Here is a 114,475-nt window from a genome sequence, read left to right as displayed (position 1 = left end):
GGCAACATCGCCCTGCGCGCCATCCTCGACAGCATTCCGGCCGACATCTGCGTTTTGGATGTCGACACGGACGAGGTTCTTTTCATGAACGCATCCATGCGGGAGAGTTCTGAAAAATTCGGTTCGAATCCACATGATTGCCAGCAACCGCATGGTAGGTCGGAAGGCTTGCACCCGGACAGGGACGAAGCCGGAGACAAAACGCTTTCCTGGGAGGCCCTCGATCCTCAGACCGGAAAATGGAACCTGTATTTCGACAGGCCCGTGTCCTGGTTTGACGGTCGTCCGGCCCGCATCCGCATTGCCATGGACATCTCCGCGCGCATGCAGGCCCAAACCCTTCTGAAAAAGGCCGCCGAGGAGCAGCAACTCCTGCTTGAGAATATCCAAACGCAGGTCTGGTATCTGACCGACGAGCAAACCTATGGCGCGGTCAACGGGGCGCATGCCGCCTTTGGCGGACTCGCCATGGAAGACATGGCCTACAGGGATATCTACGATATCTACCCCGCCGATGTGGCCGATATCTGCCGACAGGGAAACGAGCGGGTCTTTTTTTCGGGCCGTCCGGTCCGCACCGAGGAGTGGTTCCCGCATTTTTCTGGTGACCGAAGGCTTGTATCCATCCTCAAATCACCCAAACTCCGTTCCGACGGAACGGTGGAATACGTGGTCTGCTCGGCCGAGGACATCACCGAGCGCTGGCGTTCCGAAGAAGCACTCAAGAAAGCCAAAGAGTTGGCCGAGGAGGCCAGCAGGGTCAAGTCCGGCTTTCTGGCCAGCATGAGTCATGAGATCCGCACGCCGATAAACGGGATCATGGGCATGCTTCAGCTTTTGCAGACCACGGAACTCAGCGCGGACCAGGATGCGTTCGTGGACATGGCCGTGAGATCCTGCGACCGGCTGGTTCGCCTGCTCTCGGACATCATGGATTTTTCCCGCATCGAGGCCGGCAAGCTCATCATTCAGGCTGCACCGATGAGCCTTGAGAGCGTCTTTGGCCAAGTTCGCGAACTGTTCACGCCGTTTCTCCAGGACACCAAGGTGACGTTGGATTTCACCCTGGACCCGGCCTTGCCTTGCCGCATTCTCGGGGATGCGTTCCGCTTGCAGCAAATCCTCAATAATCTTGTGGACAACGCCTGCAAGTTCACCTCCGGAGGCAGTGTGTCCGTGCAGGCTTTCAGACTGCCCACCGTCGTTCCGGGTACGGTTCGAATATTTTTCGAAGTATCGGACACAGGCATCGGCATACCCGACGATGAACTCAAGAGCCTCTTCGACCCGTTCATCCAGATCAATGATGGATATGTCCGCAGCCGCAAGGGTGTCGGACTCGGCCTCTCCATCTGCAAGCGCCTGGTGGAACTCATGGGCGGGAGCATGTCCGTGATCAGCGAGGCGGGAAAGGGGACGGCCTTTGTCTTCTCCCTGTCTTTTGCCATGGATTCGACCCTTGATCATCCTGGCGGCGTCGATGACCGGCAAGCCACCAATCTTTCAGGAAGGCGCATTCTGCTGGTGGAAGATGATCAGGTCAGCGCAATGGCCCAGCAGGCCTTGCTCGCTCGTCACGGAGGCGAAGTGATCCATGTTCGTGGTGGTCAGGAAGCTCTGGATACCCTGCGCGTACACCCCTTTGATCTTGTGGTCATGGATGTGCAGATGCAGGACATGGATGGCATCGAGGCCACCATGCGCATCCGCCGGGGAGAGGCCGGGGAGATGCTCATGAATATTCCCGTCATCGCGTTGACGGCTTGCGCCATGGTCGGTGACAGGGAGCATTTTCTGGCCGCCGGCATGAATGCGTATGTGGCCAAACCCATGGACATCCGCGAGATGCTCTGTGTCGCGGGTCGGATACTCAAGGGCTGATGCCAGGCAGCGAAAAGGCAGCGACCAGACAACGACCAGACAGCGGCAAGGCAGCGATAAGGCCATCCGGATTCGGATGTTTTTTTGTGGGGCCTTGTGAACGTACCTGGATTGAGGCGACTGTCCATCGCAAGCATTCTTGAATCATGCAAATCGTGACGCTGTATCCCGCTTACTTCCCACCCGCGTTGACCATCAACAAAAACATTCATGGATACAAGTATATAGCGCAAAATAAGCGCTTGCCGTGAGCACCGCCAATCATGTAGCGAACTGAACATTGATTCATGGGCCCAGGGCTTCTAGGTGCAAAGACAAGGAAAGGAAGGTATGGAAAATTTTGCGATCATCATCGTCGGCCACGGAAAACTGGCGACCGAACTCTTGAATGGCCTGGACGGTCCGGCAATCTCCCGCGTGATTCCGTGGACTGGCCAGAACACTCCAAAAAGCGATCGATACATGGTGGTGCACGCCGGTTCAGGACGTGAACTCAGCGATGTCATCGAATTCTGCACCGCCACCGCTTCCATCCTGCTCGACCTGTCCACCGGCGAATCACGCTTCCCCGCCACGGTCACGTTCCCGGTGGTCATCTGCCCCAACGTGAACATGCAGATGCTCTCCTTCATGGCCATGGTCAAACAGTCGGCCAAATATTTCCAAGGCCAGGACATCGAAATCACCGAATCCCATCAGGCATCAAAAAGCACCAAGCCCGGCACCGCCGTCCATCTTGCCAAATCCCTGGGCGTTCCCGAGAGCCGGATTCGATCCGTCAGGGATCCGCAAGTGCAAAACGAAGTTCTTCAGATCCCCTCTTCGTTTTTGGATCGTCATGCATACCATGAGATAGTGATCAAGAATCCTGAAGTCTCGATTCGGCTGGAAACAAAGGTGCTTGGCAAATCTGCATATGCATCGGGTCTTGCACGGGTTGTCGAGTTGGTGGCCAAAAGTAATCCGGAGCCAGGATATCATGACATTGTCGATCTCTTGATCAATAACGATCAATCGTGATTTCAAGCAATTAATGTTTTTTGGTTTCAATAATATGTCGAAAAAAAATGCAGGAGATTATTCTATCTCCTGCATGAGTATCAACACGTTCTTATTTTTCAGGATGCTCTATTTTTTGGGCAAATCCCTTCCAAATTTATAATCACCCCTGCATTTTTCGAGACAATCCTCTTTTTCCTTTCCACGAAGATCATAGCAAGAATTAAAGCATTCTCTGAAATCTTTCTTGTATTCTTCATGGGCATCTTTTTCACTTTTATACATTTCGCGACAGTCCTTTATGCATTGCGGATCTCCGTCGCATTTATCCATGCATCCGCCGTAGCCCATAAAAGCTGTTGAAGAAAAAGGAAATGTGACAATGGCAAACAAGATGATTACGCTCGAAAAAAAACATTTCACAACAAACTTCCTCCTGATTTTGGATTTTTCATTGGTCAATCCGTTCATAAATTGAAAAAATTCTCGTAAATATTTTCAAACGCTGAATTATTATTTCTGATATCAATGCAATAGTATGGATTTATTCGAAAATACGTCACTGCTAGAAGTTCCATCCCCTTGAAACTGGAAAATGGCAAAGACTCTGCGTAAATTTTTGCAGCACCATCATTTCTCCATTGGGAGCATCTTTTTTTCTTTGCCAGATTCCGGGGTGCTCATGACCCAACCTGAATGCGACCAAAGATGCGGGCGTTCGTCCATCGAGCCTTGATATTGAAGCAGCCCAAGGGGTGTTTCCAATTCTTCCCCTTTCTGTCCATGAATTTCAGTCCCTTCACGGGTCAAAACCCCATGGTACCCTTGGCTTCTGCTGCCGGGTTGCAAAACAAGCGTTTCCAGTTTCCACCCATCCTTTTCAATGGCGGGCAGCGCCTGGAGCTCATGTTTGACATTGCCTGTTTCCGGGCGCGTCTTGATCTTGAAATCTTTCGCATCCCAAGCCGACGCAGTCGTCAACATGACAAACCCGGCCAAAAAACATGCGATGAAGACTTTCAAAAATGAGTTCACGTAAATCCCCTGAGGTTGTGCTTGTGGTCATGAAAAAGCAATTCCTTGAGTAAAATACCTACTTAACTGATCCAAGGGAAAAAATCAATTTTGCCGCTTCGGACACAAACCGCTCCCCACTGATTATTCATGGACAATGGACAAGCACCCGCTTCAGGATCTATGAATCACCCTTCTTTATAAACCAACGAGTTCAGGCATGCCTTGAGCGATCCTGAATTCAACCGCTGAAGGAGGCGCGAACATGTCCAAGAAAATATTGATGCTGATTGGTGATTACGTCGAGGATTACGAGGTCATGGTCCCGTTTCAGGCCCTGACCATGCTTGGGTACGTTGTCGAGGCGGTCTGCCCGGACAAGAAGGCCGGAGAGTTTGTGCGTACGTCCATCCATGATTTCGAGGGGGACCAGACGTACAGCGAAAAGCGGGGTCACAATTTCACTCTGAACAAGGATTTTGGCGCGGTGGATACCGCCGATTATGCCGGACTTGTCGTTCCAGGCGGCCGCGCCCCGGAATACATTCGCCTCAATCCGCGTGTGCTTGAGATCGTTCGCGAGTTCGACGCTGCAGGAAAACCCATCGCGGCCATCTGCCACGGACCGCTCGTGCTCGTCACGGCAGGGGTGCTCAAAGGCAAGAGCTGTGCGGCCTATCCTGCCTGCGGGCCGGACGTGACCTGCGCCGGAGGCAAGTACGCCGACATCGCTCTCGACAAGGCCCATGTGGACGGCAACCTCGTCACTGCACCGGCCTGGCCCGCGCATCCGGACTGGATCGCCAAGTTCGCCGCGCTGCTTGGAGCCAAAATCTCCATTTAGCAAAAGTCATACGAGCTTCAAAACAGACAGGCCCGGGAAGCGATTCCCGGGCCTGTCATGCGTTCGTTCTATACCTTGAACTGCCCTACCAGCCCCTTGAGCTGCTCCGCGAGCTTGGAAAGCTCTTCCGCGCTGGCCTGGACCTGTTCGCCGCCGGAACGGATATCGCTGGTGATCGAATCGACCGCGGTGATGTCCTGGGCGATGTCCCTGGACACTCCGGACATCTCCGAGGAGCGCGAGGATGCGTCCTGAACGCCTGTCGTCGCCTGGTTGATGTTCGTGGCCACTTCCCGGGTTACGGCGGACTGCTCTTCGATGGCCGCAGCGATGGTGGTCACGATCTCGTTCACATCGCTGATGACCTTGACGATCTGCCCGATATCGGTGACCGCGCTGCCCGTGGCGCTCTGGATACCGTTGATCTTGGTCCTGATGTCGTTGGTGGCCTCGGCGGTCTTCAGGGCCAGATCCTTGATCTCGTTGGCCACGACGGCGAATCCCCGTCCCGCATCTCCGGCCCTGGCCGCCTCGATGGTGGCATTGAGGGCCAGCAGGTTGGTCTGGGAGGATATGGCCGAGATCGTATCCGTGACCTTGCCGATTTCCTGAGCGGCCACGCCGAGTTCGCGCAGGATGCCCGCGAAATTGTCGACCTGGTGCGCAGCGCTGTCGGTGGTGCCCCGGGCGCGTTCGGTGTTGCCCGCGATCTCCCCGATGGTGGAGGTCATTTCTTCCGTGGCCGCCGCCACCGATGACAGGTTGGTCGTGGTCTGTTCCATGCCCGCTGCGACGGAGGTGATATTCGTGCTCATCTCTTCCGCCGCCGCTGCCACGGTGGAAGTCTTGGACGAAAGGGATTGCACGCTTTGCGTCGTCTGTTTGCTCACCGCCGAAAGCTCTGTGGCCGAAGATGCCACGGTCTGCGCATTGCCGCTTATTTCAGAGATGATGCGCTGGAGTTTTTCCACAAAGGTGTTGAAGTATTGGGCCAAGAGACCGATCTCATCCTGGCTTTCCACTGGAAGCCGCTTGGTCAGATCGCCTTCTCCCTCGGAAATGTCCCGCAGCAGGGCGACGCAGTTTTTCACCGGGAGCAGAACGGACCGGCTGATCAACAGGGCGATGATCAGACCAATACCAAAAAAGACCGCCGAGGCGATGCCTATCATCCAGCGCATCTCGTAAACTTCAGCGAGCACATCATCCTGCATGGCTCCCACGGCTATGGACCAGCCATTACCGTCGATGGGCGCGAATCCGAAAAAACGGTCCTTGCCCATGAAAAGATAACTATCAAACCCGGACTCGCCCTTGATCATGCGCTGAAGCATCACCGCCAGGGTCGCGTATTCCGGGTCCGTCTTGCCCTCTTCGATGAAGTTGCGTTGATCCAGCACGAACTGCCGGTTGCCGTGGGCTATGAGCGTGCCCTTGTCGTCGATAATGTAAGAATATCCCGAAGCGCCATACTTGATATTGTCCGTGACCTCGCTCAGCAGCGTGGCATCGAGGCGGGCCAGCAAGACCCCTTTGACATCCCCGGCAAACCCCCAGATCGGAGTAGCAAGAACAATGACCGGCGAATTGGTGACCCGGCTGATGATGACATTGGAAAACACGGATTTTCCGGCCATGGCGTCCTTGAAATATCCCCGGTCACCCAGCTCTGCAGTGCTGCCGTCGGGATATTTGGCCTTGCCGTCGGCATCTATGACGCCCATGATCAGGTATTTCATCCGCTCGGTTTCGCGCTCCAGAATGACTTGCTGTCGGTCCCAATTCATGGACCGGATCACGTCCCGGTTGGCGATCCCCTCCATGCCCACCAGATAATAGTCCAGACGGCTCCGGACCAACCTTGCGCCGTCTTGCGCCATGAACTGGATATTCTCTTGTACCTGGCTCAAGGCCGAACGCTTGGCCTGATCATAGGCGATGAAACCAAGGCCGGCGCAGACCAGAACCAGCAGACTCATAAAACCGCCGATCAATTTCATGCGAATCGGAATCTTCTTCATCGTTTTCTCCGGTCCATTCAAGGTTAGTCAGTTCGCGGTCTCGTCAGCACCATTGGGACATGAATCATGCGTGGCTACAATCCTTAAAACACTCGGGAAAGAGCGCTTCGCGCATTCAAGACATCCCTACTCCACCCTTGCAACTGGGCGTTTTATAAGCCTAACCTAGATTTATCTCAAGATAAAGTGGCAGATGAGATAGGAGACTTCTTTCTCGCGTGAAGGCGCGGTCGTCAAAAGCGGCCGTGCGCGAGCATGAGCATCCGCAAAGGCGCGATCCTCCGATGCGGATGGCGGCATCAAAGGCGCCGGGCTTGAGTCGAATGGGGTTGTCGGCTAGGTTCATTCATGATGACATTGTCCATAAAAAAATCTTCCTGGAGCGTGCCCGCATGAACGGACTTTCATCCACCAACATCTGTTCGCCTTCCGATCTTTCGCAGTCCTTGCAGACCATGGACACGCCCTGCCTGCTTGTCGACGAGGCGCGGATGGACAACAACATCCACCGTTTGCGCGACCGCCTGCAAAAAGCCGGAGTGGCCTTCCGTCCTCATTTCAAGACGGCCAAATCGTGGGATGTGTTCCGCCGGATGATGACCGGTCCGCATGGTCCGGCCACGGTCTCCACGCTGCGCGAGGCGGAGGAGTTGATCCGGCATGGCGTGACCGACATCACCTACGCCGTCGGAATCTCCCCGGACAAATTGCCGCGAGTTCAAAGGCTTCGCAAGGACGGAATCACACTTGCCGTTTTGCTGGACAGCGTGGAGCAGGCCGTCGCGGTGGTCTCGGCGTCGGACCCTTCCGACCCCATCCCTGTGCTCATCGAACTCGATTGCGACGGCCATCGCTCGGGCGTAAAGCCGCAGGATGCACCCCTGCTTCTGGCCATCGCAAAGGCGCTGACACCCACGGCACGGCTCATGGGCGTGCTGACCCACGCAGGCGAGAGCTACGAGGCGCGTGGGCAAGCGGCGCTTGAAGCCGCCGCCGAGCAGGAACGCATGGCCGCAGTCACGGCCGCCGAGACGCTGCGCGCGGCCGGTCATCCATGCCCGGTGGTCAGCGTCGGGTCAACACCCACGGCCTTTACGGCTCAGAGCTACGAAGGCGTGACCGAGGTGCGCGCCGGAGTCTTTGTCTTTTTCGATCTGGTCCAGGCCGGCATCGGCATCTGCACCCCGGACGACATCGCCCTTTCGGTGCTGAGCACCGTCATCGGACACCAGCGCGAGAAGGGCTGGACGATCATCGACGCCGGATGGACCGCGCTGTCCTCGGATCGCGGCACTGCCGGCCAGGCCGTGGACCAGGGATATGGACTGGTCTGTGACGTCGCGGGCCGTCCCTTGGCCGATCTCGTAGTCACCATCGTCAACCAGGAACACGGCATTGTCGCGGCTCGCCCGGGCTGCCCCCGGCTGGACTGCGAGCTGCCCATCGGCACGCGACTGCGGATTCTCCCCAACCACGCCTGTGCAACTGCCACTCAGCATGACCGCTACCATGTCATCGGCGTAGGAAAGAACACGGTGAGGCAAGTTTGGGAACGCTGCAGGGGCTGGTAGCGGGCTCCCCCGCGCTATAAAAAAGCCAAGTCTTGCCCTTGGTGAGTTTTTCAGTCCAGCAAAGAAACAAGTTCCATGGGGTGGCGCAAAATCACCGCCGCCCCGGCATCTAGCAGCTCCCTCTCGGGCCTGAAGCCCCACAGCACCCCCACCGGATACATTCCGGCGTTGACGGCCGTGAACATGTCCACATCCGTGTCGCCCAGATACAGAATTTCCTCTGGTTGCACGCCCAGATGGCGAATGACCTGCCTTGGCCCGGCAGGGTCGGGTTTCACGGCGACACCGGGCATCTGTCCCAGGGTCAACGTGAAATCCCAGCGCGAAAGAAATTCCCGCATGCAGAGTTCGGCAAAGGCCTGAGGCTTGTTGGTCAAAACGGCCATGGGGATCTTTCGGGCCGCAAGTGCATCCAAAAGTTCGGGCACGCCCTCGTAGAGGCAGGTTTTGTTCCGCCATCCGGCTTCATATTCGCGCAGGAAGGATTGCAGGCACAGCGCTCGCAGATCTTCATCCTGCCTGTCCGCGGGCAGGGCGCGGGCCACGAGACGGTTTGCCCCGCTGCCCACGAAATGCCGATAGGCGTCCACGGGGTGCGTCGCAAAACCGTGCTCCGCGAGCACCCGGTTCATGGCGTCAGCCAGATCCGCAAGAGTGTCGAGCAGGGTTCCGTCCATATCGAAAACGACAGCTTTGTATTTCACGATGACTTCCTTTTTATCCCAAGAAAATTTGAAGCTTGGAAATGCAACGGTCCCCGAAGGAGCGCCGCGATGTCGGCGGGCAGCCTTCGCGGTTTCATGCCTCGCGCCATAGCGGCACAAGGTGGTTTGGAAAATTAAGTTAGACAAGTTAAATTTTATTGATTTCAAAGCCAAACGGGAATGCATCGCAATTGCGTCGTGCAGTTATGATCACAAACCATCAATCATACGGTGCATGCAATGAGCGTACTCGCAAGTGAGCAGGCACATGCGAAAAGGTCGTCAGGGGTGATAACTCCCGAGCGGCCTTTTTTTGCCTGCAAGCAAATTGTTTGTTATGGGAAACGCATGGTCAGTGGATTTTGTCTTGAATCCCGAATACGTTTATTCCTGACCATGTGGCGATATCTAATGTGACACATGAGCTTTCAAGGCTTATCAGTATCGCTGAGTTTTTGTTTCCAGCAAGGAGCAGCCCAAGGGAGGGACCATGAAAATAAACGTTCCCGCACGCATCAGCGGTTTGATTCTCATAATCTGTGCCATGACGCTGCTCTCCAGCATCGGCATGTCGGCGCAGGGCGAAGAGTTTTCATCGAAACATCACCGCTTTCGCGTCACGGCCGTGGCCAGCGGATTGGAGCATCCCTGGAGCCTGGCCTTTCTCCCCGACGGCGATATGCTGATCAGCGAACGCCCAGGACGGTTGCGCATCGTCCGGGCAGGAGTTCTCCTGCAAGCACCGGTTCAGGGTCTGCCCCAGATTCGGGTGCGGGGCCAGGGCGGCCTTCTTGACCTTCTTCCACATCCGGATTTTGCAAAAAATCGTCTGCTCTATTTCAGTTATTCCGGAAATCTAAACGGGGAGGTGACCACGCACGTGGCCCGGGGAAGACTGGAAAGCGATACGCTTGAAGACGTAGAGGTGCTCTTCAGGGCGGAACCCGCCTCTTCGGGCAGGGTGCACTTCGGATCACGGCTGAGCTTTGACGGTCAGGGCCATCTCTACATCAGCGTGGGCGACCGGGGGCAAATGCAGCGCGCGCAAAAGCTGGATGACCATGCCGGAAAAATCATCCGCATCCATGAAGACGGGCGCGTCCCCGAGGACAACCCTTTCGTTAGCGAACAAGGCGCATGGTCGGAAATATTCAGCTACGGACACCGCAATCCCCAAGGCATGACCGTCCATCCGCAAACCGGAGAGATCTGGACCCACGAACACGGCCCCAAGGGCGGGGACGAAATCAACATCATCCTTCCCGGTGTCAATTACGGCTGGCCTGTCGTTACCCTGGGCATCGACTACACCGGTTTCAGCATCGGGGATGGGCTCAAGCACATGCCCGGCATGGCTGACCCTCTGCATCACTGGACTCCATCCATCGCCCCGTCGGGCATGACTTTTTACACGGCCGAAGCCTTTCCCGCATGGAAGGGAGACCTTTTCGTCGGCGCCCTCTCCCACCGCCATCTCGCGCGCCTGAAGCTGGCTGGAGAGGTTGTGATCGAAGAAGAACGCCTGCTTGAAAACCTGAGACTGCGCATCCGCGACGTGCGCCAGGGCCCGGACGGCAACCTGTGGCTGCTCACGGACCACGATCCCGGCCAACTGCTGCTATTGGAACCTGTAAACTGATCAGAACCTGAATCGGCCGACCAGCTTCTCCAGATGCGAGAACAGGTCGGCCAGCCCTCCGGCGCTGCGCAGCACCATTCTGCTCTCGTCCTGCATGGCGTTGGAGGAATCCCGAACCCCCTCGATTTCATCGCTTATTTCCTGGGTCATGGCTGAACTCGACGTGACGTTGCTGTTGATTTCGGCAATGCCTCGGGCATCCTGGTTCACGTTATCGGAGATGTCTTCCTGGTCATGACGTCCTGTTCCTCCATCCTGATTCACAAGATCAAGTTCGGCATCCATGAGCAATTCAGGAACAGGAAAACCACTCAATTCGAACTGAGTTTTCATGATATCTCGATCGATGATGATCTTTTTTGCAGACGAGCATGCTGCAAGGGCACTGATTCCACCAAGGTGGAAGAGATGCTGGAAAGCCCATCGCGTCCTTGACGCAAGACGTCGTTTCTCGTCATGAACATCTGCGACAGGGACGTACATAAAACTGTCACAAGAACGATGGCAATGGTGACGACAGAAAGCTTGATCTGAAATCCGAATTTTTTTCCCATGAATATCGCACCTTGAATAAGATGATGTTTGAAATTGACAGGTTGAAGACTTTTCTATCACGGACGTTGCTGTCTTGTGCGTTGAAAATGTCAAAAATGGATGACGGGATGGCGACAGGGAAGTGACGGACGCGCCCATTGAACAGACTCGGAAAGAATACGGAAAATGCAGATCAAAATTTCAATAATGATCCCGGCGGACCGCCGCCAGGGAAAATTCTCGAATATCAACCGGAGAAACAAGACATGCATAAATTTGAAGCGCAGCAAATTCTATTTTCCCCGACGGGAACGACCAGAAAGATTCTGGAATCCATAGCCTCTGGCCTGGCGCCCGACTCCTGCACGCAGCTGGATTTGACGTACACTGCCTCAGAGAAATTTTCTTCGGAAGATCAACTCGAAAACGGCGGGATGGCTCTCATCGGGATGCCGGTTCATGCAGGACGAATTCCCGCTCTGGCGGTGGAAAGACTGCGCGCTTGCGTGCAGGGAAAAGGACGCAAGGCGGTGCTTGTGGTCGTCTACGGGAACAGGGCCTATGACGACGCCTTGCTTGAACTGCGGGATCTGGCCGTGGAACTGGGATTTGCGCCGGTCGCGGCAGCGGCCTTCTTGGGGGAACATTCCTTTTCAACGACGGATCATCCCGTGGGTCACGGACGACCGGACACGATTGATTTGGAGAAGGCGCTTAACTTTGGAAGAAGCGTGCGGGAAAAAATGCTCGAAGTCGGAGACACGGATGGCGACACCCAGATGCTTAATGTGCCGGGAAATTTTCCGTACCGCGAAGGAGTCCAGCCTGCACCGATCTCTCCCGAGACCGACGCCGACACATGCGTTCTCTGCGGAGATTGCGCAAGGTCCTGTCCCTCCACCGCCATCACCCTGATTAACGACACCGTGGAAACCGACAAGATGGCGTGCCTGCGCTGCTGCGCTTGCGTCCGTGTCTGTCCGACTGGGGCCAGGGTCATGGTCCATCCCAAAATTTTGGAACTTGGGCGCACCTTGCATGAAAAATTCGCCGATCGTCGCGAGCCCGAACTGTTTTTATGATCGATGGACGCAATCGAAGTTGAACTACCCGGTGCGCCCGGAATAAAAAAAGGGGCGTCTCAGACGCCCCGGGATGATTCAAATAACGGCCGCAGCCAAATCAAAGCCAGTCAAAATACTGTTTGAGCTTGCTCGGATGGCGCTTGGTGTCGTTATCCTGCTTCTGCGCGTAGTAATAAGCCACTTTGGCCTTTGATTTGGCCAGTTGCACGATTTCATCCAACTCGGAAAAATTCTCGATGATGTATGTGTAACGTGTCCATGCCGCATTGTACGAGCCAGACTTAAAATAAAAATCAGCCACGAACATTTCATGTTCAGCCATCAGCTTTCTGCACTTGACTATATATTCAAGAGCTTGCTCTCGATAAGTACTGTCGGGATATCCATTCACAAGTCTTCTGAAGGTTTCGACAGCTTCACCAAGTTGCGTGTGCGGCAGGTCGATGGACCGATGTGAGTTGTATTTGTTCACGCCAATCTGAAACAGAACGTAATCGATGGATTCGTGGCGTGGATGCATATTCAGGAATTCTTCGTACGCATCAACGGCTTCCAGATACTGCGCATCCAGGGCGTATGCATCGCCAAGCATGAGTCTGGCTTCCGTGGCGTAAGGGCTGAACGGGTATCTGTCATTGAGTTTGGTCAAGGAATCAATGGCTTCCACATATTCCTTGTCTTGCATGAAGCCACGAGCGTTCTCGTAAAGCTCCTGGGCGGTGTCGTCAGGCGGAGTCAAGAAGTAATAGTCAATGGCTCCACACCCGTTTAAAAGCAGGACAAAAGAAAAAAGAATCAAATAGTTACGCATTACAATTACCTGGCTCACGGTAAATGGAAGTGATGGGACGAGATTGAATGCCATTTAGCTGATCGTCCGCGAAATGCACCAAACTCAAGACAAAAAAGGAAGGGTGACCACTACGCTTTCGCAGCCACCCTCATCAGACAATCTCAAGGATCAACAACAATTAGAGAGCCTTGTCACTAAGCATCTGCTTCAGGCTGGCCTTTGAGACAGCGCCTGTGACCTGCTCCACGACTTCTCCGTTCTTGAAAAGGATCAAGGTCGGGATGGCGCGTATTCCGTACTTGCTCGGTGTGCCGGGATTTTCGTCAACATTCATCTTGACGATCTTGACCTTGCCCTCGAATTCCTGGGTCAGTTCTTCAATCACGGGAGCAATGGCCCTGCACGGTCCGCACCACGGTGCCCAAAAATCCACCAATACAGGAAGATCACCTTTCAAAACTTCCGCTTCAAATCCGGCATCGTTCACTTGTGCAGCCATTATTCACTCCTTGAAGAAAGGGTTTACAATAAAATCATTGGGAACAATCTTTCCCCGTGGGATGGCCTCAAAATCCATGGAACTCATGAGACCTCTTTTCGCCCACTGAACTCCTGCGTACGCTATCATAGCCGCATTATCACCACAATAGTTTTGCGCGGGAGCTAAAAATTTGAATCCCCGCGTGCGGGCAAACGTTGAAAATCTTTGCCGAAGATGACTGTTGGCGGCTACCCCACCGGCCAGGCACAGGGTTTTGACATCATGACAACGCGCCACGGCCCGTCTGGTCTTTTCAAGCAGGGTCTCGACGATCGTCTCGTTCACCGAAGCGCAAAGATCCTTGATTTCCTGTGGGATGTTTTCCACGTCAAAGGAAGCATAGTCAATGGCGGCAAATGAATTTTTATGCACATATTGCGCAACCGCCGTCTTGAGACCGCTGAAACTGAAATCACAGTTGTCGTTTTGCAGATACGGCTTTGAAAAAAGACGCGGATCAGCCGTGCCGTGCCCAGCCAGAATGTCTATGTATTTCCCACCCGGATAGGGAAGATTCAAAAGCTTGGCAATCTTGTCGAACGCCTCGCCCGCTGCATCATCGAGCGTCTTTCCGAGCAGGTTGAATTCGCAGGGAGCTGGCATTTCGTAGATGTGCGTATGCCCCCCGGAAACGAGAACGCCAAGGGCCGGATACTCGATGGCATCGGTAAAATCGCAGGCCAGCAGATGTGCATGGAGGTGATTGACCCCTATGATCGGAATCCCGAGCGACAAGGACAAGGACTTGGCATAGGCGATGCCGACCAAAAGCGCGCCCAGCAGGCCCGGTCCGCGCGTGACCGCGATGAGGTCGATACCCTGCCCCGCTGACCGCTCCGCACTTTGAAGCACCGAGGAGACGAGCCCATCCAGCAGGCGCAGGTGTTCCCGCGATGCCAGTTCCGGCACTACTCCGCCAAAAACCGAATGCATGGGAATCTGCGTATGCACAAGATCGGTGATGAGATGTCCGTCTTGCCAAAGCGCGACGGAAGTCTCGTCACAGGATGTTTCAATGCCAAGACAAATCATCGTCTGCACTTATTTTCAAGAGATGCTGGGGGCAAAGCGAGTTCCTAGCTTTTGGCGGCGTCTGCATAGAACTTGAGGACAACCTCGACGTCTTGCTTGGAGCCAATGAACAAAGGCACGCGCTGATGCAGTTCCTGTGGCTCGATGTCGAGGATGCGGCGAATTCCGTCCGTCGCGAGGCCGCCGGCCTGCTCGGCGATCATGGCCATGGGGGCGGCTTCGCACATGAGTCGCAGCTTGCCTGAAGGCTTGCGCAAATCACGCGAGTCGGCGGGATACATGAAAATGCCGCCGTAAATCAGATTTCGGTGGAAATCGGAAACCAGGGAGCCGATATAGCGCGAACTGTAAGGACGTCCAGTGGCGCTGTCATTGGACTTGAAATGATTCACGATATTTTTTGTAGGCTCGTCCCAATAGGAAAAATACCCTTCGTTGACGGAGTAGATTCTTCCCCGTTCCGGAATTTTTATGTCCGGATGCGAGAGCAGAAACTCGCCCACGCTGGGATCAAGTGTGAACCCGTGAACACCGTTTCCGGCGGTATAGACCATCATCGTCGAGGAACCGTAGATGATGTACCCGGCCGCGACCTGCATGGAGCCCTTCTGCAGCAGGTCTCCGACGCTGACGGCCTGCTGATCGAAGGACGTACGACGGTAAATGCTGAAAATGGTCCCGATGCTGACGTTGGCGTCGATGTTGGCCGAACCGTCCAGTGGATCAAAGATCAGGATGTAGTCACCGACGGGGTACTGGCGGGGGATCGGGATAAAATCGGCGTTTTCCTCCGATACCATGGCGCAAAGCACGCCGGCCCGTTCCATTCTTCTGATGATGACACGGTTGGCGAAATCATCCAACTTCTGGACGATTTCTCCCTGCACGTTCACTTCCCCGGTAACGCCGAGAACATCAAGCAGACCAGCCTTGGAGACTTCGCGATCAATGATCTTCGCGGACAGAATCAGTTCGGTCAGCAATCTGGTGAAACGACCAGAGGCCATTGGCCTCTCTTTTTGACGCAGGAGCAAATGTTCGACAACTGTTACTTGGCGCATGCTTATTACTCTTGATCGAGATGTAAATATACAAGATTATCAGAACCCATGCTTCTGATCCAATACCACTGCCTGTCATTAATCTCAATACTTCCTGAATACTTGGATGCATTTCTCAAATTTATGCATGCTTCGGAAAAATTCGCGATTGCTGGTCCGCAAATCTGGTCGTCAACAGCGATAACGGTTCGGTGTTCAGGAATTTCAAGCGCGAGGACGTTCATATCGACTTCAACAACCGTCGTCTTGTATTGCCCGTCGGGCATTGAGTGCAGATGAATAAAAAATTGTCGATTGTCTTTAAATACAAAAATCCTGTTCTTTTCAGGAGTGAAGTCAGCCAGGATCGTGCGAATTGCCGGATCAAAGCCAAGTGCGTCATCACCGGAAATAAAAAGCTGATCCTGATCCAAAACCGCGACATTCGTGATCCACGGCTGAATTGATTTTTGATATTCAATCCAATTGTTGTCAACGCGAGAATCAAAAAGATCGAGCTGATTTGCCAGTCTTACAATTTTACTGTCAACAGTATAATAATCATCCAGAAACTCTACAGGGATATCAGCGGAAAGTGTGTCTTCGTAATCAATACTTGCTACCGGATTAACGTAATCGTTGTAATATTGCTGCGTAACCTTAACAGGCTTGCACGCTACAAGTAAAAGCAACGCAAGAATTGGAATGATAAATTTCATGGAGTCTCTCGGAATCGATTGGAATTGAATAAGAAAATGCCAAAAAAGACAAACTCATGTAAAAATGAAAATTTATAAGGAACTATAGTTGAGCCAAAAAAGAATCAAGAGGGAATTTCACAGTGAAGTTTCAATCGGCATTCAGGGATTGCGAATTGGATTTTTGTTCAAGACGATCCGCCAAGGTGTTGAGTACAAAAAACAGTTTGTTGTTTTTTTCGACCGCCGGGTCGGGCACGCTGCCCAATTCCTTGTGCGCGTTGGCGCGCAGTCCGCTCAACTCCTTTCGCTCTTCCTCGTTGACCACACCTTCCAGCAGGTCGTCGTAAATCTTTATGGCCTGCGCGAATTCTCCCTGGGCCACAAGGAGCTTGGCCATGGTTTTCGTCTTTATTCCTGAATTGAGGCAAATTTGGGCGACTTCTTCGGCATCAAGATCCTGTTCCGGTTCGACACTCGGAGAGTCCGAACAGGTCAGTTCGGTGTAATGGCCGATGCCGTAGGTCAGGAGCTTGAGCAGGTCGACATCCTCACCTCGTGCGTTTCGCTCAACCAGAAAAGACGCCAACGCCAAGTCGGAGCGCTGGGATTTTGCATAGTGAGCTCGCAAGCTGACCCAGAATTTTTCATAGGACAGCAGTTTGGAAAACACGGAGAACGCCTTGTTTTCAGCGGCCGAAGTATCGCCGATTTCGCTCAAGAGCTCAATCAGATACAGTTGCGCTTCAAGATAGTCAGGATGATGTTCTATTCCTTTTTGTACAATCTCGATGGCTCGTTGCGTATGACCTTGCTTCCGATACAGCCGGGCCAAAGGAAAAAAAATCTTTGAGCCCGAGTCATGTTCGAGAAGTTCGTCGAAAAGGTGTAGTGTATCGTTCATATTATTTCAGGATGTACATCAGTTCATTGTCTGCGACGTAAAAAAGCTCGCGCTTGATCAATCTGTTTACATATTGGTCATTCTTCTTGAGAATGCGAATTTCAGAACTGATTTCCCTGTTCCGAAAATCAACATTGTCAATTTTATCCTGCACACTTTCTATCTTGTTCTTCAAATCTTTATAAACAGGCAATCCGCTGTCTTCATCAAATATCTTGAAGACAAGAAATATGTTAATTATGCACAGCAGAAAAAGAAAAATTTGATTTTTACCATGAATCATGAACTACCCTTTCATGTGCAGTCTTTGTGCTGCAACAGCCCAAGGCTCACTATAGCTTTTGAATTCACCCATAGCAAGGTCAAGAATATTTTCGATTCTTTCACTATCTTTCGCGCTGACAACGGCATTTACGCCTCTGAAAAAGGCTTCGTTGGCATGCAGGCTCTTGCAATCGGCTTCGACCAAAATGATGTTGACATCCCGGCGACGCAATCCGTTCCATTTTCTGACAACACCAAGGATGGCTTTGGCCTCTTCCGATTCTTCAAGGATAAGGATGTTGTAGTAATTGATGCGAACCTTATCCAACGCCTCGTGAATGAGTGCTGTTTCGGAAACAAAAATGCCACGTGACTTCAAGAAAAGGCCTATTCTCTCGGAGAGATTCCTGTTCTTGATAAACAAAAAAGCTACTGTCGCATCATGCGGAAAATGTTCGGGAGCGACAACTTTATCAGTGTCGGTTTCCTGATCAACGACAATCGGTTCTCTGCATTTTGGACAATTGAGTTTGAACTTTCTGGTTTCAGGAATACGGTCGTCCGGTATCACAAAGCTGGATTTGCAATGCGTGCAGGTGATGTCCATTCTAACCTCTCAAAAAAAGGAGCTCTTGCGATCATATTCATGATCAAGTTCAAGGCCTTCAATGTCCGTAACCTTCTCTCCACGGGCGGTTTTGATCTTGTCCAGCATCTGGGCCAGGCGTGATTTGTCCGATCCGTAGAGCATGGCAGTATCTTCGGAGATGATGTTTTCGTAAAACTGGTTGGCGATGTACTTGTCGAAAGTGATCATGCCGTAGGCATCACCGGATTCAACAATGTTATAGAAGGACTTGTCTTCGCCCTCACCGTTGTAGATCACTTCCTTGATACGCAAGTTCGATTTCAGAACCTCGAAAGCGGGCACTCGCCCACCACCAAGACGCGGCATCAACCTTTGTGAAACGACATACTTGAGACTCTCTGCCAGACGCGATCTGATCAATCGCTCTTCGGCCAGTTCGAACATGCCGATGATGCGGTTGATCGTCTGGCCGGTATCGCTGGTGTGCAGGGTGCCGAGCACGAGATGGCCTGTCTCCGCGGCTTCCAGGGCAATGGTAATCGTATCGCGGTCACGGATTTCACCCACCAGGATGACCTTTGGCGCCTGGCGTAACGCCGCCCTGAGTCCCGATGAGAAAGAATCGAAATCAAGGCCGAGTTCGCGCTGGTTCACGGTCCCGAGCTTGTGCTCGTGGACATATTCGATGGGGTCCTCAAGGGTGACGATATGCTTGCGGTGCATCTGGTTTATATTGTCGATGAGGGCGGCAAGGGAAGTGGTCTTACCCGTGCCGGTGGCGCCGGTGACCAGAATGAGGCCGAACTTCTCCTTGGACATTTCGTAAAAAACTTCAGGCAGGGCGAGGTCCTTGATGGTGGGCACTATGGAAGTCAGCTTACGCATAACGATGGCCAGCGAGCCTTTCTGTCCCAACACGTTCACCCTGAAGCGGCAGCGCCCCGGCAGTTCGTAGGAGAGATCGCAGGAACCTGTGCGTAGCTGATCCTCGTAAAGGCGCATGTTGCGACCCATGAGACACATGGCCACAGCTTCAACCTGTACGGGCAAGAGCGGTCCAGGGTTCGGTTCGAGCTTGGCGTTGACGAGCTCGCCGTGAACTTCCGCCTGCACGTGCTTGTTCACTGTGAAGAGAATGTCTGAGGTATCAGGTGCGAAATCGAGAACCTGATGCAGGATATGGTCAAGATGCGCTCTTTGCATACTACACCTCGGTGAAATCTTGGGGCGGTGTGGTCAGAAATTCCCTGAATTTCGATTTTGTGGCCGCCTTGTTGTACGCCTGCTCGGCATCGATGACACCGGCGGTGAGAAGTTTCATGATGGCATCGTCGATACTCTGCATGCCGAACTTTCGTCCGGTCTCGATAACGGAGTTGATCTGGAAGATCTTGTTTTCGCGGATCAGGTTGCGCACGGCGGGGGTGGCGATGAGGACTTCAATGCCCGCCACGCGGCCGGGCTGGTCGATGCGCTTGAAAAGGTTCTGCGCGATGATGGCCCGCAGGGAATCAGCGAGGCCGGAGCGAATTTGACCCTGCAGATCACCGGGAAAAACCTCGATGATGCGGTCGATGGTTTTCGAGGCGGAGATGGTGTGCAGGGTCGCAAAAACCAGATGGCCTGTTTCGGCGGCTTCAAGAGCGAGCTGAATGGTTTCCAGGTCTCGCATTTCGCCGACCAGGATGATGTCCGGATCTTCGCGCAAGGCTCCGCGCAAGGCGGCGCTGAAGGACAGGGTGTCCCGGCCGACTTCGCGCTGGTTGATCAGGCAGTTCTGAGGTTCGTGCACGAATTCGATGGGGTCTTCGATGGTCAGGATGTGATCCTTGCGGATCTTGTTCACGTAATCGACAATGGCAGCGAGCGTGGTCGATTTACCGCTTCCGGTCGGGCCGGTGACCAGCACGAGCCCTTTGGGCAACAGCGCCAGATTCTTGAGGATGCCCGGCAGGCCCAGTTCCTCGATGGTGAGAATTTTTTGCGGGATTTCGCGAAAAACCGCGCCTATTCCGCGTTTCTGCATGAAGAAGTTGGCGCGGTACCGAGCCAGGTGCGTGACTTCGTAGGAGAAATCCACATCACCACATTCTTCGAATGTCTTGATCTTGTTTTCAGGGGTAATTTCGTAGAGCAGTTTTTTGAGTTCTTCGTGTTCAAGAAATTTGTACTTGATGCGCTGCATTTCGCCATGCAGGCGGATGATCGGTTGCGAACCTGACGAGAGATGAAGATCCGAGGCCCCAAGTTCATGCATCATCTTGAAAAAAGCATCTATTTGAGCCATTTATGCCGTCCTCCAAAGGAACTGTCCGCAAAAAATGAAAATCTGTGATAGGCAAGCAGATTCTTGTCGCACCCTTCAGTTCAAATACGTTGGGGGTATCTATACACTAAAATTAAGAGAAACAAAATGCAAAGTTCAGTCACCCCAAATCCGATAAAAGCCGAAAAGATAATTCCACCCCGAGTACAAAGTGAGCACCACCGCGACAAGCAGCAGCAAAAAGCCCAATTGCGCAGTGTCGATACCAAAGAACGGGTAGTGATAAATGAGCGGGACCAGCGCGACGCTCTGCATGATTGTCTTCATCTTTCCATATTTGTCTGCCGCGATAACTTGGCCCTTGTCTGCGGCTATGGCCCGCAATCCGGTGACAAGCAATTCCCGGACAATGACAACGATCGCGATCCATGCCGGAATCCAATTCAACTCCACCAGCATGATCAGGACCGATGCAATGAGTATCTTGTCAGCCAGTGGATCGAGGAATTTCCCGAAATTAGTGACCTGATTGTACTTTCTTGCCCAGAAGCCGTCAGCAAGATCTGTAAGGATGGCGATAAGAAAAAAGACCGTCGCCAATAGACAGGTTGTCGGGTTGGGGAAATACAGCAAGGCGATAATAAAGGGCACCGCCAATATTCGAAACACCGTGAGGGCATTTGGTACGTTCATCATTTTTTTATTCATAATGTTGAAGTCGCGCCCAAACTTTATCTACATAGTTTTGAGTTTCGGCGTATGGAGGAATTCCTCCATATTTTTTAACGGCATTTGGCCCTGCATTATATGCCGCGACAGCAAGACGCTTATCAGGAAAAGTATCCAGTAGATATCTGAGATAACGGATACCCGCATCGATATTTTCCGAGGGATCGAAAGGATCCTCAAGATCGAGGTCCCTTCCGGTTTCGGGCATGATCTGCATCAAGCCCTGCGCTCCCGCGGTTGAAACCGCAGCGGCATTGAATCCGGACTCAACATCAATCACCGCCATCACGAGTTTTTTATCTACATCATATTTGGAACATAATCCAGAGACTATTCTGTTCACTTCTTCAACGCTTCTGTGGTCGCGCTTGAAGGCAATGATTGCATTTCGTATGTAATTGATCGTCTTTTGAAACTTGTACGGCTTATATTTTCTTGAATTAGGAATGTCCGTTATGCAAAGACTCCCATCCTCCTTGACCATATAATAGATTCCTTTGGCGTGGACGCTTTGTCCAGCCAAGAGAAAAAACTGTAGGGCAACAAGAAGTGAAAGTATTAAGCCACGTTTCATGAAATTCGTATCACCATTTTACCTACACATGAGGTCACTGCAAAAAGTCTTCATCCCATCGAAGAATGGATTTCGCGCCATTGCCCGACATGGCCCGCCTTTGGGGGAAGACACCCAGGTCTTTCACGACTTTTTGCAGTATCGTCTATACATGACTGCTTGAGACGGCCTCCAGGCTGTTTTCAGCGGCGGCGATGACTCGTTCCGCCAACTCGAGCAAGGCCGTCTTGGCCGGACATTCAACATCGAGCATTACCACGGGTTTGCCCAAATCTCCGGCGACCACCGTAGCCGGATCAAGCGGGATGGCTCCGAGGAACGGCAAGGAATATTTTCTGGCCAGCTCCTCTCCTCCGCCCTTCTTGAACAGATCGATCTTCTGGGCGCAGTGCGGACAGATCAGACCGCTCATGTTTTCAACGACACCAAGAATGTTCGCTTTCACATACTGAAGAAAGTTAATCGATTTTCGCACGTCTGCCAAAGAAATTTCTTGAGGCGTCGTGATGACGATGCTCAGGGCATCGGGGACTGTCTTGAGCACGGCCATTGGCTCGTCGCCCGTGCCGGGAGGGGAATCGATGACCAGAAAATCAAGCTCGCCCCAGTCCACATCGGACACGAACTGGCGGATGGCCGAGGTCTTCATGGGCCCCTTCCAGAGCACGGCCTGATCGGGATCCTTGAGCAGGGACTCCATGGACACCACCGCCAGGTTTTCACTGTAACGCTTGGGCTGGATGCCCTTTTGCGGGTCGATGTCCAAAAGGCCGGTCAGCCCGAGCAGATGCGGGACGCTGGGTCCGTGAATGTCGACGTCCAGCAGCCCGACCTTGTAGCCCTTGATGGCCAGGGCGGCGGCCAGATTGGTGGATACGGAGCTTTTGCCCACTCCGCCCTTGCCGCTCATGACGAAAAGCTTGTATTTGATCTTGGACAGGGTGCTGGCGATGACCTTGTCCTGACGTTCGAGCTTGGTTTCCGGGCTGTCCTGGATAGTTCCCAGGGTGTTCTTGCCGGAGCAGCTGGAACAGGATGAATTGGTTTCGGACATTTTTCCTCCGGGGATATGGACCATCCGCAGCCGTTTCGGGCGACTGCTTGGGCCAGATATTCATATAAAGGTTACGCGGCGTTTATTGACGGCACGCATCGATGCACCAGGAGCGACTCTACGCTCCGCGACACCAAGGGTCACCAGCCGTGCGATCCAACCAGGTCAACGAAAGCGACGGAGCCGTGATCTTCCTGGTGGATGCGCCCTTCCTTCTTGAAAATTCTGAGCAGCCGCTGGTCCCTTCGGGTCGCGCCCACGGGAATGAGCATGATGCCCGGGTCCGTCAGCTGCTCCAGCAAGGGCGCGGGCACCTCGGGGCCTCCGGCCGTGACGATGATGCGATCAAAGGGTCCCAGGTCGGGCCAGCCCATGGTCCCGTCGTCGAGCTTGACCCGTACATTGAAGTATTTCATCTGCAAAAGTCGGCTGCGGGCGGTCATGTAGAGCTGTTTTATCCGCTCAACGGTGAAGACCTCCGCTCCCATGGCCGCGAGTATGGCGGCCTGATATCCGGAGCCGGTGCCTATTTCAAGGATGCGCATGCGCGGACGGACGACCAGAAGCGATGTCATCAGGGCGACGATGTATGGCTGGGAAAGTGTCTGCCCAAGACCGATGGGCACTGGATGATCACCGTAGGCCTGCATCTGCAGGGCTTCGTCGACAAAAAGATGACGCGGAACCTGACGCATCACCGACAGCACGCGTTCGTCGGTGATCCCCCTGGCCTCGATCTGCTCCCGCACCATTCTTTCCCGATTGCGAAGAAATCCCTTCAACGTAAAGCTCTCCCGGTCTGCTCGATTCATTGGAAATCATTACCAGAAAGATGGTTGCAAACCAGATTTCACCATCCAAGTCAACACGGACATCATTGTGAACCGCTCTTCATCGCCCGCGCCAACCTTTTTCTTGCCCGCGATGCTGGAATCGGAAAGAATGCTCAAAAAGGAGAATGCCATGTTCCAGGTAAAAAATATCATGACCAAGGATGTCTTCACCCTCAATCACAACGAAAGTCTGAGCGCGGCCAAGGATCTGATGGATCTGGCACGCATCCGCCACATCCCCATCGTCGATAACCAGGGCAAGTTCACGGGTCTGCTCACGCATCGAGACATTCTGGCCGCGACCATCTCCGAACTGGCCGGCATTGATCGTCAGACCCAGGATGAAATCGAGTCTGGAATTCCCATCCGCGAAATCATGCAGACCGACGTGGTCACCGTCACCGCAGAACTCTCCTTGAAGGAAGCCGCCAGATTGTTGCTGGAAGAGAAGTACGGATGCCTGCCCGTGATTTGCGACGACAAGCTGTGCGGGATTATCACCGAGGCCGACTTCCTGCGGCTGACCATCGATCTTATGGATGCCGTGGAGCCGGAGGACTAGCAGGCCGTCCCAAAAAGGAGATCTGCCGTCTCAGCGAAAAAGGCCAGACCGTTCATGTATGCGTGCAACACATTGAGCGTCCTGACTTTTTCCGCTTTCTTGCATCTCACCTTTTTAAGCGGCCTGCGTATTTTGATTTTTTCAACTGTCAGCCAGGTCGCCCCTTCTAGAAAAGAAAGACGGCGGCCAGCCCCAGAAAGGTGAAAAAGCCGATGCTGTCCGTCAGGGTCGTCAGAAAGATGCTTGAAGCCTGGGCCGGATCGCGTCCGATTTCCTTGAGCACAAGAGGAATGGACGCTCCGGCCACGGCACCGATGAGCATGTCGAGACCCAGGGCCACGGCCATGACCACGGCCAGGCCGAGATTATGCGTCCAGGTGAAGAGGCCGAAAAAAACCAGCGAGCCGACAATGAGCCCGTTGGCCGTTCCGATCTTGGCTTCACGCAACACCGCCACCCAGCTCTTCTTGCGGTTGAACCGTTCCATGGCCAACTGCCGGATCATGACCGCCAGGGCCTGCTGGCCCGTATTTCCAGCCTGGTTGGCGACGATGGGCATGAGCGCGGCCAGGATCGCCATCTGCGCGATGGTCCCCTCGAACAGATGCACCACATAGGCGGACACGGCGGAATTGAGCACATTGAGGATCAGCCAGGGCAGGCGCATGCGCAGAGAATAGGTCCACGGCGAATCCACGGTTTCGTCCCGACCCGCGCCGACCATGGACTGCATGTCCTCGCTGGCCTCCTCCTGGATGATGTCGATGACGTCATCGACGGTGACCATGCCCAGAAGGCGCTGTTCGTGATCCACGACCGGAAGGGCCAGAAAATTGTAGCGGCTGATGAGCCGTGCGACCTCTTCCTTGTCCACGTCAAAAGACACGTAAATCAGGTTCTGCTCGTGCAGCAGTTCTTTGAGCAGCGTCCGGCCAGGACTCAATAGAAGATCCCGCAGGGACAAGACGCCCCTGAGATGCCGGAATTCGTCGACTATGTAGGCATAATAAGGGATTTCGGTTTCCTCGACCCGGTCGCGTATCAGGTTGATGGCCTGCTGCGCGTTCATGGAGTGGTCCAGGGCCAGGATCTCGGTGTTCATGACGCCGCCCGCCGAATCCGGGTCGAATTGCAGCAGGTCCGAGATTTCCTCGGCGTCCTCGCGCTCCAGCTTCTTGAAGATGCGGGCGCGGATGGAGACGTCGAGATCTTCGAGAATGTCGGCCGCGTCATCCGGCGACATGGCTTCCAGAATGGCGGCGGCAAAATCCGGCGAAAGTTGGCTCATGAGCGCATTGCGATCGTGACGCTCCATTTCGGTAATGGACTCCGAAGCGTCCTCCACGTCCATTTCCTGAATGTATTCGAGCTGTTCCGCCAGCGACAGATTTTCCAGCTCATCGGCGGTATCGGCCGGATGCTGGCTGTCCAGGGAGGTAGCCAACCACTGCACGGAGGCGTGGTCCTTGGGCGTGGGATCGGAATTTTTCTTTGCATTCATAACAGGTGCTCGGTAGCCTAATCGGGTTGCGAGGTCAAAAGGCTCTTCGGATTGACGCTGAAAAAACACAGTGGAATTTGACAATGCCCAGGCCCCGCGACTAATGCCCCTCTCACAGGAAAACCATGCTGCATCCACTGATTACACGTCTTTCCCGCCAGATCCTCGACGGCAAGCCCTTGAGCGAAGAGCAGGGGAATCTGCTGGCCGAGCTTGAAAACGGACACACCACCGAACTCCTGTTCGCGGCGAACGCCATCACCCGGGCCATGGGACACCGTCCCTTCACCTGCTCCATCACCAACGCCAAATCCGGGACCTGTTCCCAGGATTGCAGATTCTGCGCTCAAAGCGGGCATTACAATACAGGTAGCCCGACCCACCCGCTGCTCCCGCTGCAGGAACTCATCGATCGCGGGCTGGCCATGCACGAGGCTGGCGCCTGCTGCTATTCACTGGTCACCAGCGGACTCATGCTCTCCAGTGATGAAATCGACCGCATCGCCGCCTGCATCGAAGCCCTCAAATCCCGGACCTCGCTTCAGCTCAGCGCCTCCCTTGGGCTGCTGAACCAGGACTATGCGCATCGTCTGACCCAGGCCGGACTGACCCGCTATCACCACAATCTGGAAACGGCCCGCTCCCATTTCCCGTCCATCTGCACGACCCACTCCTACGACGAGGACATCGCCACCATCCGCCTGGCCAAGGAGCACGGACTGCGCATATGCTCGGGCGGCATCCTCGGTCTTGGCGAATCATGGGCGCAGCGCGTCGAACTGGCCGCCACCCTGGCCGAACTGGACGTGGATACGGTGCCGCTCAACTTTCTCTCCCCCATCGCGGGCACCCCCCTTCAGGACAGCCCGCTCCTGTCCGTGCACGACGCCCTCAAATCCGTAGCCCTGTTCCGCTTCATGCTCCCGAAGGCAAACATCACCATCGCCGGTGGCCGGGAGCGGGTCTTGGGCGACTATCAGTCATGGCTGCCCCTGGCCGGAGCCAACGGCATGATGATCGGCAACTATCTGACCACCAGAGGCCGCGATCTGGACGCGGATCTAAAAATGCTGGAGCAGGGCACATGGATTTGAGTCTCGTTTCCCGCGATCCGCTGCAGATGTCGGTATCCTTTGATCCGGCCGACAGCTGTTTCAACGAACATTTTCCCGGCAACCCCGTAGTCCCTGGCTCGCTGGTCACGGGTCTTTGCCTGCAGGCCATTTCAAGTCTTTTCGGACATGAGGGACCGCTTCGCATCCGCCGTTTCTCCTTTTCCCGTTTCGCTTCTCCAGGGGAATACGTCCTTGGCATCGAGGAGGAAGGGGGGACGTATCTGTGCACCCTGCGACGCGACGACACGATTTTCGCCCAAGGCAGGATTTCGGCATGAAGCTCGACTTTCGCGGCAAGACAGTGCTCATCCTCGGAGGCGGCTGCTCCATCGGCCTGGCGCTGACGAATCTGCTGCTGGAAGAAGGCCTCGCCGTCACCGCGACACACGCCTCGGAAGACGGAAAAGCCGCCATATACCGAAAATTTCCGGAACTGACGGGCAAGAGCCCGTGGCTGGACCTCGGTGACAAGGCCAGCCAGACCTCCCTTGCCCCCCTGCTTGAAACCGGGGTGGATTATCTGGTCGATCTTGCCCATGCCGACCACGAAGTACTCCTCGCGGCCGCAGGCGAAACCGACATGGACACATATTTCCAGGCCAATATCGCCAACCGGCTGCTCTTGCTCAAGGCGGTGACCCGGTCCATGCTGGCACGCCGTTTCGGGCGGCTCGTGCATCTTTCCTCCACCGCCGCCGCCATGCCCGCCCCCGGCCAGGGTTTTTACGGCGCGACCAAAAGAGCGGCCGAAGGGCTGTACCAAAGCCTGGCCCTGGAGCTTGGCCCGCGCGGAATTTCGACCCTGAGCCTGCGTCTTGGTCTCGTCGATGCCGGACGCGGGGAACGCTTTCTGGACAAGACGGACAGGCGGCAAGACCTGTCGCAAAAAATCGTGACCGTGGAGCAGACAGCGGGCACGCTCCTGTTTCTTCTTTCCGACCAGGCCCTGGCCCTGACCTGCACAACCATCACCATGGACGCCGGACTGACGGCGCAAAAATACGCATGAACCCTTTCCCGAGCATCTGTTCCATTCTGGCCGAAATCCTGGACCTGGACCCGGCGGAGATCACCCCCGAGACCTACGTCATCCGCACTCTAAAAGCCGAATCCATCGACCTGCTTGAGATTGGGGTGGCCATGCAGCACAGGCTTGGCATCGCCGTGGACGACGACCTGATTTTTCTCAAGAACGTGCGCATCATCCTGAACCGGGCAGGACGCGACAACATCGATGCCCTGTCGGCACTCAAATCGGAATATCCCTATCTGTCCGAGCCCCGCGTGCAGGAAATCCTGGACGACCTGCCCGCCGGACCGGTGCTGCAGGTGCGCGATCTGGTGGCGTATGCTCAGGGCTTCCCGGCCGCCACGGCAGGGCACTGAGATGAACGGCGCGCGCCGGGTGGTGATCACCGGCAGCGGGTTCGTGCTGCCGCTCGGTTCCGCCAGGGAGGACGTCTTCTCCGCCCTGCAAAGACCTCACGGCCCTTTTCTTCGCTCCGTGGCAGATCCGGAGGTCGCGATTTGCCCGGTCCCCGATTTTGATCTCAAGGCCCATGTCAGCCGCTGCAAGAACGGCCGCTATCTGACCCGAGGCCAGCAACTCTGCCTGGCCGCCGCCGTCAGGGCCGTGGACGACGCCGGGCTCGGCCCCGACGAACTGGGTCAGGCCGGACTTTTTCTGGGGCTCGGCCCAAATCTGCAGGCCCGCCCACGTGATGACAAGGCCTTGTGGCTTCTGGACTATCTTCCCAACACCGTGACCTCGGTCATGGCCGGGATGCTGGGCATACACGGCGAAAACCTGACCATCCTGACTGCCTGCGCGGCTTCGACCCAGGCGCTCGGGCAGGCCTTTCGGGCCGTGGCGACGGGGCTTGCGGACGTGGCCCTGGCCGGTGGCGGAGATTCACGCCTTTCCCCGGAGGCCGTTCGCGCCTACAAACAGGCCGGAGTGCTGGCCACGGGTTTCGATCGCCCGGAACTGGCCTGCAGGCCCTTTGACCGGGACCGCTGCGGTTTTGCCATCGGCGAAGGGGGGGCGGTCTTCGCGCTGGAGTGCCTGGAACATGCCAGGGCTCGCGGAGCCCGGATTCTGGCCGAGATCGTCAGCGCCTCCTCTTCCCTGGACGGAGGCAGCCTGACCGGTCCCGACCCCACCGGACACGCCGGCGGCACCGCAGTGCTGCGCTGTCTGGAAGCGCTTGGCACCGAAGACCTCTGCGTCCTTGCGCATGGCACGGGCACGGTCCTGAACGACTCGGTGGAGGGGGAAATTCTGGCCCGGAACACGACCCAGGCCATGGGCATCGCGGCCTTCAAGTCCAGGATCGGCCATCTGGCGGCGGCCTGCGGCTGCGCGGAACTTGCGCTTGGCCTCATCTGCGCCGGGAAAGCACATTTCCCGGCCATCGCCGGGCTTGAAACCCCTTGCCGGGACGACCTGCCCCTGCTGCGCGAACCCTTGCGGCGCAGCCCCCGGGCCCTCCTGCTGCAAAGTTTCGGTTTTGGGGGCCAAAACGCCTGTCTGGGGGTGCGGCCTTGGAGCTAGAATTTCTTGCATTCGACCCATCAAGGGCGCTTGAGGCCATCCTGTCCTGCGACGCACGGCAAATCGTGACCCGCACCAAATCCCTGCCACCCTATCTGGCTCTTGAGGCCATGGCCCAGACCTGTGGCATGCATCTGCGCCAGCTCCACGATTTCAGGGTTCAGGCCTATCTTGTATCCGTGGCCGACCTCCTCTATGCTCCAGGCCTTGGCGCCGAGCCCCTGACCATCCGGGCCAACATCACCGCCGAAACCAAGGCCGGCGCAAGCTACGCCGTGACCGTGAATGACGGACCGGCCTGCCGGATTCTCATCGGGATGCATGCCGCCTCCGACACCCCGGACACCATTTTCCAGAGCCGTTTCGCATGCCTGAGCAAAATTTCCTTGAGCGTCTGAAAAACGAGACAGAAGCCCGCCGCCAGGCCGGTCTCGGTCGCGAGCTTCTGCCCGTGACCGGGCGGAATGGCGCCAGCGTCATCCTGGACGGACGCGCGCATCTCAATTTTTCATCCAACGATTTTCTGGGTCTGGCCCAGGACCGGGAACTGGCCGAAACCCTGGCGCAGCTTTGCCGACGCTTCGGCAGCGGCAGCGGCGCCTCGCGCCTGGTCACGGGCACGACCCGCTCCACCCTGGACGCGGAACAGGCCCTGGCCGACTATTTCGGATACGAATCCTGCCTGATCCTCGGCAGTGGTTTTTTGGCCAACCTCACGCTCATCGCCACCCTGTTTTCCGAAAGGGACACGCTCCTGCTCGACAAGCGCGCCCATACCAGCACCCTGGCCGGGGTGCGTCACAGCCGGGCGCGGTTCCACACCTTCCGCCACAACCGCATGAGCCATCTGCGCAAGTTGCTCATGGCCTACCCGGCCCAGGCCGTGCTGACCGAATCGCTGTTCAGCATGGACGCTGACAGCCCGGACTTTGCGGCCCTTGAAGCGCTCAAAAGCGAAAACGGTTTTCTGTGCATCGTGGACGAGGCGCATGCCTTCGGTGTTCTGGGCCCCGGCGGACGGGGGCTGGGCCGCGCGGTGGCCGATGTGGCCGTGGGCACGCTGGGCAAGGCCTTCGGATTGTTCGGGGCGTTCATCCTCTGCCCCCGGGCCGTGCGCGAGCATCTGATCCATTTTGGACAGGGCTTCATCTACACCACGTCCCTGCCGCCCTGGCACGGGGACATGGTCATGGCCATGCTCGACCGGGTCGGCCAGTCGGGAGCCCGGCGCGAGCACCTGCGCACGCTTGGAAATCTGGCCTGCAAGGAGCTGCCGGAGGCTGGTTTGCAGGTTCGCGGAGAGGCTCACATCCTGGCACTGGAAGTCGGCGAAGAAAATCGTTGCCAGCGACTGGCCACGGCCCTGCGCGAAGCGGGAATGCTGGTCTTCGCGGCCCGCTACCCCACCGTGCCTTTGGGACAGGCCATGCTGCGGGTCTGTCTGACCGCCGAACACGACACGGACGACATATTTCGGCTGCGCGACGCCATTTCGAACGCGCTGCACAGGGAGAGCGCGTCATGACCACCGACAAAATCATCTTCGTCACCGGCACGGATACGGACGTAGGCAAGACCGTGGTCAGCCTGCTCGTCATGCGCGCCCTGGCCGCCCGCGACGCCGTGTACCTCAAGCCCGTGCAGACGGGTTGTACCGATCCCGGGCAGGGCTCCGACGCGTCCTTCGTGCACGACCTGCTACCCGGCGGTCTGCCGGGGGGCATGACGCCTGCGGACTGCATCCATTCCTGCCGCCCCTTGCCCAAGGCCCCCCTTTTCGCGGGTGATCCCGTGGATTTCGACGCTCTGTGCCGCTTCATCGCCGCCCATGCCGCCGGCCACGAGATCACGGTTGTGGAAGGCGCGGGCGGACTGCTGGTACCGATAACGGCACAAAAAACCATGCTCGATCTGGCCATACAGACAGGAGCCACCCTGCTCGTGGTCGGCCGCGCCGGTCTGGGCACCATCAATCACACCCTGCTGACCCTTGAAGCCCTGAAGGCCCGCAAGGCCGCTTGTCTGGGCGTGGTCCTGACCGATCCCACGGACGCCGTTTTGGAGCTTGACCGGACCGAAAACAGCTCTGCTATCGAAAACTTCTCCGGGCTGCCCGTGCATGGAGTCATCGGCCGCATCGCCGACCTGCGCAATCCGCATGGCCACGCACAGGCCGTGATCGAAAAAATCCTCTCCTCCCAGGGTTCCTGACCCACCCCGTCCAACAACCTTTCTTGACCACGCCGCCCCCTGCTTGTAGGACATTGCAGTTTTGGGGTTTGCACGGCGGACCCCATCCGGCATGTGCGCGGGACGGGCCCATTTGGCCTTGCTACACATCATTTTCGAAGGGAGAAACGCATGAGCAGAAGGATTATCCAGGTTGATGAAAAAGTTCCATTACTTCAAGGCTTTCCTTTAAGCCTCCAGCATCTTTTCGCCATGTTCGGCGCGTCGGTGCTGGTTCCAACCCTGTTCAAGATCGATCCGGCCATCGTGCTCCTCATGAACGGCATCGGAACGCTCATCTACCTGTTCCTCTGCAAGGGCAAAGCACCCGCGTTTCTGGGTTCGAGCTTCGCGTTTCTGTCTCCTGTCTTCGTCGTTCTCGGCGCAGATCAAGCTCTGTGGGGAGGCAATTACTCCTACGCGCTGGGCGGCTTCATCGCCTCGGGCCTGATCTTCTGCACCGTGGCGCTGATCATCGGTCGCTTCGGATCCGACTGGATCAAGATCGTGCTTCCCCCGGCCACCATGGGCCCCATTGTCGCCCTCATCGGCCTGGAGCTGGCCGGAGTGGCCACGGGCATGGCCGGCATCATGCCCGACGATTCCGGGGCCTATAGCATGGACGCCATCATCGTCTCCATGGTCACCCTGCTGGTCGTCGCCTTCGGGTCCATCGTGTTTCGCGGCTTCATGGCGGTCATCCCGGTCCTGGTCGGCATCATCGTGGGCTATGCGGTGGCCATCGCCATGGGCATGGTCGATTTCGCGACCATCACCACGGCCCCGGTCATCTCCTTCCCGACCGTGTACCTGCCCAAGTTCGACATCAACATGATCCTGATCATCATCCCGGCCTCGCTGGTGGTCATCTCCGAGCACATCGGCCATCTGGTCGTCACCGGCAACATCATCGGCCGCGATCTGGTCAAGGATCCCGGCCTGCACCGCTCGCTGCTCGGCGACGGCATCGCCACCACCCTGTCGGGTTTCATGGGCTCCGTGCCCGTGACCACATACGGCGAGAACATCGGCGTCATGGCCATCACCCGCGTCTACTCCGTGTGGGTCATCGGCGGCGCGGCGGTCATCTCCATCTGTCTGGCCTTTGTCGGCAAGCTGTCGGCCTTCATCCAGTCCATCCCCACTCCCGTCATGGGCGGCATCTGCATCCTGCTTTTCGGCGTCATCGCCGCCTCGGGCATCCGCATGCTGGTCGAAGCCAAGGTCGACTACTCCAAGCCCGCCAACCTGATCCTGACCGCCGTGGTGCTCATCGTGGGTCTGAGCGGCACGGCCCTGCACATCGGCACGGTGCAGCTCAAGGGCATGGCCCTGGGCACGGTGGTAGGCATGACCCTGTCCATGATCTTCCATCTTCTGGACCACCTCGGCCTGACCAACCAGCCGGCCGAACACTAGGCAACCTTGGATATTGGAGGGGCGGAACGCATGGGTGTTCCGCCCTTTTTTGACTCCCGGAGGCGAAATGAAAAAACAATCCATCTTGCTCTGGATCGGCGGCGTGGTCGGCGTGCTGACCATGGGCGCGCTGCGCTTCGTGGGCAAGAACACGGACATCTTCGGCCTGCTGGCGGCCATGGTCGTGGTCATCGCCGTCCTGGCCTTCTTTGTCATCCGCTACGTGAACCGCAAGTGGTGAAGCTCCGCTTCTTTGCACATCCGCCATGCATCCATCCCACGAACTTCTGCGCGACATCCTGAGCCGCTGGGGGCTGCCTTTCACCGGCATTCATCCCCAAATCCGCATCCAGGGCAGCCCTGAGCGCTGTCTGTACCGAGTTGTTGTGGATGCCGGAGATTCCCGACTTTTCCTTGAAGAACTGGACGCCCGAACACTGCCGCGCAAAAGGGTGGTAGCCGAACGCATCGCTCATCTGGCGTTTGGGGAATTGCCTGTGGCCGTGCCTCTGACGGGGCTTGACGGGAGCCATGTTCAGCTTGCAGATGGCCGCCACTGGCAGCTGACGCCTTTTCTGACGGGAATTGAACTCGGCAGGGAAAGTTACTGGCGGGAGGCATGGCGCGGCAAGGCCCTGGCCATCTTTCTGCACGACCTGAGTCAGGTTGGCCGGGATCTTGGTATTGACGAAGAGGTCTTCGATCTGCGCGGGTATGTTCTCAGGATAGTTGACGACGCCAAGCGTTTGCATCCGAAAGTGCACGCACAGCTCGCCCCCGTCTTCACTCTCGTCGAAAAGAGGCTTGCGGCGTGCCCGACTCTGCCCGTGGCCTTCTGCCACGGTGACCCGCATCCTTTGAACATGATCTGGGGAAAAGACCGCATCCTGGCGGCCATCGATTGGGAATTCTGCGGACCAAAATGCGTCCTGCACGACATGGCCCTGATCCTTGGCTGCGTCGGCAGCGAAGATGAAAACGCGCTGGACGGCCCCTTCATCACGGCCTTTCTGGACACCCTGCGCTGCCGCGGCCTGCTGGACAGCACGCTGGAACCGCACCTGCCAACCTGGACCCTGGCCCTGCGCACGGCCTGGCTGGCGGAATGGCTGCGCCGGGAAGACACGGACATGATCGAATTCGAGATCTTCTACATGACGACCCTGGCGGATCGCTTCTTCAAGGGGTAATTCCCGCCCGCCTAGCTCTCAATCCCCGCATAAACCTCCGCCCTTGCCCGGGCGGCCGCATTGAGTACGCCGACCTTCTCGTCCACAAAATCATAAACCTTTGGTTGAGCTTTTCCGCTTGCCGGACGCAGCACCCGGCCCAGATACTGGATCAGGCGGCCGCTGAACTTGATGGGCGTCGCCAGAAACAGGGAGGTCAGGTTGCTGGCGTCAAAACCCTCGCCGATGAGCTGGCCCGTGGCGAAGACCGCGCTGATCCGGTTCGACTGAATCTGATCCACCAGCCGCTTGCGTTCCGGCAAGGGCGTGTCGCCGGTCAGGACCGCCGCGCTGATCCCGTGGCGCTCGAGCAGAAGCTCCTGCAGCACCCGGCAATGCCACTTGCGGTCGGACAGGACCAGGCTCACTCCACGCCCGGACGCGATTTCGACGGCAACTTCGTCGACGATCTGGCAGTTGCGCGCAACGTCCTCGGTCAGATCGGCGATGATGAGGCCGTACTCCTCGGTGGGGTCGCGCTCGCACACGAATGCCGTGGGCCGGATGCAGATCTCCGGCCGCATTATGGCCCCGCTGTCCATCAGGTCATCGCTGTCGATGCGGGCGTGCATTTCGCCCAGATGCCAGAAGATGAGCTGCGTCAGGCCGTCGCGCCGGTAGGGGGTGGCCGAGAGGCCAAGAGAAAAGGCGCAGTCGAAGGCGGTCACTGCGGCGGTGAAGGTGCGGCTGGGGGCGCGATGGCATTCATCGACGATGATGTGGCCGACGCGCTTCTTGAGATCCTTGGCCCGGCTGTACACGGATTGCACGGTGGCCACGGTCACGGCCTCCCCCACCGTGCTTTTGCCGCTGCCGATCATGCCCACCTTGCGGGCCGGAATGTCCAGGAACTGCTCGATGCGCTCCACCCACTGCATGGCCAGGTCCCGGGTGTGCACGACGATCAGCGCGGGCTGGCGGCGCCGGGCGATGAGCGAGAGGCCGCACACGGTCTTGCCCGCTCCGGTGGGCGCGCACAGGGTTCCGAAACGACGCCTGAGCATGGCCTGGCAGGCGGCATCCTGATAGGGGCGCAGTTCCCCGTGGAAGGTGAAATCCACTTCCGGCAGGCTGCGCCGCTCGTCCTTGTACTCCACGGCCTCGCCATGCTCCGCGCAGATCCGCGCCAACCGGCCGCCATAGCCGCGCGGCAGGATGAGCCCTCCGTTCGTGCGTGCGGAATAAAACTTCAGATGCCGGGAGACCTTGTAGTTGGTGCGCCCCATCTTCAGGTTTTCGAGCCACTTGGGATTTTCCAGGGTCAGCTCGGCCATGACCTGGGTCTTGATGGGCTCCGGGATGTCGGTCAGAAAGAGCTTGTGGGCGATCCTGCACTGCATCAGGCGTCACTCCCCAGGCATCGGAGCAATCCCTGGGGCAGACGGGAGACCTTGCGTGCGGAGTAATCGAAACAGACCATGCCAGTCTTGACCAGGGCGATTTCGACCGCATCGGCGGGGCGGGTCAAAAGATAGACAAGATCAAAGCTCGAACGCCGCACCTCGATGGCGCCGACAGCCACCTCCAGTTCATCGCCCAGAAACGCCTCGCCACGGAAAACAAGGGCTGCGTCGGCCATGATGAGCCCCACCCCGCCCACGTCCTTCTCGGACAGGCCGCAAGACGCCAGCCAGCGCACCCGCGCCTCGTGCGCAAGTCCCAGCACCCGGTCGTTGCCCAGGTGCCCGCCATAATTCACGTCGGTCACCCGCACGTCCATCCTCGTCCGGAAAAGCCAGGACCCAGGTAACTCAATCTGCACACGCGCCATATCACCCGTCCGTTTCGTTCATTGTGTTCATCGCGCCCATCGCATTCATCGCGGCCATCTCATTCACCTCTTCCGTCGCATTCACCTCTTCCATCACCTTTACCCTCCCATCAGGAATCCAGGTCCAAAAGCTCTTCCCCGTGTCCGATGACAGCCAGGACATCGCCCTTCTGCAACGGCTCGTCGGCCTTGGGCACGAACACGAACTGCTTCTCCTCAAGCCGCTTCACGGCCACTACCTGGATGCCGATGGTATTGGTCAGGTCAAGATCGCGAAGCGTCTTGCCTGCCCAATCCTCCACAATGATTTCCTTGAGGATGACATTGGTGCCCAGGGGCAGATAGTCGATGAGGCCCGGCACGGCCAGCTTGGCCGCCAGCTGTTCGGCGGCGAAACGCTCTGGGAAGATGACCGCGTCGGCTCCGACCTTGATGAGCACTTTTTCGTGGTCGCGACTCATGGCCTTGACCGTCACGCTCTTGCAGCCCAGCTCCTTCAGAAACAGCGTGATGAGGATGCTCGCCTCCATGGAATGGCCCGTGCTGACGATGACCGACGGCAGTTCGCCAAAGCCGAGCTGTTCCAGGGCGACCTTGTCCACCGCCTCGGCCTGGTAGGCATGGGTCAGGACCTCCGAAGCGGCCTTGACCTTCTCCGGATCGCTATCGACTCCGACAACCGTCTGGCCGTGCGTCATCAAGGACTTTGCCAGACTCAGGCCGAACTTGCCCAGACCAACGACGCCAAATTCCCTGCGAGCCATGAAAACCTCCTAGCCTATGAGCATGCTCTTCTCCGCACGGCGGTAATGTTCCCTCGTCTGCCATGCCTGAAGCATGGTCAAGAAGACGATGGGACCGAGTCTGCCGACGAACATGAGCATCATGATGACAAATTTACCCGGGGTCGAAAGAGTCGGCGTGAGCCCGGTGCTAAGTCCCACGGTGCCGAATGCCGAAGCCGCCTCGAAAAAGAGTTCCATGAATTTTCCGCGTACCATCTGGTGCGGCTGGTTCGCCCCTTCGGTCACAGTGAGCACGAGGACGGAACACATGATGAGAACAAAGGCGAAGATCACGAGGGTCATGGCCTTGTTCACGGTGGGGGCGTCAACGCCGCAGCGATCCACCACCACCTGGTCGCGGCCCTTGATCTGGGAAACGGCAAAACCGAGAAGCACGCGCAGGGTCGTGGTCTTGATGCCTCCGGCGCATGAGCCCGGAGAACCGCCGATGACCATGAGCAGGATCATGATAAAGAGCGAGGTGTCGGTCATGATCCCGATGTCCATGCTGTTGAACCCGGCCGTGCGGGCCGTGACGGACTGAAAAAGGCTCTGCAGCAGCGCCGTGAACAGTCCGTCCTGCCTCTGCTCGATGAGAAAAAACACCACCCACCCGATGAGGATCAGCCACAGGCTGGTGCGGATGACCAGCGAACTCTGCCAGCTCAGCGTGTCCCGCAGACGGCGTGCCTTGAAGGCGGAGCCCAGAAATCCGGGAAGTTCGACCAGGACGTGAAAGCCGATCCCGCCCAAAAAAATGAGGAGCATGAAGAGCAGATTTATGGGCAAATTCCCGGAGAAGCGCATCAGGCTGTCCGGATAGAGGCTGAAACCCGCGTTGCAGAAGGCGGACACGGAATGAAAAAAGGCACTGAACCAATCCACCCCGCCAAGGCCGAGCGAATAAAAGACCACGGCACCGACAGCCTCGATTCCGAAACAGACCAGAAAAAGGCGCACCAGAAAACGCCCTAGGTTGAACGACGGGTCCCCCTGCAGGGACTGCCCCACCGCGATGCGGTCGGTCAACGAAACGCGCCGTCGCCACAGATAGAAGACGAGGCTTGTGTAGGTCATGACTCCCAGGCCGCCGATCTGAATAAGCAAGGCAATGACGGTCAGGCCAAAGGTCGAGAACATGGTCCCCGTATCCACGACGACAAGGCCGGTCACGCAGGTGGCTGATACCGAGGTGAACATGGCGTCGATCCAGCTCAGTTGCGTTCCGTTCAGCGAAATGGGCAGATGCAGCAGCACTCCGCCAAGCAGGATGGTCGCGAAGAAGAAATGGACCGGAAGAAATGCCGGAGAGAGGAATTTTTGGGCGTGCTTCATGCCTTATTCCAGGGCGGCGGCCAGCAGGGTGCGGGTATATTCCTGGACCGGGCTTGCGAAAATGGTATCGGTCGGCCCCTGCTCGACGATGCGTCCGTCCTTCATGATGACGATGCGATGACACAGGGCCCGGACCAGGGCCAGATCATGGGTGATGAACATGTAGGTCAGACCGAAGCGGTCCTGCAGATTGCGCAGCAGTTCCACGATCTGAAACTGCACCGTGCGGTCCAGGGCAGAGGTCGGCTCGTCCAGCACCACGAATTTGGGACGCAGGATGAGCGCCCGGGCAATGGAGATGCGCTGACGCTGGCCGCCGGAAAACTCGTGCGGATAGCGATGCATGGCTTCGGGATCGAGGTCCACTGCCTCCAGAATTTCCGCGATGCGCTCCCGGCGTTCCTCCCCCACGGCCAGACGGTGCGCATCCAGCCCTTCGGCCACGATCTGGCCGACGGTCATGCGCGGGCTGAGGCTGCCATAGGGATCCTGGAACACGATCTGAAAATTGCGACGCATGGCGCGAATCTGACCTTCACGCAGGTCCGAGATCCTTTGCCCGTCGAAATCCACCTCGCCCTGGCAAGACTGCAAGCGCAGCAGGGCCAGGCCCAGGGTGGTCTTGCCCGATCCGCTCTCTCCGACCACGCCGAGGGATTCGCCCTGGCGAATGGAGAGTTCCGCGTCGGTCACGGCCTTGATGTGACTTATGGGACGGCCAAGCAGCGTCTTGCCCTGCGGAAACCAGACCCGCACTCCCCGGGCCTCGATCAGGGTCGGCGCGTCCGTGGCCAGGGGGCCCGGCCTGCCTGACGGGGTGCTGGTCAACAGGGTTTTCGTGTAGGCGTGACCGGGATTCTGGAAGATTTCGTCCCGCGTCCCGCTCTCCACGATCCTGCCCTCGCGCATGACATGCACCTCGTCGGCCATGTGACGGACCACGCCCAGATCATGGGAGATGAGCAGGATGGCCATGTTCAGGCGTTTTTGCAGGTCTTTCAGAAGGTCCAGCACCTGGGCCTGGATGGTCACGTCCAGGGCGGTGGTCGGCTCGTCGGCGATCAGCAGGACCGGGTCGTTGGCCAGGGCCATGGCGATCATGACCCGCTGGCGCTGTCCACCGGAAAGCTGGTGCGGAAAGCTCGAAAGACGCGAAGCCGCGTCCGGGATGCCGACCAGATCAAGCAGTTCGAGAGTGCGCTTTTGCGCATCGGCCCCGGGCTGGTGCAGGATCACGTTCTCGGCGATCTGGCGCCCTATGGGGTGCAGCGGATTGAGCGAGGTCATGGGCTCCTGGAAGATCATGCCCACGCGCCCGCCGCGCACCTCGCGCAGGGACTTTTCGTCAAGACGCAGCATATCGCGCCCTTCGAAGAGAATTTCACCGCTCGTGCGGGCGATCCGGGCCGGGAGCAGGCGCAGGACCGACAGGGCGGTCACGGATTTGCCGGAGCCGCTCTCGCCCACCAGGGCGCAGGTCTTTCCCGGATACACGGACATGCAGGCACCCTGCACGGCCGTGATGGTCCGGCCCTCCACGGAAAAATCCACGTTCAGGTCACGGATGGACAGGAGGGCTTCGCCCTGCGCTTCGGATCCCGGGGAGGACGACATCCGGCTAGCTTCCGTGGCGTGGATCAAAGGCATCGCGCACTCCTTCTCCGATAAAGACCAAAAGGCTCAGAATCGTGCCCAGGACCATGAAGGCCGACAGCCCGAGCCAGGGGGCCTGCAGGTTGTTCTTGCCCTGGGCCAGCAGCTCGCCCAGGGACGGCGAACCGGGCGGCAGGCCGAAACCCAGAAAATCGAGGGAGGTCAGCGTGGTGATGGACCCGCTGACGATAAAAGGCATGAAGGTCACTGTCGCAATCATGGCGTTGGGCAGAATGTGGCGGAACATGATGATCCGGTCCGGCAGCCCCAGGGCCTTGGCCGCGCGTACATATTCGAGATTGCGGCCGCGCAGGAACTCGGCCCGCACCACGTCGACCAGGCTCATCCACGAAAAAAGCATGGTCACGGCCAGAAGCCACCAGAATCCGGGCGCGACCATGGAGGCCAGGATGATGAGGATGAAGAGCGCGGGCATGCCGGACCAGATCTCCAGAAAGCGCTGTCCGGCCAGATCGATGAACCCGCCGTAATAGCCCTGCATCGCGCCCACGCAGACCCCGACCACGGAACTGCCCAGGGTCAGCGCCAGGCCGAAGAGCACGGACAGACGCACCCCGTAAATGATGCGCGCCAGCACGTCGCGTCCCTGATCGTCGGTTCCAAGCAGGTTCTCGCGCGAGGGCGGAGCCGGGGCGGGCACGGGCAGGTCGTAGTTGATGGTCCGGTAGCTGTACCGCACCGGAGGCCAGAGCATCCACCCCTTGGCCTGTATCAGATCCTGCACGTAGGGGTCGCGGTACACGGTCTGGGTCTCGAAATCGCCGCCGAAAACCGTTTCGGGATAGGCCTTGAAAACCGGGGCGTAGAGTCCACCATCATAATAGACCAGCAGAGGCTTGTCGTTGGCGATGAATTCCGCCCCGAGGCTTGAGAGAAACAGGAACAAAAAGATCCACAGGGACCAGAACGCGCGGCCGTTGGCGCGAAAGGCGCGCAGCCTGCGACGGGTGATGGGATTCATCGCTCCTCCCGTGCGCCGAAATCGATGCGCGGATCGACCAGCATATAGGTCAGGTCCGAGAGCAGCTTGGTGAAAAGACCGATCAGGGTGAAAATGTAGAGAGACCCGAACATGACCGGATAGTCCCGGTTGATGGTCGCCTCGAAGCCCAGGAGGCCCAGGCCGTCCAGGGAAAAGATGACCTCAATCAGAAGCGAGCCTGTGAAGAACATGGAAATGAAGGCCGCTGGAAAACCGGCGATGATGAGCAGCATGGCGTTGCGGAAGACGTGACGGTACAGAATGCGCCCTTCGGTCTGGCCCTTGGCGCGGGCCGTGGTCACGTACTGCTTGCCGATCTCGTCCAGGAAGGAGTTCTTGGTCAGCATGGTCAGGGTCGCGAAGCCGCCGATGACCATGGCCGTGACGGGCAGGGCCAGATGCCAGAAATAATCCAGGATCTTGTCCAGGAGCGAAAAATCGGCCCAGCCCGGAGATGTCAGGCCGCGCAGGGGGAACCAGTTCAAGTAGCTGCCGCCCGCGAAGAGGACCACGAGCAGGATGGCGAACAGAAAAACCGGGATGGCGTTGCCTACGATCATGAACGTGCTGGTCCAGATGTCGAATCGCGACCCGTGGCGCACGGCCTTCATGATGCCAAGCGGAATGGACAGGGTGTAGATGATGAGCGTGCTCCACAGCCCGAGCGACAGGGACACGGGGATCTTTTCGCCGATGAGTTCAAGCACGCCCTTGCTGCGAAAAAAACTTTCCCCCAGGTCGAACGTCGCGTAATTCTTCAGCATCTGGACGTACCGCTCCCACAGGGGCTTGTCGAAACCGTACATGCGCTCGATGCGCAGCACCACGTCAGGATCAAGGCCCTGGGCTCCGCGATAGGCGGACTTGGAGGACGCCTGCGCTGAGACATTCGCCCCGGCCGTTTCCCCTCCCGATCCGCTGACCCGCGCGGCGGCGGCAACGTCCAGCCCCTGCAACCGGGCGATCATCTGCTCCACCGGCCCGCCGGGCGCGGCCTGGATAATAAAGAAATTGAGCGTCAGGATGCCAAGCAGGGTCGGAATGATGAGTGCCAGGCGGCGCAGGATGTAGGTGAGCATTGGTTCCGGATTTTATCGTTATATTTCTGTTTTGTAGTGACGCGAAGGCATGGATTCCCGCCTTCGCGGGAATGACGTATCGGCCCGTGCGGCAGAACGGTTTTTTCTTATGGCAAGCCGTCCACATCGCCACGGTGTCATCCCTGCGAAGGCGGGTTCACCTGTTTTAAAATCGACTCGAAATCGAGTTTTCTTCTGGCGCAAGCCGCCCACATCGCCCCGGCGTCATCCCCGCGAAGGCGGGAGTTCATGAATCAATCTCGTCAAATCAATGATGGTCCATGATAACGGCCGGATCAATACTCAGGCTCTACTTGAGCCCCAGCCGCCCGCGCCTGTCCGCGAGTCCCCGCTCTTTCTCCGGGTCGATCCACCAGGATTGAAAATCAAGACCGTAATCAGCCAGCGTCTCCGGCCGCCCGAACTTATCCCAATAAGCCACTCGCCAGGACGTGGCGTGCCAGTGCGGGATGACGTACCAGCCCCACAAGAGGGCGCGGTCCAGGGCCTTGCAGCGCAGGATGAGCGCCTCGCGGTCCGGAGCGGCGATGACCAGATCGACCAAGGCGTCGATGGCCGGACTCTTGATGCCGCAATAATTGCGCGAACCGGGCATGTCCGCCGAGGCGGAATGCCAGAAGGAGCGCTGTTCGTTGCCCGGAGACAGAGACTGGGGGAAGCTGGACACTATCATGTCGAAATCGAAGCCGCGCAGCCGCTCCAGATACTGCGAAGTGTCCACCATGCGTACGCTCATGGTGATGCCAAGCCGCGTGAGGTTGCGCTGGAACGGCAGGACCACGCGCTCGAAATCGGGTTGCACCAGCAGCATCTCGAAGACGAAGGGCTTGCCGTCCTTGACCAACTTGCCATCCTGGACGCTCCACCCGGCCTGACGCAAAAGCCCCGCAGCCTCGCGAAGATTGTCGCGAATGTTGCCGCTGCCGTCGCTGACCGGCAGGGAGAACGACTGCGTGCTCACTTCCTCGGGCAGGTCCAGGGGTTTCAGCAGCTCTTTCTCCTGTTCCGAAGGCAGACCGGAGGAAGCCATGTCGGAATTGGAGAAAAAGCTCGTTGAGCGGGCGTACTGTCCATAAAAGAGGCTCTTGTTGCTCCACTCGAAATCGAAGGCGAAATTGAGCGCCTTGCGCACCAGAGGGTCGGAAAAAATGTCGCGGCGGCTGTTGAAGACGAAGGCCTGCATGCCTTGCGAGAGCTTGTGCGGAATGTTCTCGGTGCGGATCAGCCCGGCATTCACAGCCGGGCCGGTGTAGCCCGTGGCCCACTGCTTGGAATTGTATTCCTGGCGAAAATCGTACTCTCCGGCCTTGAAGGCCTCCAGGGTCACGGTCAGATCGCGATAGTAATCATAAATGATGGTGTCGAAATTATGCCGTCCCTTGTTCACCGGCAGATCGCGGCCCCAATATTCCGGATCGCGAACAAAGGTCAGGCGCTGTCCTGCCTTGAATTCGCCGATGCGGTACGGGCCGCTGCCCACGGGAATGTCCAGGCTTGAGGCGGAAAAATCCCGACCCTTCCAGGACGCTTCGGACAGTACCGGCAACTGCCCAAGGATAAGCGGGAGTTCCTGACTGCTGCCCGGCTTGAAGACAAAGGTCACGGTTTGCGCATCGGCAACGTGAACCCGCTCCACGTCGGCATAATACTGGGCGTAATGGGGGTTGCCCTGCTCCACGAGGATTTTGAAGGTAAAGGCCACATCCTGCGCCGTGACCGGACTGCCGTCATGAAACCGGGCCCCCTCGCGCAGATGGAAGGTCATGGAGGAGCGGTCCTTGGCCACCTCGATCCGATCGGCCAGCAGGCCGTATTCGGTAAAGGGCTCGTCGAGGGACTGTTCGGTCAGGGTGTCGAAAAGAAGTCCCAGGCCGTCGGCGGAGTTGCCTTTGACGATGAAGGGATTGAAGCTGTCGAAGGTGCCCGTCGCGGCCAGTCGTACCTGCCCGCCCTTGGGCGCGTCGGGATTGGCGTAGTCGAAATGGCTGAAATCCGCAGGATAGCGGGGCTGGCCGTTCATGGCCAGGGCGTGAAAAGAATCCCCTGCCGACGCAGGCAGGACAGTACCAAGGAGAAGGACAAGAAGAAAAAGATGCTTCATGATGAACCTGCTTGAGTTGGCGAATTTGCGCCCTTTTAGCCGTAGCGGTCCGGAGCGTCAAACAGGTCCGGCACAATGCAGGGCGCAGGCCGGGCATCGGAGCGGAGAGGTTGTCGAAAATCGATTTTCTTTTCTCTTCATATTGACGCCCCACCACTTTAGGCAATATCGCTCAGGGGTTATCCAGAGCAGCCGGCCCTGGCCGCCTGTGCCCGTCAACATCACTTCAGTCCGGGAAAGTCCATGAAAGCTAAAGTTCGTGTTGAAAAGATCGGCGGAACATCCATGTCGCGGTTCCCGCAGATCATCGACAATATCATTCTTCGCAATCCTGCCGACATTTTTGGCCGGATCTACATTGTCTCCGCCTACGGTGGGGTCACCAACGAGCTGCTGGAGCACAAGAAAACCGGTCAGCCCGGCATTTACCAGCTCTTCCGGCAGCAGGAAAACTACGCCAGGAAGATGCTCGCCCTGCGCGACACCCTCTTCGAGCTGAACAAGACCTTTGTGCCCGCAGGACTCGATCTGGCCGCCGCCAATGAATTCGTCGACGATCACATCGATCTGGCCATAAACATCCTGCGCAGCATGGATAACGTGCTGGCCTCGGGTTACGTTTCACGCACGGCCCTGTTCCTGGCGGCGCGCGAACTGCTGGCGTCCCTGGGCGAAATGCACAGCGCCTTCAACTCCGCCAACATTCTGCAGAATCGCGGTTACGACGCCACCTTCGTGGATCTGAGCGGCTGGGAAGACAGCCGGCAGTTGACCATCGACGAGCGCATCAGAGCCAGCTTCGAAGGCATCGATCCCTTCTCGACCATCTGCTTCGCCACCGGCTACACCAAGGGCACAGAAGGCATCATGCGCGAATTCGACCGGGGCTATTCGGAGGTCACGTTCTCCAAGGTCGCGGTGATATTGGGCGCGAGCGAAGCCATCATCCACAAGGAGTATCACCTCTGTTCCGGAGATCCGGTGCTCATCGGCGAGAAAAACATCCATCCGGTCTGCAACACCAACTTCGACGTGGCCGACCAGTTGGCCGACGTTGGAATGGAGGCCATCCACCCCAAGGCGTCCAAGCCGCTGGAAGTCAACGACATCCCCATCCGGATCAAGAACGCCTTTGATCCGGACCACAGCGGCACGCTCATCACCAAGGACTTCATCGCACCCGAGTCCATGGTCGAGATCGTGACCGGCTCCGAGAAAGTCACCTGCCTGGAAGTGCACGACACGCGCATGGTCGGCGAGGTCGGCTTTGACCTGCGCATCCTGCAGGTGCTGGCCAAGCATGACATTTCCTATATCAGCAAGGCCACCAACGCCAACACCATCGGCATGATCATCAATGATCGCGACTGCCGCCCCGAGATGATCGCAGAATTGCAGGACAGATTCGAGCAGATCACCCTGCAGAAGGTGGCCATCGTCTGCGCCATCGGCTCCAACATCGGCCAGCCCGGCATCATGGCCAAGGCTGCCAGCGCACTGGCAACCGACGGGATCAACATCCTGGCCGTCTCGCAGACCGCCCGCCAGACCAACATGCAGTTCGTGGTCGAACGCAGCCAATTCGCCAAGGCCCAGGTTGCGCTGCACAAGGCTCTGTGCATGACTGGCCCGAGAGCCTGCACCGTCTGATTGCCGCTATTACTTCACCATAACTGACTGCTGTAAAATTCAAAATTGCAGGACGTTCGAAAATGGCGAGATGCAAGGAAGCGAAAAAATCCAGGGTGCGCAGTGTATTTGGCATACATAAGCGGTCTGGATTTTTTCGCTGACGCAGCAGATTGCCGTTTTGGGGCGACCTGATAAATACGAATCCCCGGGACAGCCGTCGTCTGTCCCGGGGATTCGTGTTCCTGCCCCGCCTTGCAATGAAAATTCACTTCAACAAAAAATTGAGTTCACTCTTCGTAAGTAAACTCTTGTAGCGCCCCGCCACTTCCCTGCCTTTCTTGATCGGTTCTTTCAGCTCTTTACCCTGTTGCGACAAAACCTGCTTCACGGCTTCGCGAAACCGCTCATGACGCAGCAACTCTTCATCAGGAACAATCATCACGTAAGGTTTCTGCTCTGATTGGAGTTCCGAATCATCTTCTGTGCAGCTGTCAACATCCTGCAAGGGTTCCTGATCCGTGTTCATGACAAGTCCTGGATAAAAAGTTTCTTCGTTTTATTTCGGAACAGAGTTCACCGCAAAAAGCCGTCATCTTTATCAAAAAAAAATGCCTTTCCAACCACCGAAAAACGCTTCGATTCCTGCCTTCGCGGGAATGACGACCAGGCTCTCTCACGTTTTTTTTGCACTTGCCCATAACATATTGAAAGCATGTGCATGGTCCCATTAAATGCTTTTAATATAATTGGAGAATCAGCTGGGAATAAATAAATATAACTAACTATTTTTAAAAATTATATATACTCAACTTAACAAAAAAAGACACTTTGGCTTTTTTTGAATTTCAGTTTGCAAAAAAAGCCATCAATTTTTTAAAAATAAATACCTACGTATTAAATTCTTCATGAAAATATATGTAGGTATTTTTATTTTTTGAGAGAAAATTAGTTACTAGTATTTACTTTTTTACAAACTTTTATACATATAAATACGTATTAAAGAGATCTCAATACAATTTTTTAAAATTTAAATTCATAAAAAAATAAGCATGTTATTAAACTATAAACATTTTTATACATAAAAAATATTAAATACGGTTTAATTAATAACACAAAATGACGATCAAATAAATACTAATCGGTATTTTTGGTCAATCCAGAAAAAACTGGAAACATTGCGCCTCGCAAAAACAACAATGTACGTACATACATAAGGAGGAAACATGAAAAACTCCACCCTACTCATTTCCCTGGTTACTCTCTCGCTCCTGACTCTCGTTGGCCCGATCATGTGCCGAGCCGGGGAGTCCCATGCCAAAGAGCAGGCATCTTTTGCATCGCCTGACCTAAATAATGCGCGGATGGCGGCAGCACAGGCAAATCAAAACATGAAAGCCGGACAAGGACCGCAAGCCGGGCAAAATATTTCAGGAGCCATCGCTTCATTCACCAAGGCAGCAAACCAGGCTCCCAATTCGGCGGATGCCCATTTTGCTCTGGGAGAGGCACTGGCCAGAGCCGAGCACTTTCAGGAAGCTCTGGTCAGATACACCTTGGCGGTGACCCTGGACCCAAGCCACACCAAGGCGCTTTACAGCCGCTCGCAGCTCTGCCGTCGCATGGCGCTGCACGCGCAAGCCTATAAGGACTTGAGCCAGCTGATAGTTCTAAAGCCTGGAGTCGCGGATTATCACTACCAACGCGGTACGGTGCTCATGAAGCTCAAAAACATCACCGAAGCCTACCGCGATTTCCTGCGAGCCTACGAACTGGACAAAAAATATCCCAAGCCCACCCTGTTGTGGGACAAGGAAAAAGAGACAGTGGCCACAAAACGAGTATGACAAGTGAAGGATAATGCCGCGCAACAGAATACTGTTCTGAAGCCAAGGGTGTATTGCCGCGCGCCTTCCTTGATCGGGAGCAGCATCTTTCGTTCGACCAGTTTTCTGATCTGATAGGTGCGTTGCTCCATAGTCATGCCCGGCATGGCAGCGCCCAAATCGGCGGCTTTGGCAATGCCCTTTTGTGCACCGATCTGTAGAATGTGCGCTTCAGTCGTTGTGATCAGTTCGCGTTCGCGGGCAAAGGCAATGGCGGGCAGAAGCACGCGGTCGGTCAGTAGGCATGTTGAAGGGGGGAAATTGTTATCTTGAATTTGCTATTTTTCCTTCAAGGAAAACAAAGTGTTAATTCAAATATCATAATGAAGCGTCATGAAAAATGAATGCCGGCAAGTTGAGTTCATGCTGAAGAGCATTGACCGCGTTTATCCCCCACCCGGCCATGCTCGCTCTTGCCCTCTTTTGTTGCTCGACATGATCAGTCGATGACCCGCAAAGCGTGGCCCGCGTCCTGGACATTTCCGGCTTCTGCATGCCCTGGGCGACGATGCCTGCTCACTGGAATGGGTAGCGACCATCTATCGCTTCATGGCAGGCACCATGGACATCAAGACAGAGGTCGTGCACGATGCTCCCATGGAACCAACGTCAAACCACTGCCTTGCGCCATCCGTATACCTGCAGCGGGCATCGGCGGCCCTCGCCTCGCTCTTTGTCGGCGACTCTCTGGCCATGCCGGCGCACTGGTACTACAACACCGCCGATATCGAACGCGCCTTTCCCGGCGGCATCAAAGACCTTAAAGCCGCGCCGGAGTTTCACCCCTCGTCGATCATGTCGCTCCACTCCACCCGGCGTGGCGGCCGTTCGGGGCAGGACCGGGGCCAGTCAGACTCCCCGGAGATCATCGGATCGGTCATCCTCAAGGGCCGGCGGTACCTCTGGGATCAAGCCAACCGGCACTATCACCATGGCATGCAGGCCGGTGACAACACCCTCAACGCCCACTGCGCCCGGGTGCTCATGCGGTCCATCATCGAGAGCGACGGCCACTACAGCCGCGACCACTTCCTGCAGTCCTACATCGAGTTCATGACCGCCGACCCGCCCCGGCACCGGGACACCTACGCCGAATCGTACCACCGCGGCTTCTTTGCCAACCTCGTCGCCGGAAAGCCTCCCCATAAATGCGGCGCACGGACACACGACACCCCGTCCATGGGCGGACTGGTCACCATCGGCCCCCTGGCCATAAGCGAGCTGCTGCATGGGACCGCATTGGCCACGGTGCAGGCGACCTGCCGGGAACATCTCTTCCTGACCCACCCGGACGAGACGTTGGGTCGTATCTGCGACGGCTATGTCGCCCTTGTCGCCGGCCTACTCCTGCGCGAGGCAGACGAGTCCCCCGATAGGCATCTGCTGGAGGCAGCCCGGGCAACCATGGGCATCGATCTCGCGCAGATGGTCGAGCGCGCCCGGACAGACCGGGAAATCGTCGGCGGCAGGTATTCCACCGCATGTTATATCAGCGATTCATGGCCCAGCCTTCTGTTCCTGGCGTTCAAATACCGCACCGACCCCAAGGCCGCCCTGCTGGCCAACACCAACCTGGGCGGCGAAAACGCCCATCGCGGCGCGGTGCTCGGAGGCATTGTCGGACTGTCGTGCGGCAGCACGGTCGATGACTGGTTTGAACGCCTCATAGACCATCAGGCCATACAGGCGGAAATGGCGGCCTTGCTTTCCCCTTCGTGCATGACCGGGCTCTGAGTGAGACTTCGTAATTTTCAGGCTTCCCTCACGCACCGAGCGTCTGGCTGGTTGATGGATTGAACCGCGAAAAGCGCGAATGACACGAAATGAAGAAGGTATGTTCTCATGGACAAATCAACCCTGATTACATTGCAAAACCGATTTGATGGCTTGAGCCAAACTGTGCCGGACGAAGGCATTGAATTCTGGTTCGCTCGCGATCTGATGGAGCCGTTGGGCTATGTCCGATGGGAAAATTTCCAGACGGCCATCCAGCGGGCCATTACATCCTGTGAAACAACAGGTTATGAGCCAAACGACCATTTTCGTGGCGTCACGAAAATGGTCAAGCTGGGCAGTGGAGCCGAAAGGGCTGTCGATGACTTCATGCTCACTCACTACGCCTGCTATCTCATTGCCCAGAACGGCGACCCGCGAAAGGAACCGATCGCCTTCGCCCAAAGCTACTTCGCCATCCAGACCCGCAAGCAGGAGCTGATCGAAGACCGCATGCGTCTTTTGGCGAGGATGGATACTCGTGAGCGGCTTCGGGAATCGGAAAAAACCCTCTCTCAGAACATCTATGAACGGGGCGTCGATGATGCCGGATTCGGTCGCATCCGTTCCAAAGGTGATGCGGCGCTTTTTGGTGGACACACCACGCAGGTAATGAAAGACCGCTACGGCATCACCAAAACTCGCCCATTGGCTGATTTTCTGCCGACCCTGACCATTGCCGCGAAAAACCTGGCCACCGAAATGACGAACCACAATGTCCGACAAGATGATTTGCGAGGCGAGCACGCCATTACCAGCGAGCACGTGCAGAATAATATGAGTGTGCGCGACATGCTCGGACAGCGCGGCATCAAACCCGAACAGCCTCCACCTGACGAAGGCATTCAAAAAGTTGGAACGTCGGGGCAGGGCTGAAGAAAAGAAACTGGTCAAACAGTCAGGAAAACTGCCCGAATCGAAGAGACAAGAATGAACCGCGAAACACGCAAAACACACGAAAAGATTCTTTTACCGGATGAGTGCTACGCCATTCAGAAGGCGGTGTTTGATGTTTACCGGGTCGACCTGCTCTTCAATTTCGGCGACTATCCCAAAGCTGAGATCATCAGGATAGCCAATACCAACTTTCGCGATTTTCGCGCCTTCCGCGGTTAATAAAGGGATCTAAACATGCTGCAAAACAACCCCGAACTGAAAAGCAAGATCGGCCAGCTCTGGAACAAATTCTGGGCGGGCGGTATCTCCAACCCGCTCACTGCCATCGAGCAGATCACCTACCTGCTGCGCAAGTCAGGGCGGCATATAGGGACACGTAAACTATTCCTCTTCGTTCTTATCGCAGATTAATTTTCACAAATGTTCTGGATAAAAAATTTACTGAGTGCCAGCGAGTTTGGCAGTATTAGCTGACGTTTCCTGATACAAAATGGCAGCACCCAAAGCTGCATTCCATTTGCTTTCGGAAAATCAAAGACAGGTAGTGGCTCGGCGAACGCATCTGTTTTTGGATAAATCAGTACGACGTCTCCAGTCCCATCCAAATAGTGGTGACCATAAGCATATAGTTGATAGAAGTCACTCTGGCTAAGCTTATATTTTTCGCGTGCGTTGTTCTTGGAGGTATCCAGTAGTTTCCACTTCGTATCAAGTACTAGGCAGTTTTTTTGACCATTCCGGATCAACAAATCAGGTTTTAGGCGAAACCACCGCTGAGCCCCATGTGCAACGAGGTGCTGACTCCTTGCTTGCGCCTTCAGTACATAATCGCCCCGCAACTGCCGAGCCAGGTGCTTTTCCACATAGGCTTCAAACACCGCTTCCATCGGAAAAAGCAGCGACGGCGCATGATGCTTGCCGAATCCGGAAATGGGGCTGAGTCCCTGAAGAATCAGCCTTGCCCAATCCAATGCGGCCTCGTAGTATCCCATGCCCCGGTCTAGCCTGACTCGCTGCATATCAAGTTCAACGTCGGCAGACAGCGGCACATCGGCAAACACGAAGCTGAGTTCACGAGCCAATCGCTGATTTTCTTGCGATCTGCACATGTTCAGTATGTGACGGAGCGCGGTATGGATGAGCCGGTTTTCAGCGCGATCCTGCAAAAACTCATCATGATCGGTGAAGAATCGGTCTCGCCGCACCAAATTCTGAGTTATCTGTTGGGCAACCAATAACCGTCCACGCAAGGCAAACAAGTTATCTTGCCGCGCCACATAGTCACTGCGCAGGCCGCGTTTAACCAACGCCTCAACCGCCTTCAAGAACTGCTGGATAAAAACTTCCAAGAGCGGCATGCGTTCAGTGGTCAGATTAGCATTGGCGGTCTTGATGTGTCGAAACCCTACCAAGCATTTCAGCATCTCGATCAAAAGCCACCGAGCTTCGTCCGGCGAGGTATGCTTTCCCGTTTTCGGTAGAACTTCGATTTGAAAACCACACGGCGCACGTAGCACACCAACGTAGCTGGTTACCTGTATAGCTCGCTGGCCGTTCACTTGGGCCATTTTTAGCCAGCCAAGAGCATCGTCATCAGTTCTCAGGCACTGCGCTTCTAACCAGACAAATACGCGCCTTGGCACGGCGCACTCGATCACGTCGGTCTTTGCTTCGACGATTTTGTCGAACTCAAAAATCCTCAGCAAATTCTTCATTCTGCTGCGTCTGTCGGCGCCAATTTGGCGGAATAGATGCCAACATAAGCGTCAGGTCGATCGAGCGCGTCCAGATTCAATTGATATCGTGGCCGTATTGAGTATTGATCCAACTCGTGTTCCCGGCCAAACAACGCTGGCAAATCCTCCTCGCGATCAATTTCGAGGACGAATTGAAGTTCTTTTTTTGATTTCTGATTGTCGCCGAGCACCAGCCGAATCTTCTGCCAATCTTCGAAGAAGTATTCCCCCAAGAGCGGGATGATCTTGTTCTTGAACACGATTTTCAACTCAGCGAAGCGATCCTGTGCTGGAACTTTGATCAACCGGCAGAAGTAGGCATGCCCCACCGTGTGATCACGGTCGTAGAGCGCCTCAATGCGTTTATTGAGCATGCGAAGCATTTGCTCAATATTGATATCAACACCGTTGTGAGAAACGCTGGCGCTCGCTAAAACCGACGGTTCAGGCATGATCTCTATGAACTCAAAGCGACGGCGCAACGCTGTATCCACGAGTGCCAACGAACGGTCAGCCGTATTCATCGTGCCGATGACGTCCACATTTGCCGGAACCGAAAAACTCTCACCAGAGTACGGCAAGGTCACTGTAAAGGTGTTCTCGCCTCCTTCCCGTTTGTCAGGCTCGATTAGAGTAATCAGCTCACCAAAGATCTTGCTGATATTACCCCGATTGATTTCGTCGATGACCATCGCGAAGTGTTGATTGGGTACGGTTCTGGCCCGGCGGCATAACTCCTTGAAAACGCCCTCACGAATCTCATAATGAATTTCGCCTGATTCTGCATCACGGTCGAGAACGGGCCGCAGCCCTTCGACAAAATCCTCGTACCCGTAGGATTGGTGAAAGGTGACGGAACTAAAGCGCTTGATATATTCGGATACTGGCGGCCCCGCATTATATTCATCAACCACTCTCCTCAGGCCGGCCGCTGCTTCCTCCCAATCCCCAGCAAGAATCCAGGACGAATCCGGCAGCTTATCGAATACGGCAGGAGCCATTCGCTTGCTCATTTTTACCGTTTCAGATGAGTCAACAGCGTGATACTGTAGAGCGCTCCAAATGGTATTGCGCACGGTCTTGTTTGCGCTCTTTGCGGCAGCAACAGCCTTCACAAATGGATGATCAAGCAATGCGTCGACGCCAGCTTTGCCACCCATGTGATAAAGAGCTGCAGCAGCAGCTTCCCACCATGTTAGACCGACGATCTTATCCCCGATGAATTGATTTTTCCATTCCTCGACAGATACTGAGTTTGTGGCCTGCTCGTACTCTTTCTTGAGCTGAGACAACATGTAAGTCTTCCCTGTGCCTGGAGGTCCGTAGTAGATGCGGTTGATAGGCTGTTTCACTATTTCAGAATCCACCGGATCCTCATCGCCTAAGTCTTCGCCAGGTTCTACCGGGTCGTCCCGAAGCTGATCAGGCCAAAGGCCTGGGCGTTCAGTCTCCAATACCAACCATTCGTCCAGCAATTCACGCTCTGCGGCCAAGGTGGTCTCAATTTTTGCCACCAAAGCGTCGCTCAGCGGTACCCGATCCATCTTGGGCACCGTTCCTACCTCGCGCAGCCACGATATCTTTCTGGCGCGAGTACCTTGGATGAGGCCAAGCACGCCGATCGCACGCTCACTTCCGGGATTCTTACGGCCAAAACGCACCTGAATACCTTTGCCCATATGCCACCAATCCAGGCCCGCCACGTGAGCAACCCTGACTAACCTGCAAAACATCTCCTTATTCTGTGACGACCACGAAGCTCGGAAGGTTTTAAAGGCTAACTTGCTGTCAAAGTGCTTGAGAATGTCTTCGTCAGTAAGTTGCTCTTTCAAATTCAGTCTGCTCAGCACTTCGTCATAGTGGATGGAAAAATTTCGAATGGCCGTTACGCTCCACTCGACCAACTCAGCCAGCGATTTGCCAAGGCCTTCTGAAACAGGAAGAATTGCTACAATAGGTGACGCGTTGCCGTAGTCACCACGTAGTGCAAGATAATCACGACGAACAGATGCATCATCACTAAGCCCGACCGTATCGATCTTGACCACAAAACCATCATCGGCCTCGATCCCAACAGTATAGGCCAACTCTTTTGGCGAATCCGCTGCCGGATAGATACGTGCCCAGTTGTAGGCCTGAAAATTATTTGCCTGGTTTGTCGGCCGCTTACGAATTTTGACCACGCCCAACGGAAACAATTTGGCCATCACCTCATTGGCCCACGACTCGGTCACCTCATAAGCATTCTTCAATTCCTCGTAGGCGCGGTTCTGTTCAGGGTTGGACTCATCGCGTTTTTGCCCCTTCCATTTGTTCAGCAGCTTGAAATGGTCACTGGTGAAATAATCCGCCATGTTTTTATATCCCCTCGATATCAATTCCGTGTTCCGCCAGCCATGCCTTGCGCTGGACATAGTCGGGCATTGCCCGCTCAACGCGCAGCCAAAAAGCCGGGGTGTGGTGAGCCTCGTGCAAATGGGCCATCTCGTGCACGACCACGTATTCCGCGATACGGGCTGGCAGCAGGATGCTCTTCCAATGGAAGTACAGCCAGTCGCCTTTGCCGCAAGAGCCCCAGCGATACCCGAGATCCTGCACCTTGACGCCGGCGGGCGCCACCTCCATGCGCGACTGGTACTCAGCCACCCGGCCCGACAGCCAGACCCGGGCCCTTTCGCTGTACCAGCGGATGAAATGCTCCCGTGCGTCTGCTTGCGTATCGCGCCGCAGCGCAAAGCGGCCATTCACCAGCTTCAAGGGTGTGTTTAGGTCATCAACAAGCTTCAGCCGATAGCTGCGCCCCAAATACAAAAACCCCTCGCCGCCGACGAACTCTTTACGCGGCACCTGGCGCTGCAAACGCTCCTTTTCGGCCAACTTCGTATAAATCCAAAAGCGCTTTTCAGTGACGAAATCACGCAACTGTTCGATGCCAACATCAGGCGGTGCGCTTAGAATCAGCTCACCGGTTCGTTCCACCGTGATTTGCATGGTCCGGCGACGAGTGCTTCGACGTAACACGAAGCGCAGATCATCCATCTGGATATAACTCTCGGCCGAGGCAGAGGAACTATCCGTTTGATGGTCGGCAGATTTCAGAGGCACCGACATGACGTTACACCTGCACCATTTTGTCGTGGTTGGCACGAGCCTGTTCCATCAACTTGTCCGCAAGTACGCCCGCCTTGTCGGTATCCACCAGCGGCGGCCTCAGGCGCATCACATGTTCGAACAATTGCGTATTCAGGTTTTCCTGCGCCGCACGTTTGTAGGGGCTCCAGATGTCACGGTTGTCCTGCAGTTCCTGCACAATCAGGTCCACCAACTCGACCGTCACATCCTTCAACCGCAACAGCTCCGCAGGCGTCGGCGACTGGCCGTCGCTCACCACGTCCAGGACGGTGCGCAGGAAGGGCGCGTACTGCTCGGGCAAATCGCCTGGAGTATCTGCGCTGCTGGCCTTGCCCGTGCGCAACTCGTCGATGATCTTCTGCAGTTGCGAGACCACCTCGTTCCACTGCTCGCCCAAGGTCTTGAGTATGTCGTTCAGGCGTTCGGAAAGCTTGCGGTACAATACGGGGTCTTCGTCCAGATGCTTGCGAATGTGCGAACGAATCGCGTGCTCCATCTCAGAAGCCTTGGCGCGCTCGTTTGCGACACGCGCGACATGCATGTCGAACTCGGCATCGGTCAGCTGAATCGGCGGGATCTTCGGGTCAACACCTAGAGAGATCACATGGTCGTCGATCAGTTTGCGCACCTTGGCGCCGACGTCCTTGCCCAGCACCGGCGTGTCCTTGTAGCGGTTGCGGGCGCGGGCGTAGATGTAGGCCAGACGTTTGGCGTCACCCGAGTATGGCAGGCCCTCGGGACGCGGCAGCACCGTATCCAGCGATCCCAGGAACGCCTTGAGCTTGACGGAAAATTCGGCGCGCAGCTTCTCGCTGCCCAAGGCCTCGATGCAGGCTTCGGTGTCATCCAGCGACTCGATGCCTAGCCTTCGGAACAGGTCCACCACGCGCAGATGCCTGGAGCGCAGCACCGGCACCTCGTCCTTCAGGCTGGCCAGCGAACCCTCCACGTCCTCATCAGAGTACGCGGCCAGTGCCTCCTTCAAATGCCGGGCCACACCATAGTAATCCACCACGATGCCGCAGCGCTTGCCGAATCCGGTACGATTGACGCGGGCGATGGCCTGCAGCAGTTCGGCCTCGCGGATCGGGCGGTCCAAGTACATCACGCCTTCAATCGGCGCATCGAAACCGGTGAGCAGCATCGACTTCACGACCAGAAAGGTCAGCGGATCGGTCTTTTCCGGCTTGGCGTGAAACAGCGGCTTCTTGAAGCGCTTGATCAATTGCTCGTGCGCCGCGCCGTCCGTCCAGCGCTTCCAGGCCGGGTCGTCGTTGTTGCTGCCCGAAATGACTGGCGCGAACTCGATGCGGGCCAGGGTGTCGCGATAGCGCCAGGCCTGCACCACCGCCTGCACTTTGGCCGGTCGTTGGCACAAGGCCTCGTCGTCAAGCCCCTTGTCTTCCGGCGACAGTGCCTGCGCTTCAGCCAGCAATTCGTCGCGGCCCTGCTTCAAGGCCTCGAAATAGCGGATCGCCGCCAGACGGCTGTATGCCACCACCTGCGCCTTGTACCCGTTGGGCAGGATGTTGGTGACGTAGTGGCGGATGATATCGCGGGCCTTGTCGGCAATCAGCGCCGAGGCATCGAAGATATGGCCCTTGGTGGCGTACTTTTTCTTGATCGCCTCCAGTTCCTCAGGCGTGTGCTGACGGAAGAGGTCTTCGAACAGCTCGTCCAGACTGGCGCCATCCTTGATCGCCCCGGTGGTCGTGCGGCCTTCATACAGTACCGGCACTGTCGCGCCGTCGGCCTCGGACTCCTTGATGGTGTAGCGATCGATGAACTCGCCGAAAATCTCATGGGTGCGCTTCTTCTCGCCCATGATGATCGGCGTGCCGGTAAAGCCAATGCGCGCGCAGTTGGGCAGGCCCGCCAGCAGGTTGGCGTGCAGGTCGCCGGCCTGGGTGCGGTGCGCCTCGTCAACGAGCACGAGGATGCTCTCGTCCTCGTTCAGCACCTCGAACTTCTCGTTGGCCGTATAGGCGGCTTTCGCTTCCTCCAACTTTGGCAGATCGTCCGCCGTCAGCGGCGCGTCACCCGCCGAGTCCGTGTCGCGGTATTTCTGGATGGTGGCGAAGATCAGCCCTGGCCCTTTGCGGCGCGCCAGGGCCTTGATACCTGCCGTGCTGTCGGCCACCTCGACCACTTCGCCGATCAAGGTGGCGGTTACGGACAACTGGCCCTGCAAGTCCTTGCGGTCGGTGACGACGATGACCTTAAAGCGTCGCAGGTCCACGTCCCCGCGCATCTTGCGCACCAGAAACACCATGGTCAGGCTCTTGCCCGAGCCCTGGGTGTGCCAGATGATGCCGCCGCGCTTATCGTGCTCACCGTGCTGCAGTCGCGTCTGGCCGGTCTTGAGCCGGGCAATGGCCCGATTCACCGCCCGATACTGCTGGTAGCGGCACACGGCCTTGATGGTCTGCCCGCCCACCTGCATGAACAGCACGAAATTTTTGACCACATCCAGCAGGTGCGCGGGTGCGAGCAGTCCGGCGATCAGGCGTTCCTGCTCGGACAGGGCGGGCTTGCCCAGGCCTTGCGCCACCTCGATCTCGCTGCAGCTGCCATCGGGGCCGACCACCGTTTTCCACTGGCAGTAGTGCTCGAAGGCCGCGCCCGCGCAGCCCACCCGCGCCTCGTCAAAACTGGAGGCCACGAGCAGCTGGTTGGTAGCGAACAAAGGCTCGCTGCCCTCGTTGTCGTCCACCTCGAAGGCGGCCTTGCGCTGGTTGCTGTAACGGCGCAGCTGGTCAACGGCCTCGGCCAGGGGCTCGGGCGTGGAGGGGCTCTTGCATTCCACCACGACCAGGGGGATGCCGTTCACCAGCAGCACCAGGTCGGGCACGATGAAGGCCTTGCCGCTGTTGAAGCCAGGAGGGCAATCGACACGGTACTGGTTGATCACGGTGAAGCGGTTGTTGGCCGGAGTCTCCCAGTCGATGAAGCGGATGGTCTGCCCCCGCCCCCCGATCCAGCCGGGCAGGCCTTCGACGGTCAAGCCACGAATCAACAGGCCTGTGGCCTTTTCGTTGGCCTCCATCAGCTTGTGCGCCCCCAGACGGGTGATGGCCGCCACGGCCTCGGACAGCCGCGCGTCGTCCAGCCAGGGCTCGCCGTCGGGACCGGGGTTCAACGCGCGCAGTTGGCCGCGCAGGACCTCCTCTTGAATCACCTCGGCAAAGCCGGTTCGGCCCGTGACCGCAGGGTCGTCCAGATTGCCCTCGATGTACCCCCAACCCAGCGCCTGCAACTGGGCCACAAAGGGTTTTTCGACATCTTCGAGTTCCCAGCCCATCATCATTCCTCCCCGGACGTTTCATCCGGCAGTCTACCCAGCTCCTGTTCGATCTGTTCAATGCTGGGCAAACTGGTCTGCAATTCCGTCGGCAGCGATTCCAGCAGCTTATATTCGGCAATGCCCAACGGTTGGGCTTTGTCGCGCAGCGCGTACTCAGCCACCACCTTATTTTTGCTCTTACACAGCAAAAGCCCGATGGTGGGGCCGTCCTGTTCGCTTTTGACCTGGGCATCCACGGCCGTGAGATAAAATCCGAGTTGGCCCAGATGCTCGGGTTTGAATTTCTCAGCCTTCAATTCGATGACGACGTAGCAACGCAGTTTGAGATGATAAAACAAGAGGTCGACGAAAAAATCGTCGCCGCCGACTTCCAGATGCACCTGACGGCCTACAAAGGCAAAACCTGCACCCAGTTCCAGCAGGAATTGCGTGATGTGCTGCACCAACGCGGCTTCGATGGCCCGTTCGTCCGCCTCTTTGCCGATGCGCAGGAAATCGAACAGATACGGGTCTTTGAGGGATTGGCGGGCCAGATCCGTGTCGGACGCGGGCAGGCGCTCGGTGAAATTGGTGATAGCTTGGCCTTCGCGCTCCAGCCGCCGGGTCTCGATATGGATTTCCAGCACGCTGCGCGACCAGCCGTGCTCAATGGCCCGCTGGGCATAGGCCAGGCGCAGGCCCGGTGTTTTCAGCCTGGCCAGGAGCACCAGATTGTGCCCCCAGGGCAATTGTCCAACAGCCTGTTGGACAATTGCCTCGTCCGGCCAGGCCTCGGCAAAGGCGCGCATGTACATTAGGTTGGCGCGGGAAAAACCCTTCATGTCCGGAAAGGTCGTGCGCAAATCATGCGCCAGCCGCTCGATGACCTTGGCACCCCAGCCCTCGCGCCCCTGCCGCTCCAGAATGTCGCGGCCGATCTGCCAGTAGAGCAGCACCAACTCCCGGTTGACGGCCAGGGCGGCGCGCTGTTGAGCACTGTGAATGCGGGTTTTGAGCTCGGCCAGCCAGTCGGCGTAGCCGGTGGGGGGAAGAGTCAGGGAGGGGGGACGTTTGGTCATTCGGGGTCCTCCAGCAGTGGCGTGACGCGGACGCGGCCGGTGAGGAGGTCGTCCATTAGGCCGGCCTGGAGGTCGCGAAGTACCAACACCTCCTCGACTTCAACCTGCACGCGGCTATCCGCGGCAGCAAGACAACCCATGATCCGCTCTTGCTCGGGCTTGGGCGGTATCGCGTTCGCCAACTGGCAAACGATCCTCCCGCTTATCTTCACCATGCTTCCCGAGGTCCCCACGGCGTGGGCCTGGATCTGCCGACGCACCGATGAGGAACGCAGCACAAACTGCAGGAACTCACTGCTTGTCTCAGGAGAGGGCCGTAACCGCATCATCAGGTCGGGGTAGGTACAAGGTGTGCCGACATCGCGGTAAACACCCACAAGGCCGACCAGATCGCGCGTGTTTGACCGGCTCATCAATAAGTCGCCATCTGAGAGCATCGCCGCCGCCAGTCGTGTGTCGCCACGTGGGGCTCGCTTCAATTGGACAGGTTCGAAGCCTTCATTCGTCAGACACCCGAGCCCGAGCATCTGCATTCCGGTCCATTCACCTGCCTCTTGCGGTGAATAGCCGTTCCTTGGCTTTCCCTCAAGCCAGGTTTGAAGTGCTCCGAATTCCCACTCCTTCGGAATCCACCCCAGCAGCGACTCCTTGTAAAGATGCGGTGCCTCAGCCTGGGGCGGGCGAAGTTCTCCGTTGGCGTCGATACCGCGCGTCAGCAGGTCGTGCAGCAGGCCCTGCTTGACGGCCTTGAGCTTGGCGATGATCGCTTCAGTTTCATGGATGACGGTATCGAGGGTGTCGAGAACCTGCGCTACGCCGGATTGCTCTTGAACCGGAGGCAGTGTAATTTCAAACTGCCGGAGGTCCGCTTGGAACAAGTGCGGTACTCCAAGACCGGACTTTTTGTCATGAATCAACTTCTGAAAAGCAGCGGCCTTAGTCAGTTGATGAAGGAACGCAGGCACGAGCCTGTCCGCGCACCTTATGACTGCAATCGACCCATTGACAGTTGCGGGGCCAGGGAGATTGCGCACCAGGTTGCTGATGCCTAGAGTGCTTCCGTCTTTGACTAAAAGTACGTCTTTATCCTCCAGCATTAGCTCTGGAGACTCGAAATAGCGTCTCTGCGAGATGAAATTGACGTCATTAAAATCGATCTCAGGGCCTTTGATGTTCGGCGTGGCAAGGAAAATGTAGCCTTCGTGCTGGTATTCGGAGGCGTGAAGTCCTTTCCATCCAATCCTTGCTTTGATGCTTGCACATGCCCCAAGTGTGGTCCGCGACCACGAGGTCTCAGGCGACATACCCCAACCTCGTTAAATAGCTCTGTAGGGACTGCGCCGCTGCATCCCGCTTGCCCTCGATCTCGGTCAGCGTCACCCGGTACTTGTCCCACCAGTTCTCGAACGCGGCCACGATCTGCTTGCGCTGGGCGGCCATATAACGTTCGACGATGGCCTGCATGTCGTTGTGCAAGATGGTCAGCAGCAGATCCGCGGCAACTTCCGGCGTCAGCCCGTCCACGGCGGCGTCGATGTGCTGCTTGAAACTGTCGTGCTTGGCTTTGAGTTGCTTCTTGACGGCAGCGAGCTCCTTCTTCCACACCTTTACCTGTTCCTCGCTCACCGCGTTCTCGTCGTCGCCGTCCTCCTCCGCCTCGGCGGCTTCGCCCTCCTCGCCTTCGGCGCCCTTGGGCGCGGCGGCCTTGATCTGGCTGTCCAGTTCGGCCTTCTTGGCCTCCAGCTCGGAGATGGCGTCCACGAAATCACTCATCAGGAACTTGACCAGCTTGTGCTCCAGCGGGTTTTCCTTGCTGGCCTTGTCTTCCAGTGCGGTGACGATGCTGGTGCGCCAGGCGTCGGCTACGCCCTTGGCGCCGCGCGCCATCAGGGTCAGGAACTCGTACTTGGTCTGATACCAGAAGCCGGCAACGATGCCGCGCACCTGGAAAGGGTCGAGTAGGCCGATGGCCTCCAGACTCTGGCTGAAACTGGCCAGCAGGTCGCTACGCAATGCGACGAGGCCGGCGGCATTGTCCATTTGTCCGGACAGTGCCGTGATGCGTGCGCCGTGGGTTTGCCACCATTGCTCAAAGGCGGCGCGAATGGCCGTTTCCTTGCCGACCAGGCTGGCATTATTTTCGACAGCCACCTTGAGAGCCTGGCGGGTGTCGAGAGCCGGCGCGAAATCGAAATACTTGGCGTCCCTTTCCACCAGCAGATCCATGGGGTTCAGGCCGTGGGCCCGGAACAGCCCGGCTTTGTCGCCCACCTCGGCCTTGGGGATGCCGCCTACCAGATGGGCACGTACATCGTGCGGCTCGGGCGGTGGCGCGTTGTCGGCGTAGCGGCGGATGTTGAGATTGTAGTCGTTGGTTTTCAGCGTGGCGTTATCGACGATGGCCGAAAAGCCATCGATGGCTCGGAACTCGTCGAAGGTAGTGACGATCTTCTCGATATGCTCAGGCAGCAGGAAGTTCTGGGCTCGGCCCTCGAAGAACTCGCGGTCGGCATTGATGAACAGCACCTTGCCCTGACGCTGGGGCGACTTGCCGCTGACGCGGTGAGCACCCTTCTGCACCCGCTGCCGTAATACCAGAATGCAGGCCGGGATACCGGTGCCGTAAAACAGGTTGGGCGCGACGCCGATGACGGCTTCGAGCAGGTCATCCTTAATGATACCGGCGCGAATGGTTTTTTCCTCACCGCCCCGGAACAACACGCCATGGGGCATGACGGTAGCGACCATGCCGCCGTCGCGGGTCACGGCCAGCATGTGCTGCAAAAACATCAGGTCGGCCTTCTTGGCACCCAGCGGCACCTGGCCGTAGGTGAAACGCTCGGCTTCAAATTTGGGCTGCCAGGCGGGCTTGCCATTAGCATCCTTCTCGGTGTTGCCCCAGTTGATGGAGAACGGGGGATTGGTGAGTACGCGGTCGAAGTGCATCAGTTCCCCGCCTTCTACGTGCTGCGGATCAGCCAGAGTGTCGTCATTTTGTAGATTGGCGTTGCTGATGCCGTGCAGCAGCATGTTCATCTTGGCGATGGACCAGACCGTACCGTTGAACTCCTGCCCGAAGAGGTTGGCCTTGCGGCCATCTTCGCCGTGCTCGTCGATATATTCTTTGGAAGCGATCAGCATGCCTCCGGAGCCGCAACAGGGGTCGTAGATGTCGTGCTTGAGCTCGGGCTTGATGAGCCGCACCATCATCCGCACCACCGAACGCGGCGTATAGAACTCGCCACCCTTCTTACCGGCCGAGTCGGCGAACTCACCGATCAGGTATTCGTAGGCCGCGCCGAGCAGATCCGGGAATTCGAAGTCCTCGTTGCGCAGCCGGTAGGCGCCGAAGTGGGTGATCAGCTGGCGCAGCTTGATATCCGGGATCTTGCTCTGGCCGACCTTGCGGGTGAAGTCGATATGCTCCAGCACATCGTACAAGCTGGTGTTGGCCGTCTCAATGCCGGTCAACGCCTTATTCAGAAAGTCCCCCACGTTCTGGTGGGCATCGTAAAGCAGAAACTCGTAGCGCGACTGCGGCGGCACCCAGAAGGACCCATCTTTCTTGTACCAACGCGAGTTTTCGGCGGACTTCTTGGCCTCGGCATTGCTCTTACCGGCGTCGATTTCCAGTTGGATGACTTCTTCACGACGCTGATCAAACACGTCAGAGCAGCGCTTGAGAAACAGCATCCCAAAGATATATTCCTTGAACTCCGAGGCATCCATTTTGCCGCGCAGGATATCGGCCGCCTTGAAGAGGTGACGTTCGAGTTGTGGGAGGGTCAGTGGCATGGAAAAAATCCGTTTCAGTTCGATAGTTTTTGCGAGGTGCTCCCCAAACGTGGTCAAGGAGATGGCCGTTCTAAGGCATGAAATCTTCGGACAGAGAGGTCAAGGTGTCCTTGGGCGAAAGTTTCTCCCAATTATTCTTCAACCATCAAACACAAAGACTTTCAGAATTTTGCTACAAGGAAAGTTGCACAGCCGACAAGTCCTTATTTTGTCATACATATTTTAATAATGACCTAGCTGGCCATACGTACAGAAAGCTCACGGAAAAACTCCTGGGAGCAGAGTTTTCTTGGGCACCAGAAGCTCGATCCAGATTGTTTGTTTGCCACTAGAAACAACACCTTGCGTCATACAACTCCAAGAAGTTATATTCTGCCTATATTGGTCGAGATAACCAAATGCCGGTTACGCCGATGCGGCCGATATGGATCATCGAAGCTATCATCATGAAGGGGAAATATCTTGCGCACCAACTTCGTCCTCATCGACTACGAGAACGTCCACCTGGAAGCTTTGACTGGCCTGGACGCCGAGCATTTCAAAATTCTCCTGTTCGTCGGGGCCAATCAGACAAAGCTGCCCTTCGAACTCGCGGCAGCCGTGCAGAAGCTTGGCAACCGCGCTGAATACGTAAAGATTTCCGGCAACGGATCCAATGCCCTGGATTTTCATATCGCCTTCTATGTCGGCCAACTGGCCGCCCAGGATCCGAAGGCCTATTACCACATCATTTCCAAGGACAAGGGGTTTGACCCGCTGATCCAGCATCTTCGAAGCAGGAAGATCTCGATCGCGCGATCCAGTTCCATCGCCGACATCCCCCTGCTCAAGGCTTCCAATGCAAAGACTGCCACGGAAAAACTCGACGTAATCGTCGCCAATCTCAAACAGCGCAAAACGGGAAAGCCCCGCACCATAAAGACGCTCTCCAGTACTATCAACTCACTGTTCCAGAAACAGCTCGCCGATGAGGAACTCGCGTCGCTCCTGGCCGAAATGCAAGGCAAGGGCTGGATTATCTTCAATGAAAACAAAGTTTCTTATGCCCTGGCCTGATTCAGGGCGAACGGCTAGGCATCCATATGCTGGGCTGGGTCTCTGAGACCGATAGTACATCAAAATAATTGATCTTTTATTTCAAAAAAGGCCTTTTTGCGGCCTTAGAATAGCTTTTTTCTTTCAAAATCCCATTTTTTCCCTTCAACATACTGATATGTAACCATAAAAGTCGAAAACAAACCAATGCTTATTCAAAATCGTACAAATTTGGGGAGTTATGCGTAGCTGGCACATAGTTAATGAAGGCGTTACTCCCTTCGGCGGTTGGGTCTGAATCCTGGCCCTGCCAGAATAAACGCGTAGCTTCGCTCATGCGCAGAAAGGTCTTGATTTTCCTAGTGTAGCAAGACATATTGTCCATACTTATTTATAAATAGTGACAATTTGTCTGGAAACAACCATGAAGCAATCCCCTGAAGACATTTTTCGCGCCAACGGCGGCCAGCTGCGTATGAGCGAGGCCATCGCACATGGCATCTCCCGCTACATGCTCTACGCCCTCAGTGACAGGGGCGTGCTCGAACAGCTCAGCCGCGGGGTGTACCGCCTCGTAGAACTGCCCCCTATCGGCAACCCCGATCTAGTGACTGTCGCACTGCGCGTCCCGAACGCTGTCGTCTGTCTGATTTCAGCCCTCGCCTTCCACGAGATCACCACTCAGATCCCACACGGAGTCTCCGTGGCCATTCCACCACAGGCGCGGCGACCGGCGCTGGATCATCCTCCGCTGTTCGTGCACCGTTTTTCCGTCCAGTCCTACCGGGCGGGCGCCGAAGAGCACCTGATCGACGGGGTGCCGGTCAAGATCTACTCCCCTGAAAAAACCATCGCCGACTGCTTCAAATTCAGGAACAAGATCGGCATGGACGTGGTGCTGGAAGCACTGAAACTCTACAAAATCCGCAAACCCTTCAAGCTCGCAGCCCTGCTCGACTATGCGAAAATCTGCCGGGTCCAAAACGTGATGAGGCCGTACCTGGAGGCAACCCTGTGACATCCGACAAGAACATCTCGGCATCCCCGTCAGGCAACGCCTCTTGAATCGTGCCCACCGCGACGACAGGCCTTTTAATGAGCTTCTACAGTACTATGCCATGGAGCGCTTTCTGTATCGACTCTCACGCTCTGCCCATACGGAATGATTCATCCTCAAAGGGGCACTGATGCTCAGGATCTGGCGGTCCCCCCAATTCAGGCCAACCATGGATATCGACATGCTTGGCAGGACAAACCGCGAGGAAACGCTCATTCCCAGTGGGCGGCCTTTCGCAAGAGGATGCAGCAGGAGCATGTCCCTGTTTCGTTTCAGGATGTCACGAGAACGCTTGAAATATTCCTCGCGCCGATCGTGACTTCGATCTCGGAACAATCAGAAACCTCAAAAACATGGACTGCCTCAGGTCCATGGTCCTGAAATCCACTCGTTCCAACCTCTCGCTTCGCTGGACAAGTCCATTTCTCTTTTCACAACTAGGCGATTTCTCCCAAAGTCTCGCGAGTCGCGAATTTGCGTGCCGGGAATGGTCCTGAAAAAGAAAAAAGGGCTTATGAGTGATTCACTCATAAACCCTTGATTTTCTCTTGGTGCGCAATGCAAAAATCGAACTTGCGGCCTTTAGCTCCGGAGGAGAGCGCTTGTGTGGGGTATTGAATAGGCCAAGACCGCAAAAAAAAATCGCTATAGTAAGGTGACAAACACGCGAGAGGATTCAAATGTCGTGCTCTTCGACGTCGCGGACAAGTGCCCTGAACAGACGAACACAACTCAACTATCGAATAAATCCGTATGCCGTCCGGTCCTTTCAAACCGGACCACGTTTCCGTTGATTTTGTAGAGCAGCAACCAATCCGGCTCGATATGGGCATCTCGAAAACCGCGCCAATCACCCTTCAGGGGATGGTCCGCGTAGCCTTCGGGCAGCTCCTCCCCTGCGATGAGCAAACCCAGCAGGGTCTTGAGCTTGCCCATGTCTTTGCCGCGTCGTTGAGCCTGCTTCACATCGCGCTTGAACTGGCCGGAATATTCAGCCTCTCGCATGCTCAAATTCCAAGCTGTTGAAACAGGTCATCGGCGTCCTTGGCGCTATGAACATCCTCTCCGCGTTCACTCTTGGTCAGCGTCTCTGCCGTAAGGGCGTTGGGCACGCGCATATCGAACGGCAGAGCCTTTTCCTTGGCAATCTTGGTCAGCGCGATCCGCACAACGTCGGAGACAGTCAGCCCCATGCCCGCCAAAACCTCGGCGGCCTCGTTTTTCACCGCCTCATCCACCCTCGCTCGAACAAACGCTGTTGCAGCCATAATAACCTCTCTTTTGTAGCTCAGTTAAGCCACAGCAACGTGCGTGTCAATGAACAGGGTCTTCGCCCCAATTTTTTCACATCTTCGTAAGCGCTCCCCGACGCGTTCAATCATGGCCAAGACTCCTCGACATAGTGGGCCATCTCGGCGGCGATTATCTCGCCATTGTAAATTAAAACACCGTCGCTGGCGGTGTTTCTGTAAAAATTCTGCTGCGCGTTGACGCGGGCCAGAACAATCCGATGCGTTCCAAAATAACCACCGCGACAGAAGCAACCTTGAGTAGACTGCTCCCCAAAAAAAAGAGCAGGGATAATCTTGTCGCTTAGCAGGATCAAACCAATGAGCCTCAGCATACCCCAAAATGAGCGGAGTTGGTACACCAACAAATTACAGGGTCAAGGGCGGTGCGGGGAAGTGTGCGTAAAAATGATGGCCGCAGGCGATTTCCCCGTAAGTCTCGCGAGTCGCGAATTTGCGTGCCGGGAATGGTCCTGAAAAAGAAAAAAGGGCTTACGAGTGATTCACTCATAAACCCTTGATTTTCTCTTGGTGCGCAATGCAAGAATCGAACTTGCGGCCTTTAGCTCCGGAGGCTAACGCTCTATCCAACTGAGCTAATTGCGCACGAGGAATGCTTACCTATGCAGACGTCCCGCGCTTGTCAAGCATTCGTGTCTGGGATAGCCGGTTGGGCCAAGCTGAAATTTTTGAGGTGATTCATGACAGTTACGCGACGCATCATTCTGGCCATTTCCGGGGCCAGCGGCATGGAGTATGCCCGGATACTGGCCCGCGCCCTGCGCGAGGTTCCGGGGGTGGAGCTGCATGGAATCATTTCGGAGGGGGCGCGTCAGGTTTGTCGATACGAGCTCGGCTCGGACCCGCTCGAACTGGAATCGAGCTTTCATTTCCTGCATGATCCCGCCAATATCGCGGCCGCGCCTGCCAGCGGTTCCTGGGAGCACGCGGGCATGATCGTTTGTCCGTGCTCCATGGCCAGCCTCGCCGCCATCGCGAGCGGGGTCGGCACCAATCTGCTGCATCGCGCCGCCGACGTGACCCTCAAGGAGCGCCGCCCCCTTATACTGGTCCCGCGCGAAACGCCGCTGAGCGAGATCCATCTCAAGAACATGCTCCGCGCCCACAGGGCCGGGGCCGTAATCATGCCTCCCTGCCCCGGCTTCTATCATCGCCCGGAATCCATCGAGCAACTGGTCAGCCAGTTCGTGGGCCGCATCCTCGAACAGCTCGGGATGCCCCACGAGCTCTACACCCGCTGGAGCTAAAAGAGTTGCCCGCCGGGGCGCTTGATGATAGCCGAAGCTCCATGTTCGACATCAGCCAGACACTTCATCACTTTTCCATAATCGCCCTGCCCTTTTTTCTTGGCATCACCTGCCACGAAGTCGCGCACGGATATGTTTCCTACCTCATGGGCGACCCCACGGCCAAACTGGCCGGAAGGCTGACTCTCAACCCGCTGAAGCACCTCGACCCCATGGGCACCCTGGTCCTGCTTCTGACCCAGCTCATCGGCTGGGCCAAGCCCGTGCCCATCAACCCGGCCTATTACAAGGATTACCGGCGCGGCATCCTGTACGTGTCCCTGGCCGGGCCCATGGCCAACTTCGCGGTGATGACCTTCTTCGCCGTGTTGCTCAAGATCCTCGTCATCTATTCCCAGAATCCGGGCGCCGCCGACTCCGCATACATCCTGCGGCCCATGATCAACATCGCCGTGGCCGGCGTCTTCATCAACGCCATCCTCGGCACGTTCAACCTGCTGCCCATTCCCCCGCTTGACGGCAGCAAGATCCTGGCCTGCCTGCTGCCCGGACCCATGGCCGCACGGTTCATGCAGCTCGAACGCTACGGATTTATCATCCTGCTTCTGCTGGCTTTCACCGGAGGACTCGGCATGATCCTGTCCCCGGTCGCGGCCTTTGTGCAAAACATGATCATCAAACCCCTCCTATAGGTTTCACGCCATGAAGAAAATGACCGTCCTGACCGGAATCACCACTTCCGGCACGCCGCACCTTGGCAATTACGTCGGCGCCATCCGTCCGGCCATCGAGGCCAGCCGTGATGAAAACGTCAACTCCTACTATTTTTTGGCCGATTTTCATTCGCTGATCAAATGCCACGATCCGGCCCGGATTCATCAGTCCCGCCTGGAAGTCGCTGCCACCTGGCTGGCTCTTGGCCTTGATACGAACAAGAGCACCTTCTACTGCCAGTCCGACATCCCCGAAATTCCCGAACTGACCTGGATACTGACCTGCATGACGGCCAAAGGCCTCATGAACCGCGCTCACGCCTACAAGGCCGCAGTGCAGGAGAACGAGGAAAACGGCAGCCAGGATCCGGACAAGGGCATCACCATGGGGCTTTACTCCTACCCCATCCTCATGGCCGCCGACATCCTCATGTTCAACGCCAACATCGTGCCCGTGGGCAAGGATCAGACCCAGCATCTGGAGATGACCCGCGACATCGCGCAGCGCTTCAACCACCATTTCGGCGAGCACTTCGTCATGCCTGAGGCGCGCGTGGACGAATCCACGGCCGTGCTGACCGGCCTCGACGGTCGCAAGATGAGCAAGAGCTACAACAATTACATTCCGCTCTTTGCCCCGGAAAAGAATCTGCGCAAGCTGATCATGAAGATCACCACCAACTCCCAGGCCCCCGAGGAGCCCAAGGAAACCGAAGGATGCGCACTTTTCGAGATGTTTCGCGCCTTCGCAACGCCCGAGCAGGTAGCCGACATGCGCGCCCGTTTCGCGGCGGGCATCGGCTGGGGCTACGTCAAGCAGGACCTGTTCGAAGTTGTCAACGCGCAGCTTGCCGAACCGCGTGAAAAGTATGCGGAGTTGATGCAAAACCCCGAATATATCGAAAAGGTGCTGAAAGAAGGCGCCGAAAAGGCCCGCGCCTACAGCCGCCCCTTCCTGGATCGCATCCGCGCGTCCGTTGGGATCAAGACGCTGGGCGCCTAAGTACGGACTGGTCTTCGGACCGATTTTTGTTTATTGATTTCTTTTATTCGAGCGAGGGAGGATACGATGGGCGCCGCCAAGAAAGTCGTGCAACTGGAACGCAAGACCAAGAAGGACACGGATTCGGCCCGCAAGACCAAGAAGGTCGAGCTGACCGAAGTCGTCAAGGAAAAGAAACCGGAAGCAATTTCCTTTATGGATTATGCAAACCTGGCCCAGAGCCTGACCCGGGAAAAATCCCTCGGCAATGACGAGGTCGAGGCGGCTCTTGAGTCACGGGTCGAGATCCCTGAGTCAACGCCAGCCCCCGAGGCCGATCGCACAGCCGCTCCCGAAACAATACCCTCGGCTCAGCCCCCGCGCCGCGACATGAGCAAGATCGCGCTTTTCGCCTCTCTTGCGGCGGTGATCCTGCTGCTTGGCTTCTATTTCAACCTCAATCAGAACATCAAGCAGTTGACCATGCAGGTTCAGGACCTCGCCGTGATCAAGACCACCGTGTCCAGCCTGGACACCAAGGTCGGGACCATGGAATCCAAGGTCGCGGAGCTTGAGACACTGCCCTCCAAGACGCGCGCGGCGCTCATGAGCTCGATCCTGCAGGAGATGACGCAAAAGACTTCCTACATGTCCACGCAGCTGCAATCGCCGGAACAGCAGGAAAAGCTGATGAAGGCCAAGGAGTTGATCCAGCAGGTGCAGACCGAACTCAACGCCCAGAACTAGACCGCCAGGACAGCATCGCGGCGTTCGCTTCGCGGCCCTTTTCGCAAAGTCGGACCATGCAGTGCCTCTGGAAATGACCTCGCGCCTCGCCGAGATGGTGTTGTGACAGGCTCGACCCATACAGTCGGGCCTTTTTCATCTCACGACCGTGGCAAATCCAAAGGAGGCTCCCCTCCTTGTCCGTTCCTCCCGTTTTTTATACACTCAAGGCCATCACCCAAAGTCATCATTAGTAACGATCCATGCCAAGGACTGCCATGCACGAGCCAAATCCCCTGCTCAACTGGGAGCTTTTCCCCAATTTCCCCTCCATCACCGCCGATCATGTCGTGCCGGCCATGCAGGAAGTCATAGCCAGAAGTAGCGCCGAACTTGAAACCCTTGAACAAAGCGCGCCCCAAACCTGGCACGGCCTGCTCACCCCCCTGGAGCGCCTGACCGACAGGGTCGCGCGTGCTTGGGGCGTGGCCACGCACCTGCACAACGTCAGGAACTCCCCCGAGATGCGCCGGGCCTATGCGCAGACTCAGCCCCTGGTCGTGGAATTTCACAACCGCCTGGGTCAGAGCCGTCCCATCCATGACGCACTTCTCGCCCTGCGGGAGAGCCCGGATTTTCCCATGTTCAGTCAGGCCCTGCAGCGCACCATCAGCCTGCTGGTCCGCGATGCGGTCCTGCAGGGCGTGGGCCTCGCCCCCGATGACCGCGAACGCTTCAATGCCATAAGCCAGGAGCTGGCCGAACTGTCGACCCGCTTCACCAATAACGTCCTTGACGCCACCCAGGCCTATGCCCTGACCCTGACGCAAAAGGAAGAAGTCGCCGGGCTTCCCGAGGATTCCCTGCGTCTGGCCGCGAACATGGCCCGGGCACGCGGACAGGCCGAGGCCACGGCGGAAAACGGCCCGTGGTGCATCACCCTTGATCTGCCCTCGTTTCTGTCCTTCATGCAGCACGCCGCCCGGCGCGACCTGCGCGAGGAGGTCTACCGGGCGTACATCACCCGCGCAGCAAACGGGGACACCGACAACCTGCCCCATATCCTGCGCATATTGAAGCTGCGCAGAGAGCTGGCCGCGCTGCTCGGCTTCGATAATTTCGCGAACGTGAGCCTCGAACGCAAGATGGCCCCTGGCGTTTTGAGCATCGAAGCCCTGCTGCGCACGATCCAGGACGCGGCCACGGACCCGGCCCTGAACGACCTCATCGACCTTGGAGATCTGGCCCGCGCCGGCGGTCAATCCGAGGATATCCAGTCCTGGGACGTCATGTACTGGGCCGAAAGGCTCAAGGAGCGACGCTTCGGTCTGCGCGACGAGCTGATCCGGCCCTATTTCCCGCTGCCGGCCATCCTGCAGGGGCTTTTCGATCTGATCGAGAGCCTCTTCGCGGTTACGATCGAAAGCGGCCCCGAAGTGCCGACCTGGCATGCGGACGTGACCTATTACCGGGTCAAGGACAGCGACGGCCGGGAGATCGCGGGCTTTTATCTGGATCCTTACGCCCGGCCCGAAGAAAAACGCGGCGGTGCGTGGATGGATGAACTTCATGGGCGCAGTACCGTCTGCGCGCCTCGCGGTCATGCCGTGCGCCTGCCCGTCGCCTACGTGAACTGCAACCAGCGCCCGGCCATGGATGACGCGCCATCGCTGATGAGTTTTCAGGAAGTGACCACGCTCTTCCACGAGTTCGGACACGCCCTGCAGCACATGCTGACCAAGGTGGAGCATGGCTTCGTGGCCGGAATCTCCAACATCGAGTGGGACGCCGTGGAGCTGCCGAGCCAGTTCATGGAAAACTGGTGCTATCACCTCCCCACCCTGACCAAGCTGGCCCGCCACTACCTGACAGGTGAGCCCATGGCTGCCGAACTTCTGGACAAGCTCCTTGAGACCCGCACCTTCCGCGCCGGTTCCAATGCCCTGCGCCAGGTTTCCTTTGCCCTGACGGACCTCGCCCTGCACACGGCCGATCCGGACCAGCTCGATCCCACGGAGACCGCCCAGCGCATCGCCCGTGAAATCCTGCCCCTGCCGCCGCTGCCAGAAGACCGCTTCCTGTGCTCCTTCTCGCATATCTTTGCAGGCGGCTACGCGGCCGGGTATTACAGCTACAAATGGGCCGAGGTCCTGAGTGCCGATGCATTCGGGGCGTTTGTGAACGCCGGGCTTGAAGACCCTGACCGCAAGCAGGAGCTGGGCCTGCGCTTCAGGGACACGATCCTGGCTCTGGGCGGCAGCCGCAACCCCATGAACATCTTTCGTCTCTTTCGCGGTCGCGAACCCGACCCAAGGGCCCTCCTGCTCCAGGAAGGCCTTTTGCCTGCAAACAAGGATAACTAGATGTCGATTCAATGGTTTCCCGGTCACATGCACCGGGCCAGAAAACAGATTGCCCTGGTCATGGCCAAGGTCGACGTGGTCATCGAAGTGCTCGATGCCCGTCTGCCCGGATACAGTGAAAATCCCCTGCTGCGCGAACTGCGCGGGCCACGGCCGTGCCTGAAGGTCCTGAACAAGAGCGATCTGGCCGACCCGGCCGTGACCGCAGCCTGGATGGATTTCTTCCGCGAGTGCGGCACCGTGCCCATGGAAATCAGCGCCACCAGCCCCAAGGACGCCAAGCGCATTCTCGGCACCCTGCCGGGCATGGTCAAGGAGCGCAATTTCCTCATGCAGCCGGTCAACTGCCTCATCGTCGGCATCCCCAACGTGGGCAAGTCCACGCTCATGAACACCCTGGTCGGCCGCAAGGTCGCCCGGGCCGCCAACCAGGCCGCCATCACCACCAAGCAGAAGCGGGTCCATGTCAACGACGAGCTGACCCTGTACGACACCCCCGGCGTGCTCTGGCCCAAGATCGAGAGCGTCACGGCCTCTTACATGCTGGCCGGCAGCGGCGCTGTGCGCGAAACGGCCATGGACAACGCCGAGGTCGCGGCCCGCGTCGGCGACTATCTCCTGCGCGAATATCCAGGACTGCTCAAGGAACGCTACAAGATCACCGATCTGCCCCAGAACGGGATCGATCTGCTGGAAGCGCTCGGCAGAAAACGCGGGTGCCTGATCAAGGGCGGCGAAGTGGACGTGACCAAGGCGGCGGGCATCCTGCTGAACGAACTGCGCGCCGGACAGATCGGCCGCATCAGCCTGCAAAAGCCCCCGGCCCCCAAGGCGGCCTAAACTCCTCTTCCCCGAAAGAAAGCAAAAGCCGGGTTCGTCCACGATGGGACGGGCCCGGCTTCTGATTTTCAACCGATGGACACGCGTTGGATGTCAGCCGTCCAGATCAGCGCGCAACCTGCGATAAAGGCCGCGAAACTGATGGTAGGTCAGCCCCAGCAGGGCCGCTGCCCTTTTCTGATTGTGGCGACCTTGTTCCAGGGCCGCCGTCAGGTACGCCTCTTCCAGATCGCGCACAGCCGTGGCCAGCGGAACGTCCAGATCAGGCTGCACGGAACGCGAACGGACATCCGGTACCGGAGCAACCCCAGCGGTCGGCACCGCCTGTTCCGCCGGACGGTAAGGGGATGCGAACGGATCGAAGACTACATCCCGGACCGTCCCCGATTCTGTCCGGTACACCGCGCGTTCGACCACGTTCTTGAGCTCGCGCACATTGCCCGGCCAGTCGTGGGCCAGCAGCATGGACATGGCGCGGGCGGAAAACTCCGGCGCCTCGGACAGCCCCATCCCGATGGCCATGCGTGCGGCGAAATGCCGGGTCAGCAGCTGCACATCCCCCTCGCGCATGCGCAGCGGGGGCACGGTCAGCACCTCGAAGCTCAGACGATCAAGCAAATCCTCCTTGAACGCCCCGGCTCTGGCCCTGTGTGGCAGATCCACGTTCGTCGCCCCAACGATGCGCACGTTAACCGTCACCGGACGGCTCCCGCCAACGCGGTCGAAAGATCCATACTCGACAACGCGCAAAATCTTTTCCTGCGCTTCCGGCGAGAGATTCGCGATCTCGTCCAGAACTAGGGTGCCCGTATCCGCATTCTCGAAACGCCCCTTGCGGCGGACGGTGGCCCCGGTGAAGGCTCCGACCTCGTGCCCGAAAAGCTCGGTATCCAAAAGCGAACCGGCCAGGGCCGCGCAATTGACCGTGACCAGCGGGCCCTGCCAGCGCCGTGAGAGGTAATGCAGGCGCGCGGCGGCCAGCTCCTTGCCGGTTCCGCGCTCCCCGATGATCAGCACCGGCCTTTCTATGCGCGCCACGCGCGAAAGTTGTTCCTGAAATTGCAGAAATGCCTCGGACTGACCGATGGCCTCCATGGATGATATCGGGGACGATGACGGATATGTGGTTTCCATTACCAATAAATAGTCAAATCAACCAAATATTGCAACAAATTGCCACAAGAATCATGCCTGCATCAAAAATAGCAAAACATTTCAGAAGAGTACGGCGTGGAATGCTTTGGCATGATCCTGGCTTATGACAAGACAATCAAGAACATCGTCACTCATGGAGGACCTCATGGGCGTATTTACCAGATTCAAGGATATCATCAGCTCCAACATCAATTCCATGCTGGACAAGGCCGAGGAACCGGAAAAGATGATCCGCCTGATGATTCAGGAGATGGAGGAGACCTCGGTGGAACTCAAGGCCGCCTGTGCCGGACTCATGGCCGATCAGAAGCGCATAGCCAGGGAACAGTCCCAGGCCCTGGCCCGTTTGGAACTGTGGGAAGACAGGGCCAGGCTGGCGCTTGAAAAGGGGCGCGAGGACCTGGCCCGGGAGGCGCTGCTGGAAAAACTGGCCGCGCAGCGGCTGAGCGAAGGGCTGGAACGCGAGCGGGATCGCTTTGCGGTCATGATCGAACAGGCGCGAGAAGACATCGAGCAGCTCGACGTCAAGCTGGAGTCCGCCAAGGAGCGCCAGCGCAGCCTGGCCAAGCGCCACGTACGGGCCGATCAGCGCATCAAGGTCCGATCCAATGTCTCGCGGGTTCAGTCGGCCGACGTCATGATGCGCTTTGACCAGTTCGAACAGCGCATCGAACGCATGGAAGCCGAGGCCGAACTGGGCGCGCCGCGCCAGAACCGCACTCTGGAACAGGAATTTGCCCTGCTCGAGGGCGGAGACGAAGTGGAAGCACAGCTCGCCTCCATGCGCTCCTCCTCTGACAAATAGCGCAGGCTGAAAATTTGTTTGGCGGCCGCCAAAGCCTCGGCTATGCGCATATAAAAACGCAAGGAGAAGACTGCATGGAACATTTTTTCGGCTTTATCTTCGTACTCATGAGCGCCGGGATTCTGCTGGTCGGCGCGGTCATCTTCGGATTCATCAAGATGTTCACCAGGTCCGGCGAGGGGAACGTGGCTCATGAAGCGCAGATGATTCAGGAGATCTATAACGGCATGTCCCGCATGGAAGAGCGCATCGAGGCACTGGAAACGATTCTTCTGGAAAAGGACGGCAAGGAGAAAAGATCGTGAGAGCTTTCGGACGCGGCAATGGCCGCATGCATGGCGGCGGAAGCCGTGGTTCGCGCTGGAGAAAGCCCGTGGAAGAGCAGCGTGGCCTCTACCGGGCCCGTGACGGGATCTTCCTGGGCGTGTGCAAGGGCTTGGCCCGATACTTCGACTTCTCCGTTGGAGCCTTGCGCGCCATCGTCATCCTCCTGTTTCTGGTCACCGGCATCTGGCCAGTGGGGCTTTTGTACCTCATCGCGGCCATGATCATGAAGATGGAGCCGGTCGTGCCCTTCGGCAGCCCCGCCGACCAGGAGTTCTACAACTCCTACACCAACTCCCGGGCCGGGGCCTTGGAACGGATCAAGCGCAAGTTCGAGAATCTGGACCGACGGCTGCGGCGCATGGAAGACGTGGTCACCAGTCGCGATTTCGAATGGGAACGCCGCATGCGCAATTGACCAGGAGTCCCGCGCGGCGACCTCATGCCGTGGTATCACTCCCGCGAATCCGTCTCCCCGTTCAATCCGTCGAGCAGATTCTGGACCTGGGCATGCTTCAGGGCATGCCCTTTCGCCAGGATCTCGTAAAAAGACTCCTCCGGAGTCCGCTCGGTATCGACCTCCAGGTAGGCGTCCGGGACCTCGTGGCTGAATGGTTCGAAATTGTTGATCATGTCCTCGAAATGGACAAGCCGCGCATCGGACTCCCCGGCCTCACGCTCACGCTGCGCCAGCCGGGCCCTTATGGTTCGCGGCTCGCAGACGCAATGCACAAAGACAAGACCCGCCTTGTGGTCCTGCGCCAGACGAATGGCCGACTCACGCCACTGTTCCTTGGAGAACGTGGCATCCAGGGCCACGGAGCGCCCCATTTTCAGCTCATCCTGGGCCAGATTGAAAAGCCGCGCGTAAACGCGACTGCGCAGCACGGGCCGATACGCGCCCGTATTGTAGGCCTCCACCTTGGGCTCGGAAAAATTCCCCCCCTGCTTCCTTACGCTGTCGGAACCGAGCAGCGGCATGAACAGCGCCCGGGCCACCCGGCGCGCCAGCGTCGATTTCCCTGAAGCCGGCAGGCCAAAGAAAACCCACAGCACCGGCCGCCCAAAGGCCAGGGCGTATCCATAGGCTTGCCGCAGATATCGCCGGATCTCCTCCTTTAGGGGTTCCTTGGACTTTACGTGCTCAAGGGAAAAGCAGGCGACCTTGAGTCGCACAAAAGCGCGATACGCCGCATAGAATTCCACGAGCGCGTAAATCTCCGGGTCTCGGGCCGCCGTTGCGTAGGCTTGCAGCAGTCGCCGGGCAGTGTCCGCATACCCCAAGCGGTCCAGATCCATGATCAGAAAGGCCAGATCAAGGGCACAGTCGCCGTATCTGAAACGTTCGTTGAACTCGATACAGTCGATGACCTGCACCCCGTGGTGAAAATAGACATGCTCGGCCCGCAGGTCTCCGTGCCCGTCGGTGATCCTGCCTTCACGCACCCTGTGCATGAACAGATCGACATGATTGTCCGCAAATGAGCGGCAGACATTCCGGCAAAAATCCCATTTTCGTGAGTCGAGAAGGGCCTGCGCGAACGGAAGGAGCTGCGTGAAATTCTCCTCCATGTTGAACCGGATCTGTTCGAGATCCCCGTATGTGTCGATGCCGTGCCCGCGCTCACTGCTTTTGTGAAAACCGGCCAGGGTTTCGCCAAGGCTTGAAATATTCTCCTGCGTTACCTCCCCTGTGCGCAACATGGCCTCAAGGCTTGCCTCATCCGGCAATCGGGCCATCTTCACGACATATTCGAGCGCTCCTTCCATGGGCCCAAGACACAGGCCTCTCTCGCCTTCGTGAACGCCGATCACCTCCTGGTACACGCCAAAGCTCAAGCGTTGGTTGAGCTTCACCTCCTGCATGCAAAAATACAGACGCTTGCCGGGATCGCGAAAATCAAGAAATCCCAAGTCTTTGTGTTTTTTCAGCTTATACGCCCATTCTCCGGCCAGAAACACGACGGAGATGTGGGTCTCCCGGCGTTCGACACCGGATACGGAGTGCGGATAAAAAGCAGGTTCGGACATGGCCCGGCAAATGTCCTCGAATTGTTCGGCGGAATTCATGATATGCGTTCTCCCGGCAAAGTTGTACTAAACTCTAGCAGATCCGCCGCCTCGTGTCATGTCGCGCCCGCAAGCACTTCCCCCGCGAATGACAAGGCAAGAATTTTTCGGGGTGGTCTGTCCTGAAATTAGTTGATACTGATCCAAACACGCGACTGTCCGCATATCAGACGCACCTGCAAAAAGTCGTGGATGAACCTGAGTGTCATTCCCGCGAAGGCGGGCCATGTCGGGCAATAGCGCGAAATCCATTCTTTTCAAACCCTTAGAAAGGCGTAGATCCCCTTCTTCAAGGGGATGACGACTTTTTACGGTGACGTCATATCACGTCGAACTGATAATACCGCATACGTGGACATTACGACAAACGGAGCTCGAATGCCTTCAGACGACCAACTCGCCTCCCATGACATTTCGGGCACCCTGCGCCACGTCACCGTGTGGATAATTCTGCTGCTCGTCCTTTTTTTCATCAGCCGCCATAATTTCCTTCTTTTCCACACCATGGCCGAACTCTTTGCAGTGGCTGTGGGCTGGAGCGTTTTTCTGCTGGTCTGGAACACGCGCGCCTTCCTGCGCAACGACGCCCTTCTGTTCCTGGGCATCGCCTATTTTTTCATCGCCTTCATCGATCTGACCCACACCCTGACCTACAATGGAATGAACATCGTCGCGGCGGCAGAGGACACAAACCCGGCCACACAGCTCTGGATAGCAGCCCGTGGGCTGGAAGCGGCCAGTCTCTTTGCCTACAGCCTGATACTGGGGCGCGGTTTTTCGCTGTCGGCGGTGCTCCTGGGTTTCTCCGGCGTCACCGCGACCTTGCTCCTGAGCATCTTCGCCTGGGAGATTTTTCCGGTCTGCCACGTCGAAGGACAGGGCCTGACGACGTTCAAGATCGTCGCGGAATATACCATCTGCGCCGTGCTGGCGGCAGCCATGTTCAATCTGACGCGAAAGCGAGACAAGCTCGAACCCGGAATCTACCATCTACTGATCATGTCCATGGCCCTCAGCATCATGAGCGAGTTGGCCTTCACTCTCTACGTAAGTGTGTACGGTCTCTCCAATGTCGCGGGACATTTTCTGAAGATCGTGTCCTTTTTCCTGATCTATCTGGCTCTGGTCCGTTTCGCCTTGAAACGCCCCTATCGCACCCTTTTCAGGCAACTTGCAAAGGAACGCGAAGCATTGTCGCGTTCAGAAAAAAAATGGCGCAACATCCTGCTCCACACGCCGCAAATCGGTATCTCCCTAGACCCCGAGGGACGCATCATCTTTGCCAACGAATATTTTCTCAAACTCACCGGATGGGAAAAGGAAGAAGTGCTGGGGCGGGACTGGTTTGATATGTTCATTCCTGCGGAGATCCGCGAGTCGACCCGCGAATTTTTCATTTCAACCATGGCCGGCGGGCAAAACCTGTCCTACTCCACGCACGAAAATGAGATACTCGACAAGTTTGGTGCGCGCCACGCCATTGGCTGGGCCAACGCGCTGACCTTCGACTCGGCCGGGTTGCCCACGGACGTGACCAGCCTCGGCGTCGATCTGACCGAACGAAAACACGCCCAGGAGGTGCTGATCGAGAGCAGAAATCTGTACCAGTCCCTGGTGGACAACCTGCCGCTTTCGATCATGACTTTCGATCGGGAAGGAAAAATCAATTACGTCAACCAGTTTCAAATCGAAGGTTTCGCAAAAAATATTCTGGATAAAGAATATTTTCTGGGACGGACCCTGCATGAACTGCCCGGCCTGATCTCTGCGGGGATCGGCCCCGACCTTGAACATGTGCTCGATGGTCGGCCGCTCAACCTGCCGAGCCTTTTCATCCCCCGCCTCGCCGCAGGCGGATCTGCCTGGCAAAGCGTCAAGGCCATCCCCCTGTTCAAGGACGGGGTCTTCTCCGGCGGCATCCTCATGCGCGAAGACATCACCGCCCACATGATGGCCGAGGAAGCCATGCGTGAGAGCGAAGAACGGCTCGCCCTGGCCCTTGAGGTCACGAATGACGGGCTTTGGGATTGGAACTGCGTATCGGGCAGCACTTATTTCAGTCCACACTATTACGCCATGCTCGGCTATGAAAAAGGAGAGTTCGAGGCGAACTACAGCTCATGGCGCAGTCTCATTCATCCCGATGACGTGCAGGATGTCGAAGATCAGGTAAGCCGACATGTCACCAGCGGAGAAGTTTTCGAGATCGAATTCCGCATGAAGGCCAAATCCGGGCATTGGTTGTGGATCATGGCGCGCGGCCGGGTGGTCGAACGAAACGAACAGGGGAGCGCCGTGCGCATGGTGGGTACGCATGTGGACGTGACAGCGCGAAAGAACGCTGAATACGCCGCACTGAACGCCAAGGAGGCCGCAGAAGCGGCAAACAAGGCCAAGAGCGAATTTCTGGCCAACATGAGTCACGAAATTCGCACTCCGCTGAACGGCATCATGGGCATGCTGCAACTCCTGCAGACAACCAGCATGAATCAAGAGCAGCTCGAATACAGCGCCATGGCCGTGCAATCGACGTCCCGCCTGACCAGCCTGCTTTCCGACATCCTTGATCTCTCCAGGGTCGAAGCGGGCAAGATGCCTATTCGGCCCGAAGTCTTCGACCTGCGTAAAAAATTGAATCAATCCATCGATCTCTTCGCGCCCATCGCCCTGCAGTCAGGAATCGAACTCAGGCACCATTTCGACGACGCGCTGCCGCAAAACGTCATCGGCGATCCCATTCGTCTGCAACAGGTGCTCACGAACCTGATCGGCAACGCATTCAAGTTCACGCAGCATGGATTTGTCAGCGTGGAGGCCTACCCCTTGCCGGCCCGCAACGAAAATCAGCTGCGCATATTCTTCGAGATTTCGGACACAGGGTGCGGCATTCCCGATGAAGCGCTGAGCCAGCTCTTCGAGCCCTTCAGCCAGGTAACCCAGGGCTACACCAGACAATACCAGGGCGCGGGACTCGGCCTGTCCATCTGCAAACGTCTGGTTGGACTCATGGGCGGCAACATGGCCATTTCAAGCGAGGTTGGAGTGGGCACGAGCATATATTTCTGCGTCACCCTGGACAAGGCGCTGGAATTGCCTGCACGGGAGGTTCCAGACAAAACGCGGGTCGCGCTGCGGGAGAGAAAAATTCTGGTGGCTGAAGATGACGAGGTGAATCTTTTCGCCGTCCGCAATCTGCTGACCAAAAATGGTCACGAGGTCTTCACCGCCCATAACGGACATGAGGTACTGGAACGTCTTCTGGAACAGGATTTCGACCTCATCCTGATGGACATTCAGATGCCGGGCATGGACGGAATAGAGGCCACCAGGCGCATCCGCGCCTCGGAGGAAGCAACTGGCAAAAAACCGGTGCCCATCATCGCCATGACCGCCTATGCCATGAACGGAGACAAGGAAAAGCTGCTGGACAAGGGCATGGACGGATACGTGGCCAAACCTTTCAGCATCAAGAAGCTGATGGATGTGATAAAACAAAGCGTCAACAAGGACTGACGCTCGGTCAATGGCCCGGTCGGACAGCAGTCTTGCCGGGTCATCGCGATGTCACCTGGTGAAAAAACTCGGATTGTCGGGAACCCTGCGCGGACGCCGGTTCTCATCCACGGCCACATAACGGAACACCCCTTCGGTCACCAGCTGACGCTGGGCTTCGTATGCGCCAATGAGCTGCCGCGCCCAGACCTCAAGCTTGATGTCCATGGACGAATTGCCCACTCGCAGAAGTTCCGCATGCACGCAGATCGTGTCGCCCATGCGTATGGGCTTGTCGAAGCTCATTTTCTCGACGCTGACCGTGACGGTCCGGCCCATGGAAATCTCCGAGGCCATGAGCCCTCCGGCCACGTCCATCTGGGCCAGAATCCAGCCGCCGAAAATGTCGCCACTGGGGTTGGTGTCCCTGGGCATGGCCAAGGTTCGAAGGACCAGCAATCCACTGGGCTGCCGTCCGGCGTTCTCATCCAACGTCATCGCATTCTCCTTTACGAGCCAGGCTTGCAGCGCGGTCGCCGTCGTGTTGATGTCTCAACGGATTGCGACAGGCCGACCTTCGTCCGCCATCGCATCCCTGTTTTCCGAATCTTCAGACTGTCTTATGGACTGTCATGTATTTCCAGGGTATTTGCAAGGACTCATCAAATCACGACAGCCTGCACCCATCTATGGCACGCCAGCCGGGGATACAGGCATCACCTGATACAGGTTGTATAAAAAGGGAGATTTTTTCATGCAAAAATACCTGATCGCCACGCTTTTGGTCGTCGCGCTGGCATCCTGTGCACCAGCAAGCAAAGACGTACACAAGAAAAATGAGATCGCATCCGAATATGGACATCTTGAATCAAGAAAAAAATCAATAAACGCAGCGCAAAAAGTCAACATTGGACAATCAGATGCATCATTCTACTATGACAACAGGTTATGGTCTGTAAAAAATGAATCAATTTCAAAAATTGATTTCTCAGCCAGAAGGTTTACCAATGCGCATATTTTTTTATATGACGAAAACATACAAATGACTGAAATTTACAAGAAACTTGTCGAACACTATAAAATGAAAGATGCGAAGCTGATTGAATCGGAATTTGTAAACGTAAATAATTCTGTAGTGATATCCAATAAAATAGAAGGCATGGTCAACAGAAGAGAAGTTTCGATTCTAAGCTATGGATTTTCCGGAAACATGAAAACTATAATAGCGCACTGCATCATATACAAAAGCATGCTCAGGAGCGAGACGGAGCATGAGATCATCGATTTTTTGAACGGACTTGCCGCAGCAGGTTGATATGACGTCACTGCAAGAAGTCGTCATCCCCTTGAAGAAGGGGATCCATGCCTTTTTAACTCTCTGAAAAGAATGGATTTCGCGTTATTGCCCGACATGGCCCGCCTTCGCGGGAATGACACTGCCCTCTCGTTTCCCGTAAAAAAAGCGCCAAGCTGATACCTCGTCAGCTTGGCGCTCTCGCGAAAACACGCCTGCAGCACGCGAAAACGTCAGGACGCGACCACAAAAAGATGCATCTCGCGCGGGCCGTGCGCCCCGTGCACCAGGGTGGCCTCGATATCGGCGGTCTTGCTCGGGCCGGTGATGATGTTCACGTTGGACGGCAAGGCCTGTCCGTTCAGACGGGAGAGCATCTGCCGGTAGGAGCCGAGCATGCGACTCCCGGGCACCACCGCGACATGAATGGACGGCACCAAAGACACCGAGCGTGCTCGGCCCCGCCCGCCCAAGAGTACCAGCGAGGCCGTGTCGGCCAGCAGGTAGTCGGCGGTGGTGATGCCGATATACGAGGCGATGACCTCGCGCCGGAACTCCGCGCGCTCGGATTCGCCAAAGGAGTCACCCGTAGGCACTGTCGTGACGGGGATGTCCTCGCCCAGACGCGCTTCAAGGTCCAATTCGTCAAGAAGCGGGTCGCTCCAGCGCACAATCCGCTTCAATGTGCCCCACTCCGGATCGCGCTCGCGTGCCAGGGCCGCGATGGCCTCGCCGCAGGCGGCCAGGTTCGGACACTCGTGCACCTGAAGGTTGAGCGCCTGGGCCTCCCGGCGGATGCTGTCCATCCACCCGCCCCGCTCTTCGTCCGAGGTCGTTACGTGCGCGCTATTGATGAATTCCTCGCTCTTGGCGAAGACCAGCTTGTCCCGGCCGTCATTGGCCTGCACTTTAAGCGCCTGCCTGACCCGTTCGATGATACGACTCATGCCCCCCTCCCTGTCTTGTCGCGACGCGCCCAACGATCGGCGAAACTCTCCTGCGCCAGAGGCGGAAAATCGCGCCCCCTGGTCCAACCGCCCAGCGGTCCGGGCAGGCGCCTGATCCAGCCGTTCCTGCGCGGCAGCAGTCTCTGGCCGAATCTGGCCATTGCACTCAGCGCGTCGTACATGCGCCGATGCCTCATGATCACCGACCAGGCACCGAAAACCAGCTTTGTCGGCAGGCTCTGACGGCGTACGTCCCAGCTCCTGTCGCCGTCGGCCAGTTTGGAGCGCAGCAGCGAGAGCATGCGCGGCAGGTCGTTGTCCACCGGGCAGACCTGCTTGCAGGCACCGCACAGGGTTTCTCCCTGGCAGAGGTGATGGCACGTGTTGATGCCCCGCGTCAGCGGCGTGAAGACCGCGCCGATGGGGCCGCAATACGGCGAGCCGTAACTGTGCCCGCCAATGGCCATGTAGACCGGGCAGACATTGAGGCATCCGCCGCAACGCACGCAGTGCAGCACCTCGCGAAAATCCGGGTCGGCCAGAATGCGGCTGCGGCCGTTATCCACCAAGACCAGATGAAATTCCTCCGGGCCGTCCGGTTCATCGGGCAGGCGGGGCCCGCCGACATAACTGACATAGGTTGAGATCTTCTGCCCCGCCGCCGCGCGGGTCAGCATGCGCAACAGGATGTCGTGATCCTCCAGGGTGGCCGCGATCTTCTCGATGCCCAGCAGCACCACGTGAACCCGGGGCATGGTCGTGGCCATGCGGATGTTGCCTTCGTTGGAAACGATGGTCACGTGTCCGGTCTCGGCGCAGGCGGTGTTGCCGCCGGAGATACCCATGTCGGCGGTGAGCATCTTTTCGCGCAGGGCCTTGCGCGCCATGGCGGTCAGGGTCGGCGGATCGTCGGTATAGGGCTGGTCCAGTTTTTCAGCGAACAATTCGCCGACCTGCTCGCGGGTGTAGTGGATGGCCGGGGCGATGATGTGCGATGGTGCTTCGCCCTTGAGCTGCACGATGTACTCGCCAAGATCCGTCTCCACGGTCTCGATGCCTGCGGCTTCCAATGCGTCGTTGAGGTGGATTTCCTCGCTCAGCATGGACTTGCCCTTGACCACGCGGGCGACCTCAAACCGCCTGGCAACACCCAGGCAGTATTCCACGGCGTCCTCACCGGTCTCGGCCAGATGGACATGCCCGCCCCGGGCGCGAATGTTCGCGATCAGGGTTTCGAGCACGACATCAAGGTTGTCCACGATCTTGCGGCGCACGGCCTTGGCGTCCTGACGCGGGTCATGCCCGGGCGAAAGCTGGTTGTAGAGGTTCACCGCGTTGCGTCCGACCTTGTCGCGCATCTTGGCGAGGGCCCTGTGCAGCTGCTTGTCCTCGACGGCCTTGGCGGCCAATTCCCTGTACTTCAGAGGGTCCTGGTTCAGCATTCTACTCCTCCCCGGCCAGGATTTCGGCGATGTGGTGCACGCTGATGGGCAGCTCGCGACGCCGGATCATGCCCTGCATGTGCATGAGGCAGCCCATGTCGCAGCCGACCACGGCGCCCGTGCCCGTAGCCTGGATGTTGGCCAGCTTGGTTTCGAGCAGGGCCTCGGAAATTTCCGGATACTTGGCCGAAAAGGTGCCCCCGAACCCGCAGCATTCATCGGAACGGTTCATCTCAACGAGCGTCAGCCCGCGTACTCCGGAAAGCAGCGCCCGAGGCTGGTCCTTGACCCCCAGCCCACGCAGGAGGTGACAGGAGTCGTGGTAGGTGATCTGCCCGTTCCAGGTTGCGCCGACATCGGTCACGCCCAGCACATCGACCAGAAATTCTGTGAACTCGAAGGTCTTGGCCGCCACCCGCCTGGCCCGGTCCAGCTGGCGCGGATCCTTGGCGAAAAGCTCCATGTAGTGATGACGGACCATGTGTACGCACGATCCCGACGGACAGACGATGGCCTCGGCGTCCTCGAACACGTCCAGGTAATGCCGCGCCAGACGCGCCGCTTCGTCGCGATATCCGGCATTGAAGGCAGGCTGTCCGCAGCATGTCTGGTTCGCGGGATAGTCGAGCTCAAGCCCCTGGCGCTCAAGCACCTTGACCATGGCTTCGCCCACGGCGGGAAAACAGGAATCCACTATGCACTGGATGAACAGGGTCACCCTTTTTGGTTTGGTCATTCAAACACCTCAAAAGCGCTGCTGCGCAATCCGATAAATATGTAAAAATTGGCGCTCAAGCGCCAAAAAAAAGCCACTACCCATTTAATCGGCAATCCCAAAAACAAAAATATCGTGGCCCCCGCGTCCCCCTGCACGGGTCAAGGGGCGAGCCCCTTGCGGGGTCCGGGGCAGCGCCCCGCCTCTTCCTTCCGTTTCAGGCCCCCAGATACGCAGCCAGAACACGGTCATCGTCAAGCAGTGCTCTGGCTTCGCCGGTGGCCGCGATCTGTCCGGATTCAAGCACGTAGCCGCGATGGGAATGCGCCAGGGCCAGCCGCGCGTTCTGTTCCACAAGAAGGATGGTCATGCCCTGGGCGCTCAGGGAGTCGAGAATGGCGAAAATCTCCTCCACCACCAGCGGCGCAAGTCCCAGGGACGGTTCATCGAGCAGGAGCATGCGCGGCGAGCTCATGAGGGCGCGGGCGATGGCCAGCATCTGCTGTTCGCCGCCGGAAAGGGTCCCGGCAGGCTGGCGGCGACGCTCCCGAAGACGCGGAAACATGACGTAGGACTTTTCCAGGTCACGCGCGATGCCGTCCTTGTCTGTGCGGATGTAGGCGCCAAGCAGGAGGTTGTCCTCGATGCTCTGCCTGGCCAGGACCTGGCGTCCTTCGGGGCAATGCGCCAGCCCGGCACGGACAATGGCGTCCGGCCGGGTTTTGGCGATGTCGGTTCCCGAGAAACGCAGCGCGCCGGACGCGATGCGGGCCAGGCCGGAGACGGCGCGCAGGATGGTGCTCTTGCCCGCTCCGTTGGCACCGATGAGAGTGACCACCTCGCCATGCTCCACATAAAGACTGACGTCTCGCACAGCCTTGACCGCGCCGTAATTCACGCAGACCTGAGCAAGTTCAAGCAACGGCATGGCTGTCTCCGAGGTAGGCGTCAATGACGCATTGATCGCTGCGCACGTCGTCCGGCTTGCCCTGGCAGATGAGGCGGCCGAAGTTGAGCACGGCCAGGCGGTCGCAAAGGCCCATGACCAATGGCACATGGTGCTCGATGATGAGCACGGTCAGGTCGAAGCGGGTGCGCAGGTCGCGGATGAAAGAACTCAGTTCCGCCTTTTCGGCCAGGTTCAGGCCTGCGGCCGGTTCGTCCAGAAGCAGCAGTTTGGGGCGCAGGGCCAGGGCGCGGGCGATCTCAAGCCGCCTGCGTTCGCCGTAGGGCAGGGATGACGCAAGATCATGGGTCTTGGAGTCCAGCCCGACAAGGCCGAGCAGCTCCATGGCCCTGTCCCGGATGCGCCTTTCCTGGGCGCGGCTGGCCGGAAGGCCGAGCAGGTCCGACAGAAGTCCGGTTTCGGCGAAGGCCTGCATGGGCGCGCGCACGTTGTCGAGCACGCTCATGCCGCTGAAAAGACGAATGTTCTGGAACGTTCTGGCCATGCCCATGCTGGCGACCTTGTGCGGCGCGATGCCCAGAATGTCCTTGCCCAGAAAACTGATCCGGCCCGCCGAAACAGGCGTGAGTCCGGAAATCAGGTTGAAGAGCGTGGTCTTGCCCGCGCCGTTGGGACCGATCAGGCCGAAGATTTCACCAGGCTGCACGGAAAATCCGACATCACCGACGGCCATGAGCCCACCGAATGAGCGCGATACGCCTTCCAGACTCAAAATGGCGTTCATCAGGCCACCCCCGAAGCTTTGCGGCGCAGGGAAGCCAGCAGTCCGGCGATGCCCTGGGGCAGGTAGATGCAGGCCACGACCAGGACGATGCCGTTCATGATCAGGCGGGCGTCCTTGAGCGGACGCAGCACCTCGGGCAGCGCGACAAGCAAGATCGCGCCCAGCAGCGGACCCCAGATGGAGCGCGCGCCGCCGATGAGCACATAGGCCAAGCAGGCCACGGAGGCGTCGAAGCTGCTCTGGCGGGCGTTCCAGGTATTGAGGAACGGCGCGCTCATGGCTCCGACCACACCGGCCAGGCCGCAACCGATGACAAAGGCGCGGACCTTCTCGAAGGTGGTGGAAATACCCATGGCCTGGGCGGCCAGCTCGTCCTCGCGGATGGCCATGAAGGACCGGCCGGCCACGGTGCGGGTCAGCCGCCAGGAGAAGAGGAGCATGACGATAAGGAGTGGGCCGAAGAACCACAGGTAGCCGATGCGCTTCTCGAAAGGCTGCGGGATGCCAAAAAGGCCCACCGCCCCGCCGGTCACGTCCAGAACCAGGACCACGACATTGAGCACCTGCACGAAGGCGATGGTCGCCAGGGCCAGATAGATGCCGCGCAGCCGCAGGGCCGGGATGCCGACCAGCAGTCCGAGCAGGCAGCTGGCCAGCATGGCGATGAGCCATTCCACAGGGTAGAGGGCCGCGCCCAGAGTTTCACGCCAGGCTGCAAAGAGCGGGCTCGTACCCATGATGGCCGCGATGTAGCCGCCCAGGGAATAGAAGCCTATGCTGGCCAGGGAGAGCTGTCCGGCCATGAGCGGATACCACAGGCTCATCCCCAGGAGCGCCTGCTGGATGATGGCCACCATCAAAAAACCGTAGTTGTCGAGAAACATGCCCATCCTAAACCTTCTGGATGGTTTGCTGGCCAAGAAGCCCCTGGGGGCGGGCCAGAAGAATGACGAAAAGCATGACAAAGGCCACGGCCTCTTTCATGGACGAATAGTCCGGGGGCAGGAACGCCTCGCCCAGACCAATGACAAGTCCGCCGAGAACCGCCCCGGGAATGCTGCCGAGACCGCCCAGCACGATGACCGCCAGGCCCTTGAGGCCATAACTGACTCCGAAATACGGCCCGGCCAGGCCGAAGCTCGCCCCGATGAGCGTTCCTGCCAGGCCCCCAAGGGCGCCGGAGATGAAGAATGTGGACAGGATGTAGCGATCGACGTTGATGCCGAGCAGGCTGGCGGTTTCGGGGTTCTCGGCCGTGGCCTGCAGGGCCTTGCCCATGCGGGTCCGGTTCATGAACCAGGCCAGCACCAGCAGCATGGCCAGGCTGACGCCCAGGATGATCAGCTGCACGGTGCGCACGGCCAGGATCTTGCCGTCCATCTTGAAGATCATGGCCATGGGCAAAGATCCGAAAATGTCGGACGGAAAGGAATAGATTTCCGCGCCGACAAGAAATTGCAGGCAATTGACCAGAATGAGCGCAACGCCAAGGCTGCTGACCAGCGCCAGGAGCGGATCGGCCCCCTTGGCCCGCAGCGGCCGGAAAGCCAGTCGCTCGACCAAAACGCCAACGCAACCGGCCATGATGGAGCCTCCCAGAAGCGCCAGGGGAAAAGGCAGGCTGAATGGCAGGCTCGTACCGGCCAGAAGCCCGTTCAGGCCGAAATCACCGACGGCCAGGGCGTAGGTGCAATACGCGCCAAGGGTGAAGACCGCGCCGTGGGCGAAGTTGATGATTCCCAGAATGGAAAAGACCAGCGTGTAGCCAAGGGCGAAGATGGCGTAGACCGAACCGATGGAAAGGCCGTTCAGGATATTTTGCAGGAAATAGACGATGTTCATGATATGCCAAAAGCCGGGGAAGCGGCGCTCCCCCGGCAGGATGCGTTATTCGGGCAGCAGTTCCATGATCCCGGTCTTGCCGTCTTCGGCGATCTTGATCTGGGAGACATAGAACGTCTTCTGGGTGATCTCGCCGTCGGCGTCGAGAACGATCTCGCCAAGAGGCGTTTCATAGGAACTGGAGATGATGGCAGCATTGAGGGCGGTGCGCAGTTCGGCCGTGTCCATGTCCGCGACCTTCTTGCCGGTGCTCTGCTCCACTTCGTTCAAGGCATCCACGACGACCTTCACGCTGGTGTAGGCCTGGGCCGAGAACTGGGCTGGATCCTTCTTGAACATTTCCTTGAACACGGGGACAAAGGCGTTGTTTTCGGCGTTGTCGGCCCTGGGGCTGTAAGCCTGGGCCACGATGACGCCGGTGCATTCCTTGCCGCAGACCGGGTACATGTTCGGAGAGTTGAAACCGTTGCCGCCCACGATGAGGCCCTCGTAGCCGAACTGGCGCAACTGCTTGACCATGTTGCCGCCGTCGGCCGCCAGACAGCTCATGACCACCATGTCCACGCCCGCTCCGAGGATGGCCGTGACCTGGGTGGTAAAATCCGTGTCCTTGACGCTGGTCTTCTGGACGAGGACGATGCTGAGGCCCATGTCCTTGATGGCTTCCTGGAAAATGCCGGTCTCGGAGACGTTGAACGCGTCATCCTGGGCATAGACCACGGCCACATTCTTGATGTTCGGGTTGACCGCGAGGGCGCGCTTCAAGGCGTTGGGTGCGACCAGGGTCATGGGGGCGGAAATGCGGGACACATACTCGCCGATCTGGGCCACGCCCTTGGCCGTGTTGGAGGGGCCGACAACGGGCACCTTGGCCTGATTGGCGATGGGGTTGGCGGCAAAGGCCTGCTGGGACAGGGTCGGCCCGATGATGGCCACGACCTTGTCGCGGGAGATCAGGTTCTGAAAGGCGTTGATGGCTCCGGCTTCATCCCCGCCGGTGTCCTGGAACACGAGCTTGATGGGAGTTCCGCCCACGCCGCCCTTCTCGTTGATCATCCTTTCAGCCACCTTGGCACCGTTGACCTGCTCTTCGCCGAACAGGGCCACGTTGGTGGTCTGTCCCACGGCGATACCTACGGGAATGGGGCTGCCGACCGCCCCGGCAAAGGCGGCCTGGGCGAAAAACAGACTTGCTGCAAGCAATACGAATATGCGCATGAAATCCTCCGTAAGAATGCGATTTGCTGAAAAAAAATCGAGTTAATCGATTAAAGATCGATGGAGCTATCAAGGAAGGTCAGTGGGTGCAAGCTGAAAATAACCTACAGAGAAATAAGTATGAAAAAAAGTTTCAGAATATATCCGGCGAGCCCTCGCATCGTGCAAAATTTCAGCGCGGCGGAACCGTGAACCACTCCCCTACTTTTGGAAGCATGAAGAGCGATTCGTCTATGCCCCTGGACTGCAAGGCCTCCAAAATCTCCCGGCGAGGGGCCGCATAGGCTTCGTCAGCCATGGGAAAGACCTCATGCTGGGTGCCCATGGCCCGTCCCTGCCCAAGATCGATGAAAGTCTGAATCACATCGGCGGGGTTCATGTGGGCGTAACGCATGAACCATTGCGGTTCGTAGGCTCCGACCGGCAGCAGACTCAGGCGCGGCGTGCCGTACTTGGCCGTGAAATCCTCGGACAGGTGCCGCGCATACCCCGCATCGGCCAGAAAGTAGATGGCTCCGCCCGGCGCATCGATGACAAAAGCTCCCCACAGGGCTTCGAGGCGATCGAAAAGCCCCCGGGCCGACCAGTGCTGCATGGGCTCAAGCACGATCCGCATCTCTTCGCCGAACATGAAGGCCTGGCCCCAATCCAGTGTTTTAAGCCGCATGTCCGGGATGGCGGACCTTATGATGACATCATTGCCAAGCGGGGTGAGCACGAGTGGATTGAAGGCCCGGTGCAGGCGTTCAAGGGTCGGCAGGTCCAGGTGGTCGTAGTGGTTGTGGCTGATCAGCACCAGGTCGATGGGCGGCAGGTCCTCAAACCTCACCCCCGGCGCGGCAACGCGCCTTGGGCCCGCGAAGCCGAACGGACTGGCCCGCTCGGACCAGATGGGGTCGGTCAGGATGTTCAGCCCCCGGGTCTGCAAGAGCACCGTGGCATGACCGACATAGGTCACCCGCAACTCCTCTCCCATGACCCGCGCCGGAGGCAGCGTCGGTTCAACCTCGACATGCTCAGGCCAGTAGCCGCGCTCGGCGGTCAGGCGCCACTTCAGAAAATCCCCGAAACGATTGGGCATCGACTCCCAGGGATTGTCGAATTTGCTCCCATCGAAATGCTCCGAAACCGGGCCGCGATAATAGCCATTGCCGCAAGCGCACAGAAGCAGCACGACAAGCAGGAGGAACATGTTGCGGCCATGACGCTGCGTGCGCGAAGCGCTGCTTGCTGAAAAACTCATTTTTATCCTTGAAAAAACATGAAATTGGTACGCTGAAGAGACGCATCCCGTTCCACTATTGTCCCGCCCATCTCTTCCTCCAGCCAACCCGCTCCGCTTAATATTTCCCAAAGCCATCCAGCAAGCACTATCCATGCGAAATCCCGTGATGGGCGGTTGCGCCAAAATCCGGCGGGACGGGGCTGAATTTGCATCCTTGGCCCTGTAATTGACCAGAAATACATGCCTTTCCCAATGTGCGGCGCGGTTCCCAAAGGCAAGCCGATACAAAAAAGCCCGCCATCTCAAGCGCACATGCAGAATGCACGACGACACCGTGATCACGCAGAGATCTATTTACCATTCGCCCTCGCCGCCGTATTGTCCCGACCGGCAATAAAATTCCATTCGGATACAGGTCCCGGCTCCGGCCGAAACGAGGCTCTCCATGTTCAGCATCCGTCCCATCTACGACACCACCGTGCCCGTCGACGCCCAGAGCATCGAGCAGGTGCAGACCATTCTGGCCGAGCGGTTTCCACTCATCGCCGCCGAAGAGGTCGCGAATCTCCCCGCCACCCTCAAGAACCCCCTAGGCAAGGGATACCGGACCATCGTCTTCGTGGCCGAGGGGCAACGCAGGTTGGTGCAGGGATTCGCCCTGCTGTGCCATTTTTCGGACCTGCGCTTCTGCTACCTTGACTACCTCTCGGTCAGCCTGCGCCACGGCGGCCACGGGGTGGGCTCGGCCCTTTACGAAAGGGTACGCGAGGAGGCCAAGGCCCTTGGCGACACGGCCCTCTTCTTTGAATGCCTGCCCGACGACCCGGCCCTGTGCCGTGATCCGGAGCTGCTGCGCGAGAACGTCGCGAGGCTTCGCTTCTACGAGCGCTACGGGGCGCGGCCCATCATCAACACGGCCTACGAGACGCCTCTTTCAGCCGAGGACGACTGCGCCCCCTATCTGGTGGCCGATCCCCTGGACAAACCCTTGCGCCTCTCGCGTGAGCGGGTTCGCCACGTGGTGCGCGCCGTATTGGAGCGCAAGTACAAGGAAAAATGCTCGCCGCAATACGTGAAGATGGTCCTCGATTCCATCCCGGCCGGGAATCTGGCCCTGCGCGACCCGCGCTACGTCAGGGAAACCGCGCCTCCAAGGGTTCCGGGCATCAGCGCCGACCGCAGGATCGCCCTGATCTGCAACGAAAACCACGCCATCCATCACATCCGCGAGCGCGGCTATGTCGAATCTCCGGTGCGCATGAAGTCCATCCTGAAAGAAATCGAGAAGACCGGACTCTTCCTGCGCAGGCAGCCCCGGCATTTCGCCGAGCGGCACATCACCCAGGTCCACGACCGGCAATTCGTGTCCTACCTCCGAACGGTCTGCGCGAACCTTCCCGAGAAGAAGTCCGTCTACCCTTATGTCTTCCCCATCAGAAACGCCGCCCGGCCGCCACGGGAACTGGCCGTGCGGGCTGGTTACTATTGCATCGACACCTTCACGCCCCTGAACGGCAACGCCTATGCAGCGGCGCGCGGAGCCGTGGACTGCGGCCTGACCGCGGCCGAGGAACTCCTGGCTGGACGCCGCCTGGCCTACGCCCTGGTCCGCCCTCCCGGGCACCATGCCGAACGCCGGGCCTTCGGAGGGTTCTGCTATTTCAACACGTCGGCCGTGGTCGCCCACAGGCTCAGCGCCCACGGGCGTGTCGCCGTGCTCGACGTGGACTACCACCACGGCAACGGCACCCAGAACATCTTCTACGAACGCAGCGACGTGCTGACCCTGTCCATCCACGGCCATCCGAAATTCGCCTACCCGTACTTCAGCGGCTTTGCGGAGGAGCGCGGGGAGGGGGCGGGCCTCGGATACAACCGCAACTATCCCCTCCCGGAGGAGGTCGACGGCGAGAGATACGCCGAGACCCTGCGCCAGGCGCTAAAAGTCATGGCCGACTTCGACCCGGCTTTCGTCATCGTCGGCCTGGGGCTCGACCCGGCCAAGGGGGACCCGACCGGCACGTGGCGTCTGCAGGCCAGGGATTTCTTCCTCAATGGAAGGCTCATCGGCGCCCTGGGCAGACACACGGTAGTCGTGCAGGAAGGCGGGTACAGGATCAGGTCGCTGGGCGTGAACGCGGCCAACTTCTTTCAGGGGCTTTTCGAGGGGATGCAGATCGCGCGGAGGAGTTGACAGGCCATTTTTGAACGGCCCGGGAATTCAGTTGAGGGTAAGGAATGGGCTGGGCACGGTTTTCCGGACTGATTTTTCGATAGCATGGAATAAATCAGAACTGGAGAGTAATTTTCAAGAATCAAGCGACAAAATGCAGATTCAAGGAACTACCTGCTCCAGAACTTGTACACATTTTTTCCCGCTTTTTTTGATTCATAAAGAGCCATGTCCGCTTTTTTGAACAATTCCCCAAAATTCTCTTCTTTATCATCATCCATGGCAATGCCGATGCTGACAGAAATATCGGTGTGGGGAAACTTGCAGGCGACTTTCTCTGCAAATCCCGCCAAGATTTGCTCAGCGCACTGTCTCGGCATATTGGAATCGCCCACATTGTGCAGAAGTAGCGCGAATTCATCTCCGCCGAGACGGAACAGATTTTCAGCTGGAAAAATCTGCAGAAGCATGTCTGCAAAGGCTACCAGTACCATATCCCCTTCTTCGTGGCCGTACTGATCGTTGACTTCCTTGAAGTTGTCCAAATCCGCGAGCAACAGTGCCGTGTCCGGGTGAGGCGGTGTTTTCCTCATGAAATCCTGGAGACTGCGCCTGTTGTTCAACTTGGTCAGATAATCTGTGTTTGCATCCGCCAGCAGTTTATTCTTGTGATGATATTCAAGAGTGATATCCGAAAAAAGGTAAATATGGCCAGCCAGCACGCCGAATATATCCAAAAGACTTTCATCGTGAACTTTGAGAATTCTCTTTTTGGAAATAAGCAAGGTATCATCTTCGTCCTGCTCTATGATCCATCTTTTACTACGAGTATAAGTTCCTGTTTCATTGAGAAAGGAATCAACACTTTTTCCAATCAGCTCTGATCGATCCAGAACAAAAATATCAATGAACTTTTGATTGACAATGGTAACTTTATTCTCCTTGTCCGTTACCATTATTGCAAAAGGAAGACTCTCGATCAAAATGTTCAATTCAATCATCAGGTTCTGAAGATCAGTCACATCGTGAGCAAAACCCGTAGTGCCGATCACTTCTCCATCCGTGTCGAAGATGGGTGATTTGTAGGTTTTGAACTTGCGCAGTTCACCACCACACTTCACTGTTTCGTCAAAGAGGCAGGTTTCCTTCTTGTTGAGAACGATCTCTTCGGATTCCAGACAAATATATTCTCCCTGGGCATATTCATCAGGTTCAATGTCCCAGATATAATAATGCCCACGGCCTTCGATTTGTTCCTTGGTCTTGTTTACAGTCCGGCAGAAGCTGCTGTTGACTTTCAGGTGGGCGCCCCGGGCATCCTTGAACCAGATCAGATCCGGTAGGCTGTCTATCAAGGTGTCCACGTATTTCCGGTTCAGCAGGGCGTCCTCACGCTCCTTGAGACGCCTTAGAATCCCTGAAAACGAGGTCTGAATCCTGTCTTCGCCGAAAGGACTGGTCCAGACCTGATCGAAAAGATGGTGCCACTCCGCCAGAACCGGAAAACTTCCGGCGTCAAAACAGCCGATCATGATGGCATGTTCATCCTTGGCTTCATGAATTTTCGCCACGCACTCAGGCGCAACAGCATCGAAATCGAGGATGATGACGGCGCAGCCTTTAATGTCGGCTTCAGCGATATCGGGTCTGCCGATAAACTGGTGGGAAAACCCTTCCTGGGGCGAAACACCCCTGAGGAACGTTTCCAACTGGGGATTTCGGGTTGCCATGAAGATGTTCAGTAACCGTTGGTACACGCTCGACTCCTCGAAGAAAATGAACGGGATTTTCACCGCCCGGGAGGTGTTCGCACAGCGTCGGTCGCACGGCAAGGATTAAAGAAGCACACCTCATACCGCGCAAGGGTTTCTCAAGGCCTCCTGCTTCTACAGGGATGAACGAGGATTGCACCGGCCAAGCAATGATATTAGCGGGTTCCGGTTTTTCTGTTCGCACCCTTCGAGTCCAGCATTTGGCATTGACCTTGTCAGCTTCAAACGGCTAGCGGGTTCAGCTGTTTGTAATCACGGCGATTTCGCGCGCAACCCCAAACAGTCCGAGGATACCAAAATGAGTGATCTGCCCATATGCCCCAAGTGCGGCTCCGAATATACCTACGATGACGGCATGGCCTACGTCTGCCCGGAATGCGGCCACGAGTGGTCCAAGGACGCCGCTGCCGGCGACGGGACGGATGACAGGATCATCAAGGACGCCAACGGCAAGCCGCTCCAGAACGGCGACACGGTCACGGTCATCAAAGACCTCAAGGTCAAGGGCTCGTCCGTCACGGTGAAAGTTGGCACGAAAGTCAAGAACATCAGGCTGGTGGACGGCGACCACGATATCGATTGCAGAATCGACGGCATCGGCGCCATGAAGCTCAAGTCCGAATTCGTCAAAAAAGTATAGGTTTTTCTCTCTCGAAATAGGGCGCGGGCAGAGTCGGCAAACGGGTTTCATTGACATGCCCGCGCTCCGCTGAATATAATTTAAAGTTGATAACTTGAGGGTGGACCGTACAATCCACCTTTTTTTCACTCGGACCGCAACCCGCCATCGCAATCGGCCAAAGAGAGAATCATGCTTGTCATTCTGGTGAGTTTCGCCTTCGGTTTCGGTCTGGCCCTGACACGCATCGGGCTGCCGCCCATGGTCGGCTTCCTGGTGGCTGGTTTCGCCTTCAACATGGCCGGCCTCACCCCTCCCCCAGGGCTGGATCTGGTGGCAGACCTCGGCATCACCCTGCTGCTCTTCTCCATTGGTCTCAAGCTCGACGTGCGCGGCCTGCTCAAACCCGAGATATGGCTCAGTTCCACGGCTCAGATGGCCGTCACCACCCTTTTCTTCCATCTCGTCCTGCTCCTCGGGCAGTTGCTCTTCCCCTCCCCGCTCATGGACATGTCCTGGCAGGCCACCCTCGTTCTGGCCTTCGCACTGTCCTTTTCGAGCACGGTCTTCGCGGTCAAGATCTTGGAGGAAAAAGGCGACCTGACCGCCTTCTACGGCCGGATCGCCATTGGCATCCTCATCATGCAGGACCTCTTCGCGGTCCTCTTTCTGAGCGCCTCCGCAGGCAAGCTCCCCAGCATCTGGGCCCTTGGCGTCCTGGCCCTGCCTCTGCTGCGCCCGGTCCTCTTCCGGCTCATGGACATGGCAGGCCGCGGAGAGCTTTTCATCCTCTGCGGGCTTTTCATCGCCCTGGGCGTGGGTGCCGAGGGTTTTTCCCTGATCGGCCTCAAACCGGACCTGGGTGCCCTGGTCGTCGGCGTGCTCATCGCCGGACACCCACGGGCCTCGGAGCTGTCCAAGGCCCTGTTCGGATTCAAGGAGCTCATGCTCGTGGGCTTCTTCCTTTCCATCGGCATGGAGGGACTGCCGACCTTGGGGATGTTCACGGCCGCCGTCCTGCTCTGCCTGCTGCTGCCCTTCAAGGCCGGCATCTACCATTTCATCGTCAGCCGTTTCGGTATGCGCGCCAGAAGCAGCCTCTTTTCCGCGCTGTCCCTGACCAACTACTCCGAGTTCGGGCTTATCGTCGCTGCCATCGCAGCAGGCCAGAACCTCATCTCCCCGGACTGGCTGCTGGTCATCGCCATGGCCGTCAGCCTGAGCTTTGCCGTGTCCGCTCCGCTGGGTAAAAACTCGGAGCGGGTGCACCGTTACATGTTCCCCTGGCTGACCCGCTTCGAACGCGATTTCTGCCATCCCAGCGATGCGCCCATCGACCTGACATCAATCCGGGCGATCGTCTTCGGCATGGGGCGCATCGGCTCCGGAGCTTACGACGAACTGACGCCGGTCTACGGCCGCGAGGTCTGTGGCGTCGAACATGCCCCTGAACGAGTGGACTTCAACCGGGCCCAGGGGCGCAACGTCATCCTCGGAGACGCCTGCGACACGGAGTTCTGGCTCAAGCTGCAACGGGACGACAAGCTGGAACTGATCATTTTGGCCATGCCCAACCACCACGGCAACATGTACGCCGCCAAACAGATCCACAATTTGAACTTCCAATGCTCCGTCGCGGCCATCGCACGCTTCCCCGAAGAGGTCGAAGAGCTCTCGGCCATTGGGGTCTGCACAGCCCTGAACATGTACGAGCAGGCTGGAGCCGGGCTGGCCCGCAGCGTCATGCAGTCCTGCAGCCTGAAGGTGTGAGTAAAGGACAAGGAGATCTCGTCGTGTCAAAACAGAAAGTCGCGGTCGTTACGGGTGGAGCGCAGGGCATCGGCAAGGCAATATGTGATGCTTTTGCTCGGCAGGGTGTTGCCGTCTGCAATATCGACGTGCAGGACAACGACTATTTCGTCGGTGACATTGCCGATGATCAGGTATTGCGTGCCTTTGCATCAAAGGTAATCGCCCAGCATGGCGCCATCGACTATCTCATCAACAATGCGTGCCTGTCCCGAGGCGGCCTCAAGACCTGCTCCCATGAGGATTTCAATTACGTGTTGCGTGTCGGAATCACGGCCCCGTTTCTTCTGACCCAATTGTTCATGGATCACTTTAACCCTTCGGCAAGCATCGTGAACATCTCATCGACCCGGCATCTGATGAGTCAGGCAGATACCGAAAGCTACACGGCGGCCAAGGGGGGCATCACCGCGCTGACCCATGCCATGGCAGTCACCCTGGCAGGAAAGGCGCGGGTCAACTCCATATCGCCGGGCTGGATCGATACCACCGGCGCCCGGTTCAATGGCCCGGATGCGGACCAGCACCCTGCCGGCCGTGTGGGCGATCCTTCGGACATCGTCCATGCGGTCATGTTTCTGTGTGATGAGAAGAGCGGGTTCATTACGGGCCAGAATATTACGGTGGATGGCGGCATGACGAAGCTGATGGTGTATCACAACGATTTTGGATGGAAAAAACAGGAAGAAAATCCTGAATCGTGAACGAAACGAATCGGATCATGACCCGGATGCACAAGGGCTGATCAGGCTTCGCGGCAAGGTCATCCTTGCGCACCCGAGGGACTCTCACCAAACAGGCCGCAAATTCTTCTCAGTGGAAGGATTTGCGGCCTGTTTGCGCAGAAATGACATTCACCGGACCACGGCAAAAAATGAAATCGGTCCGCAAGGCGAGGCCGACCTGGCACTCAGCTCTTCTTGAAAAGGTCCTTCACGCCGTGGGGCTCGCAGCGCAGGTATTGCGGCGGCGCATCGACGCAGGCGCCCAGCTCCGCTGCCGCATGCCAGGGCCAGCGGGGGTTGTAGAGCATGCCCCGGCCCAGGGCCGTCAGATCGGCCTGGCCGGAGGCGATGATCTCCTCGGCCTGCTGGGGCTGGGTGATCAGGCCCACCGCGATGGTGGTGAGGCCTGTTTCGCGCTTGATATGCGCCGCGAAGGGCACCTGATAGCCAGGTCCCGGCTTGATGCTCTGCATGGGGGACAGGCCGCCGCTGGAGACATGGATGTAGTCGCAACCAAGCTCCTTCAGGCGCGCGGCGAAGACCGTGCTCTGCTCAAGGTCCCAGCCGCCCTCGATCCAGTCCGTCGCCGAGATGCGGACCCCGAGTGGAAAGCCCTGGGGCAGCGCGGCGCGGATTTCGCGGAAGACCATGAGCGGCAGGCGCATCCTGTTTTCCAGGCTGCCGCCGTATTCGTCCTGGCGCTGGTTGGACAGCGGGGACAGGAACTGGTGCATGAGGTAGCCGTGGGCACAGTGCAGTTCCACACAGTCGAAGCCGCAGTTCAGGGCGCGCTCCGCTGCCCCACGAAAGGCTTTGACCACCCGCGCGATGCCGTTTGAGTCCATTTCCACGGGCGAGGCGTCCTCGGGGTCAAAGGGCAGGGCCGAGGCCGAGGACGTAGTCCAGCCGCCGCGTCCGAACGATACGGACGCGCCCCCGTCCCAGGGCCGCGCCGTCGATCCCTTGCGACCGGCATGAGCCAGCTGGACGGCCACGGGCATGGAAGAACAGTCCCGCAGGGATCTGCGCAGCGCCGTCAGGGCCGCCTCGGTCTCATCGGACCACAGCCCGAGATCCTGCGGCGAGATGCGCCCGGCCGGTTCGACGGCGGTGGCCTCGATGATCAGCAGTCCGGCCCCGGACAGGGCAAGCTGCCCAAGGTGAATCAGATGCCAGTCGGTCGGCAGTCCGTCCTGTGCGGAATACTGACACATGGGGGCAATGACGATGCGGTTCCGCAAGGAAAGATTGCCAAGAGAGATGGGGGAAAAGAGTGCGCTCATGGTTGCTCCTGATGTTTGACATCAAGGGCTACATCCGTCGGCGGGAGATGACAATCGTTATGGGATCTGAAAATTCTCGATCTTCCAGGTGTCAATCGGGAGTTTCTGAAACTCGATGATCGAATTCAGCCGAATCCAGAACTTCCTGTCCTCGATCCGCTCCAGAATCAGCACAACCCCTGCACGCTTTCCGGTCTGCATGGAATAATACAGGGCCTGGCCTATGGACTCCGCCCACTTACGCCCGAAGTCGAACTCGATGGCGTGAGTGCGTGTGATACAATCGGCCCTGGTTCCATCGGCAAGACGGATCTCCGCCTGACCGCGTGCTTCGGCACACCAGTCCCGTTGATATTCCTTTTCCAGTCGCTTGTGTTCGGCAAGTACGGATGTAGACCAAAAAGTAAGTAGTATTAGTGAGAAAATTACGGTTCGCATGGGTGGAAGTCATTAGCAAGCCTCAACCCCAGTGTCCAGATATTTAAATATATCAGAATATTATGCGCACCGTTGAAAAAGCCCAGTCTGTTAAAAATAGAGCCTCGCGCGACATTTTCCAAGATCCTCTTTTGGGGCCGGATCTCAAAATGGAAAATCTTCCGTGTCGTTGATTTTGATCTCCGGCGCCGTGGACTCCGGCTTTTTCGACCGCGCGTGGACCGGATTGCCGTCCACGCAGATCGCCTTGAAGGGCCTGGTGGGGCAGGCGTGCTCGCAGGCTCCGCAACCGATGCAGTAGTCCGCATGTACTTCCGGGATGAACAATGCCCGGTTGAGCGGATTGGGGTACGGCACCATGCGTACAGCCTTGGTCGGGCAGTGCTCGGAGCAGGCGCCGCAGTTGGTGTTGTCCGTGACGACCACACAGTTTTCCTTGATGAACCTGGTCACGCCAAGCTGCGTGCGCTTCTTGTCTTCCGGGGTCAGGGGCAGGATGGCCCCAGTGGGGCAGACCTGCGAGCAGAGCGTGCACTCGAAGTTGCAATAGGATGCGCGGAAGTTGAGACGCGGCTGCATCATGCCCGATGGCCCGAATTCAAGAAGCGACGGAGAGAGGACCCGCGACGGACAGACGCTCACGCACAAGTGGCAGGCCGTGCAGAGGGAGCTGAAGCGCTCGATGCTGATCGATCCCGGCGGGGAGACGGGAGCGGTCACCGCCTCGGGTATGGTTGTCGGCTTGCTCTGCAGGACCGTCGCGTTGGTCTCCGGCAACCCGGCGAGGCCAAGCAAAGAAACCCCCGAATGCAGCAGAAAATTCCTGCGTCCCTGATCCGCCTGCATGGCGGGGGCACGCCGCCACCTGTTTTCAAAATGCACCGCCCCTTCCGGGCAGGCCGCCAGACAGTTGTAACAGGCCACGCAGCGCCCGGCATCGAGCCTCATGCGCGCAAGGTCGATGCAGCCCGCCTTGCATACGCGTACGCAGCGCCCGCACTTCGTGCACCTGTCGTGATCGATTCCAAGGCCCAGCCATGAAATCCGGGACACCAGGCCCAGGAGCGTGCCCACCGGACAGACTGTGTTGCAGTAAAGGCGGCCACGCCGGGCGGCCAGCCACCCGACCACGACCAGCGTTGTCGCGGCGACCCCGACGGCAAGTGGCGTCAGCACCGCCCACTGCTTGCGGGAAACCGCGTACTGCCCAAACTGCTCAAAGGCCGCCGCCGCGATATTGTTGGTCACGATGACCGCCGGACGCACGAGATCGGCCAGAATGCGCCCAAAAGCGCTGAACGGGTCGAGCAGGTTCAGCAGCAGGCCGCTGCCGCCGACCAGCAGCAGCGCCGTGACGGCCGCGATGGCGTAGCGAATCGTTCCGGCTGGTCTGAAATGAAATCTTCGCCTTTTCCCGGCCGTAAATCCGATGGCATCCTGGAGGGTCCCGAGGGGACAGACGGTGGAACAGTAGACACGGCCGAAGAGCACGGTCAGGGCCGCGACAAAGAGCCACCCCGCCGCGCCGAGAGCCGCCCCATGCATGAAGGCAAGCAGCGAGGGAATGAACTGCAGGTACAAAATCCCCCCGGTGAACCACGGGGGGATTACGCTTGCCAGATCAAGAAAGACCAGTGCGGTCAGCCCGAAAAAGGCAAGGGACACGAACACACGCGTAAGCTTAAGATGCCCAGACTTCATGCCCACAAGGCGCCTCAAAGCCTGATGCGGTTGATGGACAGCGCGCCAAGATCCATGCGTCCCAAATTCATCTCCGCCGCGAGCTGGATGTGCCGGACGGTTTGGGGTTCGAGGCCGAAGAGCTTCGCGGCGGCGGCATCGGCTGCGACCGGATCAGTAGAGACGATGAGCGCCTGCATCTGCACGATATCGGCGGTGGACACCCCGCGCGGCCCGTTCTGTTTCATGACGTTGTAGGCGTCGACCACGGTCAGGGTCGGCCTGCGGCAGGAAACGAAATCCGCGATGCACTGATGCAGGTCGTTACGGTGCCAATACCCGCGATCCCAGACCACGCCCATGAGGTTCTTCATGCCGACCGTGAGCATCGTCGAGCTGTGGTGCTTGAGGACCGGAACATTGATGAGCACGTCCGCCTCAAGCAGCAGCTCGTGCACCTTGACCTCGGTGAGCCGCCTTCCTTCCGGTACGCTAACCTGCTGGTAATAACCCTCGTTGTTCCCGGACACGATCTTTCCGCCAGCGTCCCTGACCGCCCTCTCGATGCCGCTCGATCTGTAGCACTGCGCCCACGGGTCGCAGGTGTGGTCGAAAACGGACACCTCACGGGCTCCGGCCTGCAGACAGTGTTCGATGATGCGCTGAACGAGCGCCGGATTCGTGTTCCCCCCGCGTTCCGGGGTCACATCCCAGCCAATGTTCGGCTTGACCACCACCCTGCTCCCTTTGGGCACAAACGCCTGCATGCCGCCAAGGGAGGCCATGGCCCGGTCGAACATCACCCCCGGCTCCCCGCCACGCACGGCCACGAGGTCGTATGCCGGGGCGGCCGCTACCGTTGCGGCCAGCAATTGCGAATAGTTGCCGAATGCCACCGTGGACCCGGCGACAATGCCGCCCCCGATCACATTTTTCAAAAAACGACGACGATCCATCATACCCTCCCTGCCGCTTCATGATCTTTGAAGCCACCTGCGACCATCAGATACGATGAAAACATGCGCCTTGCCAAACTCTTTCGCCGCGTACCACGACGTGGCGCCACGCGTCAGGGCATTCGATGCGCAACGGCCTAGCCATGAGGGTTTCCCGGACGAAGGGCGGACTCCAATCAAGGCGCGGCCTGGGCCACATGCCCTGTTCGAAGATGCACCCCCCTATCGAACTAGAGCGAGGCCACGGTGCGCCCGCCACCCTTGACGATCGCTCATCCTTTGCACTATCCCGCTCGGTCCGAAACACGGGTACGTCGCAAAACACCATAGGAGCCTGAATGTCTATCAAGTTTAAAATGTATGGAATCGGCATTGTTTTTTTTATGGCGATTGGATGTCTGACAGGCGTCAGTCTTTATGAAGTATTCGCCATAAAATCAATATACAACGATGTTGTACTTCGAGACATCGGCGGAAAAATCAATGTTCTGGAAATAAACCGGGATGTAAATTACGTAAGTCGTCTAACACGCAACATGATGCTCGGTAGTAATATTGAAAAGGACATTCAGGGTCTTGAGAAGGTCATAAAAAACATCACAGACAGCTATGCATCTCTCAAGTCGCGCATCACGGATCGTGAGGAGACGGAGATCCTCGACAACGCGGAGCGCACGACAATGAGTTTCGTGAATCACGGGTATCAGTTTTGCCTGGATCTCAAGGATGTGCGACAGGACATGCGTGCCACGCATTTTTCGGACTACCAGAAACTGGCCACACCCTTGGCAAATGAATCCCGGGAATACATGGCCGCCCTCATTGAATTGAAGGACAAGAAGCTTGCCGCCGCAACATTGCAGATGGAATCAACCATCACCGAGATGTTTCGGATCATTTCCCTGATCGCCCTGATCACGACTGCCGTAGCGTTGCTGATGGTCTTCAGTGTCGGGCGCAGCGTGACGCGATCCATTCAGCAGGTTGTCAGTGTGGTGGAGACAATGGCCAACAACGATCTGACCTGCCAAGTCGCCGAAGGCGGCAATGATGAGACAGGAAAAATGCTCCGGGCCACCCGGCGCATGCTGGACACTCTCAAGGAAACCCTGGGCAGCGTGATCGGGGGCGTTGGCGCGCTGGCCTCGTCCTCCAGTGAACTCGCCGTGGTCTCGCGAAAGATTTTCGAGGGAGCGGCGGACATGCGCGAAAAATCTCACGGCGTGGCCGCTGCGGCCGAAGAAATGGGCGTTAACATTTCCTCGGTGGCTGCCGCTGCGGAGCAGTCTTCGACAAACATCGGTATGATCGCTTCCGCCGCGGAGGAGATGAATTCCACCATGAGCGAGATAGCCGCAAACACCGGCAAGACCAGGGAAACGAGCGCAAAAACCGTCTTTCGGGCCAAGCGGGCTTCCGAAAATATGACCAATCTGAGTTCCGCCGCCGTGGAGATCGGAAAGATCATCGAGACGATCAACGTCATCTCGGGACAGACAAATCTGCTGGCCCTGAACGCGACCATCGAGGCGGCCAGGGCCGGGGAAGCCGGAAGAGGTTTCGCGGTTGTCGCCAACGAAATCAAGGAACTTGCCCAGCAGACGGCCAGAGCCACCGAGGAGATCAAAAACAACGTCGGGTCGATCCAAACCCTCACGGTCGAGACTGTAGGCGAGATCAAGGTGATCACGGATGAGATCGGCAACGTCAGCGGGATGATCGACGGCGTCGCCGTGGCGGTGGACCAGCAGGCTCTCGCGACCAGGGAGATTGCCGACAACGTGAGCCAGGCGGCTGGCGGCTTGCAGGAAGTCACGAAGAATGTGAGTCAGAGTTCCCTGATGGCGAACGAAATTGCGCAGGAAATAGCAAAAATCAACGAGCGGATCAGCGAAGTCTCGCACGGAAGCGCCGAGGTGGACGCAAGTGCGGCATCATTGCAGAATTTGTCGGAAAAACTGCAGAAATCGGTGAGCATTTTCAAGATCTGAGCATCTCGCGTTCCTGATCGTTTTGCGCAAGCATCCGATTTCGGGAACGCGAACCATTGACACCCCGCCCCCTCCAGGGAGTTAGGTGCATTTATATGAGTTCACTGCAAAAAGTCGTCATCCCCTTGAAGAAAGGGATGACGACTTTTTAACTGTCTGAAAAAAAATGGATTTCGCGCTATTGCCCGACATGGCCCGCCTTCGCGGGAATGACACTCGGGTTCTTTTGCGACTTTTTGCAGTGCCGTCTTTATATCAACGCATTCCAAAGCAGACTCTCTCCAAGCCCCCAGCGCCTGATTTTTTTTCGAATCAGGACTCACAAAATATCCCATCCAGATCCGTGCATTAAATATTCTGCAATTCATGTTAGTTAATGACTCCTGGCGCAAGAAAGGAGCGCCATCTGGCGATTGGACCCAGAACCAAGCCCTGGCATTTTGCTTGTGCCCGCAACTCATCCAGCGCTATGGAAACAATTCGCTACAACTTCAAGGAGAGACCATGAGTATAGATTGCATCAACTGCAAAGCCCGTATTGAATCCTTCGAAATCCTCATGATCCGGAACGCGGACCTCGCGGACATCCGCCTGGCCCCGGACAAGTGGACCCTGAAGGAGATGATCGCTCACCTGATCGATTCCGCGTCCAACAACCACCAGCGATTTGTCCGCCTGCAACTTGAGCCGGTGCTTGTCTTTCCGAAATACGACGCCGAGGAATGGAAAAACATGACCAGAATCGGGTCATTCGACTATTCAACCCTGGTCACACTCTGGAAAACCTACAACGTCCTGCTCCTGCACCTGATCGAAAACATGAATCCAGGTGCCCTCAATCACGTCTGGAGACGCGAAGACAAAGACATCTCCCTGGAAGCCCTGATCCACGACTATTTCGCACACATGGACCTGCACCGGAAAATGTTCGAGGACCGCGTGGAAGAGATTGGCGCCAGGAAGTCGTGAACTGATGACAAATTGTCATCAGTTGAAAGTACGTATAGTTTCGTTCCATATTTTCATTCCTGACCACGCAGCGACCTGATGTTGCAGCGCGCGGCGCACGGTGGGCAGGAGGAATATCCACAAAGGAGACGTTATGGGATTGCAGGAAATTTCGGCTCTCGCCGCTTCAAAGGCGGATGCCCAGCAAACAATCTTCATCGATGTGCGCACGTCGGCGGAATTTTCCAACAAACGCCCGGCCCGCTCGCTGGCCTTTGCGCCGCTGACGGATCTGGCGCCAGAGGATTTTGCGATGCGGCACGGCATTCTCCCGGACACCCCGCTCATCATTCTCTGCACCAGCGGCGGCAGGGCCCGGAAAGCGGCGGAAAAATTCATGAAAGCGGGCTTCAGCGATGTACAGGTCCTGCAAGGCGGTATCGACGCCTGGGAACGCGAGGGACTGCCCCTGGTCGGCGCAAACTCCGCTCCCGACATCGGCGGCCCCATCTCCCTGGACAGGCAGGTGCGCATTGCGGCCGGCAGTCTGGTGCTGCTGTTTGGCCTTTTGGGATATTTCGTGACCCCCGGCTTTGTCTGGGGAGCGATTTTCGTGGGCGCCGGGCTTGTCTTTGCCGGCATCACCAACACCTGCGGCATGGCCATGCTGCTGACGCGGGCACCGTGGAACAAGACCGGCTGCACGGGCGGCGTATGCCCGATCAGCGGCAAGCCCAAAGGCAGTTCCGGCGGCGGCTGCAAATAGACGACAAGGAGATAAGCCATGCAAAAACCCACAGTACGAGCTTTTTTTGACGAGAACACGGCCACCTGGTCGTATGTAATCTGGTCCGAGACAGATACACAAAAGCGGTGCGCCATAATCGACAGCGTACTGAATTTTGATCTTCCTTCCTGCACCTCCAGCACGCGGTCTGCGGATATCATCATCGACTTCATCAAGGAAAAACAGCTTGCCGTGGAATGGATACTGGAAACGCATATCCATGCCGACCACCTCACCGCCGCCCATTATCTGAAAGAACAGCTGGGCGGGAAAATCGCCATCAGCAAGCATATCCTGACCATCATCGCCACATGGGTGCCCATTTTCCAGACCCAGGACGATACAAGTCTGGACGGGTCCCAGTTCGACCATCTCTTTGACAACGACGAAAAGTTCACCGTGGGCGACATGCAGGCCCAGATTCTCCATACGCCCGGACATACCCCCGCAGACACGACCTATGTCATCGGCAACGCCGTCTTTGTCGGCGACACCATCTTTCTGCCGGACGTGGGCTCTGGCAGATGCGATTTTCCCGGTGGCAGCGCGGAACATTCCTACGACTCCTCGCGTCGTCTTTTCGCCCTGCCTGACGACTACCGCGTTTATGTAGGCCACGACTACCCGCCGGAGTACAGGCGCGGTCCGCAGTGCATGTGCACCATCGGCGAACAGAAGCAGCTCAATGTGCGTCTGCATCTTGGCATCGGCAAGGAAGAATTTGTCCAGCAAAGACAACGTGAAGACACGGGCAAATCCGTTCCCCAATTGCTCCTGCCCTCCATTCAGGCCAACCTGCGCAACGGACAATTCGGCCAGGCGGTCGGAGGAACGCAGTTCGTGAAACTGCCGGTCAACAAACTCTAGCCGTGCTCTCCGGGCAACAGGTGGAAGGCCATCCATAAAACCACCACGCACCCCGCAAACAGCAAGGGATTTCAGCTTTTAAACTGAAATCCCTTGTCTCGTTTTGGAGTGAACTGGCCTGGTCATGAGGCGGGGATTATCCGCCGAAATTCATGATTCAATATATGACACGACCTTCATCAGTATAATCAATATCAATTCCTGCAATCCAAATAAAAATTCATGCAATAATGGATTATACATCATTTACCGTCTTAGAAATCTTTAAAATATCACCAACTATATACAACAAATTGAACAGCGCACAATCATATAAGGCTATTGAATTTTTTTATGGATCAATATGCTCATTAAATTTTTTGATTTGTATTACTTTGTGAATAAGCTAAAAAAACAAGCATCATCCAAAAAAGGAGGACGATATGAACGAGATCACATCCAGAAGACAGTTCTTACGGCAATCCTTCAAATACGGAGCTGCAGCCACGGCAGGGGCTGCCGTGGCTGCTACCGGACTTCAGGCGATAGCGCCGCATAAATTGTTTGCCGCGTCCCCGCAAACTCACGCATGGCCGTGGCCTTACGCCAAACTTGATCCGGAATTTTGCCGCAAACTCGGACATGACAGCTACTGGAGCGGAAAGGGCTGCTCATATGCCGGCTTCCATCCCATAATAACCGCGCTACGAGCCGAGGTAGGCGGACCGTACTACAATATACCGACGGAGTTGATGATCTACGGCCATGGGGGCGGCGTGGGATGGGGGATGTTGTGCGGCGCTCTGAACGGTGCAGCAGCAGCCATTTCACTGGTCTGTGAAAAGAAAACCGCAGATATGTTGGTTAACGAACTTTTTGCATGGTATTCGGAAACAATGTTGCCCACAGACTTGAGCAACCAATATGCGGTTGAAAAAAAGTACGGAATAAACAAATGCGATCAGATTATCCCGCCATGCAAAAGCGGCTCGCCTCTGTGTCATGTTTCTTCCACAAACTGGTGCATGACAACCGGAGAGGAAATCACCTGCGCCGATCGCAAGGAACGCTGCGCTCGTTTGACCGGAGATTCGGTTGCATATGCCATTCAGATATTGAACGACAACTACGATAAAAAATTCAAACCTCTGTATGCACAATCGACAACCGCCACCAACTGCAACTCCTGCCACGGAGAAAAGGGGACACATGTGAATGTGCTTTCAAAAATGAACTGCATACAATGCCACGGAGATCCCCATCAAGGCAGTTGATCAAAACGATCACTTCTGTGTCGCAAAATGATTCATGGCTATGGATTTTTATATGGACAGCCATCGAAAAGTCTTGGATTTCAAGACTTGGATAGCCAAAAGCTGCAAGCTATATGGCAAAACTGTCTGGAAAAGTTGATTGAATAAGATTTCTGGAGGCATACGGTAGACATACAGTCTAATCCCTGTTAAAAATTATGGATGGACTTAAGCCTATTCTCTATGAAAGTCTTTTTGAAGGTTGCAGAGGTCGAAAGCTTTACCAAGGCCGCAGAAGCACTATTTCTATCTCAGCCGGCTGTCAGCCTTCAAATCCAGAAACTTGAACAGCTTTTCCAGACATCACTTTTCATACGCGCCCATTCCGACCGCATCCGGCTTACGGAATCCGGAGTAAATCTTTGCCAGCATGCCGAAGCCTTGATGAGACTTCAACAAGTACTCATCCAGGGCATGGAAAAATACAGTGCAGGACACCTTAGAGATTTGCACATCGGAGCCTGCTGCATTGCTGGCAAACAACTTCTCCCCATCGGTTTATCCGCCTTCAGAGATTGCTATCCCCAAGCCAAGCTAACTCTTTCCATCACCAAATGTGAAGAAGTGTTCAATGGACTTCTGGCAGGAAATTTTGATATCGGTGTAACTGGTCTCGAACCCAAACGCAGATTTTCGCGGGATTTACACAAGCAAAAATTGATGGAAGTGCCACTGATATGGTTTGAATCGAGCAAAATATCACCGCCTACAAAAATAATGGACTTGAAGAAACTGAGAAAGCATCGCCTCATACTGAGTGAAAAAGGCTCAGGTTGCAGGACTGAATTCGAACAATTTCTAGCTAAACACAAACATAAATTGCAAGAATTTGAAGTTGTTTGCGAGTCAGAGAGCAATGATGCCATCAAAGAATTGGTAAAAGATGGATACGGTATTTCCTTGCTGCCGGAATTCATGGTTCGGAAAGAAATCGCGGAAGGTATTTTCTCCGAGATTCTTCTGCAGGAAGACAGACTGATGATGTCTTTTTTTCTGATCTACCGCAAACAGGACAACTTATCCCAGTTGCAGCTCGATTTAATCGCATTTATATCAGCCTATCCCAAGACGCAGCCTCCCCAATCCTAAAAAACCTGATTTTTTTAAATCAAGGATTCTCTCACAAAGCCACCCGTCACCGCGATCTGCCCGCATTTTGCCGGGCCTTCATAGCACAGACCGCAAAATTGACCTGTCAGAGCATATGGAGACATTTAAAGTGGAAGATGTGGCAATGTTTCTAAAGATGCGCGCCATGACGGTCACGGTATTTTCGCGGTTTTCGATCTTTTTGTTGCTGCCGCACCCGGTGCACTGCTCATTTCAAGAGTCACGCCCTGGCCATACATACGTAAACAAACAGTCACCCGTTTCCGGATGGCTTCATCTTGAATGGTCAAGTTCTGGTCGAAAAACCAAAAGCAAAGTCCACAAAGAAGACAAGGGATTTCAGCGTACAAACTGAAATCCCTTGTCTCTTTTTGGAGTGAACTGGCCTAGTTATGAGGCGGGGAATACTTGGTAAAATTCAAGATTCAAGATCTGACCCTGCTCCCCTTGTCTTGTTTTGGAATGAACGGATCGGATCATGAGGCGGGGATTCTCTGGTGAAATTCAAGATTCAAGATCTGACGCTTCTCCCCTTGTGACGCTCCGCCCGGGGCTCAGGCTGTTGAGAAACGGCGATCTGCGGCGTCAGTGAAGCACAGTGTCTCTTGGCTGCAGAAAAGCCCAAGGCAGACGTCCCCCCTTTTCCCCCTTCAAAACATTTTGACACAGGGAACAAATCCATACATGGGTGCCCTCTTTTCTTGTCGCGGATTTGAGCCCGACTCACGACATGGACATACAGCTCAAAATTGGCATATGTGGACAGATGAATTCTTCTCTATAAGCCCATCATCCGTTAACACACCGGAGTTCAAGATGAAATTGAAAGACCAGAAAGTCCTGATGTTTGTGGATCACATCTTTGAAGACATGGAGCTTCTCTACCCATACTATCGCCTGATCGAAGAAGGCGCCGAAGTGGTCGTCGCCGGGCCCGAGGCGGGGATCGTCTACACAGGCAAAAACGGGTATCCTTTCAAATCCACTGCCGCCATCGCGGACCAGCAGGCCAAGGACTTCGACCTGCTGATCGTCGCCGGCGGATTCGCCCCCGACAAGCTCAGACGTGACCCAAAGGTTCTGGAGCTCACTCGCCAAATGCACGAAGCCGGAAAAATAGTCGCCCACATCTGTCACGGCGGATGGATTCCGATCTCCGCAGGGATCATGAAAGGCTTCACCTGCACGTCCACCCCCGGCATCAAGGATGACCTGGTAAACGCCGGCGCTACGTGGATCGACAAGGAAGTTGTCGTGGACCGGAATCAGATATCCGCGCGAAAGCCTGATGATCTGCCCGCATTTTGCCGGGCCATCATAGCACAGGCCGCGAAATAGGCCTGTCGGTAGCCGATGTTCCCCCCATTTCCGCGAGCGCCCAGAGGAGGATGCTCTCCGTGAACGCAAACCTCGACATCCACAATTCCAAGGGACAGACCGTGCTGGTCTTACTGGTCGCAGGTTGTCTCACGCTGGGTATGATCGTCTCGTCCGTCATCATGGCCGTGACCAACTATCACACGACCCTCACCCTGGCTCGCGAAAACACTCGTTTCATCTCCAGCCTGATGGCCGCCGAAATCGGCATGGTCTTAGTCGATCTTGAAGGACGCCTCAGAGAGATCGGCACCCTCATCCAGACTCTTTCCGACGTACGTCCTGGCGAAAAACAACATCAATGGGACAATCTCATTCATACCATCCGGGCACGGGAACCATACGCCCACGGCGTGGTGGTTACAGACGCCCAAGGGCGTGTCCTGGCATGGAACGGACCGGAGGCTCCGCCGGATATACTGGACACGGACTACATCCGGGCTCACCAGAACGGCGGCGACAAGATGTTCGTAGGTGCGCCGCAGCGCAGCCTGCGGCAGTCCAACGAGTGGAGCATCGACATCAGTCTGGGGGCACGCGACTACCGGGGCGAGCTGACCCATGTCGTGGCCATCAAGGTCGCCCTGGAACACCTGCTGCGCATCTTCGACGATCTCGGCATGCCGCAGGACACCAACATCATGATCACGAACCTGGACGGTCTGATCTACCTCATTGCCCCCGACGCGGAGGAACTGATCGGCCACACTTTTACGTCGATCGCGAAAGACAAGGAAAAGCAAAGCGGCGAACAAAGTGAAACATATAGCAACGTTTCAAACATACGGGGACAGAAAATGCTGGCGGGCAGAACCCGGGTCAGGCATTTTCCCCTGCAGGCCTTTGCCGCCATCCCCATGGATACAGCCCTGGCCTCCTGGTACCGCCACGCTCTGCTCTACGGAGGGGCGTCGGTTGCCATGGCGTTCATCGTCTCGACCATGGGCGCGCTCCTCGTGCGCGGCCAGCTCAAGCTCAATCGACAGGCGCGGGAACTGGCCTTAGCCGCAAACACGGACATGCTCACCGGAGCCTTGAACCGCCGCGCCTTCATGGTGGCCGCCGATCGGGAATTCGCAAGAGAGAAGCGAAGCGGCGCCCCCCTTTCCTGCGTCATGATCGACCTGGATCATTTCAAAATGATCAACGACACTTACGGGCACACCGCCGGGGACCTCACCCTGAATTCCGCAGCCCAATTCATCATGTCCAGGCTTCGCGAATCGGATCTTTTCTGCCGCTACGGCGGGGAAGAGTTCCTCTTGCTCCTGCCGGACACGAATCAGGACGGGGCGGCCGTGGTGGCAGAGGAACTGCGCAAGGGTTTGGCGGGCCTGAGGCTGGAAAACACCAACAAATGCTTCTTCATCACCGCGAGCTTCGGATTGGCGGAGAAGCTGCCCGCCGACACCTCCGTGGTAGAGATGCTGATCCGCGCGGACCAGGCGTTGTACCGGGCCAAGAACGAAGGGCGCAACCGTGTATGCCGAGCTTCGAACTCTTTGGCCACTCCGAAAGGCGACGAAGCGGCCAAGTGGTCAGCGGATTTCTAGCCTTTGCCTGCAAAGCCGTTCAAGCAGTCAACGGTCCGCCTCGGTCGCATTCCACAGCATGCTCTTGAAAATGATACCGTGGGCAACGTCAGTGCCTGGATGTCCAACACCGTGAGGCCGACGCCGCCCGAAAGGCGCAGACAAAGACAATATTGCCCGTAAAACCTTTATCTTACAATTTCAGCCAGCAGAAATCACCCGCTGCCCTTTTTGCGGTTGTCTCCTGTGGCCTTGGCGGCAGAAAGATCAAAGGCAGACTTGCCCCCCTTCCCCGGACATTTTCATGACTCCGATTGCTTCCTGCGATCTTGGCGACAGAAAGGTCTAAAGCATACCCGCCCTCTTTTCTTTCTATTCAGCCGTGCCTACCGCACCATCTCTCGATGGCTTCGCGCATGCCCCGGGGCTGCTCAGTTGGAATCCAGTGTACGGAGTCGAGATGTTCAACCCGGCAGTCCGCAAGCTCGGCCAGGCATCTGACGGTGATCCCCGGGTCGCCGAACATGCCGCCGCTGGACAGCAGGGACAATGCCGGCGTGGCGATTTTCGACAGATCGGGCAGCGGGCCCGTCACGGCCAGGAGGTCCTGTACGTAGGCCACGGTGGGAAGGATTCGAAGCTCATGGATGGGCGAAGCGTAGCGATCCGTGGGGAAGGAACCGCCGGCCATGGAGGCGTAGGCGGCCTGGTCGAGGACTGCGAGATCCAGGGGCGGCAGGGTTTTCCGGTGAATGCCGGCGGCCGCCAGAGCCATGAGGGACGGCGTCAGGGCGGCCAGCATGGGGCGCAGGTGCAGGATGTGTTTCATGCGGCCGGTGATGGCGGCGCGGAACATGGGTTCGATGAGCACCAGCCCGGAGACGAGGGCTGGTTCCAGCCGCGCGAACCACAGGGCTAGATTGGCGCCCAGGCAGTGCCCGACAACCTCGACCGGCCCGGCCCCCTCGGAGCGCAGAATCCCGGCCAGATCCGAGGACCACACATCCATACCGATCCTACCCCGCCACACGGAGCCGCCGTGCCCACGCAGGTCCATGCGCAGGATATCCCAGCTACCGGCCAGGCGCGTCTCGGCCAGAAACCTCCACCATCGAGTCATGTTGCTGGCCACGCCGTGCAGCAGAACCAGCGTTCGCCGCGGCTCCCCGGCCCTGGTCAAACCGTAGGCGATGCGCGCCCCATCCGGCGCCGCGTATACTTTGCGTACCTCCATGAATCCTCCTCGAAAGGTACATCATTCGGGAAAACGCGATGAAAAGAAAGCCCCGTGTCGAAAAGGAGGCATGGGGCACAACGATAACCTTGGGAAATGGGACGGCGGGAACAGAGCTCGGTAAGCGCTCAGGCGACCGCATCTTCCACGGACGTCCCTGATCTGCGATAGAAGCAGGAGCCTTTACTTTTTGCGCGGCTTGGGCTTGGGGAG

106 protein-coding genes and 1 tRNA gene (1 of these 107 cut by a window edge) are annotated in these 114,475 nt (G+C 57.3%); 49 read left to right on the top strand and 58 right to left on the bottom strand.

The features are described 5' to 3' along the window. Together BMZ40_RS13250 and BMZ40_RS13245 are read left to right on the top strand one after the other, a co-directional pair. A protein-coding gene (locus BMZ40_RS13250) for a PAS domain S-box protein (protein WP_092376647.1) crosses the window boundary here: on the top strand, window positions 1-1,881 show its 3' portion. It extends 1,557 nt beyond the left edge of the window; 1,881 of the gene's 3,438 nt are visible here — the last part of the coding sequence; its start codon lies off the left edge, out of view; it ends in the stop codon at window positions 1,879-1,881. A 330-nt stretch (window positions 1,882-2,211) separates the two neighbouring features. Then, a complete protein-coding gene (locus BMZ40_RS13245) occupies window positions 2,212-2,901 on the top strand; it encodes a dihydrodipicolinate reductase C-terminal domain-containing protein (RefSeq protein ID WP_092376644.1) in 690 nt (229 codons plus the stop codon). Between the two features lie 108 nt (window positions 2,902-3,009). Here the strand turns inward: BMZ40_RS13245 and BMZ40_RS13240 are convergent, their stop codons facing one another. Together BMZ40_RS13240 and BMZ40_RS13235 are read right to left on the bottom strand one after the other, a co-directional pair. After that, a complete protein-coding gene (locus BMZ40_RS13240; RefSeq protein ID WP_092376641.1) occupies window positions 3,010-3,351 on the bottom strand; it encodes a hypothetical protein in 342 nt (113 codons plus the stop codon). Between the two features lie 159 nt (window positions 3,352-3,510). Further along, on the bottom strand, window positions 3,511-3,915 hold the full coding sequence (locus BMZ40_RS13235) for a hypothetical protein (protein ID WP_092376638.1): 405 nt from the start codon (window positions 3,913-3,915) through the stop codon (window positions 3,511-3,513). Window positions 3,916-4,159: 244 nt separating this feature from the next. On the opposite strand from BMZ40_RS13235, the gene BMZ40_RS13230 reads away from it, so the two are divergent. Beyond that, a complete protein-coding gene (locus tag BMZ40_RS13230) occupies window positions 4,160-4,738 on the top strand; it encodes a DJ-1/PfpI family protein (RefSeq protein WP_092376635.1) in 579 nt (192 codons plus the stop codon). A gap of 68 nt (window positions 4,739-4,806) precedes the next feature. On the opposite strand, the gene BMZ40_RS13225 is transcribed toward BMZ40_RS13230, so the two are convergent. Further along, window positions 4,807-6,759: a methyl-accepting chemotaxis protein gene (locus tag BMZ40_RS13225; protein WP_092376632.1), complete on the bottom strand. Its 1,953-nt coding sequence runs from the start codon at window positions 6,757-6,759 to the stop codon at window positions 4,807-4,809. Window positions 6,760-7,151: 392 nt separating this feature from the next. On the opposite strand from BMZ40_RS13225, the gene BMZ40_RS13220 reads away from it, so the two are divergent. After that, the gene (locus BMZ40_RS13220) at window positions 7,152-8,330 is read left to right on the top strand and encodes an alanine racemase (RefSeq protein ID WP_092376629.1); all 1,179 of its coding nucleotides are present in this window, start codon (window positions 7,152-7,154) and stop codon (window positions 8,328-8,330) included. Window positions 8,331-8,380: 50 nt separating this feature from the next. Here BMZ40_RS13220 and BMZ40_RS13215 read toward each other — a convergent pair whose 3' ends face one another. Continuing rightward, on the bottom strand, window positions 8,381-9,034 hold the full coding sequence (locus tag BMZ40_RS13215) for an HAD family hydrolase (protein ID WP_092376626.1): 654 nt from the start codon (window positions 9,032-9,034) through the stop codon (window positions 8,381-8,383). 490 nt (window positions 9,035-9,524) lie between these two features. Here BMZ40_RS13215 and BMZ40_RS13210 point away from each other — a divergent pair, with 490 nt between their 5' ends. Continuing rightward, window positions 9,525-10,673 (top strand): PQQ-dependent sugar dehydrogenase, encoded by a 1,149-nt coding sequence (locus tag BMZ40_RS13210; RefSeq protein WP_218143774.1) that lies wholly within the window; start codon window positions 9,525-9,527, stop codon window positions 10,671-10,673. Here BMZ40_RS13210 and BMZ40_RS13205 read toward each other — a convergent pair whose 3' ends face one another. Both BMZ40_RS13205 and BMZ40_RS13200 read right to left on the bottom strand, forming a co-directional pair. Next, on the bottom strand, window positions 10,674-11,006 hold the full coding sequence (locus BMZ40_RS13205; protein WP_092376623.1) for a methyl-accepting chemotaxis domain-containing protein: 333 nt from the start codon (window positions 11,004-11,006) through the stop codon (window positions 10,674-10,676). Then, window positions 11,003-11,227, bottom strand: coding sequence for a hypothetical protein (locus tag BMZ40_RS13200; RefSeq protein ID WP_092376620.1), 225 nt, complete (start codon window positions 11,225-11,227; stop codon window positions 11,003-11,005). The genes BMZ40_RS13205 and BMZ40_RS13200 overlap by 4 nt, the downstream gene beginning before the upstream one ends. 246 nt (window positions 11,228-11,473) lie before the next feature. On the opposite strand from BMZ40_RS13200, the gene BMZ40_RS13195 reads away from it, so the two are divergent. After that, window positions 11,474-12,289: a 4Fe-4S binding protein gene (locus BMZ40_RS13195; protein ID WP_092376617.1), complete on the top strand. Its 816-nt coding sequence runs from the start codon at window positions 11,474-11,476 to the stop codon at window positions 12,287-12,289. A gap of 100 nt (window positions 12,290-12,389) precedes the next feature. Here the strand turns inward: BMZ40_RS13195 and BMZ40_RS13190 are convergent, their stop codons facing one another. From BMZ40_RS13190 to BMZ40_RS13125, 14 genes are all read right to left on the bottom strand, one after another. Continuing rightward, a complete protein-coding gene (locus tag BMZ40_RS13190) occupies window positions 12,390-13,103 on the bottom strand; it encodes an outer membrane protein assembly factor BamD (RefSeq protein WP_092376614.1) in 714 nt (237 codons plus the stop codon). Between the two features lie 160 nt (window positions 13,104-13,263). Continuing rightward, a complete protein-coding gene (gene trxA / locus BMZ40_RS13185; RefSeq protein WP_092191823.1) occupies window positions 13,264-13,584 on the bottom strand; it encodes a thioredoxin in 321 nt (106 codons plus the stop codon). A gap of 3 nt (window positions 13,585-13,587) precedes the next feature. Continuing rightward, window positions 13,588-14,658, bottom strand: coding sequence for a tRNA (adenosine(37)-N6)-threonylcarbamoyltransferase complex transferase subunit TsaD (gene tsaD / locus BMZ40_RS13180; RefSeq protein ID WP_092376669.1), 1,071 nt, complete (start codon window positions 14,656-14,658; stop codon window positions 13,588-13,590). Window positions 14,659-14,702: 44 nt separating this feature from the next. Next, window positions 14,703-15,719 carry a class 1 fructose-bisphosphatase gene (gene fbp, locus BMZ40_RS13175; RefSeq protein ID WP_092376611.1) on the bottom strand — a complete coding sequence of 339 codons (1,017 nt, stop codon included), beginning with the start codon at window positions 15,717-15,719 and terminating at the stop codon, window positions 14,703-14,705. Window positions 15,720-15,724: 5 nt separating this feature from the next. Beyond that, a complete protein-coding gene (locus tag BMZ40_RS13170) occupies window positions 15,725-16,417 on the bottom strand; it encodes a hypothetical protein (protein ID WP_092376608.1) in 693 nt (230 codons plus the stop codon). Window positions 16,418-16,547: 130 nt separating this feature from the next. Then, window positions 16,548-17,300, bottom strand: coding sequence for a tetratricopeptide repeat protein (locus BMZ40_RS13165; protein ID WP_092376605.1), 753 nt, complete (start codon window positions 17,298-17,300; stop codon window positions 16,548-16,550). 1 nt (window position 17,301) lies between these two features. Beyond that, entirely contained in the window at window positions 17,302-17,583 is a 282-nt protein-coding gene (locus BMZ40_RS20190) for an FtsB family cell division protein (protein WP_092376602.1), read from the bottom strand. Window positions 17,584-17,586: 3 nt separating this feature from the next. After that, window positions 17,587-18,171: a zinc-ribbon domain-containing protein gene (locus tag BMZ40_RS13155; RefSeq protein WP_092376599.1), complete on the bottom strand. Its 585-nt coding sequence runs from the start codon at window positions 18,169-18,171 to the stop codon at window positions 17,587-17,589. Window positions 18,172-18,180: 9 nt separating this feature from the next. Then, a complete protein-coding gene (locus BMZ40_RS13150) occupies window positions 18,181-19,356 on the bottom strand; it encodes a type IV pilus twitching motility protein PilT (RefSeq protein ID WP_092376596.1) in 1,176 nt (391 codons plus the stop codon). A gap of 1 nt (window position 19,357) precedes the next feature. Continuing rightward, complete coding sequence (locus tag BMZ40_RS13145) at window positions 19,358-20,440, bottom strand: type IV pilus twitching motility protein PilT (RefSeq protein WP_092376592.1); 1,083 nt, start codon at window positions 20,438-20,440, stop codon at window positions 19,358-19,360. A gap of 135 nt (window positions 20,441-20,575) precedes the next feature. Continuing rightward, window positions 20,576-21,115, bottom strand: a complete 540-nt coding sequence (pgsA, locus tag BMZ40_RS13140; RefSeq protein ID WP_092376589.1) for a CDP-diacylglycerol--glycerol-3-phosphate 3-phosphatidyltransferase — start codon at window positions 21,113-21,115, stop codon at window positions 20,576-20,578. Window positions 21,116-21,119: 4 nt separating this feature from the next. Beyond that, complete coding sequence (locus tag BMZ40_RS13135; RefSeq protein ID WP_245751114.1) at window positions 21,120-21,722, bottom strand: lytic transglycosylase domain-containing protein; 603 nt, start codon at window positions 21,720-21,722, stop codon at window positions 21,120-21,122. A 145-nt stretch (window positions 21,723-21,867) separates the two neighbouring features. Continuing rightward, complete coding sequence (locus tag BMZ40_RS13130) at window positions 21,868-22,776, bottom strand: Mrp/NBP35 family ATP-binding protein (protein WP_092376584.1); 909 nt, start codon at window positions 22,774-22,776, stop codon at window positions 21,868-21,870. 140 nt (window positions 22,777-22,916) lie between these two features. Further along, window positions 22,917-23,588 (bottom strand): protein-L-isoaspartate(D-aspartate) O-methyltransferase, encoded by a 672-nt coding sequence (locus tag BMZ40_RS13125; protein WP_092376581.1) that lies wholly within the window; start codon window positions 23,586-23,588, stop codon window positions 22,917-22,919. A gap of 151 nt (window positions 23,589-23,739) precedes the next feature. Here BMZ40_RS13125 and BMZ40_RS13120 point away from each other — a divergent pair, with 151 nt between their 5' ends. Further along, entirely contained in the window at window positions 23,740-24,171 is a 432-nt protein-coding gene (locus BMZ40_RS13120; protein WP_092376578.1) for a CBS domain-containing protein, read from the top strand. A gap of 166 nt (window positions 24,172-24,337) precedes the next feature. Here the strand turns inward: BMZ40_RS13120 and mgtE are convergent, their stop codons facing one another. Beyond that, window positions 24,338-25,672, bottom strand: a complete 1,335-nt coding sequence (mgtE, locus tag BMZ40_RS13115) for a magnesium transporter (RefSeq protein WP_092376575.1) — start codon at window positions 25,670-25,672, stop codon at window positions 24,338-24,340. Window positions 25,673-25,797: 125 nt separating this feature from the next. Here mgtE and bioB point away from each other — a divergent pair, with 125 nt between their 5' ends. The 11 genes from bioB (at window position 25,798) to BMZ40_RS13065 (ending at window position 34,179) form a co-directional block, all read left to right on the top strand. Then, complete coding sequence (gene bioB / locus BMZ40_RS13110) at window positions 25,798-26,766, top strand: biotin synthase BioB (protein ID WP_092376572.1); 969 nt, start codon at window positions 25,798-25,800, stop codon at window positions 26,764-26,766. Further along, window positions 26,757-27,065 (top strand): ApeI family dehydratase, encoded by a 309-nt coding sequence (locus BMZ40_RS13105; protein ID WP_092376569.1) that lies wholly within the window; start codon window positions 26,757-26,759, stop codon window positions 27,063-27,065. The genes bioB and BMZ40_RS13105 overlap by 10 nt, the downstream gene beginning before the upstream one ends. Continuing rightward, window positions 27,062-27,796 carry an SDR family NAD(P)-dependent oxidoreductase gene (locus BMZ40_RS13100; protein WP_092376566.1) on the top strand — a complete coding sequence of 245 codons (735 nt, stop codon included), beginning with the start codon at window positions 27,062-27,064 and terminating at the stop codon, window positions 27,794-27,796. The genes BMZ40_RS13105 and BMZ40_RS13100 overlap by 4 nt, the downstream gene beginning before the upstream one ends. Next, complete coding sequence (locus BMZ40_RS13095; RefSeq protein WP_092376562.1) at window positions 27,793-28,173, top strand: acyl carrier protein; 381 nt, start codon at window positions 27,793-27,795, stop codon at window positions 28,171-28,173. Before BMZ40_RS13100 ends, BMZ40_RS13095 begins: the two co-directional genes overlap by 4 nt. 1 nt (window position 28,174) lies before the next feature. Beyond that, window positions 28,175-29,341: a beta-ketoacyl-[acyl-carrier-protein] synthase family protein gene (locus BMZ40_RS13090; RefSeq protein WP_177193172.1), complete on the top strand. Its 1,167-nt coding sequence runs from the start codon at window positions 28,175-28,177 to the stop codon at window positions 29,339-29,341. Next, window positions 29,332-29,739: a hypothetical protein gene (locus BMZ40_RS13085; RefSeq protein WP_092376556.1), complete on the top strand. Its 408-nt coding sequence runs from the start codon at window positions 29,332-29,334 to the stop codon at window positions 29,737-29,739. The genes BMZ40_RS13090 and BMZ40_RS13085 overlap by 10 nt, the downstream gene beginning before the upstream one ends. Then, on the top strand, window positions 29,709-30,866 hold the full coding sequence (locus BMZ40_RS13080) for an aminotransferase class I/II-fold pyridoxal phosphate-dependent enzyme (protein ID WP_092376553.1): 1,158 nt from the start codon (window positions 29,709-29,711) through the stop codon (window positions 30,864-30,866). The genes BMZ40_RS13085 and BMZ40_RS13080 overlap by 31 nt, the downstream gene beginning before the upstream one ends. After that, the gene (gene bioD / locus BMZ40_RS13075) at window positions 30,863-31,552 is read left to right on the top strand and encodes a dethiobiotin synthase (RefSeq protein WP_092376550.1); all 690 of its coding nucleotides are present in this window, start codon (window positions 30,863-30,865) and stop codon (window positions 31,550-31,552) included. Before BMZ40_RS13080 ends, bioD begins: the two co-directional genes overlap by 4 nt. Window positions 31,553-31,702: 150 nt before the next feature. After that, window positions 31,703-32,989, top strand: a complete 1,287-nt coding sequence (gene uraA, locus BMZ40_RS13070) for a uracil permease (protein ID WP_092376547.1) — start codon at window positions 31,703-31,705, stop codon at window positions 32,987-32,989. Window positions 32,990-33,056: 67 nt separating this feature from the next. Further along, the gene (locus tag BMZ40_RS19645) at window positions 33,057-33,230 is read left to right on the top strand and encodes a hypothetical protein (protein ID WP_177193171.1); all 174 of its coding nucleotides are present in this window, start codon (window positions 33,057-33,059) and stop codon (window positions 33,228-33,230) included. Window positions 33,231-33,255: 25 nt separating this feature from the next. Continuing rightward, a complete protein-coding gene (locus tag BMZ40_RS13065) occupies window positions 33,256-34,179 on the top strand; it encodes a phosphotransferase enzyme family protein (RefSeq protein ID WP_092376544.1) in 924 nt (307 codons plus the stop codon). A gap of 11 nt (window positions 34,180-34,190) precedes the next feature. On the opposite strand, the gene BMZ40_RS13060 is transcribed toward BMZ40_RS13065, so the two are convergent. The 8 genes from BMZ40_RS13060 to BMZ40_RS13025 all read right to left on the bottom strand — a co-directional run bounded on the left by BMZ40_RS13060 (window position 34,191) and on the right by BMZ40_RS13025 (window position 43,966). Beyond that, window positions 34,191-35,558, bottom strand: a complete 1,368-nt coding sequence (locus tag BMZ40_RS13060; RefSeq protein ID WP_092376541.1) for a DEAD/DEAH box helicase — start codon at window positions 35,556-35,558, stop codon at window positions 34,191-34,193. Beyond that, window positions 35,558-35,989: an acyl-CoA thioesterase gene (locus BMZ40_RS13055; RefSeq protein WP_092376538.1), complete on the bottom strand. Its 432-nt coding sequence runs from the start codon at window positions 35,987-35,989 to the stop codon at window positions 35,558-35,560. Before BMZ40_RS13055 ends, BMZ40_RS13060 begins: the two co-directional genes overlap by 1 nt. A 110-nt stretch (window positions 35,990-36,099) precedes the next feature. Then, window positions 36,100-36,753, bottom strand: coding sequence for a potassium channel family protein (locus tag BMZ40_RS13050; protein ID WP_092376535.1), 654 nt, complete (start codon window positions 36,751-36,753; stop codon window positions 36,100-36,102). 9 nt (window positions 36,754-36,762) lie between these two features. After that, the gene (locus BMZ40_RS13045; RefSeq protein ID WP_092376532.1) at window positions 36,763-38,109 is read right to left on the bottom strand and encodes a TrkH family potassium uptake protein; all 1,347 of its coding nucleotides are present in this window, start codon (window positions 38,107-38,109) and stop codon (window positions 36,763-36,765) included. 3 nt (window positions 38,110-38,112) lie between these two features. After that, the gene (locus BMZ40_RS13040) at window positions 38,113-39,756 is read right to left on the bottom strand and encodes an ABC transporter ATP-binding protein (RefSeq protein WP_092376529.1); all 1,644 of its coding nucleotides are present in this window, start codon (window positions 39,754-39,756) and stop codon (window positions 38,113-38,115) included. Continuing rightward, on the bottom strand, window positions 39,728-40,744 hold the full coding sequence (locus tag BMZ40_RS13035; protein WP_092376666.1) for an ABC transporter permease: 1,017 nt from the start codon (window positions 40,742-40,744) through the stop codon (window positions 39,728-39,730). The genes BMZ40_RS13040 and BMZ40_RS13035 overlap by 29 nt, the downstream gene beginning before the upstream one ends. Next, a complete protein-coding gene (locus tag BMZ40_RS13030; RefSeq protein ID WP_092376526.1) occupies window positions 40,741-41,844 on the bottom strand; it encodes a microcin C ABC transporter permease YejB in 1,104 nt (367 codons plus the stop codon). The genes BMZ40_RS13035 and BMZ40_RS13030 overlap by 4 nt, the downstream gene beginning before the upstream one ends. A 310-nt stretch (window positions 41,845-42,154) precedes the next feature. Then, window positions 42,155-43,966, bottom strand: a complete 1,812-nt coding sequence (locus BMZ40_RS13025) for an extracellular solute-binding protein (RefSeq protein ID WP_092376523.1) — start codon at window positions 43,964-43,966, stop codon at window positions 42,155-42,157. A 243-nt stretch (window positions 43,967-44,209) separates the two neighbouring features. Here BMZ40_RS13025 and BMZ40_RS13020 point away from each other — a divergent pair, with 243 nt between their 5' ends. Beyond that, window positions 44,210-45,616, top strand: a complete 1,407-nt coding sequence (locus BMZ40_RS13020; RefSeq protein WP_092376520.1) for an aspartate kinase — start codon at window positions 44,210-44,212, stop codon at window positions 45,614-45,616. A 247-nt stretch (window positions 45,617-45,863) separates the two neighbouring features. On the opposite strand, the gene BMZ40_RS13015 is transcribed toward BMZ40_RS13020, so the two are convergent. Next, window positions 45,864-46,124, bottom strand: coding sequence for a hypothetical protein (locus tag BMZ40_RS13015; protein ID WP_092376517.1), 261 nt, complete (start codon window positions 46,122-46,124; stop codon window positions 45,864-45,866). 697 nt (window positions 46,125-46,821) lie between these two features. Here BMZ40_RS13015 and BMZ40_RS19285 point away from each other — a divergent pair. From BMZ40_RS19285 to BMZ40_RS19640, 5 genes are all read left to right on the top strand, one after another. Further along, entirely contained in the window at window positions 46,822-47,442 is a 621-nt protein-coding gene (locus tag BMZ40_RS19285; protein ID WP_143075635.1) for a tetratricopeptide repeat protein, read from the top strand. A 600-nt stretch (window positions 47,443-48,042) separates the two neighbouring features. Then, complete coding sequence (locus BMZ40_RS13005) at window positions 48,043-49,215, top strand: ADP-ribosylglycohydrolase family protein (RefSeq protein WP_245751113.1); 1,173 nt, start codon at window positions 48,043-48,045, stop codon at window positions 49,213-49,215. A 108-nt stretch (window positions 49,216-49,323) separates the two neighbouring features. Then, window positions 49,324-50,130, top strand: a complete 807-nt coding sequence (gene dinD, locus BMZ40_RS13000; protein ID WP_218143773.1) for a DNA damage-inducible protein D — start codon at window positions 49,324-49,326, stop codon at window positions 50,128-50,130. 54 nt (window positions 50,131-50,184) lie between these two features. Continuing rightward, the gene (locus BMZ40_RS19940) at window positions 50,185-50,370 is read left to right on the top strand and encodes a hypothetical protein (protein ID WP_245751112.1); all 186 of its coding nucleotides are present in this window, start codon (window positions 50,185-50,187) and stop codon (window positions 50,368-50,370) included. Window positions 50,371-50,385: 15 nt separating this feature from the next. Next, window positions 50,386-50,562: a hypothetical protein gene (locus tag BMZ40_RS19640; protein ID WP_177193162.1), complete on the top strand. Its 177-nt coding sequence runs from the start codon at window positions 50,386-50,388 to the stop codon at window positions 50,560-50,562. On the opposite strand, the gene BMZ40_RS12990 is transcribed toward BMZ40_RS19640, so the two are convergent. The 7 genes from BMZ40_RS12990 to BMZ40_RS12960 are packed head-to-tail and all read right to left on the bottom strand — an operon-like array spanning window position 50,559 to window position 63,176. Continuing rightward, entirely contained in the window at window positions 50,559-51,866 is a 1,308-nt protein-coding gene (locus tag BMZ40_RS12990; RefSeq protein ID WP_092376515.1) for an McrC family protein, read from the bottom strand. The genes BMZ40_RS19640 and BMZ40_RS12990 overlap by 4 nt on opposite strands. After that, window positions 51,863-54,241, bottom strand: coding sequence for an McrB family protein (locus tag BMZ40_RS12985; RefSeq protein ID WP_092376512.1), 2,379 nt, complete (start codon window positions 54,239-54,241; stop codon window positions 51,863-51,865). The genes BMZ40_RS12990 and BMZ40_RS12985 overlap by 4 nt, the downstream gene beginning before the upstream one ends. A 4-nt stretch (window positions 54,242-54,245) precedes the next feature. After that, the gene (locus BMZ40_RS12980; protein WP_092376509.1) at window positions 54,246-54,998 is read right to left on the bottom strand and encodes a M48 family metallopeptidase; all 753 of its coding nucleotides are present in this window, start codon (window positions 54,996-54,998) and stop codon (window positions 54,246-54,248) included. Window positions 54,999-55,002: 4 nt separating this feature from the next. Continuing rightward, a complete protein-coding gene (locus tag BMZ40_RS12975) occupies window positions 55,003-58,323 on the bottom strand; it encodes a type I restriction endonuclease subunit R (RefSeq protein ID WP_218143772.1) in 3,321 nt (1,106 codons plus the stop codon). Beyond that, a complete protein-coding gene (locus BMZ40_RS12970; protein ID WP_092376506.1) occupies window positions 58,323-59,381 on the bottom strand; it encodes a PDDEXK nuclease domain-containing protein in 1,059 nt (352 codons plus the stop codon). Before BMZ40_RS12970 ends, BMZ40_RS12975 begins: the two co-directional genes overlap by 1 nt. Next, window positions 59,378-60,685, bottom strand: coding sequence for a restriction endonuclease subunit S (locus BMZ40_RS12965; RefSeq protein ID WP_092376503.1), 1,308 nt, complete (start codon window positions 60,683-60,685; stop codon window positions 59,378-59,380). The genes BMZ40_RS12970 and BMZ40_RS12965 overlap by 4 nt, the downstream gene beginning before the upstream one ends. Then, the gene (locus BMZ40_RS12960) at window positions 60,675-63,176 is read right to left on the bottom strand and encodes a type I restriction-modification system subunit M (RefSeq protein ID WP_092376500.1); all 2,502 of its coding nucleotides are present in this window, start codon (window positions 63,174-63,176) and stop codon (window positions 60,675-60,677) included. The genes BMZ40_RS12965 and BMZ40_RS12960 overlap by 11 nt, the downstream gene beginning before the upstream one ends. Before the next feature lie 462 nt (window positions 63,177-63,638). Between BMZ40_RS12960 and BMZ40_RS12950 the strand changes: the two genes are divergently transcribed. Both BMZ40_RS12950 and BMZ40_RS12945 read left to right on the top strand, forming a co-directional pair. After that, window positions 63,639-64,232, top strand: coding sequence for a PIN domain-containing protein (locus tag BMZ40_RS12950; RefSeq protein ID WP_092376494.1), 594 nt, complete (start codon window positions 63,639-63,641; stop codon window positions 64,230-64,232). A gap of 403 nt (window positions 64,233-64,635) precedes the next feature. Then, window positions 64,636-65,229, top strand: a complete 594-nt coding sequence (locus BMZ40_RS12945; protein ID WP_092376491.1) for a type IV toxin-antitoxin system AbiEi family antitoxin domain-containing protein — start codon at window positions 64,636-64,638, stop codon at window positions 65,227-65,229. 771 nt (window positions 65,230-66,000) lie between these two features. On the opposite strand, the gene BMZ40_RS12935 is transcribed toward BMZ40_RS12945, so the two are convergent. The 3 genes from BMZ40_RS12935 to BMZ40_RS12920 form a co-directional block, all read right to left on the bottom strand. After that, complete coding sequence (locus tag BMZ40_RS12935) at window positions 66,001-66,273, bottom strand: type II toxin-antitoxin system YafQ family toxin (RefSeq protein WP_092376488.1); 273 nt, start codon at window positions 66,271-66,273, stop codon at window positions 66,001-66,003. A gap of 2 nt (window positions 66,274-66,275) precedes the next feature. Then, on the bottom strand, window positions 66,276-66,536 hold the full coding sequence (locus BMZ40_RS12930; RefSeq protein ID WP_092376485.1) for a type II toxin-antitoxin system RelB/DinJ family antitoxin: 261 nt from the start codon (window positions 66,534-66,536) through the stop codon (window positions 66,276-66,278). Between the two features lie 550 nt (window positions 66,537-67,086). Further along, window positions 67,087-67,163, bottom strand: a tRNA-Arg gene (locus BMZ40_RS12920). A 95-nt stretch (window positions 67,164-67,258) separates the two neighbouring features. On the opposite strand from BMZ40_RS12920, the gene BMZ40_RS12915 reads away from it, so the two are divergent. From BMZ40_RS12915 to ylqF, 6 genes are all read left to right on the top strand, one after another. Then, complete coding sequence (locus BMZ40_RS12915) at window positions 67,259-67,825, top strand: UbiX family flavin prenyltransferase (protein ID WP_092376479.1); 567 nt, start codon at window positions 67,259-67,261, stop codon at window positions 67,823-67,825. Between the two features lie 41 nt (window positions 67,826-67,866). Then, the gene (locus BMZ40_RS12910; RefSeq protein ID WP_092376476.1) at window positions 67,867-68,517 is read left to right on the top strand and encodes a site-2 protease family protein; all 651 of its coding nucleotides are present in this window, start codon (window positions 67,867-67,869) and stop codon (window positions 68,515-68,517) included. Between the two features lie 10 nt (window positions 68,518-68,527). Further along, window positions 68,528-69,541: a tryptophan--tRNA ligase gene (locus BMZ40_RS12905; protein ID WP_092376473.1), complete on the top strand. Its 1,014-nt coding sequence runs from the start codon at window positions 68,528-68,530 to the stop codon at window positions 69,539-69,541. Between the two features lie 66 nt (window positions 69,542-69,607). Continuing rightward, window positions 69,608-70,267, top strand: coding sequence for a hypothetical protein (locus BMZ40_RS12900; RefSeq protein ID WP_092376470.1), 660 nt, complete (start codon window positions 69,608-69,610; stop codon window positions 70,265-70,267). A 257-nt stretch (window positions 70,268-70,524) separates the two neighbouring features. After that, window positions 70,525-72,609, top strand: coding sequence for a M3 family metallopeptidase (locus BMZ40_RS12895; protein WP_092376467.1), 2,085 nt, complete (start codon window positions 70,525-70,527; stop codon window positions 72,607-72,609). Next, complete coding sequence (gene ylqF / locus BMZ40_RS12890; RefSeq protein WP_092376464.1) at window positions 72,610-73,449, top strand: ribosome biogenesis GTPase YlqF; 840 nt, start codon at window positions 72,610-72,612, stop codon at window positions 73,447-73,449. A gap of 93 nt (window positions 73,450-73,542) precedes the next feature. On the opposite strand, the gene pspF is transcribed toward ylqF, so the two are convergent. Beyond that, window positions 73,543-74,544 carry a phage shock protein operon transcriptional activator gene (pspF, locus tag BMZ40_RS12885; RefSeq protein WP_245751111.1) on the bottom strand — a complete coding sequence of 334 codons (1,002 nt, stop codon included), beginning with the start codon at window positions 74,542-74,544 and terminating at the stop codon, window positions 73,543-73,545. 205 nt (window positions 74,545-74,749) lie between these two features. Here pspF and pspA point away from each other — a divergent pair, with 205 nt between their 5' ends. The 3 genes from pspA (at window position 74,750) to pspC (ending at window position 76,151) form a co-directional block, all read left to right on the top strand. Further along, entirely contained in the window at window positions 74,750-75,409 is a 660-nt protein-coding gene (gene pspA, locus BMZ40_RS12880) for a phage shock protein PspA (protein WP_092376458.1), read from the top strand. A gap of 74 nt (window positions 75,410-75,483) precedes the next feature. Next, complete coding sequence (locus BMZ40_RS12875; protein ID WP_092376455.1) at window positions 75,484-75,714, top strand: envelope stress response membrane protein PspB; 231 nt, start codon at window positions 75,484-75,486, stop codon at window positions 75,712-75,714. Further along, window positions 75,711-76,151 (top strand): envelope stress response membrane protein PspC, encoded by a 441-nt coding sequence (gene pspC / locus BMZ40_RS12870; RefSeq protein WP_092376452.1) that lies wholly within the window; start codon window positions 75,711-75,713, stop codon window positions 76,149-76,151. The genes BMZ40_RS12875 and pspC overlap by 4 nt, the downstream gene beginning before the upstream one ends. Before the next feature lie 35 nt (window positions 76,152-76,186). On the opposite strand, the gene BMZ40_RS12865 is transcribed toward pspC, so the two are convergent. After that, the gene (locus BMZ40_RS12865) at window positions 76,187-77,803 is read right to left on the bottom strand and encodes a bifunctional aminoglycoside phosphotransferase/ATP-binding protein (RefSeq protein ID WP_092376450.1); all 1,617 of its coding nucleotides are present in this window, start codon (window positions 77,801-77,803) and stop codon (window positions 76,187-76,189) included. Between the two features lie 378 nt (window positions 77,804-78,181). Between BMZ40_RS12865 and BMZ40_RS12860 the strand changes: the two genes are divergently transcribed. Then, entirely contained in the window at window positions 78,182-81,316 is a 3,135-nt protein-coding gene (locus BMZ40_RS12860) for an MASE3 domain-containing protein (RefSeq protein ID WP_177193169.1), read from the top strand. Window positions 81,317-81,367: 51 nt separating this feature from the next. Here the strand turns inward: BMZ40_RS12860 and BMZ40_RS12855 are convergent, their stop codons facing one another. Then, window positions 81,368-81,793 (bottom strand): acyl-CoA thioesterase, encoded by a 426-nt coding sequence (locus BMZ40_RS12855; protein WP_092376444.1) that lies wholly within the window; start codon window positions 81,791-81,793, stop codon window positions 81,368-81,370. 256 nt (window positions 81,794-82,049) lie between these two features. Between BMZ40_RS12855 and BMZ40_RS12850 the strand changes: the two genes are divergently transcribed. Continuing rightward, window positions 82,050-82,610, top strand: coding sequence for a hypothetical protein (locus BMZ40_RS12850; RefSeq protein WP_092376441.1), 561 nt, complete (start codon window positions 82,050-82,052; stop codon window positions 82,608-82,610). 212 nt (window positions 82,611-82,822) lie between these two features. Here BMZ40_RS12850 and BMZ40_RS12845 read toward each other — a convergent pair whose 3' ends face one another. From BMZ40_RS12845 to BMZ40_RS12805, 9 genes are all read right to left on the bottom strand, one after another. Then, complete coding sequence (locus BMZ40_RS12845; protein ID WP_092376438.1) at window positions 82,823-83,536, bottom strand: LutC/YkgG family protein; 714 nt, start codon at window positions 83,534-83,536, stop codon at window positions 82,823-82,825. Further along, window positions 83,533-84,978: a LutB/LldF family L-lactate oxidation iron-sulfur protein gene (locus BMZ40_RS12840; RefSeq protein WP_092376436.1), complete on the bottom strand. Its 1,446-nt coding sequence runs from the start codon at window positions 84,976-84,978 to the stop codon at window positions 83,533-83,535. Before BMZ40_RS12840 ends, BMZ40_RS12845 begins: the two co-directional genes overlap by 4 nt. A gap of 1 nt (window position 84,979) precedes the next feature. Beyond that, window positions 84,980-85,714, bottom strand: coding sequence for a (Fe-S)-binding protein (locus tag BMZ40_RS12835; protein ID WP_092376433.1), 735 nt, complete (start codon window positions 85,712-85,714; stop codon window positions 84,980-84,982). 196 nt (window positions 85,715-85,910) lie between these two features. Beyond that, the gene (locus tag BMZ40_RS12830) at window positions 85,911-86,621 is read right to left on the bottom strand and encodes an ABC transporter ATP-binding protein (protein ID WP_092376431.1); all 711 of its coding nucleotides are present in this window, start codon (window positions 86,619-86,621) and stop codon (window positions 85,911-85,913) included. Beyond that, entirely contained in the window at window positions 86,608-87,384 is a 777-nt protein-coding gene (locus BMZ40_RS12825) for an ABC transporter ATP-binding protein (protein WP_092376428.1), read from the bottom strand. The genes BMZ40_RS12830 and BMZ40_RS12825 overlap by 14 nt, the downstream gene beginning before the upstream one ends. Then, window positions 87,384-88,268, bottom strand: a complete 885-nt coding sequence (locus BMZ40_RS12820) for a branched-chain amino acid ABC transporter permease (RefSeq protein ID WP_092376657.1) — start codon at window positions 88,266-88,268, stop codon at window positions 87,384-87,386. The genes BMZ40_RS12825 and BMZ40_RS12820 overlap by 1 nt, the downstream gene beginning before the upstream one ends. A gap of 7 nt (window positions 88,269-88,275) precedes the next feature. Continuing rightward, window positions 88,276-89,226: a branched-chain amino acid ABC transporter permease gene (locus BMZ40_RS12815; RefSeq protein WP_092376425.1), complete on the bottom strand. Its 951-nt coding sequence runs from the start codon at window positions 89,224-89,226 to the stop codon at window positions 88,276-88,278. 45 nt (window positions 89,227-89,271) lie between these two features. Next, on the bottom strand, window positions 89,272-90,444 hold the full coding sequence (locus tag BMZ40_RS12810) for an ABC transporter substrate-binding protein (RefSeq protein ID WP_092376422.1): 1,173 nt from the start codon (window positions 90,442-90,444) through the stop codon (window positions 89,272-89,274). A 172-nt stretch (window positions 90,445-90,616) separates the two neighbouring features. Then, the gene (locus BMZ40_RS12805; RefSeq protein ID WP_177193167.1) at window positions 90,617-91,687 is read right to left on the bottom strand and encodes an MBL fold metallo-hydrolase; all 1,071 of its coding nucleotides are present in this window, start codon (window positions 91,685-91,687) and stop codon (window positions 90,617-90,619) included. A gap of 427 nt (window positions 91,688-92,114) precedes the next feature. On the opposite strand from BMZ40_RS12805, the gene BMZ40_RS12800 reads away from it, so the two are divergent. Further along, the gene (locus BMZ40_RS12800; protein WP_092376416.1) at window positions 92,115-93,863 is read left to right on the top strand and encodes a GNAT family N-acetyltransferase; all 1,749 of its coding nucleotides are present in this window, start codon (window positions 92,115-92,117) and stop codon (window positions 93,861-93,863) included. A gap of 149 nt (window positions 93,864-94,012) precedes the next feature. On the opposite strand, the gene BMZ40_RS12795 is transcribed toward BMZ40_RS12800, so the two are convergent. Further along, window positions 94,013-95,599, bottom strand: coding sequence for a sensor domain-containing diguanylate cyclase (locus BMZ40_RS12795; protein WP_092376413.1), 1,587 nt, complete (start codon window positions 95,597-95,599; stop codon window positions 94,013-94,015). A gap of 313 nt (window positions 95,600-95,912) precedes the next feature. Between BMZ40_RS12795 and BMZ40_RS12790 the strand changes: the two genes are divergently transcribed. From BMZ40_RS12790 to BMZ40_RS12780, 3 genes are all read left to right on the top strand, one after another. After that, a complete protein-coding gene (locus BMZ40_RS12790; protein ID WP_092194063.1) occupies window positions 95,913-96,254 on the top strand; it encodes a zinc ribbon domain-containing protein YjdM in 342 nt (113 codons plus the stop codon). A 171-nt stretch (window positions 96,255-96,425) separates the two neighbouring features. Continuing rightward, window positions 96,426-98,003, top strand: a complete 1,578-nt coding sequence (locus tag BMZ40_RS12785; RefSeq protein WP_092376410.1) for a cation:proton antiporter family protein — start codon at window positions 96,426-96,428, stop codon at window positions 98,001-98,003. Window positions 98,004-98,026: 23 nt separating this feature from the next. After that, window positions 98,027-98,746, top strand: a complete 720-nt coding sequence (locus BMZ40_RS12780) for an SDR family oxidoreductase (RefSeq protein WP_092376407.1) — start codon at window positions 98,027-98,029, stop codon at window positions 98,744-98,746. Window positions 98,747-98,952: 206 nt separating this feature from the next. Here the strand turns inward: BMZ40_RS12780 and BMZ40_RS12775 are convergent, their stop codons facing one another. From BMZ40_RS12775 to BMZ40_RS12760, 4 genes are all read right to left on the bottom strand, one after another. Next, window positions 98,953-100,050, bottom strand: a complete 1,098-nt coding sequence (locus BMZ40_RS12775) for an NADH:flavin oxidoreductase/NADH oxidase (RefSeq protein WP_092376404.1) — start codon at window positions 100,048-100,050, stop codon at window positions 98,953-98,955. A 57-nt stretch (window positions 100,051-100,107) separates the two neighbouring features. Then, window positions 100,108-100,488 (bottom strand): hypothetical protein, encoded by a 381-nt coding sequence (locus BMZ40_RS19635; RefSeq protein ID WP_177193166.1) that lies wholly within the window; start codon window positions 100,486-100,488, stop codon window positions 100,108-100,110. A gap of 144 nt (window positions 100,489-100,632) precedes the next feature. After that, window positions 100,633-102,153 carry a 4Fe-4S binding protein gene (locus BMZ40_RS12765; protein WP_245751110.1) on the bottom strand — a complete coding sequence of 507 codons (1,521 nt, stop codon included), beginning with the start codon at window positions 102,151-102,153 and terminating at the stop codon, window positions 100,633-100,635. Between the two features lie 50 nt (window positions 102,154-102,203). Beyond that, a complete protein-coding gene (locus BMZ40_RS12760) occupies window positions 102,204-103,124 on the bottom strand; it encodes a DUF362 domain-containing protein (RefSeq protein ID WP_092376401.1) in 921 nt (306 codons plus the stop codon). Window positions 103,125-103,663: 539 nt separating this feature from the next. On the opposite strand from BMZ40_RS12760, the gene BMZ40_RS12755 reads away from it, so the two are divergent. The 8 genes from BMZ40_RS12755 (at window position 103,664) to BMZ40_RS12720 (ending at window position 113,049) form a co-directional block, all read left to right on the top strand. Beyond that, the gene (locus tag BMZ40_RS12755; protein ID WP_177193165.1) at window positions 103,664-105,115 is read left to right on the top strand and encodes a methyl-accepting chemotaxis protein; all 1,452 of its coding nucleotides are present in this window, start codon (window positions 103,664-103,666) and stop codon (window positions 105,113-105,115) included. Between the two features lie 504 nt (window positions 105,116-105,619). Continuing rightward, window positions 105,620-106,084 carry a DinB family protein gene (locus tag BMZ40_RS12750; RefSeq protein WP_092376397.1) on the top strand — a complete coding sequence of 155 codons (465 nt, stop codon included), beginning with the start codon at window positions 105,620-105,622 and terminating at the stop codon, window positions 106,082-106,084. 133 nt (window positions 106,085-106,217) lie between these two features. Continuing rightward, complete coding sequence (locus BMZ40_RS12745) at window positions 106,218-106,829, top strand: rhodanese-like domain-containing protein (protein ID WP_092376393.1); 612 nt, start codon at window positions 106,218-106,220, stop codon at window positions 106,827-106,829. 18 nt (window positions 106,830-106,847) lie between these two features. Then, window positions 106,848-107,717 carry an MBL fold metallo-hydrolase gene (locus BMZ40_RS12740; protein WP_092376390.1) on the top strand — a complete coding sequence of 290 codons (870 nt, stop codon included), beginning with the start codon at window positions 106,848-106,850 and terminating at the stop codon, window positions 107,715-107,717. Between the two features lie 422 nt (window positions 107,718-108,139). Next, window positions 108,140-108,970 (top strand): C-GCAxxG-C-C family protein, encoded by an 831-nt coding sequence (locus BMZ40_RS12735; protein WP_092376387.1) that lies wholly within the window; start codon window positions 108,140-108,142, stop codon window positions 108,968-108,970. A 222-nt stretch (window positions 108,971-109,192) separates the two neighbouring features. Next, window positions 109,193-110,098, top strand: coding sequence for a LysR family transcriptional regulator (locus tag BMZ40_RS12730; protein ID WP_177193164.1), 906 nt, complete (start codon window positions 109,193-109,195; stop codon window positions 110,096-110,098). An 837-nt stretch (window positions 110,099-110,935) separates the two neighbouring features. After that, on the top strand, window positions 110,936-111,457 hold the full coding sequence (locus BMZ40_RS12725) for a type 1 glutamine amidotransferase domain-containing protein (RefSeq protein ID WP_092376381.1): 522 nt from the start codon (window positions 110,936-110,938) through the stop codon (window positions 111,455-111,457). Window positions 111,458-111,516: 59 nt separating this feature from the next. Next, complete coding sequence (locus BMZ40_RS12720) at window positions 111,517-113,049, top strand: sensor domain-containing diguanylate cyclase (RefSeq protein WP_177193163.1); 1,533 nt, start codon at window positions 111,517-111,519, stop codon at window positions 113,047-113,049. A gap of 355 nt (window positions 113,050-113,404) precedes the next feature. Here the strand turns inward: BMZ40_RS12720 and BMZ40_RS12715 are convergent, their stop codons facing one another. Further along, on the bottom strand, window positions 113,405-114,262 hold the full coding sequence (locus BMZ40_RS12715; protein ID WP_092376374.1) for an alpha/beta fold hydrolase: 858 nt from the start codon (window positions 114,260-114,262) through the stop codon (window positions 113,405-113,407). Between the last annotated feature and the right edge of the window lie 213 nt (window positions 114,263-114,475).

Origin of the sequence: Desulfomicrobium apsheronum, from assembly GCF_900114115.1 — a bacterium.
GTDB lineage: Bacteria > Desulfobacterota > Desulfovibrionia > Desulfovibrionales > Desulfomicrobiaceae > Desulfomicrobium > Desulfomicrobium apsheronum.
Note: the sequence above shows the minus strand (reverse complement) of the source record. Positions and strands in the feature narration are given on the sequence as shown.

Excerpts from the sequence above, each read along its gene's own strand:
- BMZ40_RS13245 (WP_092376644.1), top strand. The coding sequence starts at position 2,212 with ATGGAAAATTTTGCGATCATCATCGTCGGCCACGGAAAACTGGCGACC.
- BMZ40_RS13240 (WP_092376641.1), bottom strand. The coding sequence starts at position 3,351 with ATGAACGGATTGACCAATGAAAAATCCAAAATCAGGAGGAAGTTTGTT.
- BMZ40_RS13230 (WP_092376635.1), top strand. The coding sequence starts at position 4,160 with ATGTCCAAGAAAATATTGATGCTGATTGGTGATTACGTCGAGGATTAC.
- BMZ40_RS13225 (WP_092376632.1), bottom strand. The coding sequence starts at position 6,759 with ATGAAGAAGATTCCGATTCGCATGAAATTGATCGGCGGTTTTATGAGT.
- BMZ40_RS13220 (WP_092376629.1), top strand. The coding sequence starts at position 7,152 with ATGAACGGACTTTCATCCACCAACATCTGTTCGCCTTCCGATCTTTCG.
- BMZ40_RS13210 (WP_218143774.1), top strand. The coding sequence starts at position 9,525 with ATGAAAATAAACGTTCCCGCACGCATCAGCGGTTTGATTCTCATAATC.
- BMZ40_RS13205 (WP_092376623.1), bottom strand. The coding sequence starts at position 11,006 with ATGAAAACTCAGTTCGAATTGAGTGGTTTTCCTGTTCCTGAATTGCTC.
- BMZ40_RS13200 (WP_092376620.1), bottom strand. The coding sequence starts at position 11,227 with ATGGGAAAAAAATTCGGATTTCAGATCAAGCTTTCTGTCGTCACCATT.
- BMZ40_RS13195 (WP_092376617.1), top strand. The coding sequence starts at position 11,474 with ATGCATAAATTTGAAGCGCAGCAAATTCTATTTTCCCCGACGGGAACG.
- BMZ40_RS13190 (WP_092376614.1), bottom strand. The coding sequence starts at position 13,103 with ATGCGTAACTATTTGATTCTTTTTTCTTTTGTCCTGCTTTTAAACGGG.
- trxA (WP_092191823.1), bottom strand. The coding sequence starts at position 13,584 with ATGGCTGCACAAGTGAACGATGCCGGATTTGAAGCGGAAGTTTTGAAA.
- tsaD (WP_092376669.1), bottom strand. The coding sequence starts at position 14,658 with ATGATTTGTCTTGGCATTGAAACATCCTGTGACGAGACTTCCGTCGCG.
- fbp (WP_092376611.1), bottom strand. The coding sequence starts at position 15,719 with ATGCGCCAAGTAACAGTTGTCGAACATTTGCTCCTGCGTCAAAAAGAG.
- BMZ40_RS13170 (WP_092376608.1), bottom strand. The coding sequence starts at position 16,417 with ATGAAATTTATCATTCCAATTCTTGCGTTGCTTTTACTTGTAGCGTGC.
- BMZ40_RS13165 (WP_092376605.1), bottom strand. The coding sequence starts at position 17,300 with ATGAACGATACACTACACCTTTTCGACGAACTTCTCGAACATGACTCG.
- BMZ40_RS20190 (WP_092376602.1), bottom strand. The coding sequence starts at position 17,583 with ATGATTCATGGTAAAAATCAAATTTTTCTTTTTCTGCTGTGCATAATT.
- BMZ40_RS13155 (WP_092376599.1), bottom strand. The coding sequence starts at position 18,171 with ATGGACATCACCTGCACGCATTGCAAATCCAGCTTTGTGATACCGGAC.
- BMZ40_RS13150 (WP_092376596.1), bottom strand. The coding sequence starts at position 19,356 with ATGCAAAGAGCGCATCTTGACCATATCCTGCATCAGGTTCTCGATTTC.
- BMZ40_RS13145 (WP_092376592.1), bottom strand. The coding sequence starts at position 20,440 with ATGGCTCAAATAGATGCTTTTTTCAAGATGATGCATGAACTTGGGGCC.
- pgsA (WP_092376589.1), bottom strand. The coding sequence starts at position 21,115 with ATGATGAACGTACCAAATGCCCTCACGGTGTTTCGAATATTGGCGGTG.
- BMZ40_RS13135 (WP_245751114.1), bottom strand. The coding sequence starts at position 21,722 with ATGAAACGTGGCTTAATACTTTCACTTCTTGTTGCCCTACAGTTTTTT.
- BMZ40_RS13130 (WP_092376584.1), bottom strand. The coding sequence starts at position 22,776 with ATGTCCGAAACCAATTCATCCTGTTCCAGCTGCTCCGGCAAGAACACC.
- BMZ40_RS13125 (WP_092376581.1), bottom strand. The coding sequence starts at position 23,588 with ATGAATCGAGCAGACCGGGAGAGCTTTACGTTGAAGGGATTTCTTCGC.
- BMZ40_RS13120 (WP_092376578.1), top strand. The coding sequence starts at position 23,740 with ATGTTCCAGGTAAAAAATATCATGACCAAGGATGTCTTCACCCTCAAT.
- mgtE (WP_092376575.1), bottom strand. The coding sequence starts at position 25,672 with ATGAATGCAAAGAAAAATTCCGATCCCACGCCCAAGGACCACGCCTCC.
- bioB (WP_092376572.1), top strand. The coding sequence starts at position 25,798 with ATGCTGCATCCACTGATTACACGTCTTTCCCGCCAGATCCTCGACGGC.
- BMZ40_RS13105 (WP_092376569.1), top strand. The coding sequence starts at position 26,757 with ATGGATTTGAGTCTCGTTTCCCGCGATCCGCTGCAGATGTCGGTATCC.
- BMZ40_RS13100 (WP_092376566.1), top strand. The coding sequence starts at position 27,062 with ATGAAGCTCGACTTTCGCGGCAAGACAGTGCTCATCCTCGGAGGCGGC.
- BMZ40_RS13095 (WP_092376562.1), top strand. The coding sequence starts at position 27,793 with ATGAACCCTTTCCCGAGCATCTGTTCCATTCTGGCCGAAATCCTGGAC.
- BMZ40_RS13090 (WP_177193172.1), top strand. The coding sequence starts at position 28,175 with ATGAACGGCGCGCGCCGGGTGGTGATCACCGGCAGCGGGTTCGTGCTG.
- BMZ40_RS13080 (WP_092376553.1), top strand. The coding sequence starts at position 29,709 with ATGCCTGAGCAAAATTTCCTTGAGCGTCTGAAAAACGAGACAGAAGCC.
- bioD (WP_092376550.1), top strand. The coding sequence starts at position 30,863 with ATGACCACCGACAAAATCATCTTCGTCACCGGCACGGATACGGACGTA.
- uraA (WP_092376547.1), top strand. The coding sequence starts at position 31,703 with ATGAGCAGAAGGATTATCCAGGTTGATGAAAAAGTTCCATTACTTCAA.
- BMZ40_RS19645 (WP_177193171.1), top strand. The coding sequence starts at position 33,057 with ATGAAAAAACAATCCATCTTGCTCTGGATCGGCGGCGTGGTCGGCGTG.
- BMZ40_RS13065 (WP_092376544.1), top strand. The coding sequence starts at position 33,256 with ATGCATCCATCCCACGAACTTCTGCGCGACATCCTGAGCCGCTGGGGG.
- BMZ40_RS13060 (WP_092376541.1), bottom strand. The coding sequence starts at position 35,558 with ATGCAGTGCAGGATCGCCCACAAGCTCTTTCTGACCGACATCCCGGAG.
- BMZ40_RS13055 (WP_092376538.1), bottom strand. The coding sequence starts at position 35,989 with ATGGCGCGTGTGCAGATTGAGTTACCTGGGTCCTGGCTTTTCCGGACG.
- BMZ40_RS13050 (WP_092376535.1), bottom strand. The coding sequence starts at position 36,753 with ATGGCTCGCAGGGAATTTGGCGTCGTTGGTCTGGGCAAGTTCGGCCTG.
- BMZ40_RS13045 (WP_092376532.1), bottom strand. The coding sequence starts at position 38,109 with ATGAAGCACGCCCAAAAATTCCTCTCTCCGGCATTTCTTCCGGTCCAT.
- BMZ40_RS13040 (WP_092376529.1), bottom strand. The coding sequence starts at position 39,756 with ATGCCTTTGATCCACGCCACGGAAGCTAGCCGGATGTCGTCCTCCCCG.
- BMZ40_RS13035 (WP_092376666.1), bottom strand. The coding sequence starts at position 40,744 with ATGAATCCCATCACCCGTCGCAGGCTGCGCGCCTTTCGCGCCAACGGC.
- BMZ40_RS13030 (WP_092376526.1), bottom strand. The coding sequence starts at position 41,844 with ATGCTCACCTACATCCTGCGCCGCCTGGCACTCATCATTCCGACCCTG.
- BMZ40_RS13025 (WP_092376523.1), bottom strand. The coding sequence starts at position 43,966 with ATGAAGCATCTTTTTCTTCTTGTCCTTCTCCTTGGTACTGTCCTGCCT.
- BMZ40_RS13020 (WP_092376520.1), top strand. The coding sequence starts at position 44,210 with ATGAAAGCTAAAGTTCGTGTTGAAAAGATCGGCGGAACATCCATGTCG.
- BMZ40_RS13015 (WP_092376517.1), bottom strand. The coding sequence starts at position 46,124 with ATGAACACGGATCAGGAACCCTTGCAGGATGTTGACAGCTGCACAGAA.
- BMZ40_RS19285 (WP_143075635.1), top strand. The coding sequence starts at position 46,822 with ATGAAAAACTCCACCCTACTCATTTCCCTGGTTACTCTCTCGCTCCTG.
- BMZ40_RS13005 (WP_245751113.1), top strand. The coding sequence starts at position 48,043 with ATGGACATCAAGACAGAGGTCGTGCACGATGCTCCCATGGAACCAACG.
- dinD (WP_218143773.1), top strand. The coding sequence starts at position 49,324 with ATGGACAAATCAACCCTGATTACATTGCAAAACCGATTTGATGGCTTG.
- BMZ40_RS19940 (WP_245751112.1), top strand. The coding sequence starts at position 50,185 with ATGAACCGCGAAACACGCAAAACACACGAAAAGATTCTTTTACCGGAT.
- BMZ40_RS19640 (WP_177193162.1), top strand. The coding sequence starts at position 50,386 with ATGCTGCAAAACAACCCCGAACTGAAAAGCAAGATCGGCCAGCTCTGG.
- BMZ40_RS12990 (WP_092376515.1), bottom strand. The coding sequence starts at position 51,866 with ATGAAGAATTTGCTGAGGATTTTTGAGTTCGACAAAATCGTCGAAGCA.
- BMZ40_RS12985 (WP_092376512.1), bottom strand. The coding sequence starts at position 54,241 with ATGGCGGATTATTTCACCAGTGACCATTTCAAGCTGCTGAACAAATGG.
- BMZ40_RS12980 (WP_092376509.1), bottom strand. The coding sequence starts at position 54,998 with ATGTCGGTGCCTCTGAAATCTGCCGACCATCAAACGGATAGTTCCTCT.
- BMZ40_RS12975 (WP_218143772.1), bottom strand. The coding sequence starts at position 58,323 with ATGATGGGCTGGGAACTCGAAGATGTCGAAAAACCCTTTGTGGCCCAG.
- BMZ40_RS12970 (WP_092376506.1), bottom strand. The coding sequence starts at position 59,381 with ATGACCAAACGTCCCCCCTCCCTGACTCTTCCCCCCACCGGCTACGCC.
- BMZ40_RS12965 (WP_092376503.1), bottom strand. The coding sequence starts at position 60,685 with ATGTCGCCTGAGACCTCGTGGTCGCGGACCACACTTGGGGCATGTGCA.
- BMZ40_RS12960 (WP_092376500.1), bottom strand. The coding sequence starts at position 63,176 with ATGCCACTGACCCTCCCACAACTCGAACGTCACCTCTTCAAGGCGGCC.
- BMZ40_RS12945 (WP_092376491.1), top strand. The coding sequence starts at position 64,636 with ATGAAGCAATCCCCTGAAGACATTTTTCGCGCCAACGGCGGCCAGCTG.
- BMZ40_RS12935 (WP_092376488.1), bottom strand. The coding sequence starts at position 66,273 with ATGCGAGAGGCTGAATATTCCGGCCAGTTCAAGCGCGATGTGAAGCAG.
- BMZ40_RS12930 (WP_092376485.1), bottom strand. The coding sequence starts at position 66,536 with ATGGCTGCAACAGCGTTTGTTCGAGCGAGGGTGGATGAGGCGGTGAAA.
- BMZ40_RS12915 (WP_092376479.1), top strand. The coding sequence starts at position 67,259 with ATGACAGTTACGCGACGCATCATTCTGGCCATTTCCGGGGCCAGCGGC.
- BMZ40_RS12910 (WP_092376476.1), top strand. The coding sequence starts at position 67,867 with ATGTTCGACATCAGCCAGACACTTCATCACTTTTCCATAATCGCCCTG.
- BMZ40_RS12905 (WP_092376473.1), top strand. The coding sequence starts at position 68,528 with ATGAAGAAAATGACCGTCCTGACCGGAATCACCACTTCCGGCACGCCG.
- BMZ40_RS12900 (WP_092376470.1), top strand. The coding sequence starts at position 69,608 with ATGGGCGCCGCCAAGAAAGTCGTGCAACTGGAACGCAAGACCAAGAAG.
- BMZ40_RS12895 (WP_092376467.1), top strand. The coding sequence starts at position 70,525 with ATGCACGAGCCAAATCCCCTGCTCAACTGGGAGCTTTTCCCCAATTTC.
- ylqF (WP_092376464.1), top strand. The coding sequence starts at position 72,610 with ATGTCGATTCAATGGTTTCCCGGTCACATGCACCGGGCCAGAAAACAG.
- pspF (WP_245751111.1), bottom strand. The coding sequence starts at position 74,544 with ATGGAGGCCATCGGTCAGTCCGAGGCATTTCTGCAATTTCAGGAACAA.
- pspA (WP_092376458.1), top strand. The coding sequence starts at position 74,750 with ATGGGCGTATTTACCAGATTCAAGGATATCATCAGCTCCAACATCAAT.
- BMZ40_RS12875 (WP_092376455.1), top strand. The coding sequence starts at position 75,484 with ATGGAACATTTTTTCGGCTTTATCTTCGTACTCATGAGCGCCGGGATT.
- BMZ40_RS12865 (WP_092376450.1), bottom strand. The coding sequence starts at position 77,803 with ATGAATTCCGCCGAACAATTCGAGGACATTTGCCGGGCCATGTCCGAA.
- BMZ40_RS12860 (WP_177193169.1), top strand. The coding sequence starts at position 78,182 with ATGCCTTCAGACGACCAACTCGCCTCCCATGACATTTCGGGCACCCTG.
- BMZ40_RS12855 (WP_092376444.1), bottom strand. The coding sequence starts at position 81,793 with ATGACGTTGGATGAGAACGCCGGACGGCAGCCCAGTGGATTGCTGGTC.
- BMZ40_RS12850 (WP_092376441.1), top strand. The coding sequence starts at position 82,050 with ATGCAAAAATACCTGATCGCCACGCTTTTGGTCGTCGCGCTGGCATCC.
- BMZ40_RS12845 (WP_092376438.1), bottom strand. The coding sequence starts at position 83,536 with ATGAGTCGTATCATCGAACGGGTCAGGCAGGCGCTTAAAGTGCAGGCC.
- BMZ40_RS12840 (WP_092376436.1), bottom strand. The coding sequence starts at position 84,978 with ATGCTGAACCAGGACCCTCTGAAGTACAGGGAATTGGCCGCCAAGGCC.
- BMZ40_RS12835 (WP_092376433.1), bottom strand. The coding sequence starts at position 85,714 with ATGACCAAACCAAAAAGGGTGACCCTGTTCATCCAGTGCATAGTGGAT.
- BMZ40_RS12830 (WP_092376431.1), bottom strand. The coding sequence starts at position 86,621 with ATGCCGTTGCTTGAACTTGCTCAGGTCTGCGTGAATTACGGCGCGGTC.
- BMZ40_RS12825 (WP_092376428.1), bottom strand. The coding sequence starts at position 87,384 with ATGAACGCCATTTTGAGTCTGGAAGGCGTATCGCGCTCATTCGGTGGG.
- BMZ40_RS12820 (WP_092376657.1), bottom strand. The coding sequence starts at position 88,268 with ATGTTTCTCGACAACTACGGTTTTTTGATGGTGGCCATCATCCAGCAG.
- BMZ40_RS12815 (WP_092376425.1), bottom strand. The coding sequence starts at position 89,226 with ATGAACATCGTCTATTTCCTGCAAAATATCCTGAACGGCCTTTCCATC.
- BMZ40_RS12810 (WP_092376422.1), bottom strand. The coding sequence starts at position 90,444 with ATGCGCATATTCGTATTGCTTGCAGCAAGTCTGTTTTTCGCCCAGGCC.
- BMZ40_RS12805 (WP_177193167.1), bottom strand. The coding sequence starts at position 91,687 with ATGAGTTTTTCAGCAAGCAGCGCTTCGCGCACGCAGCGTCATGGCCGC.
- BMZ40_RS12800 (WP_092376416.1), top strand. The coding sequence starts at position 92,115 with ATGTTCAGCATCCGTCCCATCTACGACACCACCGTGCCCGTCGACGCC.
- BMZ40_RS12790 (WP_092194063.1), top strand. The coding sequence starts at position 95,913 with ATGAGTGATCTGCCCATATGCCCCAAGTGCGGCTCCGAATATACCTAC.
- BMZ40_RS12785 (WP_092376410.1), top strand. The coding sequence starts at position 96,426 with ATGCTTGTCATTCTGGTGAGTTTCGCCTTCGGTTTCGGTCTGGCCCTG.
- BMZ40_RS12775 (WP_092376404.1), bottom strand. The coding sequence starts at position 100,050 with ATGAGCGCACTCTTTTCCCCCATCTCTCTTGGCAATCTTTCCTTGCGG.
- BMZ40_RS19635 (WP_177193166.1), bottom strand. The coding sequence starts at position 100,488 with ATGCGAACCGTAATTTTCTCACTAATACTACTTACTTTTTGGTCTACA.
- BMZ40_RS12760 (WP_092376401.1), bottom strand. The coding sequence starts at position 103,124 with ATGGATCGTCGTCGTTTTTTGAAAAATGTGATCGGGGGCGGCATTGTC.
- BMZ40_RS12755 (WP_177193165.1), top strand. The coding sequence starts at position 103,664 with ATGCTCGGTAGTAATATTGAAAAGGACATTCAGGGTCTTGAGAAGGTC.
- BMZ40_RS12750 (WP_092376397.1), top strand. The coding sequence starts at position 105,620 with ATGAGTATAGATTGCATCAACTGCAAAGCCCGTATTGAATCCTTCGAA.
- BMZ40_RS12745 (WP_092376393.1), top strand. The coding sequence starts at position 106,218 with ATGGGATTGCAGGAAATTTCGGCTCTCGCCGCTTCAAAGGCGGATGCC.
- BMZ40_RS12740 (WP_092376390.1), top strand. The coding sequence starts at position 106,848 with ATGCAAAAACCCACAGTACGAGCTTTTTTTGACGAGAACACGGCCACC.
- BMZ40_RS12735 (WP_092376387.1), top strand. The coding sequence starts at position 108,140 with ATGAACGAGATCACATCCAGAAGACAGTTCTTACGGCAATCCTTCAAA.
- BMZ40_RS12730 (WP_177193164.1), top strand. The coding sequence starts at position 109,193 with ATGAAAGTCTTTTTGAAGGTTGCAGAGGTCGAAAGCTTTACCAAGGCC.
- BMZ40_RS12725 (WP_092376381.1), top strand. The coding sequence starts at position 110,936 with ATGAAATTGAAAGACCAGAAAGTCCTGATGTTTGTGGATCACATCTTT.
- BMZ40_RS12715 (WP_092376374.1), bottom strand. The coding sequence starts at position 114,262 with ATGGAGGTACGCAAAGTATACGCGGCGCCGGATGGGGCGCGCATCGCC.